General features: G+C 34.4%; 96 protein-coding genes (1 of these 96 running past the window's edge). 25 read left to right on the plus strand and 71 right to left on the minus strand.

What is annotated here, in order from left to right; all coding sequences use genetic code 11:
- Nucleotides 1–199 precede the first annotated feature (199 nt).
- The gene (locus AC1RRQ_RS21690) at nt 200–2,416 is read right to left on the minus strand and encodes a glycoside hydrolase family 3 C-terminal domain-containing protein (protein WP_493025062.1); all 2,217 of its coding nucleotides are present in this window, start codon (nt 2,414–2,416) and stop codon (nt 200–202) included.
- 207 nt (nt 2,417–2,623) lie between these two features.
- The gene (gene susR, locus AC1RRQ_RS21695; RefSeq protein ID WP_493025063.1) at nt 2,624–4,267 is read right to left on the minus strand and encodes a SusR family glycan utilization regulator; all 1,644 of its coding nucleotides are present in this window, start codon (nt 4,265–4,267) and stop codon (nt 2,624–2,626) included.
- A gap of 133 nt (nt 4,268–4,400) precedes the next feature.
- Here susR and AC1RRQ_RS21700 point away from each other — a divergent pair, with 133 nt between their 5' ends.
- Complete coding sequence (locus AC1RRQ_RS21700) at nt 4,401–4,745, plus strand: 5-carboxymethyl-2-hydroxymuconate Delta-isomerase (RefSeq protein ID WP_493025065.1); 345 nt, start codon at nt 4,401–4,403, stop codon at nt 4,743–4,745.
- A 152-nt stretch (nt 4,746–4,897) separates the two neighbouring features.
- Here the strand turns inward: AC1RRQ_RS21700 and AC1RRQ_RS21705 are convergent, their stop codons facing one another.
- Nucleotides 4,898–7,342: a glycoside hydrolase family 3 N-terminal domain-containing protein gene (locus AC1RRQ_RS21705; RefSeq protein ID WP_493025066.1), complete on the minus strand. Its 2,445-nt coding sequence runs from the start codon at nt 7,340–7,342 to the stop codon at nt 4,898–4,900.
- A gap of 305 nt (nt 7,343–7,647) precedes the next feature.
- Between AC1RRQ_RS21705 and AC1RRQ_RS21710 the strand changes: the two genes are divergently transcribed.
- Entirely contained in the window at nt 7,648–8,394 is a 747-nt protein-coding gene (locus AC1RRQ_RS21710) for an NUDIX hydrolase (RefSeq protein WP_493025067.1), read from the plus strand.
- A gap of 250 nt (nt 8,395–8,644) precedes the next feature.
- Here AC1RRQ_RS21710 and AC1RRQ_RS21715 read toward each other — a convergent pair whose 3' ends face one another.
- Both AC1RRQ_RS21715 and AC1RRQ_RS21720 read right to left on the minus strand, forming a co-directional pair.
- The gene (locus AC1RRQ_RS21715) at nt 8,645–10,903 is read right to left on the minus strand and encodes an acyl-CoA dehydrogenase family protein (RefSeq protein ID WP_493025069.1); all 2,259 of its coding nucleotides are present in this window, start codon (nt 10,901–10,903) and stop codon (nt 8,645–8,647) included.
- 323 nt (nt 10,904–11,226) lie between these two features.
- On the minus strand, nt 11,227–12,144 hold the full coding sequence (locus tag AC1RRQ_RS21720) for an EamA family transporter (protein WP_493025072.1): 918 nt from the start codon (nt 12,142–12,144) through the stop codon (nt 11,227–11,229).
- Between the two features lie 102 nt (nt 12,145–12,246).
- Here AC1RRQ_RS21720 and AC1RRQ_RS21725 point away from each other — a divergent pair, with 102 nt between their 5' ends.
- A complete protein-coding gene (locus AC1RRQ_RS21725; RefSeq protein WP_493025073.1) occupies nt 12,247–13,671 on the plus strand; it encodes an aminotransferase-like domain-containing protein in 1,425 nt (474 codons plus the stop codon).
- A 68-nt stretch (nt 13,672–13,739) separates the two neighbouring features.
- Here AC1RRQ_RS21725 and AC1RRQ_RS21730 read toward each other — a convergent pair whose 3' ends face one another.
- The 7 genes from AC1RRQ_RS21730 to aspA form a co-directional block, all read right to left on the minus strand.
- On the minus strand, nt 13,740–14,687 hold the full coding sequence (locus tag AC1RRQ_RS21730) for a bestrophin family protein (RefSeq protein ID WP_493025075.1): 948 nt from the start codon (nt 14,685–14,687) through the stop codon (nt 13,740–13,742).
- Nucleotides 14,688–14,910: 223 nt separating this feature from the next.
- Nucleotides 14,911–15,633, minus strand: coding sequence for an adenine nucleotide alpha hydrolase family protein (locus AC1RRQ_RS21735; protein WP_493025076.1), 723 nt, complete (start codon nt 15,631–15,633; stop codon nt 14,911–14,913).
- A gap of 77 nt (nt 15,634–15,710) precedes the next feature.
- A complete protein-coding gene (locus AC1RRQ_RS21740) occupies nt 15,711–17,114 on the minus strand; it encodes an ATP-binding protein (RefSeq protein WP_493025077.1) in 1,404 nt (467 codons plus the stop codon).
- A 1-nt stretch (nt 17,115) separates the two neighbouring features.
- Nucleotides 17,116–17,790 carry a response regulator transcription factor gene (locus AC1RRQ_RS21745; protein ID WP_493025078.1) on the minus strand — a complete coding sequence of 225 codons (675 nt, stop codon included), beginning with the start codon at nt 17,788–17,790 and terminating at the stop codon, nt 17,116–17,118.
- Between the two features lie 167 nt (nt 17,791–17,957).
- The gene (locus AC1RRQ_RS21750; RefSeq protein ID WP_493025079.1) at nt 17,958–18,578 is read right to left on the minus strand and encodes an outer membrane beta-barrel protein; all 621 of its coding nucleotides are present in this window, start codon (nt 18,576–18,578) and stop codon (nt 17,958–17,960) included.
- Nucleotides 18,579–18,689: 111 nt separating this feature from the next.
- Entirely contained in the window at nt 18,690–19,964 is a 1,275-nt protein-coding gene (locus AC1RRQ_RS21755) for a BamA/TamA family outer membrane protein (protein ID WP_493025080.1), read from the minus strand.
- A gap of 151 nt (nt 19,965–20,115) precedes the next feature.
- The gene (gene aspA / locus AC1RRQ_RS21760) at nt 20,116–21,525 is read right to left on the minus strand and encodes an aspartate ammonia-lyase (RefSeq protein ID WP_493025081.1); all 1,410 of its coding nucleotides are present in this window, start codon (nt 21,523–21,525) and stop codon (nt 20,116–20,118) included.
- 160 nt (nt 21,526–21,685) lie between these two features.
- Here aspA and AC1RRQ_RS21765 point away from each other — a divergent pair, with 160 nt between their 5' ends.
- Entirely contained in the window at nt 21,686–22,264 is a 579-nt protein-coding gene (locus tag AC1RRQ_RS21765; protein ID WP_493025082.1) for a pentapeptide repeat-containing protein, read from the plus strand.
- 29 nt (nt 22,265–22,293) lie between these two features.
- On the opposite strand, the gene AC1RRQ_RS21770 is transcribed toward AC1RRQ_RS21765, so the two are convergent.
- The 6 genes from AC1RRQ_RS21770 to glyA form a co-directional block, all read right to left on the minus strand.
- Entirely contained in the window at nt 22,294–23,712 is a 1,419-nt protein-coding gene (locus AC1RRQ_RS21770; protein WP_493025083.1) for an MFS transporter, read from the minus strand.
- A 39-nt stretch (nt 23,713–23,751) separates the two neighbouring features.
- On the minus strand, nt 23,752–24,318 hold the full coding sequence (locus AC1RRQ_RS21775; protein WP_493025085.1) for a TetR/AcrR family transcriptional regulator: 567 nt from the start codon (nt 24,316–24,318) through the stop codon (nt 23,752–23,754).
- Nucleotides 24,319–24,453: 135 nt separating this feature from the next.
- Complete coding sequence (locus AC1RRQ_RS21780) at nt 24,454–24,951, minus strand: GNAT family N-acetyltransferase (RefSeq protein ID WP_493025086.1); 498 nt, start codon at nt 24,949–24,951, stop codon at nt 24,454–24,456.
- Between the two features lie 20 nt (nt 24,952–24,971).
- Nucleotides 24,972–26,012: a GMP reductase gene (locus AC1RRQ_RS21785; protein WP_493025087.1), complete on the minus strand. Its 1,041-nt coding sequence runs from the start codon at nt 26,010–26,012 to the stop codon at nt 24,972–24,974.
- 309 nt (nt 26,013–26,321) lie between these two features.
- Nucleotides 26,322–26,915 (minus strand): MiaE family protein, encoded by a 594-nt coding sequence (locus tag AC1RRQ_RS21790; RefSeq protein ID WP_493025088.1) that lies wholly within the window; start codon nt 26,913–26,915, stop codon nt 26,322–26,324.
- Between the two features lie 113 nt (nt 26,916–27,028).
- A complete protein-coding gene (gene glyA / locus AC1RRQ_RS21795; protein ID WP_493025089.1) occupies nt 27,029–28,303 on the minus strand; it encodes a serine hydroxymethyltransferase in 1,275 nt (424 codons plus the stop codon).
- A 109-nt stretch (nt 28,304–28,412) separates the two neighbouring features.
- Between glyA and fahA the strand changes: the two genes are divergently transcribed.
- Entirely contained in the window at nt 28,413–29,696 is a 1,284-nt protein-coding gene (gene fahA, locus AC1RRQ_RS21800) for a fumarylacetoacetase (RefSeq protein ID WP_493025090.1), read from the plus strand.
- A 106-nt stretch (nt 29,697–29,802) separates the two neighbouring features.
- Here fahA and AC1RRQ_RS21805 read toward each other — a convergent pair whose 3' ends face one another.
- Nucleotides 29,803–30,987: an endonuclease/exonuclease/phosphatase family protein gene (locus AC1RRQ_RS21805; protein WP_493025091.1), complete on the minus strand. Its 1,185-nt coding sequence runs from the start codon at nt 30,985–30,987 to the stop codon at nt 29,803–29,805.
- Nucleotides 30,988–31,196: 209 nt separating this feature from the next.
- The gene (locus AC1RRQ_RS21810) at nt 31,197–32,237 is read right to left on the minus strand and encodes an agmatine deiminase family protein (protein ID WP_493025093.1); all 1,041 of its coding nucleotides are present in this window, start codon (nt 32,235–32,237) and stop codon (nt 31,197–31,199) included.
- Nucleotides 32,238–32,426: 189 nt separating this feature from the next.
- On the opposite strand from AC1RRQ_RS21810, the gene AC1RRQ_RS21815 reads away from it, so the two are divergent.
- The gene (locus AC1RRQ_RS21815) at nt 32,427–33,947 is read left to right on the plus strand and encodes a choice-of-anchor I family protein (RefSeq protein WP_493025095.1); all 1,521 of its coding nucleotides are present in this window, start codon (nt 32,427–32,429) and stop codon (nt 33,945–33,947) included.
- Nucleotides 33,948–34,148: 201 nt separating this feature from the next.
- Entirely contained in the window at nt 34,149–35,411 is a 1,263-nt protein-coding gene (locus AC1RRQ_RS21820; protein ID WP_493025096.1) for an OmpA family protein, read from the plus strand.
- A gap of 78 nt (nt 35,412–35,489) precedes the next feature.
- On the opposite strand, the gene AC1RRQ_RS21825 is transcribed toward AC1RRQ_RS21820, so the two are convergent.
- From AC1RRQ_RS21825 to clpB, 5 genes are all read right to left on the minus strand, one after another.
- On the minus strand, nt 35,490–36,380 hold the full coding sequence (locus AC1RRQ_RS21825; protein WP_089055803.1) for a carbon-nitrogen hydrolase: 891 nt from the start codon (nt 36,378–36,380) through the stop codon (nt 35,490–35,492).
- Nucleotides 36,381–36,461: 81 nt separating this feature from the next.
- Entirely contained in the window at nt 36,462–36,935 is a 474-nt protein-coding gene (locus tag AC1RRQ_RS21830) for a DUF6169 family protein (RefSeq protein WP_493025097.1), read from the minus strand.
- Between the two features lie 318 nt (nt 36,936–37,253).
- Nucleotides 37,254–37,667, minus strand: a complete 414-nt coding sequence (locus AC1RRQ_RS21835; protein ID WP_493025098.1) for a hypothetical protein — start codon at nt 37,665–37,667, stop codon at nt 37,254–37,256.
- Nucleotides 37,668–38,006: 339 nt separating this feature from the next.
- A complete protein-coding gene (locus tag AC1RRQ_RS21840; RefSeq protein WP_493025099.1) occupies nt 38,007–38,888 on the minus strand; it encodes a DUF808 domain-containing protein in 882 nt (293 codons plus the stop codon).
- Nucleotides 38,889–39,263: 375 nt separating this feature from the next.
- On the minus strand, nt 39,264–41,867 hold the full coding sequence (gene clpB / locus AC1RRQ_RS21845) for an ATP-dependent chaperone ClpB (protein ID WP_493025100.1): 2,604 nt from the start codon (nt 41,865–41,867) through the stop codon (nt 39,264–39,266).
- A 206-nt stretch (nt 41,868–42,073) separates the two neighbouring features.
- Here clpB and ytxJ point away from each other — a divergent pair, with 206 nt between their 5' ends.
- Nucleotides 42,074–42,463: a bacillithiol system redox-active protein YtxJ gene (ytxJ, locus tag AC1RRQ_RS21850; protein WP_493025101.1), complete on the plus strand. Its 390-nt coding sequence runs from the start codon at nt 42,074–42,076 to the stop codon at nt 42,461–42,463.
- Between the two features lie 95 nt (nt 42,464–42,558).
- On the opposite strand, the gene AC1RRQ_RS21855 is transcribed toward ytxJ, so the two are convergent.
- The 13 genes from AC1RRQ_RS21855 to AC1RRQ_RS21915 all read right to left on the minus strand — a co-directional run bounded on the left by AC1RRQ_RS21855 (nt 42,559) and on the right by AC1RRQ_RS21915 (nt 56,547).
- Nucleotides 42,559–43,728: a hypothetical protein gene (locus tag AC1RRQ_RS21855; protein WP_493025102.1), complete on the minus strand. Its 1,170-nt coding sequence runs from the start codon at nt 43,726–43,728 to the stop codon at nt 42,559–42,561.
- Nucleotides 43,725–44,723: a DUF2157 domain-containing protein gene (locus AC1RRQ_RS21860; RefSeq protein WP_493025103.1), complete on the minus strand. Its 999-nt coding sequence runs from the start codon at nt 44,721–44,723 to the stop codon at nt 43,725–43,727. Before AC1RRQ_RS21860 ends, AC1RRQ_RS21855 begins: the two co-directional genes overlap by 4 nt.
- A gap of 143 nt (nt 44,724–44,866) precedes the next feature.
- The gene (gene argH / locus AC1RRQ_RS21865) at nt 44,867–46,147 is read right to left on the minus strand and encodes an argininosuccinate lyase (protein ID WP_493025107.1); all 1,281 of its coding nucleotides are present in this window, start codon (nt 46,145–46,147) and stop codon (nt 44,867–44,869) included.
- Nucleotides 46,148–46,397: 250 nt separating this feature from the next.
- The gene (locus tag AC1RRQ_RS21870) at nt 46,398–47,468 is read right to left on the minus strand and encodes a M20 family metallo-hydrolase (RefSeq protein WP_493025109.1); all 1,071 of its coding nucleotides are present in this window, start codon (nt 47,466–47,468) and stop codon (nt 46,398–46,400) included.
- A 273-nt stretch (nt 47,469–47,741) separates the two neighbouring features.
- Nucleotides 47,742–48,515, minus strand: a complete 774-nt coding sequence (gene argB / locus AC1RRQ_RS21875) for an acetylglutamate kinase (protein ID WP_493025110.1) — start codon at nt 48,513–48,515, stop codon at nt 47,742–47,744.
- Nucleotides 48,516–48,615: 100 nt separating this feature from the next.
- Complete coding sequence (locus AC1RRQ_RS21880) at nt 48,616–49,563, minus strand: N-acetylornithine carbamoyltransferase (protein ID WP_493025112.1); 948 nt, start codon at nt 49,561–49,563, stop codon at nt 48,616–48,618.
- A gap of 84 nt (nt 49,564–49,647) precedes the next feature.
- On the minus strand, nt 49,648–50,409 hold the full coding sequence (gene proB / locus AC1RRQ_RS21885; RefSeq protein WP_493025113.1) for a glutamate 5-kinase: 762 nt from the start codon (nt 50,407–50,409) through the stop codon (nt 49,648–49,650).
- A gap of 126 nt (nt 50,410–50,535) precedes the next feature.
- A complete protein-coding gene (locus AC1RRQ_RS21890; RefSeq protein WP_493025114.1) occupies nt 50,536–51,729 on the minus strand; it encodes a glutamate-5-semialdehyde dehydrogenase in 1,194 nt (397 codons plus the stop codon).
- A gap of 85 nt (nt 51,730–51,814) precedes the next feature.
- Nucleotides 51,815–52,954 (minus strand): aspartate aminotransferase family protein, encoded by a 1,140-nt coding sequence (locus tag AC1RRQ_RS21895; RefSeq protein ID WP_493025115.1) that lies wholly within the window; start codon nt 52,952–52,954, stop codon nt 51,815–51,817.
- Between the two features lie 166 nt (nt 52,955–53,120).
- Nucleotides 53,121–54,098: an N-acetyl-gamma-glutamyl-phosphate reductase gene (gene argC, locus AC1RRQ_RS21900; protein WP_493025116.1), complete on the minus strand. Its 978-nt coding sequence runs from the start codon at nt 54,096–54,098 to the stop codon at nt 53,121–53,123.
- Between the two features lie 103 nt (nt 54,099–54,201).
- Nucleotides 54,202–54,615, minus strand: coding sequence for a hypothetical protein (locus AC1RRQ_RS21905; protein WP_493025117.1), 414 nt, complete (start codon nt 54,613–54,615; stop codon nt 54,202–54,204).
- A gap of 39 nt (nt 54,616–54,654) precedes the next feature.
- Nucleotides 54,655–55,848: an argininosuccinate synthase gene (locus AC1RRQ_RS21910; RefSeq protein ID WP_493025118.1), complete on the minus strand. Its 1,194-nt coding sequence runs from the start codon at nt 55,846–55,848 to the stop codon at nt 54,655–54,657.
- A gap of 60 nt (nt 55,849–55,908) precedes the next feature.
- Nucleotides 55,909–56,547, minus strand: coding sequence for a GNAT family N-acetyltransferase (locus AC1RRQ_RS21915; RefSeq protein WP_493025119.1), 639 nt, complete (start codon nt 56,545–56,547; stop codon nt 55,909–55,911).
- Between the two features lie 201 nt (nt 56,548–56,748).
- Here AC1RRQ_RS21915 and AC1RRQ_RS21920 point away from each other — a divergent pair, with 201 nt between their 5' ends.
- Nucleotides 56,749–56,979 carry a hypothetical protein gene (locus tag AC1RRQ_RS21920; RefSeq protein WP_493025120.1) on the plus strand — a complete coding sequence of 77 codons (231 nt, stop codon included), beginning with the start codon at nt 56,749–56,751 and terminating at the stop codon, nt 56,977–56,979.
- Nucleotides 56,980–57,104: 125 nt separating this feature from the next.
- Here the strand turns inward: AC1RRQ_RS21920 and AC1RRQ_RS21925 are convergent, their stop codons facing one another.
- Nucleotides 57,105–59,375: a M1 family metallopeptidase gene (locus AC1RRQ_RS21925; RefSeq protein WP_493025122.1), complete on the minus strand. Its 2,271-nt coding sequence runs from the start codon at nt 59,373–59,375 to the stop codon at nt 57,105–57,107.
- A gap of 183 nt (nt 59,376–59,558) precedes the next feature.
- Between AC1RRQ_RS21925 and AC1RRQ_RS21930 the strand changes: the two genes are divergently transcribed.
- The 3 genes from AC1RRQ_RS21930 to AC1RRQ_RS21940 all read left to right on the plus strand — a co-directional run bounded on the left by AC1RRQ_RS21930 (nt 59,559) and on the right by AC1RRQ_RS21940 (nt 61,638).
- A complete protein-coding gene (locus AC1RRQ_RS21930) occupies nt 59,559–60,410 on the plus strand; it encodes an aldose 1-epimerase family protein (RefSeq protein WP_493025123.1) in 852 nt (283 codons plus the stop codon).
- A gap of 5 nt (nt 60,411–60,415) precedes the next feature.
- On the plus strand, nt 60,416–60,964 hold the full coding sequence (locus AC1RRQ_RS21935; RefSeq protein ID WP_493025124.1) for a GNAT family N-acetyltransferase: 549 nt from the start codon (nt 60,416–60,418) through the stop codon (nt 60,962–60,964).
- Between the two features lie 116 nt (nt 60,965–61,080).
- Entirely contained in the window at nt 61,081–61,638 is a 558-nt protein-coding gene (locus tag AC1RRQ_RS21940) for a DUF3575 domain-containing protein (protein ID WP_493025125.1), read from the plus strand.
- A 3-nt stretch (nt 61,639–61,641) separates the two neighbouring features.
- Here the strand turns inward: AC1RRQ_RS21940 and AC1RRQ_RS21945 are convergent, their stop codons facing one another.
- Nucleotides 61,642–61,866, minus strand: coding sequence for a VF530 family protein (locus tag AC1RRQ_RS21945; RefSeq protein ID WP_493025126.1), 225 nt, complete (start codon nt 61,864–61,866; stop codon nt 61,642–61,644).
- A gap of 210 nt (nt 61,867–62,076) precedes the next feature.
- Between AC1RRQ_RS21945 and smpB the strand changes: the two genes are divergently transcribed.
- From smpB to AC1RRQ_RS21960, 3 genes are all read left to right on the plus strand, one after another.
- Complete coding sequence (gene smpB, locus AC1RRQ_RS21950) at nt 62,077–62,532, plus strand: SsrA-binding protein SmpB (protein ID WP_493025127.1); 456 nt, start codon at nt 62,077–62,079, stop codon at nt 62,530–62,532.
- A 77-nt stretch (nt 62,533–62,609) separates the two neighbouring features.
- On the plus strand, nt 62,610–63,251 hold the full coding sequence (locus AC1RRQ_RS21955) for a hypothetical protein (protein WP_493025128.1): 642 nt from the start codon (nt 62,610–62,612) through the stop codon (nt 63,249–63,251).
- 87 nt (nt 63,252–63,338) lie between these two features.
- Entirely contained in the window at nt 63,339–64,388 is a 1,050-nt protein-coding gene (locus tag AC1RRQ_RS21960) for a Fic family protein (protein WP_493025130.1), read from the plus strand.
- Nucleotides 64,389–64,417: 29 nt separating this feature from the next.
- Here the strand turns inward: AC1RRQ_RS21960 and AC1RRQ_RS21965 are convergent, their stop codons facing one another.
- Nucleotides 64,418–65,059 (minus strand): protein-L-isoaspartate(D-aspartate) O-methyltransferase, encoded by a 642-nt coding sequence (locus tag AC1RRQ_RS21965; protein ID WP_493025131.1) that lies wholly within the window; start codon nt 65,057–65,059, stop codon nt 64,418–64,420.
- A gap of 211 nt (nt 65,060–65,270) precedes the next feature.
- Between AC1RRQ_RS21965 and AC1RRQ_RS21970 the strand changes: the two genes are divergently transcribed.
- The 7 genes from AC1RRQ_RS21970 (at nt 65,271) to AC1RRQ_RS22000 (ending at nt 72,109) form a co-directional block, all read left to right on the plus strand.
- On the plus strand, nt 65,271–66,236 hold the full coding sequence (locus tag AC1RRQ_RS21970) for a Gfo/Idh/MocA family protein (protein WP_493025132.1): 966 nt from the start codon (nt 65,271–65,273) through the stop codon (nt 66,234–66,236).
- An 89-nt stretch (nt 66,237–66,325) separates the two neighbouring features.
- Complete coding sequence (locus AC1RRQ_RS21975; RefSeq protein WP_089055830.1) at nt 66,326–67,213, plus strand: 3-hydroxyacyl-CoA dehydrogenase family protein; 888 nt, start codon at nt 66,326–66,328, stop codon at nt 67,211–67,213.
- A 12-nt stretch (nt 67,214–67,225) separates the two neighbouring features.
- Nucleotides 67,226–67,897: a YggS family pyridoxal phosphate-dependent enzyme gene (locus AC1RRQ_RS21980; protein ID WP_493025134.1), complete on the plus strand. Its 672-nt coding sequence runs from the start codon at nt 67,226–67,228 to the stop codon at nt 67,895–67,897.
- An 84-nt stretch (nt 67,898–67,981) separates the two neighbouring features.
- Entirely contained in the window at nt 67,982–69,343 is a 1,362-nt protein-coding gene (locus tag AC1RRQ_RS21985) for an exonuclease domain-containing protein (RefSeq protein ID WP_493025136.1), read from the plus strand.
- Between the two features lie 30 nt (nt 69,344–69,373).
- A complete protein-coding gene (locus AC1RRQ_RS21990) occupies nt 69,374–70,213 on the plus strand; it encodes an ion transporter (RefSeq protein WP_493025137.1) in 840 nt (279 codons plus the stop codon).
- A 149-nt stretch (nt 70,214–70,362) separates the two neighbouring features.
- Nucleotides 70,363–71,283, plus strand: a complete 921-nt coding sequence (miaA, locus tag AC1RRQ_RS21995; RefSeq protein WP_493025139.1) for a tRNA (adenosine(37)-N6)-dimethylallyltransferase MiaA — start codon at nt 70,363–70,365, stop codon at nt 71,281–71,283.
- Between the two features lie 79 nt (nt 71,284–71,362).
- Complete coding sequence (locus AC1RRQ_RS22000) at nt 71,363–72,109, plus strand: acyl-[acyl-carrier-protein] thioesterase (protein ID WP_493025141.1); 747 nt, start codon at nt 71,363–71,365, stop codon at nt 72,107–72,109.
- Between the two features lie 194 nt (nt 72,110–72,303).
- On the opposite strand, the gene AC1RRQ_RS22005 is transcribed toward AC1RRQ_RS22000, so the two are convergent.
- From AC1RRQ_RS22005 to AC1RRQ_RS22080, 16 genes are all read right to left on the minus strand, one after another.
- Complete coding sequence (locus tag AC1RRQ_RS22005) at nt 72,304–72,831, minus strand: hypothetical protein (protein ID WP_493025142.1); 528 nt, start codon at nt 72,829–72,831, stop codon at nt 72,304–72,306.
- Nucleotides 72,818–73,507, minus strand: a complete 690-nt coding sequence (gene prfH, locus AC1RRQ_RS22010) for a peptide chain release factor H (protein ID WP_493025143.1) — start codon at nt 73,505–73,507, stop codon at nt 72,818–72,820. Before prfH ends, AC1RRQ_RS22005 begins: the two co-directional genes overlap by 14 nt.
- A 15-nt stretch (nt 73,508–73,522) precedes the next feature.
- Nucleotides 73,523–74,914 carry an RtcB family protein gene (locus AC1RRQ_RS22015; protein WP_493025144.1) on the minus strand — a complete coding sequence of 464 codons (1,392 nt, stop codon included), beginning with the start codon at nt 74,912–74,914 and terminating at the stop codon, nt 73,523–73,525.
- A 3-nt stretch (nt 74,915–74,917) separates the two neighbouring features.
- Nucleotides 74,918–75,664, minus strand: coding sequence for a hypothetical protein (locus AC1RRQ_RS22020; RefSeq protein ID WP_493025145.1), 747 nt, complete (start codon nt 75,662–75,664; stop codon nt 74,918–74,920).
- Between the two features lie 760 nt (nt 75,665–76,424).
- Nucleotides 76,425–77,141 (minus strand): response regulator transcription factor, encoded by a 717-nt coding sequence (locus AC1RRQ_RS22025; protein ID WP_042564360.1) that lies wholly within the window; start codon nt 77,139–77,141, stop codon nt 76,425–76,427.
- Nucleotides 77,142–77,144: 3 nt separating this feature from the next.
- Entirely contained in the window at nt 77,145–78,731 is a 1,587-nt protein-coding gene (locus AC1RRQ_RS22030; protein WP_493025146.1) for a sensor histidine kinase, read from the minus strand.
- 59 nt (nt 78,732–78,790) lie between these two features.
- Nucleotides 78,791–79,387 (minus strand): dephospho-CoA kinase, encoded by a 597-nt coding sequence (coaE, locus tag AC1RRQ_RS22035; RefSeq protein WP_493025148.1) that lies wholly within the window; start codon nt 79,385–79,387, stop codon nt 78,791–78,793.
- A 1-nt stretch (nt 79,388) separates the two neighbouring features.
- Complete coding sequence (locus AC1RRQ_RS22040; protein WP_493025150.1) at nt 79,389–80,387, minus strand: glycosyltransferase family 2 protein; 999 nt, start codon at nt 80,385–80,387, stop codon at nt 79,389–79,391.
- Nucleotides 80,388–80,507: 120 nt separating this feature from the next.
- A complete protein-coding gene (gene fabV, locus AC1RRQ_RS22045; RefSeq protein ID WP_493025151.1) occupies nt 80,508–81,698 on the minus strand; it encodes an enoyl-ACP reductase FabV in 1,191 nt (396 codons plus the stop codon).
- Between the two features lie 105 nt (nt 81,699–81,803).
- Nucleotides 81,804–83,456 carry a DNA repair protein RecN gene (gene recN, locus AC1RRQ_RS22050; RefSeq protein ID WP_493025153.1) on the minus strand — a complete coding sequence of 551 codons (1,653 nt, stop codon included), beginning with the start codon at nt 83,454–83,456 and terminating at the stop codon, nt 81,804–81,806.
- A 51-nt stretch (nt 83,457–83,507) separates the two neighbouring features.
- Nucleotides 83,508–84,392 carry a type IX secretion system protein PorD gene (porD, locus tag AC1RRQ_RS22055; RefSeq protein ID WP_493025154.1) on the minus strand — a complete coding sequence of 295 codons (885 nt, stop codon included), beginning with the start codon at nt 84,390–84,392 and terminating at the stop codon, nt 83,508–83,510.
- A 72-nt stretch (nt 84,393–84,464) separates the two neighbouring features.
- On the minus strand, nt 84,465–85,679 hold the full coding sequence (gene coaBC / locus AC1RRQ_RS22060) for a bifunctional phosphopantothenoylcysteine decarboxylase/phosphopantothenate--cysteine ligase CoaBC (RefSeq protein WP_493025155.1): 1,215 nt from the start codon (nt 85,677–85,679) through the stop codon (nt 84,465–84,467).
- A gap of 9 nt (nt 85,680–85,688) precedes the next feature.
- Nucleotides 85,689–86,006: a DNA-directed RNA polymerase subunit omega gene (locus tag AC1RRQ_RS22065; RefSeq protein ID WP_007807938.1), complete on the minus strand. Its 318-nt coding sequence runs from the start codon at nt 86,004–86,006 to the stop codon at nt 85,689–85,691.
- Nucleotides 86,007–86,014: 8 nt separating this feature from the next.
- The gene (locus tag AC1RRQ_RS22070; RefSeq protein WP_493025156.1) at nt 86,015–86,809 is read right to left on the minus strand and encodes an outer membrane protein assembly factor BamD; all 795 of its coding nucleotides are present in this window, start codon (nt 86,807–86,809) and stop codon (nt 86,015–86,017) included.
- Nucleotides 86,810–86,946: 137 nt separating this feature from the next.
- A complete protein-coding gene (gene dapA / locus AC1RRQ_RS22075) occupies nt 86,947–87,828 on the minus strand; it encodes a 4-hydroxy-tetrahydrodipicolinate synthase (protein WP_493025157.1) in 882 nt (293 codons plus the stop codon).
- A 16-nt stretch (nt 87,829–87,844) separates the two neighbouring features.
- A complete protein-coding gene (locus AC1RRQ_RS22080) occupies nt 87,845–88,357 on the minus strand; it encodes a DUF6913 domain-containing protein (RefSeq protein WP_493025158.1) in 513 nt (170 codons plus the stop codon).
- A gap of 46 nt (nt 88,358–88,403) precedes the next feature.
- On the opposite strand from AC1RRQ_RS22080, the gene AC1RRQ_RS22085 reads away from it, so the two are divergent.
- Nucleotides 88,404–89,183 carry a 5'-nucleotidase C-terminal domain-containing protein gene (locus AC1RRQ_RS22085; protein WP_493025159.1) on the plus strand — a complete coding sequence of 260 codons (780 nt, stop codon included), beginning with the start codon at nt 88,404–88,406 and terminating at the stop codon, nt 89,181–89,183.
- Nucleotides 89,184–89,336: 153 nt separating this feature from the next.
- Nucleotides 89,337–90,248 (plus strand): bifunctional metallophosphatase/5'-nucleotidase, encoded by a 912-nt coding sequence (locus AC1RRQ_RS22090; protein ID WP_493025160.1) that lies wholly within the window; start codon nt 89,337–89,339, stop codon nt 90,246–90,248.
- Here AC1RRQ_RS22090 and AC1RRQ_RS22095 read toward each other — a convergent pair.
- The 9 genes from AC1RRQ_RS22095 to rpsF all read right to left on the minus strand — a co-directional run bounded on the left by AC1RRQ_RS22095 (nt 90,238) and on the right by rpsF (nt 109,443).
- On the minus strand, nt 90,238–90,930 hold the full coding sequence (locus AC1RRQ_RS22095; protein ID WP_493025161.1) for a hypothetical protein: 693 nt from the start codon (nt 90,928–90,930) through the stop codon (nt 90,238–90,240). The two genes, AC1RRQ_RS22090 and AC1RRQ_RS22095, sit on opposite strands and share 11 nt — an antisense overlap.
- A complete protein-coding gene (ligA, locus tag AC1RRQ_RS22100; RefSeq protein ID WP_493025162.1) occupies nt 90,917–92,923 on the minus strand; it encodes an NAD-dependent DNA ligase LigA in 2,007 nt (668 codons plus the stop codon). Before ligA ends, AC1RRQ_RS22095 begins: the two co-directional genes overlap by 14 nt.
- A 247-nt stretch (nt 92,924–93,170) precedes the next feature.
- Nucleotides 93,171–95,108 (minus strand): OmpA family protein, encoded by a 1,938-nt coding sequence (locus AC1RRQ_RS22105; protein WP_493025163.1) that lies wholly within the window; start codon nt 95,106–95,108, stop codon nt 93,171–93,173.
- 11 nt (nt 95,109–95,119) lie between these two features.
- Nucleotides 95,120–96,052, minus strand: coding sequence for a PorP/SprF family type IX secretion system membrane protein (locus AC1RRQ_RS22110; protein ID WP_493025164.1), 933 nt, complete (start codon nt 96,050–96,052; stop codon nt 95,120–95,122).
- A gap of 46 nt (nt 96,053–96,098) precedes the next feature.
- A complete protein-coding gene (locus AC1RRQ_RS22115) occupies nt 96,099–106,508 on the minus strand; it encodes an Ig-like domain-containing protein (protein ID WP_493025165.1) in 10,410 nt (3,469 codons plus the stop codon).
- 1,225 nt (nt 106,509–107,733) lie between these two features.
- Nucleotides 107,734–108,207, minus strand: coding sequence for a DUF6495 family protein (locus AC1RRQ_RS22120; protein ID WP_493025166.1), 474 nt, complete (start codon nt 108,205–108,207; stop codon nt 107,734–107,736).
- Nucleotides 108,208–108,292: 85 nt separating this feature from the next.
- Nucleotides 108,293–108,733 carry a 50S ribosomal protein L9 gene (gene rplI, locus AC1RRQ_RS22125; RefSeq protein WP_071637339.1) on the minus strand — a complete coding sequence of 147 codons (441 nt, stop codon included), beginning with the start codon at nt 108,731–108,733 and terminating at the stop codon, nt 108,293–108,295.
- Nucleotides 108,734–108,799: 66 nt separating this feature from the next.
- Nucleotides 108,800–109,096 (minus strand): 30S ribosomal protein S18, encoded by a 297-nt coding sequence (rpsR, locus tag AC1RRQ_RS22130; protein ID WP_002987043.1) that lies wholly within the window; start codon nt 109,094–109,096, stop codon nt 108,800–108,802.
- A 5-nt stretch (nt 109,097–109,101) separates the two neighbouring features.
- Entirely contained in the window at nt 109,102–109,443 is a 342-nt protein-coding gene (rpsF, locus tag AC1RRQ_RS22135; protein ID WP_007810575.1) for a 30S ribosomal protein S6, read from the minus strand.
- A gap of 177 nt (nt 109,444–109,620) precedes the next feature.
- Here rpsF and AC1RRQ_RS22140 point away from each other — a divergent pair, with 177 nt between their 5' ends.
- Nucleotides 109,621–110,316, plus strand: a complete 696-nt coding sequence (locus AC1RRQ_RS22140) for a LytR/AlgR family response regulator transcription factor (protein WP_071637338.1) — start codon at nt 109,621–109,623, stop codon at nt 110,314–110,316.
- A gap of 2 nt (nt 110,317–110,318) precedes the next feature.
- On the opposite strand, the gene priA is transcribed toward AC1RRQ_RS22140, so the two are convergent.
- The 5 genes from priA to nadC all read right to left on the minus strand — a co-directional run.
- Nucleotides 110,319–112,766, minus strand: a complete 2,448-nt coding sequence (priA, locus tag AC1RRQ_RS22145) for a replication restart helicase PriA (RefSeq protein WP_493025167.1) — start codon at nt 112,764–112,766, stop codon at nt 110,319–110,321.
- 24 nt (nt 112,767–112,790) lie between these two features.
- Complete coding sequence (gene bla-B1-FLAV, locus AC1RRQ_RS22150) at nt 112,791–113,537, minus strand: subclass B1 metallo-beta-lactamase (protein ID WP_493025168.1); 747 nt, start codon at nt 113,535–113,537, stop codon at nt 112,791–112,793.
- A gap of 12 nt (nt 113,538–113,549) precedes the next feature.
- Nucleotides 113,550–113,978 (minus strand): DUF2147 domain-containing protein, encoded by a 429-nt coding sequence (locus AC1RRQ_RS22155; protein WP_493025169.1) that lies wholly within the window; start codon nt 113,976–113,978, stop codon nt 113,550–113,552.
- 1 nt (nt 113,979) lies between these two features.
- Nucleotides 113,980–114,903: a YihY/virulence factor BrkB family protein gene (locus AC1RRQ_RS22160; RefSeq protein ID WP_493025170.1), complete on the minus strand. Its 924-nt coding sequence runs from the start codon at nt 114,901–114,903 to the stop codon at nt 113,980–113,982.
- A 106-nt stretch (nt 114,904–115,009) separates the two neighbouring features.
- On the minus strand, nt 115,010–115,343 hold the final stretch of the coding sequence (gene nadC / locus AC1RRQ_RS22165; protein WP_493025171.1) for a carboxylating nicotinate-nucleotide diphosphorylase. Its footprint extends 524 nt past the window's final position; only the last 334 of its 858 coding nucleotides appear in the window; the start codon falls outside the window, past its right edge — the gene reads right to left on this strand; its stop codon occupies nt 115,010–115,012.

The following is a 115,343-nucleotide window of genomic DNA, read 5'->3' on the forward strand; positions in this document are numbered from 1 at the left end:
TTAGATTTTAGATTTTAGATTTTAGATTTTAGATTTTAGATTTTAGATTTTAGATTTTAGATTTTAGATTTTAGATTCCAAAAAAATCGCTCCGCTCTTTTTTTGGAATTTGGAATTTAAGAAATTGTAATTTCAAAAGCAAAGCTGCAACTTTTTACATTGCAGCTTTTACTAACCAACCAATTTAGAAATAATGAAATTATTGAAGTGAGAAGCCCACTTTAGATTTTATATCTGTTGATGATGCACCAACAATTGCTTCAAAAGCTCCAGGTTCTGCAACCCAGTCGTGTTTTTTATCGTCGAAGAAACTTAAAGCCGTTTTATCGATTGTAAAAGTTACTGTTTTTTCTTCTCCTGCTTTTAGCGAAACTTTCTCAAAACCTTTTAATTCTTTTACCGGACGCGGCAATGAAGATTTTAGATCGCTGATGTAAAGCTGTACTACTTCAGATCCTTCTCTGCTTCCTGTATTTTTTACATTTACAGAAAATGTAATTTTGTCGCTGCTTGAAAGTTGTTTTTTATCCGCAGTTACTTTTCCGTATGCAAAAGTCGTATAGCTTAATCCGTGACCAAAAGAGAATAATGGTTTTATTTTTTGTTTGTCAACCCAACGGTATCCAACAAAAATTCCTTCGTTGTATTTTACGGTATCTCCACCTGGGAATTCTCCTAAAGCATGAGCACCGTTATCAGCTAATTTTACTGGGAAAGTGAAAGATAATTTTCCTGAAGGGTTTACATCTCCAACTAAAACTGAAGCCAAAGCATTTCCTGCTTCTGTACCTAAAAACCATCCCTGAACAATTCCAGGAACTTCTTTTATCCACGGCATTGCAACCGCATTTCCTGAAATATTTACAAAAACGATGTTTTTATTTACTTTCGCTAAATCACTGATTAATTTATCCTGACCATAAGAAAGTTCTAATCCTTTACGATCGTGTCCTTCATCATCCTGACCTTCACTTTTGTTCAAACCTCCTATAAAAAGAACAATATCAGCATCCTTAGCCACTTTTAAAGCCTCAGCAGTTAACTCAGCCGGAGAACGTTTGTCTTCTAAACTTACCTTAGCTACAACTCCGTTATAGTTACTTGTAGGATCTCCTACATAACCACGAGCGTAGACAATTTCGGCTTGATTGCCAATTCTTTTCTTTAAACCTTCAAGAGGTGTAATTTCGTATCGTGCTTTAAGAGAAGAACTTCCTCCTCCTACAGTCATCATTTTGATTGCATTTTCTCCAATTACAGCAATTTTCTTAGTTTTAGAAAGATTGATTGGCAGAATATTGTTTGTGTTTTGTAATAAAACAATTCCTTCTTGTGCAATTTTTAAACCTGCCTGAGCATGTTCTTCTGTTCCAAAAGATCCAAAAGGGCGATTTCTATCCATTGTTGTTAAGAAAGACAAACGTAAAATACGACGTACTTTTTCGTCTAATTCTTTTGTTCCAACTTCCCCTTTTCTAATCATTTCAGAATAAGGTTTTGCCAGATAGTAGTTGTCGTAAGCATTACTTGTTCCCCAAGATAGTCCGTTTGTCCAAGAACCAAATTCCATATCCAAACCATTATGAATAGCTTGTTTTGTATCATTTACTCCTCCCCAATCCGAAACTACAACACCTTTAAAGCCCCATTCTCCGCGAAGAATATCGTTTAATAAATATTCGTTGTGGCAGCATTGCTGTCCTTTATATTTATTGTAAGCTCCCATAATCGACCAAACATCACCTTCCTGAACCGCTGCCTTAAAAGCAGGTAAGTAAATTTCGTATAAGGCACGATCATCCAGAACTACATCTACTGAATTACGTTTTGTTTCCTGATTGTTTAATGCAAAGTGTTTAACGCAGGCAGCAACTCCATTAGACTGTACTCCTTTAATGTAAGGAACAACCATTTTTGAAGCCAAAAAAGGATCTTCTCCCATATATTCGAAGTTACGGCCGTTTAATGGGCTTCTGTAAATGTTAACTCCAGGTCCTAATAGTACGTTTTTGTTACGGTAACGCGCTTCTTCCCCAATTGATTTTCCGTATAAAGAAGCTAATTCTTTATTCCATGTAGAAGAAAGTGCCGTTAAAGCCGGGAATGCAATACAAGAATCATTTGTCCATCCTGCCTGATCCCATTCGTCCCATTTTACTTCGGCACGAATTCCGTGTGGCCCATCGGTCATCCAGTTTTCCGGAATCCCTAAACGTTTTACACCAGGTGAACTAAATTTAGACTGCGCATGAATCATGGCAATTTTTTCTTCGGTTGTCATTCTTGAAAGCGCATCTTCTACACGCTCATTAATTGGCTTTTTATCATCAAGATAAACCGGAACTTTATTTTGTGCATTCAATCCGAATGAACTCAATAAAACTAAAACAACGATTGTTTTAACGTTTTTAAACATAACTATTATTTATTTATTTAAGCATACATTAATTAAAGATACTAGTGGTCATGTGTATCTAATAATAATATTGTAAAGCTAAAACGTTATAGTTCGTGTTGAAATTTTAAACGAAAAAAAGTAGTGAATTAAAAAATTAAAATATTGATTATCAATTTCTTAATAAAAAATAAACCCTAAAAAAAGTAGTGATTTTAAAATAAATCTTTAGATTTTCAATGTAATTAAACCTATTTTCATGACCATTTCTTCGAAATCATTTCTGGAAACAGCAGCTTTATTTCGAGCTCTTGTACGATAATTGTAAATTGTGCTTAAAGAATAACGAAGAAATGCCGCTATCTTAACACTATCTGTAATTCCGAGTCGGATTAAAGCAAAAATTCTAAGTTCTGTATTGAGCAGTTCGCCTTGTTTTAAAACGATTTGTTCTTCCTTAATTAAAAGTGCATTAAAGTCTTTTACAAAGGTTGGATACAAGTTAAGAAAAATAATATCGAAGTTTTTATATAATTCCTCCAATTCGTTATCAACCAGCGTGGTCGATTTTAGCATTTTGTAAATTTCGTCGAATTGTTTGGCCGTTGCTTTCTTATTTAAGATGATACGGTAATTCTCTAATTTATTGATATAAGTGGAGCAAAGGCTGAAAAAATGCGCAATATATTCTTCTTTAATATGATTAGATTCTGATAATTGTGCGTTACGTTCCTGCAGCTGCTTATTAGTTTCAGTAATATCCTGATTTAATTCGGCTAACTTTTGGCTTGTTTCATAAAGTTCTCCACGAATTCTGGACACTTTTTTCATTTGCTTGTAAACATAAATTACAGCAATGATTAAAAATACCGAAAGCAGACTAATACAGATTAAATAAAGCTGTAATTCTGTTTTTCGCTTTGCTTCTTTCTCCAAATAAACCGTATTGATGATCGAATAAACTTCTGACATTAAAAGGGTTCGAAATTGTACATTACAATAAAGCGCATCTTCAATAGCCGACTGCGTAAGCTTATACGCCATATCTACATCGCCCATTTCATAAAAAACCAAAGCCAGTTCCTGAAGCGAAGCGTTGTCTTTATTGGCATTTTTAAGATCTGCCGTTGCTGAAAGAGCAAAGTATTTTTTTCGTAATTCCTGCTGATGTGTGGCTTCATAAATATTCCCCAACAAATACGTTATCATGGCATACTGCGGATCTTCTTCTTTTACATTTTTTAATAAAGTCATTAATTTTCGCTGCGAATCGCCCAAAGTAATTTTAGACATTCCCTGCTGAATCTTAGTAACTTTATAGTTTAAGGTATTGGGATCTAATACCGTTAATAAAGAATCACGGTATTTTTGTATTTGTCGAAGGTATTTTACATCGTAACTATTGGCTGCATAATGCTCAAAAAACTCTCGATATGCCACATAATAGGTTGGCAGTAAAGAAACAGATAATTTCTTTTTATCGATGCTTTTTAAAATGGCTTCAGATTCGCGGTATTTTCCCGAAGAAGAATAAAGCGTAACCAATTCAAGATTAGCTAGATCTGCCAGCGTATTATTTTGAAGTTCAGAAGCAATTTTTAAATTCTTTTTGACATAAAAAATAGCCGAATCTGAATTGAATTTTTGATATTCTGTATATAACGTTTTATTGTAATTGTATTCCTGCTCCTTCGTTAAATTATCTGATTTTATTTTTTTGAAGTTTAAAATCCGTTCTTCTTTTAACTGCACATAATGTTCTTTGTTCTTTAAAGCAAGGTTTAATTTTGCCAAAATATCATCTGTACTTTCTGAAGCATTAACAGTAAAGCAGATAAGAACGGTAAAAAGAAACAGAAATGAATTTTTCAAAACGAATTAAAAGATAAATGAGATGTTACAAATATAATAAAGCTGCAACATAAAAATATATTTTATGCTATTATTACAAGTCTCGTTTTTCATAAATTTGTTACAGTAACCTCTAACCTAAAAACATAAAATTATGCCGCATTTTATAATTGATTGTTCCGAAAATGTAATACGAATAAAAGCTGCAGATGAAATTATGCAGGAAGTTTTTGACTCGGCTTTATCTACTGGACTTTTTACGCCATCTGAAATTAAAGTGCGCATAAAACCATTTAGTTATTATAATAACGGAAATACGCTGAAAGATTTCATTCATGTTTTTGCATACATCATGGAAGGCCGAAATGACGAACAAAAGAGTAATTTATCTAAAGTCATTGTAACAAAACTAAATGCTGTTCTGCCTGAAGTATCTGTAATTTCGATCAACATACAAGATTTTGAAAAATCAAATTACTTTAATAAGACGATGATTTAAACTTTGATTATCAAAACATTGACATAATCAAAACGATTCCATAATCGATTATGATATAAAAAAAGTAATTCCACTTGCTTATTCAATTTGAATATTCAAGTGGAATTTTAGTTAAAACAGTTTTTTGCTATAAAACCAATTTCCTCAATTTATTACTGTTTTAACTCTTGAAAAGGCGTTTCCAACTCAAAAGCTTTTTTAACTTTTTCAACTACAATTTCATTTGGTACAGTAAATTCTGCAGTCTTTTTAATATTTAGAGAAGAAGTTCCAACCAGAACTTTATAAGTTCCCGCTTCTGCAATCCAGGCATTTTTATTTTCTAAGAACGAAGCCAGGTCTTTTGGCGATAAAGTCAATTTTAAAGTTTCGCTTTCACCCGGCTTTAATTCCTTTGTTTTCGCAAAAACTTTTAATTCCTCTTTTGGTTTGTCAATAGATTTTGAAGGAGCAGACAAGTATAACTGCACCACCTCTTTTCCAGTTGTTTTTCCGGTATTTTTTACCGTAACTGAAACTGTCATTGCCGTATCAAAAGCTGGAGAACTTAATTTTACATCCGAGAAATCGAAAGTTGTATACGAACCTCCAAAACCAAATTCATAAGAAGGTTTTACATTAAAAGTATTGTAATAGCGATAACCCACATAAATTCCTTCCTGATAGGTTACATTTGTTGGATTATCTGCCGGAGTTCCTAACCAGTTTTTTGCAGAAGGAGTATCTTGGTATTTCATCGGGAAAGTCATGGTCAGTTTTCCTGACGGATTTACTTTCCCCGAAAAAACATCGGCTACAGAATTCCCTCCTTCTTGTCCCGGCAGCCACGATAATAAAATAGCATCAACTTTATCTTTCCAGCTTGCTGTTTCAATAACACCGCCAATATTTAAAATAACCACTACTTTTTTTCCTTTTGCATGGAAAGCTTCCGAAACATTATTGATTAATTCTACCTCATCTTCGGCTAAATTAAAGTCGTTATCTACTTTACGATCTCCGCCTTCACCGGAATTTCTACCTATCGTAATAATTGCTAATTCTGATGCAGCGGCATGTTTTGCAACTACTTGCTTCTCCAGTTTTAATTCTGGTAAACGTTTTGGCAAAGCCAGAAAACCTTCTTTTTTACGGCTTTCCATTTCTATTCCTTTCACTTTTGCTACAAATGGCGTATAAGTTGTTTTTAGTTCTTCGTCAAGCGAATAACCCGCGTTTTTTAAACCATCTAATAAGGAAATAGTATACGCTTCGTTTACATCACCGCTTCCGGTTCCTCCCGAAATAAAATCATAAGACGTAACACCAAAAATGGACACTTTTCCTTTTCTGTTGGTAAATGGCAGAATATCTTTATCATTTTTCAATAAAATCATTCCTTCAGATGCGGCTTGTCTTGTAATTTGTGCGTTCTCTTTTAAGTTTGGTTTATTTGAATATTTGTAGTTTTCCATAATTGGAGATTTTAGAACCAATTCTAAAATTCTTTCCACATTTTTATCAACTACTTCCTTAGATAAGTTTTTGTTTTTAATGTTTTCGATAATCGCTTTCTTTTGTGCTTCGATTCCCGGCATTAATAAATCATTTCCGGCATTTAACTGCTGCGTTACATTGCTGGAACCTGCCATAATAGATTCTGCTCCGGCAAAACCGCCAAACCAGTCTGTCATAACAATTCCTTTAAAACCCCATTCATTGCGAAGAATATCCGTTAATAAATCTTTTCTAGCCGAAGTATATGTTCCGTTGATTAAATTATAAGAAGACATCACCGTCCAAGGATTTGATTCTTTTACTGCAATTTCGAAACCTTTCAGGTAAATTTCACGCATGGCTCTTTCGCTGATATGTTCGTTGATAGAAAGCCGATTCGTTTCCTGATTATTTGCTGCAAAGTGCTTTATCGAAGTTCCTACTCCATTCGACTGAATTCCTTTTACCATCGCTGAAGCAATTTTACCGGAAACCAGCGGATCTTCAGAATAATATTCGAAATTTCTGCCGCACAAAGGATTTCTGTGAATGTTTAAGGCTGGCGCGAGTAATATATCCGCTCCATATTCTTTTGTTTCGTTCCCCATCGCCTTACCTACTTTTTCAATCAAGGCTTCATTCCAGGTTGAAGCCAAAGCCGTTCCAACAGGAAAAGCGGTACAGTAATAGGTATTTTTATCATTATCCCGAATGGGTTTTATACGTAAACCTGCAGGGCCGTCGGCTACAATAATAGCAGGAATTCCCAAACGTTTAATTTCGTAAGTTCCTCCTGCCGCGCCTGGAACACGACCTTCAATTGCGCCCACAACCGGTTTAATTCCGTCAAAGCCCGGCATTCCGGTTCCCATTAAGAAATTTGCTTTTTCATCATCGGTCATTTTATTCACCAAATCGACAGCACGTTCGTGAATAGAAAGTCTGGTGTCTTCGTAAATATCCAGTTTTCCGTTTTTGTTTAAATCTCTAAAAGTAAAGCCTTTGATAGTAAGCAGAGGCGGTTTATTTTCATCATCAGAAATACTATTCCATGATAAATTCGAAATCACTAAAGCGGTCAAAAGTGATATGCGAGCTGTTTTTACAATTGTTTTTTTCATAAGTAAAACAAAAAATGTGGTTTGAAAATAGTAAAGTTTTGATATGATGCTTTTTACAATGCTTCATAATGAAGCAATATTAATTACTTTTTTTCATTTCAGCAAACAAAACGGATTAAACTTTTATTTATCACACCTCAACACCTTTAAACTTATCGTATTCTCAACAAAACCAATATTCGGTTAAAAACAAATCATTAAAAAAAACCTTTTAAAAGCACTGAAAAAAAAGGCTGATAAAGTTTTAAAGACGTAAACTGTCTTATAATTCTCAAAAAGATTAAATTTGAAAACAAATAAAGACAATGGAACTAAAGAAATTATTAGAAAAGCAATCTGAAGAAGCCTGGAAAAAGTATATTCCCTCCCTTTCTATTGACTGTGTAATTTTTAGCTTTCATGAAAACGCGCTTCAGGTTCTTACTTTAAACATGAGAGATCAGGATTTATGGGGACTTCCGGGCGGCTATGTTCAAAAAGATGAAAATGTAGATGAAGCCGCTGTTCGAATTTTAAAAGACAGAACGGGAACTGAAAATATCTACTTACAGCAATTTTATACTTTTGGAAATCTAAAGCGTTCTGAAAGTGCATTTGATGCTTACGATGATACTATTTGGAACAAACAGCGTTTTGTATCTATTGGGTATTATGCTCTGGCAGAACATTCTAAAGTAAATTTGGTTATTGATCAGTACTCTAATGCGGTAGAATGGAAACTAATAGAGGATTTACCTGAGTTTATGATGGATCACCGCGCTATTTTTGATAAAGCACTGCTTACGCTTCGGGAACAGCTCAACAACCATCCTATTGGTTATAATCTTTTGCCGGAAAAATTTACAATGCCGGAACTTCAGAAATTATATGAAGCTATTTTAGGAAAAAAATTAAATCGCGGCAATTTTTACCGAAAGATCCTCCGCTACGACATTCTTACCAAATTAGATGAATCACGAAAAGGCGGCGCGCATAAAGCACCCGATTTGTATAGTTTTGATTTGGAAAAATATAACGAAGCTTTGAAAGAAGGCTTGAAGGGAAATTGGTGATTTTTTTGTTCACCATATAAGTGATATAAGTTCATTAAACTTCGCGCTAAAAAAACAAGTTTAAAGTTGGTTTGCGTATTTTTATTCTTTTATGAAATGACAAAACAAACTGTAACCTACATTTAATTTCTATTTTCAAACATAGCCCGTGGTTTCAACCACGGGAAAACAAGAGGCGTAATAATATTGCATCCCCGTGATTGAAACCACGGGCTATATTTGACAAAGTTTTTTTTGCCTAGAATAAAAATCAAACCGCAATTGGCGCCGCCAGACAGCTTTCGGGAATATCGAAAGCGTTTACTAATGCTACTGCATCCGGGCGGATATCCCAGCAAAGCTGATTTACAATTTTACGGACTGCTTTTGTTTTTACAGCCTCCATGTAGCCATCTTCAAGATACCAGCCTTTGTTTTTTTCTATCTGCGAAAGCGCATATAATTGATATAATTTTGTCAATATTTGTTTAGAATTTTCGTCTTTAATTGCTTTTACAGCTTCCTGAAATTGCTCTAAAACAATGCGTTCCAGATAAGCCTGAGCGACATCTATCATTTGATGCTGCACCACATTAAAAGCATCATAAGCTTCTAAACCGCCATCGACTAACTTTTTAATACGTCTTGCTGCCGAAGCCAGAATCGTTTTTTCTCTGTGTACAAAAGCCTGAAGATGAAATTCGGCGTCCAGTAAATGTTCATCGTCGGTTCTTCGGGTTGCGATTGGATTTTTTTCTGTAATGGCTGTTTTAGCATTTTCATATACATAATTGATGATGCCCAATGAACCCATTTCGCCAAACGATTTTCTAAATTCAGATAAACGGTTTTTAGCCACCAATTGCATTAAAACAGTATTATCACCTTCAAAAGTGGTATAAATTTCCGTATCATTTTTTAAAGCGTCGATTCGGTTTTCAGATAAATACCCTTTTCCACCACAAGCTTCTCTGCATTCCTGCAGAATATCTCTGGTGCTCCAGGTTGAATACGATTTCATTCCGGCGGCAAGGGCCTCAATTTCTTGCATTTCGGCTTCCGTTCTGTTCAAAAATCTGTTGGTAAGATATTGAAGTGCAAAATGAACGGCGTATGTTTTTGCCAAATGTGGTAATAACCTTCGCTGATGCATTCTGTAATTTAAAATCGGAACTTCAGATCCGCCTTCCGGGCCAAATTGTCGACGCTGGTCGCTGTAACGAATGGCAATCGTTAATCCTGATTTGGCTGCAGCCAAAGCCGAACGCGGAATCCCGATTCTGCCTCCTACCAAAGTGCCTAACATGGTGAAAAACCTTCGATTATCACTCGGAATTGGACTTTCAAATTCGCCTTTATCGTTTACAGAAGCAAAACGATCCAGCATATCTTCTTTCGGAATCACCACTTTATCAAAACTAATTGTTCCGTTGTCTACTCCGTTTAATCCCATTTTATGACCGCAATCGCCAATAGTAACGCCTTTTACTGTATTTCCGTTTGTATCGCGCAACGGCACTACAAAAGCATTTACACCATAATCGTGATCGTCAATAATTAATTTAGCAAAAACCGTTGCCATTTGTCCGTGAACGGCAGCGTTTCCTATATATTCTTTTTGGGCATTTTTATTTGGTGTATGAATAGTAAAAGTCTGATCGTTATGATTGTATGTTGCCGTTGTTTCCAATCCTTTTACGTTCGATCCGTGATGTGTTTCGGTCATGGCAAAACAACCCGGAAGTTTTAAAGAACCAATATCTTTTAAGTATTTAGCGTAATGTTTTTCGGTTCCAAGAGACTGAACGCTCATTCCCCAAAGTCCAAACTGAACGCCAAATTTTATTACGAGACTTAAATCGTGATAACTCAGCGTTTCCATAATCGCAAAATAATCTTCTACGTTTCCTCCTCCGCCGTATTCTTTTGGATAAGCCATGTTTCCTAAGTTTTCATCGGCTAGAATTTTACACCAGTTGTAAACCGTCTGGCGGAAAACATTAATATCCGTAGAAGTTTCGTAAGCAAATTCAGGTCGGGAAATTATAGATTTTACTTTTTTAATGATCGGAGCTTCTTTTCCGTCAAGGAATTCGGTTATTTTCTGAATATCAAAATTGCTTGTTGTCTGCGAATTTGCGGTAAAAGAACCTGCTTTTGTTTTAAAGTTCTGTAATGCTTCTTCGCCTAAAATTCCGAGGTCATTTTCTAGTTTTGTAAAATCGGATTCTAATGACGAAATATCCAGATCTTTATCTGAAAGTGCTACCGCAATATCAAAAATAGATTTTATGGAGTTTTTATCCTGAATACTTTTTTCAATATCCAATTTCCATTGTGCGAGTTCATTTCGCGAAGGCGGATTCGAAATATCAACTTTAGAAAGCAGGTATTCTTGTTCTTCGGCCGAAAGGGCTTTTTGGGATTTTATAAATTCTTTGAGTGTAGTGAATTCTTTCTGAGTCAAAAGATCATCAGACCACACTAAATAAAACAACGGAAGAAAGGCTTGGAGTTTGGTATTTTTCATATAAATAGGATTCGGTTTGTAATAGTTTTTTTGCCGCAGATTACACGGATTGAAAGGATTTTTTAGCCACGAATTACACGAATTTTCACGAATTTATTTTTTATTCATACTAATTTTAAATCAATTTGAATTCGTGAAAATTCGTGTAATTCGTGGCTAATTTCAACGCAAAGAAAATAATCTTTCAATCTGTATAATCTGTGGCCAAATTTAATTTTACTGCATAAAAAAACAGGAATGAAAAATACTCATTCCTGTTTAAAAACCCTGTTAAGATTCTCGTAATTTTACATTTTAAACCAATAAAAAATATAAGATTATGTCTATTGAGAATCTTTTGGTGACAGGATATATTTTTGTTTTATGGCAAAAATATGATGTGAATTAAAAACTAACACTGCAATAAAAATAATGCCGTATGCTATAATTTGTATAATGCCAAATGGCTCTTTATAAAAAAACATAGCCAGAAGAAAAGCAATCATTGGGTTGATGTTTAAAAGCATCCCGACAGTTGAAGAATTTATTCCTGAAAGCGCATATAAATTAAGAAACAACGGAAAAATGGTAAACAAAATAGCAATGGTTTCGATACAGAAATAAAATTTAAATTCTGTTGGAACTGGTCCGCTGTAGGCTGGGAAAAAAGGCACTAAAAATAAGGCAGCCAGTGTAATATGAAATGTTAGTACTATAAATTTATCAAACCCTTTATTAACGCGCTGACTTACTAAATAAGACGCATAAGTAAAGCCAATTATGATGCTAAAAAACATGTCCATTATGTTGGCATAAGACAAAAGTAAGCAGCCGGAAATACTCAATCCAACGGCAATCCATTGTGTTTTACTTAGTTTTTCGTGCAAAATAAAATAAGCCAGTAAGGTGGTTAAAATTGGACATACCAAATATGCCAAAGATGTCGCTTTTACGCTGACATGATTCATTACATAAATAAAGGTAAACCAGTTGGCCATTAAAAAAACGCTTCCGCCAATATTTAGCAAAGTCGATTTTCTCTTTTCGGCTTTGGGCATTGCCTTAAAAGTTTCGATGGCTTCTTTGACTTTTTTTCGTCTAAAGGTAAAGGAAATCAGAAGCATTAAAATACTGCAGCTGAAAACGCGATAGAATAAAATATCCAATGAGGGATAGTCGTGTATTGGCTTTAAAACCAAACTAAAAAATCCCCAGATTACAAAACAAGTAATGGCCGCTATGTAGTATTTTGTTGTTTTCACGAAATTTTAGTTTTGTTTAGTTTTCTATGAAACAAATTTCTAAAAAATAAAATAGCAATACAGATACAGTTTTTGTAAATTGCAGCATAACAGTTTTATTTTATGAAAAACTCCAATTACTTGTATCTTCAGTTCGCAGACGTGATTGAAAAACAGATCAAAACAGGTCTTTTAAATGTTGGCGATAAACTGCCTTCGATTAGAGAAGTCTGTGCCGAAACGGGTTACAGCATGAGTACGGTAAGCAAAGCGTATTATGAAATCGAAAGCCGATCGCTTATAGAGTCTCGTCCGCAGTCCGGATATTATGTAACGAATATTTCGGCCAGAACAATTCCGGAACCTTCTCCAAGCAGTCCTATATTAAAATGCGAAAATATTGATCGCGAGGATTTAATCGATCAGGTTTACGGTAATATGCTGGTTAAAGATATTACGATGCTTTCTTTGGGTTTTCCGTCAAATGAGCTTCTTCCTATCGCAAAACTCAACAAAGGAATGGTTCAGGCGATGCGTCAGCTCCCAAATAGCGGCACGAGTTATGAAGAAGTGCAGGGTAATTTGAATTTAAGAAAAGAAATTGCGCGCTGGTCTTTTAGCTGGGGCGGTTCGTTGACAGAACGTGATATTATAACCATGCCGGGCTGTACCAGTGCGATATCGCATTGCTTAATGACGCTGACAAAACCGGGAGATACCATTATTACTGAAAGTCCTGCTTATTTTGGTATTTTGCAACTGGCTAAATCTTTGGGTTTGTATATTATGGAACTGCCAACCAATATGACAACCGGAATTGAGTTAGAGGCGCTGAAAAAAGCACTTGCAACTAAAAAAGTTACGCTTTGTTTATTGATGAGTAATTTTAGTAATCCCTCTGGAAGTATGATGCCTGTTGAACATAAAAAAGAAGTCGTAAAATTGATGGAGTTTTATAATATTCCGTTGATTGAAGATGATATTCACGGAGATTTGTACTTTGGTTCGAGCCGGCCAACTAATTGTAAAACTTACGACGAAAGCGGTATTGTACTTTGCTGCAGTTCTGTTTCTAAAACGCTGGCACCGGGTTATCGTGCAGGATGGGTTTCGCCCGGGAAATTTAAAAAAGAAATTCTTCGAAATAAAATTTATCACACACTCTCCTCTCCTACTATTACACACGAAGTCGTGGGTGATTTTTTGAAAAACGGCCGTTATGAAAATCATCTTAGAAAAATCCGCCAAATCCTGAATCGCAATTGCAATAACTATATCAATACGGTTTTAGAATCTTTTCCGGCGGGAACAAAAGTGAGTCAGCCTCAGGGTGGTTTTTTCCTTTGGGTCGAATTAGATCAAAAAATTGATACTGCTGCGTTTTATCATTTGGCTATGAAGCATAATATCAGCATTGCGCCGGGGCGTATTTTCTCTTTTCAAAATCAATTTTCGAATTGTATGCGTTTGAGTTTTGGTCTTCCGTGGACAAATGAACTGCGCCAGTCGATACAAACTCTAGGGCAATTGGCAGCAAAACAATTGTAATAAAAAAAGCTGGACAGCGCAACTACACACTGTCCAGCCAACAATTAAAGAGACCAAAATTAACTAAATTATAAAACGAAATAAGCGTCTTTTTCGACCTTCTTAGGTTCGTCGTTTAAATCAAATTCTTTTAGGATATCAAATTCGCTTTGGTATTCGTTAAGCATTTGTTTGATATTCTTTTCGATTGTATTTGCAATCGTCGTAACAGGCGTATCTGTTGGCCTGTTTTCAAACGGATCCTGCAAATGAATGGCCATTCTTTCGATTAAAAAGAAAGCAGCACCAATTGCTGTAATCAGCGGAATCGCAAACCAGCTCAATACACTTGTTAACCCAAACGGAAGTAAGAAAATAAACAAACACAACGTTAATCGAATGTACATACTGTATGTGGTTGGGAAAATCGTGTTCTTGATTCTCTCGCATTTACCCATTTCATCGCATAATCGCGATAATGTATTATCGATTTCAACTTGTTGGTACATGTTGATTTTTTTCTCGTTTTTAGCATTTCTAAGATCACGTGCGTGAAGCATTAAAATGGCATTTGGAATGTTTTGATGATTCTTAATGTATTTAATTTCTTCATCGCTCATTAAACCTTCAAGAGGCGCTACAGCATCTTTATTTCGCAGTGCCTGCCCTAAACTATAACACCATGCGATTTGTCTTTTGGCAAAATTTTCTTTGAATTCACTTGCTTCAAGAGAAAAATCCGGGTCTTTATAAAATGTCAATACTTGTCGTATTAATGTTCTGGAATCGTTGACAACTGCTCCCCAAACGATTCGTGCTTCCCACCATCTATCATAAGCCTGGTTCGACTTAAAAGCTAATAATAGGGAAATAATGGTTCCAATCATGGTTGGAATTGCAATTGGAATATCTACGGGAAGAGTAACAAAATAATGATGAAATATCTCAAATAGTACCGTGTAAGCCAGCACCAGAGTCACTTCTACTTTAATTTTCCCGAGAACGTACTTCATTGGTATTCTTTTTCTTAATAACATATTTTCGGTTTTAAATTAATATTACTGCTGTTTAGTGATTAGTCCTTAGTACCTAGTGATTAGTCTTTAGTGAATAGTCTTAAGATTTATTTACTATATCTATAAGCTTTACATTCCTGAAATTGAGTCAATTGTATTGGTCAAGAGCAAGAACAGTTACTAAAAACTATTCTAAGAGCTATTTACAGCTAAGGACTAATCACTAATCACTAAGGACTAAAAACTAAACCAGCTCCTCGTATAATGAAAGTACCGGAAGCCCCAGTTTTTCATTCATGTCTTGTTTTTTTACTTTTTTAAATTTGATTTTTTCTCCTTTGCGGGTTTCTACCAATAAATCAATTTCGTATTTTGAAATTGCTTCGTTTAAGAAAGGAGCAACATTTTCGTAATTATCATCAATTTTTGAAGTCTGACTTACGATCTCATAAGAGAAGTTTTCATTTAAAAACTGCTGTACGTCTTTTACATGAATATTTGCGCCGCTGTTTTCGATATAAAGTGCTTTTGTGAAATCTTCCTTAAACTGCTCGTTTCCTAAATGTAAAATCGGGCATTTTTGATTTCCTGCCAATTGTACCAAATATTGATGAATACGTTTTGTTTCCTGTTTATAAGAATGCGTCAGAATAACTAATTTTACTGAGAAATGCTCGATAATTCCTCTGAAAATTGGAGACGAAAGTCCGTATTGATTGTGAATTTTAATTTTGCAGTTTTTAGTATGATCGATCATATACCTGCAGGTTTCTAAAACTTCTTCCTGACTTTTGGTAAGTCCGGTTCTCATTTCACGCAAAAAATTAGAGGATGAAAAAGCATCTGGAGTATCAGAAACCATCATTAAAACAATTTCGCAGTCTGAGTTTTTTGACTGGCTGATTGCTGATTTTACAGCAGAAATTGTATCATCTTTTAAAGTAGTAGGTATCAGGAAATTTTTCATGTGTATAATCTTTTAGTTTATACAGACAAAATAACTACCTGAAAATTAGAAGGGTCTTAATCTTAAATTAGATTTTCCTAAGATGTAACATTAGATTTTTTAATGTTGGCTTTTTTAGGATTTGTTTTTTTAAATATAATCGTTACAATCGTTCCCTTGTTTTGTTCTGATTGTACTTGAATCTCACCATCGTGCATACGAATGATTTTGGAGGCCAACGGAAGTCCTAAACCGTAACCTATATATTTAGCCGCAATTTTTCCTCTAAAGAAAGGTTCGTACAAATGCGGAATATCTTCCGGCGGAATCCCGATTCCGATATCGTTAATCGAAATTTTAATCGCATCCTGGTTGGCCGAAAGCGTTACAAATACCTCATTGTTATCTGAATACTTAACGCCATTGGTAATAATATTATTAATTGCGAGTTCTAAAAGCGGTTTATTACACGGAATTAAAAGCAGATTAGAATCTTTTGGAGCAAAATTAAGTTTAATGCTCACACGGTTTTCCGGGTAAATTTTATCTAAATCTGATTTTACATCTAATAACAATTCATCGATTCTGGCAATATCCAAAACTTGTTTATTACCGTCATAACCTGTTTGGGTAAGTTTTAATAAACTTTCGGTCAGGTTTCCTAATCTGGAAGCCTGATTATATATATTTTGCAATGATTCAACATATTCTGCCACTTCACGTTCTTTAAGAAGCATAATTTCGGCTTCGGCAATAATGGTGGTTATGGGTGTTTTTAATTCGTGTGAAGCATTATTGATAAAATTGGCCTGAATTTCAAATGAAGTTTCCAGCCTGTCCAGCATATCATTAAAAGTTTCGGTAAGATCCGAAATCTCATCCGAGTTTTTAACAGCCGGTAATCGATTATGTAAATTTGAGGCGCTGATTCTATTTACTTCTTTCGTAATTCTGGCTACCGGATTAATAACTCTTTTCGCCAAAAAACGTCCTAAAAAGAAAGCCAGAAGTATAAAACCAATACCTCCGAAAACCAATATTTTTACAATATAAACGGTTGTTGTTTTTCCTCTTCGGTCACGCGCACCCACAATTACAATATATTTTTGACTTCCTTCTGTAAAAACCTGACCCAGATAATATTTGCTGTTTACTTCAAAATAATCTTCACCGGTTGCCAAGATATTGGAGTAAAACGTGTTTGGAAGATTTAACTTTGTATTGTAATCAAAACTATTGGCGCTGTTTATTTTAAGAACATATTCTTCTTCTTCAATAAGTTCTTCGAGTCCGTTTTTCTTTAAATTCCTGTAATACTTTATTTTTTCAGGATCATGCTGAAAATGAATCGAAGCTACAATTTTAGCACGATCTTCTAACCTTTTTAAAAAGTGGTAACGGTTATTATCTCTAAATAAAACAAATACTATTATACTTAATAGCAGCGTACTAAATGTAGAAAGCGCTACATAATTAAAAGTAATTTTTTTTCTGATATCCATTCTATGGCTTTATAACATAACCTAAACCTTTCATGGTATGAATAAGTTTAGTTTTAAAAGGTTTGTCTACTTTTTTTCTTAAATAAGTAATATATACATCGACTACATTGGTGTTCATATCAAAATTGATATCCCAAACATTATCTAAAATCTGATCACGAGATACAATTCTTCCGCTGTTTTTTCCCAGATAATACAGCAGTTTAAACTCTTTTGCGGTTAAAACAATCGATTCTCCGTCTCTTTTTACTGTTTTTGCACGACCGTTAATTTCTAAATCGCCAATGGTAATAACGTCGATTTTATCCGTTTCCTGATGTGCTCTTCTGTGCAAAGCATTTACCCTTGCATCGAGTTCTCCAAATTTAAAAGGTTTTACCAAATAATCATCGGCACCAGAATTAAGTCCTGTTACAATATTTTCTGAAGTTCCTAAAGCTGTTAAAAGCAAAATGGGAACAAAGTTTTTGCCGGCGCGAAGTCTTCTGCAAATTTCGATTCCGTTAATATCCGGTAACATAACGTCTAAAACCACAACATCAAAGTTATAATTCTGAATCATTTCTAGGGCAGTTTTGCCATCCAGAGCCACACTTACTTCGTTGTTATTTTCGGCAAATCCTTTACGCAGAATCGATAAAAGATTTGGTTCGTCTTCGACTATTAGTAACTTCATATTAATTTGTATATACAACAAAAATAGGGATTGAGTTGAAAAATATTATTCATAACTGTTATAAATTATGATTTAATTATGAACATTTTCATTTCAGCAATAAAAAAAGCAGCTAAAATTTAGCTGCTTTTATATGATTATCTGATTTGGTTTGTTTGATTTTATTCTTAATTTTTAAAGTTAAAGCTTACAACAGCTCCTAGTCCAAACTGGAAAGTAGAAATGTAATCATCAACCGCAACTGGTCCGTACCAATAAGTCCAATAGTAGCTCTCACCAACTGCTGCCGACATCGATTGTAGATAAGCATTAAGATTTACAGAAACTGATGAAGCAGTTTTAATCTTTACCCCGGCCTTTACATCCCAGGCAAAATAAGTACCACTTCCACCCTGAGGTGTTTCAACGATTCCAACACCGGCACCAGCACCCAAATAAGGTAAAAGATTAGAACCTGTGTCAAAGTAATGCGCATAATCTGCTAAAATAAAATTAAAAGCGCCTTTTTCATTGCCTGCATTAAGCTGATTTCCAGCAGGTCCGTAAAAAGGTATTTTTACATCTGATCTTAAATACTTTAATTCAACAGAGTTATTTGTTGAAAAAAAATACTCAAATCCCGCTCCATATTGAAAACTATCTTCAATTTTTGCAGAATAACCGTTGTAATCTAACTTATCCGAAAAGTTATAACCACCATACAAATTAAGCGAAAAAGACCTTGCATCTTGAGCCTGCATTCCTATCGCCGACAGAAATACAACTAATAATAAACTGTACTGTTTCATAAATTATGTGTTTGAAAGTTAAATGAGAATCAAATTTAAGTTTTTATATTGTAATTTCCTACAATTTAAAACATAAAATTCAACTAATCAAACACTTAAACAAAAATACATTTAAAAAGTTTCTCCTGCATTTAAGTAAAATGCTCTCGAATTATTTCCCCAGGCATAATCGACAACCAAATTGGTTCGTGTTTTTTTGTCGATTAACAATCGCAGACCAAGTCCCGCCGCAGGCTGGATGGAGTGAAAAAGTGAAGTATTGGTATCTGAATTGCTTGCCGTTACAAAATTGGTAAAAGCTGTACCGCTTAACATCTGATTGCAGGTTATGGGAAACCTAAATTCGGTGGAGAGATAAATAAGTCCGTTTCCTCTAAATAATCCCTGCGTATAGCCTTCTCCGCTCCTGCTGCGCTGATCCCAGCCAATAGCAGGCAGATTTAAATACGGTACTTTTCCTATGGTTACAAATTGTCCGTAAGCCCAAATTCCAAGAATATAGCGTTCATTTTTCTGCGAAAGCGGAATAAAATGCCGGTATTCTGCATACAAAACATTACTGTACTTTTGGTTATTAAATAATACCGGATTAAAACGATAATTGATATTGGCAAACCAGCCTTTTGAAGAATTTACCTGATTGTCGCGCGAATCATAAACTATATTTAAGCTGACTCCGGTTAAAAAATATTCTAAGTTATCAAAGCCGTGTTCTTGACTGTAATTGTAATGATAAGTGAAATTTCCGTTATCGACATCTAACTCTTTATCGTTTATATTGGTGTACCAATCGATATTGACGCCGCCGCCAACGTAAAAATTCTTTTTTATCTCGAAAGAAGCAGTTTGGTGAAATTTGAAATAATCATAATCCATTGCCTGAGCCAGTGAATCGATACTAAAACCAGAATCCTGATTACGGCGCGGCGGAATTATATTGGTTCCTAATCCGTAATTGGGCTGTGAGAAAATATAAAGCCGATAATCGCCGCTCAAAAAAATCCGATTGTTTTTAAGCAGAATGTTGTTTTTGACATTAATAAGCCATTGCTTTTTTACAGTATATGTTATGCCGAGATTGGCAACAGAATATTTATCGGATTCCGCCTTTCCTTTAAAAGTGTACTGTGCAACAGCACCAAAAAAAAATCCGGTTGCAGGCTGTGAACCAATAGCCGGAATTACCAGAAAGAAGTTATTTTTTGAAGGTTTAACAACCAATGCCGAATCACTTTTTTTAAAGACTTCAAAAATAGTTTTAGGCGGACAAATTTTTCGATTTAAAGAATCTATTTCGGTTTGAGCATTTATACAGATAGAAATAAGAGAAAGCAAAACTGCTGTTTTTATTTTATGCTGAAAATAATTGCTCTCTAAGAATTTCACTTTACAAAAGTTTTAATTTCTATTAAAATCAGATTCAAACCTATTGTAAATATAATTCATTTTCAACACTTTACATAACAACATTTTAATTAAGCACAAAAAAAGCCGTCGGTTTAGCGACGGCTTGTTATTATATTTTTTATACCTAAATTTACTTTGTTATAAATTTTGGATGGATTAAATTATCCAAAGAATAAATTTCATCCCACTTTTCTTGTGTAATCAGCTTTCTTTCTATAACTGCAATTTGATGCACACTTTTATTTGTTTTTAAAGCCTCGCCTGCAATACTGGCGCTTTCTTCGTAACCAATAATTGGGTTTAACTGCGTTACAATTCCAATGCTGTTCATTACCATATTATAGCAATGGTCAACGTTTGCTGTAATTCCGTTAATACATTTATCAATTAAAGTCTGAATTGCGTTTGAAAGATAATCCAGCGATGTAAACATAGCAAAAGCAATTACAGGTTCCATAACATTCAATTGCAATTGTCCTGCTTCTGCTGCCATTGTAACGGTTAAATCCTGACCTATTACATAGAAGCAAGTCTGGTTTACTACTTCTGGAATTACCGGATTTACTTTTCCGGGCATAATTGACGAACCTGGCTGGCGTGCCGGTAAATTAATTTCTTTTAAACCTGTTCTTGGTCCTGAACTTAATAAACGTAAATCATTGCATATTTTCGAAATCTTAACTGCAGAACGTTTTAGAGTTCCCATAATCTGTACATAGGCTCCGGTATCGACCGTTGCTTCGATTAAATCTGGTGAAAGCGTTAACGGAATTCCAACTTCTTTGGCTAAATACGAAACACAAATCTCCGGATAACCTTCTGGCGCATTTACTTTTGTTCCAATAGCCGTTGCGCCCATATTGATTTCTAACAATAATTCCTGAGCATTTTTTAAGCGTTGAATATCTTCGCCAATTGTGGTGGCGTAGGCTTTAAATTCTTGTCCTAAAGTCATGGGTACAGCGTCTTGAAGCTGGGTTCTTCCCATTTTTAGAACTTCTTTAAACTCTACTCCTTTTTTAGCAAAAGCAACTTCTAATCCAGAAAGTGTTTTAATAAAACTTTCCATTTTTAAATAAAGTGCAATTCTAAATGCCGATGGATAAGCATCGTTTGTAGACTGCGAACAATTTACGTGATTATTTGGGTGCAAAAAGTTGTATTCTCCCTTTTTATGTCCCAAATATTCAAGTCCAATGTTGGCGATTACTTCATTCGCATTCATGTTTACAGAAGTTCCCGCACCGCCCTGAATTAAGTCGCTTACAAATTCACCATCAAATTTTCCGGCAATTACCTGATCGCTTCCGTAGCAAATTGCTTCGGTGATTTTAGGATCAAGCGCGCCGCAGTCTTTATTGGCAAGAGCTGCTGCTTTTTTCACGTATCCTAACGCTTTGATAAACAAAGGCTCTTTTGAAATTGGAATACCTGTAATATTAAAATTTTCTACTGCTCTAAAAGTCTGGATTCCATAGTACAAATGATTAGGAATTTCTAATTCTCCTAAAAAATCATGCTCCTTTCTTGTTGATTCCATATAATAAAATTGATCTGTTTTTACTTCAAAAATAAGTGTAAAGCTACATCAAATTATGCATTAAAAATGTGAATGAAATCAAAAATGATTTGCGATTTTAACGTCCTATTTTAATGCAAATTATTATCTTTTCAGCCTTAAATATTTTATTAAAATACAATTGAAAAAGGAGAGCGAATATTTTCTTGATAAAGAATACAATACGATTATTTACGCCAAAGACGATCTTAATTTTAAAGATTTCGAATGCTGCGTTTTTAATAATTGTAACTTTTCGGCCTGCACTTTTTTAGCGGTTACCTTTATCGATTGTGTTTTTAACGACTGCACTTTTAGCGAAGCGAAGATTAATTATGTGGCTTTTAGAACCGTTACTTTTAATCGATGTGAGATTAAAGAAGTAAATTTTGCCATGTGCGATAAACTGATTTTTGAAGTTCGTTTCAACGATTGTATTCTCGATTTTTCAAAATTTTACACTTTAAAATTAAAAGGAACTCCATTTACCAATTGCAGTTTAATAGCCGTAGATTTTATGGCTGCCGACTTAACAAACGTGCTTTTTGACAACTGCGATTTGTACCGATCTGAATTTGATAAAGCCATTGCCAACAAAGCCGATTTTAAAACGAGCTACAATTATACCATTGATCCGTCTAAAACGAAACTTAAAAAAGCTGTTTTTTCTTTAAACCAATTAAAAGGGTTATTGTTTAAACATGATGTGATTGTAAGTTAGTAATTAGTTTATTGTTTATTGTTTATTGTTTATTGTTTATTGTTCTTCTTCTGATATTTTGGAAGTATTGATTTTGGTAAAAGCAATAATATCAATAATACACCTGCCAAACAAAATAAATGAATACAGGTTCCATAAAAGAAAGCATTATAAAAATGTGTAAAATCTGTTTTGCCTTCTGCTAAATAGTAAAATACGCTTCCTGTTAGCGTAATTCCCAATGCTCCAAATAATTGCTGTAAGGTAGAATAAACTCCAGATGCGTTTCCAATTCTGTTTTGAGGTAAATCTTTCAGTGCAATATTGGCAAAGGAAGGCAAAACCAAAGCGACACCAATACCATGTAGTGCCATTACGATATATCCTTTGTAATCAATTGTTTGATGATAAAAAAGAATAAGCTGTAAAATAAGAGAAGCCATAAGCAGCAGAACGCCAAAGATTAAAACGGTTTTGCCAAAACGAAGCACTAATTTGGCAGCAAAAAATGACGCTAGAATAAAACCGCTTCCCTGAAATACAATAAAATATCCTGCCTGTATGGGCGAAAGCCTTATTGCATCTTGCAGAAAAACAGCCAATACAAAAAAATACGCATCGAGCATTAACATAAAAAGAGCCGAAGCCGAAACTGCCATATTAAAATTCTTATGCGTAAAAAGCTCCATGTTTAATAATGGTTCTTTATTTTTTGATTTTCTTTTAAATTGTCTGAATATAAATCCACAAAGAAATAAGATCGATATTGGAAGCGTAATGGTAATCAAATCGCTTTGTTCTAATCCTACAGCCATAGAAAAAACCAATAATCCAAGCCCAATACACAATATAAAAGCACTCCAATAATCCATTTGTGAAGAAGAATGATCTCGAGATTGATCAAGATAACGAATGGCCAGCAAAATGGTCATTACACAAATAGGAATATTGATAAGAAATATATACCGCCAGGATTGGTCAATTAAAAACGGCTTAAGTTCTACCAGAAATCCGCCTAAGAACTGTCCCAGCATAGTGCCAATTCCAATTGCAATTCCATACCAGCCCATCGCGTAAGTACGTTCTTTATGCTCAGTAAAAAGAACCTGAATATAAGATAAGACTTGCGGTGACATCAAACCAGCGCTTATTCCCTGAAAAAATCGCAGTGCAACAAGCTGATTTATTGTAATAGCAAAACCACATCCGGCAGAGGTAATCATAAAAAGGAATAAACCTAAAATAAAAGTTTTCTTTCTACCGAAATAATCTCCTGCTTTACCGCCAATTATTAAAAAAGAAGCAAAACCAACCATATACATGGCTACGACCAACTGAATTTTTCCATTACTCGACCCGAGTCCTCGTTGAATAGACGGAATCGCAATATTTACAATAAAGATATCCAAAATGGTAAGCAAATGTGCCAATAACAAAATAAGAAGCGAAATGTATTTTTTATTTTTCATATTATATAGAATGATCTATCTATTTTTGATTAAAAAAAATCAGAAAAACTGATTTATATTTTTTTTAACGGCTTTTAGATCGTTAGTATTGCCGTTTATACTTGCCGAAACTATGGCGCCTTCTATCATTAAAAAGAGGGTGGTTTGCAGTACATTTTTTTCTATTAAAGGCGTTTTCCCTGTACTAATTTCATCAACTAAAGCATTGATATAATCTCGCTGACGCACTTTGTGTTCAACAATAAATTGTTCTATTTTTTTATCTTCCCGGCCAATTTCAGCATTAATTTTAATAAAATGACAGCCGGAACAATTTGCTTCTTCCTGAACTTTAATGCGGTAATCTATTAACTTAAGGAGCTTTTTTAGCGGTTGTTTCTCATCTTTTAAATAATCGTCCAGATTCGCAAAATATTCTGTTTCCTGCTGTTCCAAATAATGATACAATAAATCACTTTTAGACTGATAATGTTTATAAAGAGAACCTATCGCAATATCGGCCTCGGCAATAATCTGATTGATTCCTGTGCTGTTAAATCCTTGATGATAAAATAAACGAGAGGCTGTATCGAGTATTCGTTCTTTTACACTGCTTTTCTGTTTCATCTCTCTTTTTTTTGCCAAAGATAAAACAAAAATAGATAGAGTTATCTATTTTATTTCAAAATAAAAAAAATCACAAAAGCTGTGATTTTAAATTTCGTTACTCTTTAAACTAAATTTTATCTAATTATGAATTGGTTACAAAGTTTTTCCCATTACATAATCTTCCATTAAATACCCGTTTCCTATTTCTATATCAACCGTTTCTTTGATTTCAAAACCTAGTTTTTTATAGAAATTTAATGCGGTATTAAAACGGTTTACGTTTAACAAAAGTTGTTTTGAATTATTTTCTAAAGCCAATTCTTCAATAAAATCAAAAACCTTTTTTCCATACCCTTTTCCTTGTGTTTCAGGCAGCAGGTAGATTTTATGAATTTTGGTAATGGCTTCATCTTTATACTGATGTTCGATTCCGATAAAACCAATTACAGATTCTGAATCTGAAATTAAATAGAATAATTGCTCTTTATTCTCGATTTGCTTTGCTAAAGCTTCATGAGAATAAAACAAACCTAACATATAATCTAATTGCGTTTGCGATAAAATTTCACCGTAAGTAATAGGCCAAGTGATGTTTGTAATTTCCTGAATTGTTTTGATATCACCTAAACCTGCTTCTGAAATGCTAATCATAATGTATTTTGAAGTATATTTTAATTTGTAAAAACTTGATTTTCTTGTTCGCTTACGCGGATGAAAGTCGTTCGTTTGGTCAGCTCTTTTAATCTTGATGCGCCAACATAGGTACAAGCACTTCGCAGACCTCCCAAAATATCCAAAACCGTGGCAATTACATTTCCTTTAAAGGAAACTTTTACGGTTTTTCCTTCACTGGCTCTGTATTCTGCTACACCGCCAGCATGTTTTTCCATTGCTGTTGCCGAACTCATTCCGTAAAACTGTTTGTATTTTTCGCCGTTTATTTCGATTAGTTCTCCTCCGCTTTCCGTATGTCCGGCTAACATTCCGCCCAGCATTACAAAATCAGAACCTGCACCAAAAGCTTTTGCAACATCTCCCGGAGTGGTACAGCCACCGTCGCTTATAATATGGCCGCCTAAACCATGCGCAGCATCGGCACATTCTATAATCGCAGAAAGCTGCGGATAACCAACGCCTGTTTTAACACGTGTTGTACAAACAGATCCGGGCCCAATTCCCACTTTTACAATATCGGCGCCAGCCAAAAGTAATTCTTCGGTCATTTCTCCTGTAACTACGTTTCCGGCAATAATGATTTTATCCGGATATTGTTTTCGGGTTTGTTTTAAGAACTGAACAAAATGTTCTGAATAGCCGTTTGCCACATCAATACAAATAAATCTCAATAACGGATTGGCTGTAATAACTCTGCCAATTTTCTCGAAATCTTCTTTTCCGGTTCCGGTGCTTATGGCAATATAGTCGTAAAAATCTGGAGTTACATTCTTTAGAAATGTGTTCCATTCTTCTAAAGTATAATGTTTATGAATGGCCGTAAAGAGTTTTTCCTTTGCTAAAACTTTTGCTATTTCAAAAGTTCCTACGGTATCCATATTGGCAGCCATTATTGGAATTCCTGTCCAATCTGAAGCGCTGTGTAAAAACTTAAAATTTCGTTCTAATGAAACTTCAGATCTGCTTTTGAGCGTTGATCTTTTTGGGCGAATCATTACGTCTTTAAATCCTAATTTCAGATCCGTTTCTATTCTCATGGCTTTGAATTTTGGTTACTTTCAAAGATAGGAATTTTTAGATTACAGCTTTTAGAAATTAAATTTTAGATTGTTAAACTTTGTGGCTATTTGGCACACGGATGACACGGATTCGCGTTCGCGAAAACGCGGATTTTGCGCGGATTTTTTAATTTAGTTTGTTTCAGGTTTCAGGTTTATCATTGGAGCGCGTTTCGAGTTCGCTCAACGTGACAAACTGCAACTAAAAACTGAGACTGAAAACTGAGACTGAAAACTGAGACTGCGACTATCCTGAACACTAAAAAACTAAATACTGAACACTAAAAATTACCCGTGTATCTTCTCGCCTTTTCCGTAATTCGTGATAATCGATTCTTCAAATTCTAACCATTCTCTCCAGCGTTTTTCAACGTCGATTCCGGTTCCGTATTTACGTGCGTAAGTTATGAATGTGGTGTAATGTCCGGCTTCGCTTTCCATTAATTCTCTGTAGAAAACGGCTAGTTCTTCGTCCTGAATGTTTTCGGATAAAACCTTGAAACGTTCGCAGCTTCTGGCTTCGATCATGGCTGAGAATAATAATCTTTCTACAAGACCGGAAACACGACTTCCGTCGCCGCTTTTTTTCATGTATTGGTATAGTTCGTTTACGTATTCGTCTTTACGTTCACGTCCTAATTTTAATCCTCTTTTGATAATAATATTGTGAACTTGTTCGAAATGATCGATTTCTTCTTTGGCTAAAGCCAATAAATCTTTCACTAAATCCTGATGTTCAGAGTTATTGGTAATAATCGTGATCGCGTTTGTTGCTGCTTTTTGCTCGCACCAAGCGTGATCTGTTAAGATTTCTTCTATGTTTTTTTCTACGATATTAACCCATCTTGGGTCTGTTGGTAATTGTAGTCTTAATACGCCCATGTCTAAAAATTATGAGTTATGAGTTAAAAGTTATGAGTTATAAAAGCAAAAAATCGAAAGTCAAAAATAAGGCTTTTGACTTTCGACTTTAAAAACTTTAAGACTTATATTAATTAATAGGCAAAAATTGGTCTTTCGCTCATTAATTCGTTTACTTGTTCAGCAACTTCTTCAATAACGTCTTCGTTTGTATGATCAACAAGAACTTTATCGATTAAAGCTACGATAGTTTCCATATCTTTTTCAACTAAACCACGAGTTGTGATTGCAGCTGTTCCAACACGAATTCCAGAAGTAACAAATGGAGATTTGTCATCAAATGGAACCATGTTTTTGTTTACTGTAATTTCTGCTTTTACTAATGCGTTTTCAGCTTCTTTTCCAGAAATATTTTTATTTCTTAAGTCAATAAGCATCATGTGGTTATCAGTTCCGCCAGAAATAATGTTATATCCTCTTTTTACGAAAGCATCAGCCATTGCGTTTGCATTTTTTTGTAATTGCATTGCATAAGAAAAGAATTCGTCTTTTAATGCTTCACCAAAAGCAACTGCTTTAGCAGCGATAATGTGCATTAAAGGTCCTCCTTGGTTTCCAGGGAAAACAGCTAAGTCTAATAAAGAAGACATCATTCTGATTTCTCCTTTTGGAGTTTTTAATCCTTGTGGGTTTTCGAAATCTTTCCCCATTAAAATCAAACCGCCGCGTGGTCCGCGTAATGTTTTGTGAGTCGTTGTAGAAACGATATGACAATGTGGAATTGGATCATTCATTAATCCTTTTGCAATAAGACCTGCAGGGTGAGAAATATCAGCAAATAAAATTGCTCCTACACTGTCAGCGATTTGTCTGAAACGAGCAAAATCCATATCACGAGAATAAGCCGAAGCTCCAGCGATGATTAATTTTGGTTGTTCTTTTGTTGCAATTTCCTGAATTTTATCATAGTCTAAACGACCTGTTTCAGCATTTACACCGTAAAAAACCGGACGGTATAAACGTCCTGAAAAGTTTACAGGAGAACCGTGAGTTAAGTGACCACCGTGAGATAAATCGAAACCTAAGATAGTATCACCAGGATTTAAACAAGCATGGTATACTGCAGTATTTGCCTGAGAACCTGAGTGAGGCTGTACGTTTGCATATTCAGCACCAAATAATTCTTTAGCTCTGTCAATAGCAATTTGCTCGATAACGTCAACTACTTCGCAACCGCCGTAGTATCTTTTGCCAGGATAACCCTCTGCATATTTGTTAGTTAAAACAGAACCAGCTGCTTCCATTACCTGATCACTTACAAAATTTTCTGAAGCGATTAGTTCTAATCCGTGAATTTGTCTATCTTTTTCTTCCAGAATAAGATCAAAAATTTGTTCGTCGCGTTGCATTTTTTCGTTTTTCGTTAATTTCCTGCAAAAATACAAAAAAACGTTTGTGATACTGGTAGATTATGATATATTTGACATATAATTTTTCAACAAATAATTAACATTCAACATGCCAATAACCGCCAACGATACTAAAAGAAAATCATGGTTAGAAGTACCTGAAAATAGCGACTTCCCTATTCAAAATATCCCTTTCGGTGTATTTCTTACCAAAGAAAATGTCGTTACTGTAGGAACTAGAATTGGCGATTACGCTATAGATTTAGGGGCTTTACAACAATTAAACTATTTTGAAGGAATAGATTTAACTGATGATATGTTTATGCAGGACACGCTTAATGATTTTATTTCTGACGGAAAAAAAACATGGCGTTTAGTTCGAAATCGTATCGCAGAGATTTTCGACGAGACGAATCCTCAGCTTAGAGATTCAACAAAAGACCGCGATATTGTTATTTTTAATATCGACGATGTCGAAATGCAATTACCAGTTTTAATTGGTGATTATACAGACTTTTATTCAAGTAAAGAACATGCTACAAACGTAGGTAAAATGTTCCGTGACCCAGAGAATGCATTACTTCCAAACTGGTTACACATTCCGGTTGGATACCACGGAAGAAGTTCTACAATCGTTCCATCTGGGATTCCGGTTCACAGACCAATGGGACAAACAATGCCTGCCGGCGGCGATTATCCTGTTTTTGGTCCGTCTCGTTTGGTAGATTTTGAATTGGAAACTGCTTTTATTACTACTGATGTGAATATCATGGGAGAAAATATCCCAACGTATGAAGCTGAAGATTATATTTTCGGGATGGTTTTATTGAATGACTGGAGCGCGCGCGATATTCAAAAATGGGAATATGTGCCTCTTGGACCATTCTTAGCTAAAAATTTTGCAACCTCAATTTCTCCGTGGATTGTAACTATGGATGCTTTAGAGCCTTTTAGAACAAAAGGACCGAAACAAGATCCGTCGCCGCTTCCGTATTTACAGACAAAAGGTAAAAAAGCTTTTGACATTCATTTAGAAGTTTCGATAAAACCTGAAGAAGCGGAAGAAACTATAGTTTCAAAATCAAACTTTAAATATTTATACTGGTCAATGAGTCAGCAATTGGCGCATCATACTTCAAACGGATGCCGCGTAAATTCTGGTGATATGATGGGTTCAGGGACTATTTCAGGACCAACTCCGGATAGTTTTGGCTCTATGCTTGAATTGACTTGGGGCGGAAAAAATCCATTAAAATTAAATGATGGAAGCGAACGTAAATTTATTGAAGATAACGATACGGTAATCATTAGAGGTTTCTGCGAAAATGCCGAAGTAAGAATTGGTTTTGGAGAAGTAGCGAGTCAGCTGTTACCTCCATTTATCAGACAATGAAGAGCAGATGCCGCATCTGAAGAGATCTAGAAAATAAAAAAAGCCTTGGTAATCCAAGGCTTTTTTATGCTTTATACTTAACGAAAAATTGAAAGAAAAAGTTATTTTATTCCAAAATCATTTTTACCCAAACCAAACGATGATCTGAACTTGATTCCCGTTTTTCAACTAATTCTGACATTGGTTCACCTTTTGCAGGCCAGAATACACCACTTTCGAGAACCTTAAAGCCTAATCTTGATGGTAATACATAATCAGCCCGCATTCTCCAAAAGGCTGTATGATTAACTGCAAAGGGATTTTCAGGACTATATTCAGCACCGCCTTTGCTGGCAGGTGTAAAGTCGCTATTAATTTTCGGACTGTCTATCAAAGACTTTATACCTTCTCTAATAGCGTCTCCTTCAACTGGTGAAGCATTTTGATCACCCATTATGACAAATCGAGAATCTGGAGACAAACCACCTTTTACTCCTTTATCATCATAAATATAAGAAGCCGAATTGTCTGAAATATAATCTCTCCAGAATCGGATTTCATCATGATTTCTTTTCCCATTTCGATCTTCATCACCATCAAAAGTAGGAGGAGTTGGATGACTGACTAAAACATGAACTATTTTGTTACCAATCTCTACAGGAACATCCCAGTGCGATTTTGAAGATAATGGAAATTCCTTCCATGCTTTCTTGCTATACCAATCCGATCCATCTGCTTTTTTGGTAACCAATGCTCCTGGCATATCTTTCCATTTAAAATGTTGAAAAGTACGAACTGCCTTAACATCAATAGGATATTTAGATAAAAGCATCATGCCATATTGCCCGGGATACATACCAAATCCCCATGCATCATTTCCAAAATTATTTAATTTTCCATCATTGTTCAAATCGTAAGGACTTGGCTGGCCAGTATTCACTGTTGAATAATAGTAATAAGGATAATCAATAGCCGCTGCTCCGCCCTGGCTCACATTCAAGTAATTTTTGATGAATGCCTTCACTCCAAGTTCAGGGTCTTTAATGTAATCGAATTCATTTAGCAAAATAACGTCTGGCCTAACAGTCTGAATAATCTGGGCGATATTTCTGATTTGAGTATTATGCCCTGAACTAAGTTGATTAATCAACATCTGCTCCGATTTTCCCATTGCGCCTTTGGGAGAATAATTATCAGATTCCATACTCACATTGTAGGTAGCAAATGTAAGTTCTGGTTTTTCCTGCGGCTCAGACTGTGAAAATAAAGCTCCGGAAGAAAGCACGGAAAGGATAAAAAATATTTTCTTCATATAAAATTAAATCTGCATTTCTGCATTGTTGAACATACGAATATAAGAAGGATGTTGGGACACATGGCAAATCTGTCTGTTAAATATACAATAAAAAAAAGCTGCCACTTTTGGTGACAGCTCAAATGATATAAGAAAGTCTCTGTATATCTGATAATTTTATCACAGATTAAAAAATCAAAGTTTTTTATAATATGTGACTACTATTTTTATGCCGGAATCTGCTGGCTTAAGCAGTGTAAAGTTCCAAATCCCCAGATGAAATCAATACAACTAATACCGATTACTTCGCGATCTGGAAAACATTCTGCTAAGATATTTAACGCAACGCGGTCGTTGCTGTCGTTAAATGTTGGAACCAGAACACAATTATTCAAAATTAAGAAGTTAGCATAACTTGCCGGTAATCTTAAATCTTCAAAATCGACACGTTTTGGCATCGGAAGCGCTACAATAACGGGCGATTTTCCGTTTTCTAATTTTGCATTTTGCAAACGTTTCAAATTGTCCTGCAAAGGTTTGTAGTTTGAATCGTTTTTATCTGTTTCAACAATTGTTACGATCGTATCTTCGTTAACGAATCGGCATAAATCGTCAATATGTCCGTGTGTATCATCCCCTTCTATTCCATCTCCAAGCCAGATTACATTGGTTACACCCAGATATTCTTTAAAAACGGCTTCGTAATCTTCTTTTGTAAAACCAGAATTTCGAACCTGAATGGTTGGATGCATTAAACATTCTTCAGAAGTTAATAAAGTTCCTTTTCCGTTTACATCAATTGCCCCGCCTTCTACAATTACCGGTTTTCCTTTGTACATAACCTGAGTTAAAGGCACCTCAATAAAATCAGCTACTTTACCCGGAACAAATTTATCCAGTTGGTAATTTTTATATTTTGCCCAGCCATTGAAGTTGAAATTTAAGGCTTCTCTCTTTGAACCATTTTTTACAATAATCGGTCCTGAGTCACGCATCCAGCTTCTGTTGGTTTTATGAACAATAAAAGAAACGTTTTTAATATTTACGCGTGCTCTTTCTAGCATTTCGACTACTTTTTCTTTTAGTTTTTCATCGGCTACGACCAAAAAAACGGTTTCAAAAGCGGCTACTTTTTTAATAAATTCTACAAAAGCCCATTGAACAGCTTCGTATTTTCCCGGCCAGTCATTACCATTATGCGGAAAACACAATACAATTCCTTGTTGTTTTTCCCATTCTGCTGGAAATCTTCTATTATTTGTTGACATAAATAGGTTCTAATTTTGAAAGTGTACAAAGATAAGCATTCGTTAGAATTATAAAACATTTGAGCAAAAATCCTCAGTTATTTCACAAATAATATCTTCCAAAAATTAAGTTAAAGATTAAATAATGAAGGCTTAATATTCGACCGAAGCTGTCTAGTTACTTTTGGCAAAAACTAAAACACTAACACAATGAAAAAATTAAGTATCACATTATTAGCTGCTTCCTTAATAATGGCAAGCTGTAATAACGATGAAAACTCTAAAAACGAAGAACAAGAAGTTATTGTAAATGAAAACCCGGGCACTTTTAAAGAAATTGGCTCAATTAAAATTGGCGGAGAAGCTGCTGCAGAAATCTCGGCTTACTGTGAAAAAACAAAAAGACTTTTTACTGTAAATAACAGCGGTGTAAACCAAATTGATGTTATTGACATTACAGATCCTACAAAACCAACAAAAATTGGTCAAATTAATTTAGCTTCTTATGAAGGTGCAGCAAACAGTGTTTCGGTTTTTGACGGAAAACTGGCTGTTGCTTTAGAATCGACTACAAATAAACAAGCTAACGGAAAAGTGGTTGTTTTTAACACAAACGATTACAGCTTAATCAAACAAGTTACTGTTGGTGCTTTACCTGATATGATTACTTTTTCTCCAGACGGAAAATTTATTATGACAGCAAATGAAGGAGAACCAAACACAGATTATTCTCAGGATCCTAACGGAACTATTTCTATCATAGAGACAAGTACTTATACTGTTACCACTCTTGATTTTGCTTCTTTCAGCAGTCAGGCCGCAACATTAGCAAAAGACGGATTCAGAATTTCTAAGGCAGCTAAGAGTTTTGCTCAGGATATTGAACCGGAATACATTACAATTTCTGATGATTCTAAAACGGCTTGGGTAACGCTGCAGGAAAATAATGGTGTTGCAAAAGTTGATTTAACTTCAAAAACTATTACAGCTATTTATCCTTTAGGTTTAAAAGATTTCAATACTGCCGAAAACGCAATTGATGTAAGCGACAGCGATGATAAAATTGCTTTTAATCCCTGGAAAGTAAAAGGAATGTTTATGCCGGATGCTATCAGCCATTTTACTTCTAATAATGTTCCTTATTTTGTAACAGCAAACGAAGGCGACGCAAGAGAATATACTGCTAATACCGATATTAAACGTATGAAAAGCATGAAATTGGATGCAACTGTTTTTCCTGATGCCGCGACTTTAAAACTAGATCCTAGTTTAGGAAGATTAAACCTTGTTGCTGATATGGGAGATACAGATGGTGACGGAGATTTAGACGAAATGGTAAGCTTTGGCGCAAGATCATTCTCTATCTGGAACGGAAACACTGGAAAAATTGTTTATGACAGCAAAAATGATGTTGACAAAAAAACATACGAATTAGGAACTTACGATGATAAACGAAGCGATGACAAAGGTTCTGAGCCAGAAGCGGTAGTGGTTGCTAAAATGGGAAATCAAAATATTTTGTTTGTTGGTCTTGAAAGATCTGATGCTTTTATGACTTATGATGTAACGAATCCTACTTCTCCTCAATATTTACAAACGGTAAAAACAGGTGATGCTCCAGAAGGAGTTTTATTTATCCCAGCTTCTAAAAGCCCTACAAAAAGAAGTCTTATAGTAGTAAGCAGTGAAGGTGACGGAACAATCAAAATCTATCAGCCAGATTTAAAATAACCAGTATTTTAAAGATTCTAAAAGGGTAAAGTTTAAACTTTACCCTTTTTTTGTGCTTAAATTTTAAATTTAATTAACAGATTTTCAGAATTGTAAGTTAAATAGTGGGAATTATGTAAGACCAAATAGAACACATTCCAAAACACGAGCCATAAATTTGTCAAGAGTTTAAAATAAAAACTAAATTAAATTTTTGATATCATGAAAAAGAAATTAGCTTCCGTATCCCTTTTACTATTAGCCCTGACCGCAGGTGCACAAAATATGGCTACAACTTCTGCAAAACCATCTGTTGATCAACCAGAATACAACAAATGGTCTATCGAACTAAATGGCGGTGTTAACAAACCTACCAGAACTATGACTCCAGGTTATACTACCGAAAGTGCAAATTTCTTTCACGGTGATTTGGGTGTAAGATATATGTTTAATCCTAAATTTGGGGTAAAGTTAGATGTTGGTTACGACCAATTTAAAGAGAAAAAGAATACGCCTGATTTTGAAAGCCGTTATGTTAGAGCCAGTTTTCAGGGGGTAATAAACGTAGGCCGAGCTTTAAACTTTGAAACATGGACGAATACAATTGGTATTTTGGCGCATGGTGGTTTTGGGGTTTCGCAAATTAGTACCGAAACTGGTTTTGGCGGACAGGACTATATGGCTCATGGAATCGCTGGTATTACCGGACAAATTAAATTAAGTAACAGAGTGGCATTGACAGGTGACCTTACGGGAATTGTTAATGGAAGACAAAACTGGAACTTTGACGGAATGGGTAATACTACAACCGGATCTTTTGATGGTGTTTTATTAAACGCATCTGTAGGTCTTACGTTTTACTTAGGTAAAAATGAAAAACATGCTGACTGGGTTGGCGAAGAGGACAGAATTGGTGAATTGGAAAAAAGAGTGGACTTAATCGAAACTGGTCTTATTGACAGTGATAAAGATGGTGTTGCTGATTTATACGATTTAGAGCCAAATTCAATTGCAGGAGTTGCTGTTAACACAAAAGGTCAGTCTATTGATACTAATCAAAATGGTGTACCAGATGAGTTAGAAAGCTACTTAGACAAAACTTACGAAAAGAAAGGAAGCGGAACGGCTACAAACAATACTGTTGAAGAATTAATCAACGGAGGTTATGTAAATGTTTACTTCGACTTTAATTCGTCTAAACCAACAAATGCTTCTTTATCTGGTGTTGATTTCTTAGTGAAATATTTGAAAAACAATCCAGGAAAATCTGCCGACATTATTGGTTATGCTGACGAGATTGGAAACTCAAGCTACAACACTGAGTTATCTAGAAAAAGAGCTGAAGCTGTGAAAAAAGTAGCAGTAAATGCTGGAATCGATGCTTCGAGATTAAATGTAATTGCTAACGGAGAAGATACTTCAGTTAACAAAAATTCTAAAGAAGCACGTCAGATCGTGAGAAGAGTTACTTTCCAAGTGAAATAATTTCTATACTATATATTAAAAAAGGCAGTTTCATTAATTTGAAACCGCCTTTTGTTTTTTATATCAAGATAGAATTAATTATCTATCGATTGCTCTTTTTGTAATATCACCAAAAGCATCAATTCTTCTGTCTCTAAAGAACGGCCAGTTTTGACGAACGTTTTCCTGTAAGTCTAAATCAACCTCAGCGATTAGAATTTCTTCCTGATCGTGAGAAGCCTGAGCCAAAATTTCTCCCTGAGGCCCTGCAATAAATGATGCTCCCCAGAATTGAATTCCTTCTGTTCCTTCAATATATTTTTCAAGACCAATTCTATTTGCTGCTGCAACGAAAACACCATTTGCAACGGCATGGCCTTTCATTACATTCATCCAGGCTCCGTATTGGTTTTCTCCGTATTGTTCTTTTTCTTTTGGATGCCATCCAATTGCTGTTGGATAAAATAAAACCTCAGCACCTTTTAAAGCTGTAATACGTGCTGCTTCCGGATACCATTGATCCCAGCAGATAAGTGTTCCAACTGTTCCTTTTTTAGTTTCGATTGCCTGAAAACCTAAATCACCCGGAGTGAAATAGAATTTTTCATAGAAATGCGGATCGTCCGGAATGTGCATTTTACGGTATAAACCAGCTTCTGTACCATCTGTATCGATAATGTAAGCGCTATTATGGTAAATTCCAGCCATTCTTTTTTCGAAGAAAGGAACAATAATAACTACTCCTAATTCTTTTGCTAATTCGCTGAAAGCAATAAATGAAGTACTGTAAAGCGGTTCTGCTAATGCAAAATTATCTACGTCTTCGCTTTGGCAGAAATAATGACTGCTATATAATTCCGGAAGTAAGATAACCTCTGCTCCTTTTCCAGCAGCATCTCTTACCCAGCTGATACATTTTTTTAGATTATTCTCGGCAACATCATTCAGATTTAACTGAATAACCGCTATTTTATACTTTCTTTTCGGCATGACATAAAATTTAGAGTGCAAAAATAGTAATTTTTAGAGGAATGACAAAGTCCCAAAGTTTGATGCTTTAGCGAATTAAGTTTATTTGTAGTTAGTAAATTCTTCTAATTGTAAATTGACTTTTTCAATAACTTCCTCGATATTATAGAACTCTGTTTTAAAAATAAAACTCAAATGATATATTATATTTTCTTGATGCAATCGATATTCAAAATTAATTTTAGAAAATTCATCATTTTTAGTATTTCTATACCATTTATCAAATAACTTTTGCCTAAAATCCTGTTTGAAATCAACGCTGTCACAAACATAATTTAATATTATACTCGGATTGCTTTTAAAATAATCATTAATTATTTTAGTAATTGTAACTTCTATAAAAGGATCGTTAAAAAATTTTTGATTATTGGATTCATAAAAATCAATTGCGTATAACTTATCAAAGAAATCAATATTGAAATCCATTCTTTGAAAACTAACAAAATATTCTAAACCGTGCTTTGTAGTAAAATAAAAAAGAGGGTATAAACCCTCTTCCGAAATATATTGATACATAAAGAAATTTTATTTTTTCTTTAATCTTGCTATAACCTCTTTTCGATGTTCTTCTTTTAAATCTACCATTTTTTTAAGAACAGAAACTGTCTTAGCATTTGGCTTTATGATTATTGTTTTTTCCATGATTGTTTTTGAATTACCATACAAATGTAAGAAAAAAAATCACATCTCTTTCGTATCAATTAAATTACATTTCTCAAAAAATATAAATTCTTACAATTTTATCGAAATAAAAAAACCACTTTACATCAATTTAAAAAATTAAATCTCCGCAAAATGGTTTTCTAACCTAAAAATATATCCGTTTAAAAAGGGTTATTCGATAACTACTTTTTGAGTTAAGAATTCAGTTTCTGATTTTTTGAATTTGATTTCGAAAGTTCCTTTTACAGCCGATTTGAATTTATAAACTGTCTTTTTTGGTTCTGGTACTTGCTGCGTGCAAACTCCTGTTGGATATTTTACCTCAACCTGTAATCCTTTTACTGTTCCAATTGTCGCATCGCTTATTTTAACGAATTCTCCGCAGGCATTGTCTAAAACATAAGTTACGTCATAACTTAATTCTTCGTTTACTTTTCCGGTTGCTGCTCCTTTAATTTCTGTTACAAATGCTATTTTATTTTTAACGGGAGTTTCTTCCGGTTTATCATCATCACTGCTACACGCTACAAAAGCAGTTGTTAAAAATAATACTACTAAAACTGATTTTAATCTAAAACTTTTCATATAAAATAATAATTAATTGTTAATTACTATGAAGACGTGACAGCGTTGCGATGGTTGCTTTTAAAATTTGTTAATTATTTCGACAAAAACATTAAACACCTGAAATTAAGAAAGTTATTAAACAAAAATAATTTTCAAAAGAAACGTAATTTCTTATAAAAATTATTTTTTATTGCGTAGCCCCGATAGAAACGGCATCCTTTTTCTTGCTCCTTTAGCAAGGAAAAGATAGAGTGAATAGCGGGACAACTGTTCTTTTGAAAACGACTTGTATTGCTTCTAAAACAAAAAACACCAGCCTTTCGACTGGTGTTTTGTTTACTTTTTGATATATATTTTTTAGCTTTTTTTAGTAAAAATCTTTTTAAATAGATTTACAAATGCCAAAACTACTAAGCCTAATACCAAACCTATTACAAATTCTTTTATAATGGATGGGATATTTATTTCGGCTGCCAAATGATGGAAATAGGGAATATAATGCACGAAGATACCTCCGGCAACTAATAATAAAGCTATTGTACCAATTACAGTTAAGCCTTTAATTACTAACGGAAGAGCTTTTACTAAAATGTTCCCGATGAATTTTGAGATGCTTTTTTCGTTTTTGCTAAACTTAATAAGTTTATAACCCGCTTCGTCCATTCTCACAATAAGTGCTACAATACCGTATACGCCTATAGTTGCTACTAAAGCAATAATAGAGGTTACTATTATTTGCTGTGTAATTGGCTGTCCAATAACGGTTCCTAAAGCTATAATTACAATCTCGACAGATAATATAAAATCAGTTATAATGGCTGATTTTATTTTTCCTTTTTCGGCTTCCAGAATTTGTTCTTCTGTCATGGCCTCTTCTGTAATTCCATGAGATTCTTCGTGTTTGTGCGGAAAAATAAACTCATATATTTTTTCGGCTCCTTCATAGGCGAGAAACAATCCTCCTAATACTAAAATAACGATTATCGCCGTAGGTAAAAATGCGCTTAACAAAAATGCTATTGGTAAAATAATGATTTTGTTAAGAAGTGATCCTTTACTGATTGCCCACAATACCGGAAGTTCTCTTGATGATGCAAAACCCGAAGCTTTTTCGGCGTTTACAGCTAAATCGTCGCCTAAAATTCCTGCTGTTTTTTTTGCTGCAACTTTACTCATTACTGCAACGTCGTCCATAATTGCTGCGATATCGTCTAATAGTACGAAAAAACCTGATGCCATTATATTTCTATTTGTTTAATGTTTAGTTGTGCGAATCTAACACTTTTTATGCGAATCTCTTTAACGAAAATTAGATTATATTTTTAGCTGCACTGACCTAATAAAAGCCAGATAATTACAAATACGAATATGGTTCCAAAACAACCTCCGCCTAACTTCTTTGCGCCATAACCGGCGATTAATCCTCTAAATATATTGTTCATGATATTTGTTTTTATGTTACTGTAAATATGAGAATTAAAGCTAAAATTTTATTTATAGGAATCTTGAAAAAAGTTTCATTATTCACGGATTTAGACATAAAAAAACACCAACATTGCTGCTGGTGTTTTTATGATATTCAGAAGATACACAACAGTGCGTCTCTGCTATAAATTATTTAACTTCCTGGGTTTGATTTCTGAAAACCAATTTACCATCAAAAGCATCTAATAGAATGATGCTGTCTGTAGTAATGTTTCCTGCCAAAATTTCTTTTGACAATTGGTTCAAGACTTCTCTCTGAACCACACGTTTTACAGGTCTTGCACCAAACTGCGGATCATATCCTTTGTCTGACAAGTAAGCAATTGCTTCTGGCGTTGCATCCATAGTAACACCTTGAAGTGCCAGCATTTTTGTAACGCTTTTTAACTGCAGGCTTACAATTTTTGAAATATTATCTACCGTTAATGGTGTAAACATTACGATCTCGTCGATACGGTTTATAAATTCCGGACGAACGGTTTGTTTCAATAATCCTAAAACCTCTGTTTTCGCTGCTTCTGTCGCAGATTCAATGCTTCCTTTTAGATTCTCAAACTTTTCTTGTATAATATGACTTCCCATATTTGAGGTCATAATGATGATCGTGTTTTTAAAATCGGCCAGACGTCCTTTGTTATCTGTTAATCGGCCTTCATCAAGAACCTGTAATAAGATATTAAAAGTATCCGGATGCGCTTTTTCGATCTCGTCTAACAAAATAACAGAATAAGGTTTTCTACGAACTGCTTCAGTCAACTGACCTCCTTCATCGTAACCTACATATCCTGGAGGCGCACCAACTAAACGGCTCACGCTGTGACGTTCCTGATACTCACTCATATCGATACGTGTCATAGCATTTTCATCATCAAAAAGATATTCGGCCAACGCTTTTGCTAATTCTGTTTTACCCACTCCGGTTGTTCCTAAAAACAGGAATGTTCCAACTGGTTTTTTCATATCCTGCAACCCGGCACGGCTTCTTCTAACTGCATCACTTACCGCTTCTATCGCTTCTTCCTGACCCACTACGCGTTTGTGTAATTCATCTTCCAGATGCAATAGTTTTTCTCTTTCTGTCTGAAGCATTTTCATAACCGGAATTCCAGTCCATTTTGCTACTACTTCTGCAATATCTTCTCTGGTTACTTCTTCTTTAATTAAAGAATTACCAGATTGAAATTCTAGCAATTGTTTTTGCAATGCATCCTGACGTTCCTGCGCTTCTTTTATTTTTCCGTAACGAATTTCGGCTACTTTTCCATAATCACCGTCACGTTCTGCACGTTCTGCTTCGTATTTAAAGTCTTCTATTTCTAGTTTTACCGCCTGAATTCCGTCTACAATATCTTTTTCAGATTTCCATCTTGCGTAGATTTCGTTGCGTTCTTCTTTTAAGTTCGCCAAATCCATACGCAGGATTTTCAATTTGCTTTCTTCTTTCTCACGTTTAATGGCTTCGATTTCAATTTCTAACTGCATGATTTTACGATCCAAAACATCCAGTTCTTCTGGTTTTGAATTGATTTCCATACGCAGTTTAGAAGCTGCTTCGTCCATTAAGTCAATCGCTTTATCTGGTAAAAAACGGTTGGTAATATAACGCTGTGAAAGTTCAACAGCGGCTATAATCGCTTCGTCTTTAATTTGTACTTTATGGTGCGTTTCATATTTCTCTTTAATTCCACGTAAAATCGAAATTGCACTTTCGGTATCTGGTTCATCGATCAATACCTTTTGGAAACGTCTTTCCAGTGCTTTATCTTTTTCAAAATACTTTTGATATTCATCTAAAGTCGTTGCACCAATTGCTCTTAACTCACCACGGGCCAAAGCCGGTTTCAGGATATTAGCAGCATCCATTGCGCCTTCACCTCCACCTGCCCCAACAAGCGTATGAATCTCGTCAATAAACAAGACGATATCACCTTCGGCAGCGGTAACTTCTTTTACTACTGATTTTAAACGTTCTTCAAATTCTCCTTTAAATTTTGCACCGGCAATTAACGCTCCCATATCTAATGAGAAAACGATTTTGTCTTTTAAGTTTTCCGGAACGTCACCGTCTACAATTCTATGTGCTAAACCTTCTGCAATAGCGGTTTTACCTACTCCTGGTTCACCAATAAGCATTGGATTATTTTTTGTTCTACGAGTCAAAATCTGTAATACACGACGGATTTCTTCGTCACGGCCAATAACCGGATCCAGTTTTCCTGTACGTGCTAATTCGTTTAGATTTTTAGCGTATTTATTTAATGAATTATAGGTTTCCTCTGCAGATGCAGATGTTACTCTTTCTCCTTTACGAAGTTCTTCGATTGCGGCTTTTAAACCTTTTCCGGTAACGCCCTGATCTTTTAAAATTTGGGAAACTTTACTTTTTGAGTCGAAAATAGCCAGCATTAAATGTTCGATCGAAACATATTCGTCGTTCATTTTTTGTGCTATAATTTCGGCTTCATTCAAAGCTTTGTTTGCGTCTCTTGAAAGCAGAATATCGCCTCCGGAAACTTTTGGAAAACTCTGAATTGTACTGTCTAATATTTGTAAAAATAACGGCACATTTACGTTGAGTTTTTTCAAAATAAACGGCGCTACATTTTCGTCAACTTCAAAAATGGCTTTGAAGATGTGTTCGTTTTCGATTTGCTGTTGTCCATTTCGCTGCGCTAATTGCTGCGACAGCTGAATGGCTTCCTGCGATTTAATTGTAAATTTATTTATGTTCATAGTTATTACGATTTATGATTGATTACTTCTTTGATATTCGATACCATTAAAATTACAACTTATTGCATTAAATTTTTAACTCAAATGATATAACTTTGTTCTCCAATATTCAAATTATATTCCACAGTAAAAACAAAGACAAAATGACATTAAAATCGCTATTTTTTCGATTTTAAACCGTCAAAAAGTCATAAAACAAGCCAAATATGAGTTTTTTTAATTCAATCTTCGGAAGTTCAGAGAACTCAGATTCTCCAAAAAGCAAAGTTAATTGGACAGAATTAACCGATATTCACCAATTAATGGAAATCGAAGCGATATCAAACGAAAAGCCTGTTGTAATTTTCAAGCACAGTACAAGATGCAGTATAAGCCGTATGGCGCTTAAACAATTTGAAAAGGAATTTGATCTGGAAGGTGTAGTTCATGCCTACTTTTTAGATTTGATTGCACACCGTGATATTTCTAATGAAATTGCCAGCAGATTTGGTGTTTACCACGAATCTCCTCAATTGATTTTAATTAAAAATGGAAAAGCAGTTTACAATGTTTCGCACAGCGATATTGATGCCGAAGCATTGAAAAGTAAAGTATAATTTACACAAAATGATATAAGTAAAACACAAACCACATTCGTTTGTTATCAAATTTTACTTATATCATTTTACAATTTACAATTAACCATTCACAATTAATAATTCCCCGTTGAGCCTCCGCCACTAAATCCTCCACCTCCAAAATCCATTGGAGAATCTGTTTTTACTTCTGGTTTCATACCCAAAGATGAAGCTACAATTAAAGTCTCTGCATTTAAAAATACATTTGAGTTATTGATTCTGTCTGGTTTAAAAGTCAATCCGCTTTCTTTATTTTTTAATTTTTGAATAGAGAAAAAAGCAATTCCAAACATAATTAATCCGCCAAGCGTTAAAGCTACTTCAATTGGCAAAACAGAATAATAAAATCGGATTGTAAAAATAGTAAAAGCGATTGCTGCAAAACTAATCCATAACAAGATTCTGTCTTTTGTTTTTAAAGCCTGAACCAGATACAAAACCGGCACTATAAACGTAAAAGCATAAAAGAAATAAGCAAACGGAATATCTTGTCCCGGCTGAACATCAATTCCTAAAAGTTGCGCCGAAAGTTCTCTTACCATCAAATAATTACAAGAAAGATAAAATAAAACCAAGCAAAAACTATTAGCTAATAAAAGTCCATTATAGTAGTAAACCTCCGTTAAATTTTTAATTCTGCTTTTAGTAAAGAAATAAAAACCTGCAGAAACCAACATTGCTATAAAAGGCAAAATTGTTTTACCAATATCGCCTATTTCAAACATTCCGAAAAATAAAACTGCAGAAGAAGCCATACAAAAAACAAACATCGAAGGTAAATGCAGGTATCTTTTATAGGTTAAAAATGAAGCAATGGCAACAAAAACAGCGGGAGTTAATCCCGTTTCAAAATCTTCCGTAAGTATAACAACTGCTCCGCCAACATTTAAAAGTATCCCTAAAATAAAAGCATCATCTAAGCCATGTCTGTAATATTTGTTTTTTGCCAAAAATTCAGCACCTGCAATACCAACACCTGCAAAAAGAAAACAGCAAATTTTAAAAAAAGATTCTTCACCTGATAATGCAATTAAAGAGATAAAACTGCAAATCGACGAGTATAAAAATGATCCCAACAAAAAGAAGCCTAGACGTACCAGAATATTGTTTTGAACTTTAAAAGACGGCAATTCGTTTTTTATTATTTTCTTTTGCTCTTTACTGATAAATCCAGCGTTTTCTAAAGAATCTGCTTCTTCAACTAAAGCTAAATTGTTTAATAAGTTTTTATCGTGTATAATCATTCGGCTATTTCTTTATTGAAGTTCTTAATTAGTTTAATAAACAATACTATCGAGCCAATGAAGTAAGCTGGTAATATCATGATAAACAATACCCATATATCGCCAAAATCAACATGTTCAAAAACTCTAAATAAGAAGATATTAATTCCGATGTAAGCATAAACAATCATAAAAACATAAAGCGAAATTGCTTTAAGCTGATAACTTATTTTGTAAAAATAAACAGAAGAGCCTGCTAAAAACAATGCAAAAAGCATCCAGGTAAATTCATCCCCAACCATATTGCTTATTGACACAACGCTTATAATATGCAAGGCAAATGTTAGATAAACTAAAGCAAAATGAGTTTTTAAATTGATTTTGGAACTATAAATTGTCCATACAATTAACAAAACCCCTAAAGCAATTGCCGAATAACTAAGACTTTGATTGTCGTAAAAATTATTACTGCTATTGAAAATATCCTGCGGTGTTACCGAAAAGCCTATGTAAGCTGCCAAACCTGTTACGGCAATGGTCAAAACACTTTTATTATCAAAATAATATGCACATACAAAACTGACAATGGTTGGAACCAAAGTTGCCAAACCATAATGCGTTCCAAATGCTTTATATTGAAACTGAAGATATCCTATAAAAATACAAGTGAGGACATTTGCAGTTAAAACTATGTATTCCAGAAAATGGCTTTCTGTTGTTGCCTCTGTTCTCTGAAATCCTTTAGAGTTTTTAAAACAGTAATAAAAACAACCGCAAATAAGAACAAACAAAATAGACAAAAGCGCAATGTGCCCAACACTATCTATGTTATCATAAATAAGAATTCCGATTCCGGAAGTAAATAGTAAAACTGAAATCGAAAGCAGCAGTTTTAGCTCTGTATTTAAGGAGAAAATATTCAGACTTCGATATTCTTTAATTTCCTGAAACTGATTTTCGGTTATTAAATTTTTCTCATAAAGACCCTGAGCTGCCTGTTCGTCAAATTGCGTCATATTTTTATTTTAAAAAGGATCAATTCTCAAATTTAGAGAATTAGGCCGGATTTTCTTAAAGTATAAATACTTATTTTAAGAAATAAAAAAACCGATTTGCATTATTTACAAATCGGTTTTATATTATTATGGGAAATCAGCTTTTAAAAAGCGGCTTTCATTTTATCTTTAATAGCATCGAGACATAAGTTATTAATACTGCCTTCGTGCGTGTGTTTAGTTTCTTTTGGAGATTTATATGTTCCGGCTTCTAATTGTTCTGCAACAGCTTTGTAAGCATCTCTAAAAGGCATTCCTTCTACAACCATTTCGTTTAAAGTATCTACAGTAAACAAATAATCGTATTTTTTATCTTCTAAAATATGATCTTTAACTGTAATATCTTTAATCGAAAATATAGCAATATCCAAACAAGATTTTAAAGTTTGAATTGCTGGAAACAAACCTTCTTTTAAAAGCTGTAAATCTCTGTGATAACCACTTGGTAAATTATTGGTAATTAAAGTGATTTCGTAAGGAAGCGCCTGAATCTTATTGCATTTTCCTCTAATTAATTCGAAAACATCCGGATTTTTTTTATGAGGCATAATGCTTGAACCTGTTGTAAGATGCGCTGGAAGACCTATAAAATCAAAGTTCTGGCTCATATACAAACAAACATCCATAGCAAATTTTGACAATGTCCCCGCAACACTTGTCATGGCAAATGCTACTGTTTTTTCGGCTTTTCCACGGCTCATTTGTGCTGCAACGGCATTGTATTTTAAGGTTTCAAAACCTAATTCCTGTGTTGTAAATGTTCTGTTGATAGGAAACGAACTTCCGTAACCTGCAGCAGATCCTAACGGATTTTGATCTACAATTTTAGAAGCTGCGTTTAACATTGTTACATCATCAATTAAACTTTCGGCGTAAGCAGAAAACCACATTCCGAATGACGATGGCATTGCAATTTGTAAATGCGTATAACCCGGCAATAATACATTTTGATGTTTTTCTGCCGATTCCATTAACAAGTCAAACAATGTTTTTACCTGCTCTTTTATAGCTTTTAATTCATCCTTTAAATACAAATGAACATCAACCAAAACCTGATCGTTACGAGAACGCGCGGTGTGGATTTTCTTTCCGGCATCGCCTAGTTTTACGGTTAGAAGATATTCGATTTTAGAATGTACGTCTTCAAAACTGTCTTCGATTTCGAAATTTCCAACGACAATATCAGCAATGATTTCGTTTAATGCATCAACCAAAGAAGTAGTTTCTTCTTGTGTTAATAAACCAATCTGCCCCAGCATTTTGGCGTGTGCGATTGAACCTAAAGCATCGTATTTTGCTAAAACTAAATCCAGTTCACGATCGTTTCCTACAGTGAAATGTTCGATTTGTTTATCTGTTGGTATTCCTTTTTCCCAAAGTTTCATAACTTAGATTTTTAGACTTCTTAGATTTTAGATTTTTGGACTGCTTAGATTTTAGACTTCTTAGATTCTAGATTTCTTTCTTTGCTGTTTATTTTCTAATTTATTCTAATGTTGTCGTTTATACTGTTGGTGTTTCTAGCCCCGATAGCAGTGGAAATCCTTTTTCTGGCTTCTTTAGCCAGGAAAAGATTGGAACGGATAGCGGGATTAGCTCCTAATCCTTCGACTTCGCTCAGGACAAGGATTAATATTATAATTTAAAGAAATCGGTTAGTATTTTGATATACAGGTCGACTCCTTCTACAATTTCATTTACAAAAATAAATTCGTCTGCTGAATGTGAACGCAGTGTTTCTCCCGGCCCTAGTTTTAAAGACTGGCAGCTTAAAACCGATTGATCTGAAAGTGTCGGCGAGCCGTAAGTCGTTCTTCCTAATGCAATTCCAGCCTGAACCAAACCGTGTTCAATTGGAATAGACGATGCGTTTAAATGCATGGATCTTGGTGTTACTTCGGCATCTACATTTGCTTTTACAACTTCCAGAATTTCAGCATTGGTATAACGGTCTGTTACCCGAATGTCTACGACCAAATCACATTCTGATGGCACTACATTATGCTGTTTTCCTGCATTAATCTGCGTTACGGTCATTTTTACGGGACCTAAAACGTCTGAGATTTTGTCGAATTTATAGTTTTTAAACCATTCCATTACCGGAATTGATTTATATATTGAATTATCGTCGTTTTGATGTGCAGCGTGGCTTGCGGTTCCTTTTACTTTTACGTCAAGAACCAATAAACCTTTTTCGGCAACGGCTAATTGCATTAAAGTTGGTTCACCCACAATGGCACAATCTAATTCCGGTAAACTTTTTAAAACGCTGTTCAAACCGTTTTTTCCGCTGCTTTCTTCTTCAGCAGAAGCCACAATTACAATATTATGAGATAGGTTTTGGTTTTCGTAGAAATGTACAAATGTTGCTAATAACGAAACCAGACATCCCCCGGCATCATTACTCCCTAATCCGAATAGTTTGCCGTCTTTTTCAATAGCTTTAAAGGGATCGTTTGTATAAGCCTGATTTGGTCGTACAGTATCGTGATGTGAATTTAGTAAAAGTGTTGGTTTATTTTCGTCGAAATACTTGTTGAAAGCCCACACATTATTGTTTTCTCTTTTAAAAGGAATTTCGTTTTGATTGAACCAATTTTCGATTAAAAGTGCCGTTTGATCTTCTTCGCTTGAAAATGAAGGAGTTTCGATAAGGCTTTTTAATAAACTAATTGCTTCCTGGGTAAGCGTATCTATATTTTTCATTTTTGTTAGGTTCTGAGGTGCTAAGATTCTGAGATTCTAAGTTTTTTAAGCGATGACTTTTCTAAATCCTAGCCAGAAAATTAATTGGCGCAAATTTCTAAAATTAAATCCTAAAAGCACTGTGCTGTGCTGTTTTTTTGCCATTAATTGCACGAATTTTCACGAATTTTCTTTTTGCAAAAGATTTAAAATCAAAATAAACTTTTTCATGTACGTCTAAAATTATTTTCTCTTTTAACAGAAAAAATTAGAGTCAATTCGTGGCAGCATTTTTTATAATGTAATCGTTGTATGCGGAATATCTGAATTTTGGAGCATTCTGTGATGTCCAATTTTGATTTTCTGTACGCCTCGTGATAAACTATTGAAGCAATTGTCCAATTTTGGAATCATTCCGGAATGGATTACTTTTTCTTCTTTTAGTTTATTGTATAAGGTTTCGTTGATTTCAGTAATTACAGATGAATCGTCTTCTGAATCCTGTAAAACACCTTGTTTTTCAAAACAATAGGTCAGCGTAACATCAAAAACTTCAGACAATGCTATTGATAATTCGCTTGCAATTGTATCGGCGTTTGTGTTTAACAATTGCCCGTTTTTGTCGTGTGTAATGGCGCAGAAAACAGGTACAACACCAGCTTCGAATAAAGTGGCCAGTAATTTGGTATTTACCTGCTTCACATCGCCTACAAATCCGTAATCGATTGTGGGGTGATTTCGTTTTACTGACTGAATTAAATTTCCATCAGCTCCCGAAAAACCAATTGCATTATTGTCTTTTGCCTGTAATTGAGCCACAATATGTTTATTGATTTGTCCGGCGTAAATCATCACGACAACGTCAAGCATTGGAGCATCTGTAATTCGGCGTCCGTCTATCATTTGCGGCACCAAACCAATACTCTGCGCCATTTTTGTAGCTGATTTTCCACCACCGTGAACTAATACTTTATAGCCTTCAATTTTAGAAAAATCGGTTAAGAATTGTTCTAATTCTGCTGGATTGTCGATGATGTTTCCACCTATTTTTATTACTGATACGTTCATTTTTTTGAGGTTCTAAGATGCTAAGGTTCTAAGGGACTAAGGTTTTTGCTCATCGTTTCTTAGCATCTTAGAAACTTAGAACCTTAGTGCCTCAAAAAAATTATATTTTTTTAAGAATCTTTTGTAAAACTAATTGTGCCGAATACGTTCTGTTATTCGCTTGTTCAATCACGATTGAATTTTCTCCGTCTAAAACTTCGTCGCTTACAATTACGTTACGACGAACCGGAAGACAGTGCATGAATTTTCCGTTGTTGGTTAAAGCCATTTTTTCGGCAGTAACGGTCCAGTTTGGATCGCTGTTGGTTACTTTTCCGTAATCGTTGAAGTTACTCCAGTTTTTTACGTAAACGAAATCGGCGTTTTCGAAAGCTTTGTTTTGATCGTATTCGATTGTACAGTCTTTTGTAATTTCTGGACTTAACTCGTAACCTTCTGGGTGTGTGATTACAAAATCCATGTCTTTTTGCATTTGCATCATTTCTACAAATGAATTGGCAACTGCCTGAGGTAAAGCTTTTGGATGCGGCGCCCAGGACAAAACTACTTTTGGTTTGTGTTTTGTTTTGTATTCTTCCATTGTAATGGCATCTGCCAAAGACTGCAATGGGTGACGAACGGCACTTTCCATATTCACGATTGGCACTGTAGCGTATTTCAAAAATCCTGAAATAACGGTTTCCTGATAATCTTTTTCTTTGTCAACCAAACCAGCAAAGGCACGGATTGCAATGATATCACAATATTGAGAAACTACTTCTGCTGCTTCTTTAATATGTTCCGATGCGCCTGAATTCATAACGGCTCCGTCTTCGAATTCTAATGTCCAGCCTTCGTTGGTAAAATTCATTACCATAACGTTCATTCCTAAGTTTAAAGCTGCTTTTTGAGTACTCAAACGCGTTCTTAAACTCGGGTTGAAGAATAACATTCCTAAGGTTTTGTTCTTACCTAATTTTTTATTTTTAAGCGGATCTTTTTTGATCTTGATCGCGCTTTTAACCCATTTTGATAATGAGTCGATATCTTGTATTGAAATATAATTCATGTCTTTTTGTTTAATCGTTAATTTGTTTAACTGTTTATTTGCCCAATCGATTAACCGAATTAACGATTAAACAAATAAACTTTTCTACACAATCTTCGTAAAAGGAATTTCGTCCTTTAATGCCTTTAAAATAAAATTATCATTTAATCCGTTGACGATCCAGGTTTCGATGTTGGCTGCTTTTGCAATTGCGGCTGCTTCTATTTTAGACTGCATTCCACCTGTTCCATGTGATGATTTTGATTCGCCGATTTCTTTTTCAAGCGTTTTTAAATCATTTACCAATTTAATCGTTTCAGGAAACTCATCGTGAATAGAATCCTTCGTATAAATTCCGTTTGTATTGGTTGCAATTATCAGAATATCAACATTTAAAAGAACCGCCGTTAAAGCCGCTAATTTGTCATTATCCCCAAACCGAATCTCATCTGTGGCAACGGTATCATTTTCATTGATAATCGGAATATAATTGTTTTTAACTAATACATTAATCGTATTTACAATGTTCTTTTTGGTCTGTTCTTTTTCAAAATCAGAGTAAGAAAGTAAACACTGTGAAGTATTTAATCCTAAATCCTTAAAATTTTCATTGTAAATCCGCATTAAATGAGGCTGTCCGATTGAAGCTAAAGCCTGTTTCACGAAAACATCTTTATCTTGATTATCCAGCTTTACAAACTGCTTTGCCGCTGCAATTGCTCCAGAACTTACTATAATAAATTCATATTCGTCGTTTAAAGCCGCAATCTGAACTCCGAGGTCTTCAATCTTTCCCCGCGAAATATGATTGGTTTCTTTGGTTAAAGTATTACTTCCTATTTTTAATAAAATCCGTTTTTTTGCCATGTCTTTTATTTTTGCCACGAAGGCGCTAAGGCACTAAGTTATTTTTATATTAAATTCCAAAAAATAAATTTCAAATTCCAATAATCTTAAATCAAAAATCGTTAATCATCAATCTAAAATCTAAAATTACCTAATTTGTCCTTCTCCGTACACGTACCATTTGTTTGTTACGAGATGTTGAAGGCCGATTGGTCCTCTTTGATGTAATTTATCTGTGCTTATCGCTAATTCTCCGCCAAGGCCAAATTGTCCGCCGTCTGTAAAACGGGTTGAGGCATTTTGGTAAACTGCTGCTGTATCAACGGCATCCATAAATTCTTGTGCGGCTTTATTATCTCTCGTAATAATTACTGCCGAATGTCCACCGCAATATTTATTAATTTTTTCAATTGCATTTTCCTCAGAATCAATTGTTCCAATTACGATTTTATAATCCAGAAATTCCTCATACCAGATATCTTCGTTTTGAAGTGTTTCTGTGTCCTCGAAATTCTCTAACGATTTATCTACAATTACTTCAACATTAAACTCTTTTAATTCTTCTATTAAAATAGCGGTAAAACCTTCAAAATTGGGTAACTTAGAATCTATTAAAACCTTATCAACTGCATTACAAGCTGATATTTTTGAGGTTTTGGCATTCAAAATTATTTTTAAAGCTAAATCAGTATCTGCATCTTTATGAACGTATACAAAATTATTTCCGCGTCCGCTTACAATTACGGGACAGGTTGCGAGTGCTTTTACAAACTCAATTAATTTTTCGCCGCCTCTCGGTACTATTAAATCTACCTTTTGAGTTGGTTTTTCTAAAAATGCCTGAGTTTCTGTTCTGTTATAATTCAGATATTCAACCCAGTCTTTCGAAATTCCGTTTTCTGCCAAAGCCTGATGCCATAATTCAACAATTTTCAGGTTTGATTTTAAAGCTTCTTTTCCTCCTTTTAATAAAATCTTATTTCCGGATTTAAAGGCAATTCCTCCCGCTTCGATTGTAACATCCGGGCGAGATTCGTAAATAATTAAAATCGTTCCGAAAGCTGCGGTTTTATTTATGACTTTTATTCCATTATCATGAACAAAATGAAAACGCTCAACTCCAACGGGATCTTCCTGTGAGGCTAGTTGATTTAAGGATAAAATCATCTCGTCGACTTTTTTATCATCTACTTTCAAGCGTTCTTCCATCGCTAAATCTGAGCCGTCGTAATCTGCAATATCTTCCTGATTGGTTAAGATAATCTGACTCCGCTCCTGCTCGACCAGCTTTGCCATAGAGCGCAAAACCGCATTGCGTTTTTCAATTGATAATGGATTCATTTTTTTGGTTTAATTGGTTAGTTGTTGATTCGTTTAATCGTTTAACTGGTTAATCGATTAAACGAATCAACATTATATGGTAATCTTAGTTTTGAAGCTCTTGCAAACTTTCTTTTAGAGCCACAATAAACGTATCAATATCCGATTTTTTAACTGTAAGCGGCGGTAAAATTCTTAATAGATTTTTATTGTTGGCGCTTCCGGTAAAAATGTGTTTTTCGATGATTAATTTCTTTCTTAAAGCTGCTACATCAAAATCAAACTCTACTCCAAGCATTAATCCTTTTCCTTTTACTTGTTTGATTCCGTCAACTTCTTTGATTTTCTCTAAGAAATATTCATAAACTTCGTTTACATTTTTCTGTAAATCTAGTTTTTCAATTACATCTAAAACAGCAATTCCTGCTGCACAAGACAAGTGGCTTCCGCCGAAAGTTGTGCCTAATAATCCGAAACTTGCTTCAAATTTTGGAGAAATCAAAATCGCTCCAACCGGGAAACCGTTCCCCATTCCTTTCGCTACCGAAATAATATCAGCGTTGATTCCGTGATGTTGGAAAGCGAAAAATTTTCCACTTCTTCCGTATCCTGACTGCACTTCGTCTAAAATTAAAACAACATCGTGTTTTTTACAAGCTTTTTCTAAAGCCTGAAAAAATTCTGTTGTTCCTTGGTCTAAACCTCCAACTCCTTGAATTCCTTCGATAATTACAGCTGTAACATCACCTTTAGCTAATTCAGCTTCAACTAATTCTATTTGGTTTAGAGGTAAAAAAGTAACTTCTTGCTGCGCGTTTAATGGCGCAACAATCTTTTTATTATCTGTAACCGCAACGGCTGCAGAAGTTCTTCCATGGAAAGAATTATCAAAAGCGACAACTCTCGATTTTCCGTTGTGGAAAGAAGCTAATTTTAAAGCATTTTCATTGGCTTCGGCACCAGAACTGCATAAAAATAGTTCATAATCTTCTAAACCAGAAAGCTTTCCTAATTTCTGAGCCAATTCAACCTGTAAAGGATTCTGAATCGCATTCGAATAAAAGCCTAAATGGTCTAATTGATTTTTCAATTTTGCTACATAATCCGGCTGTGTATGTCCAATAGAAATCACACCATGTCCGCTGTATAAGTCTAAATATTCTACTCCTTTGTCGTCAATAATTGTACAATCAATTGCTTTTACTGGAGTTATGTCGTATAATGGGTAAACGTTGAATAAGTTCATTTCTTTTTTAAGTTAAAAGGTTATTTGTTAGGAGTTAAGAGTTATTACAGACTTTAAATTGCTTATAACTATTAACCCTGAAAAAATTACTTGTTAGGAATTTAGAAGTTTTAGATACAGCATTTAAATAACACTTAACTAATAACTAATAACTCATAACTTTTAATTAAAATCCGCTTGGTTTCAAATGTAAACCTGTGGTTTCTTCTAATCCGAACATTAAATTCATATTTTGAATCGCTTGTCCCGAAGCACCTTTGGTTAAGTTGTCTATAATTGATGTTATTAAAACCCGGTTTCCTTTTTTCAATAAACTAATGATACATTTGTTTGTCTGCACAACTTGTTTCATGTTGATGTTTGTTGTGGTAACAGTTACAAAAGGTTCGTTTTTATAGAAATCCTCGTATTTAGCAACTAATTGCTCTAAACTATCATCGCATAATGTATATAAAGTTGCAAAAATTCCTCTTGGAAAATCTCCTCTGTTCGGAATAAAAAGCAATTCGCTTTCAAAATCATCTTGTAACTGAACCAGACTTTCTGAAATTTCACCTAAATGCTGGTGTTCGAAAGCTTTATAATGCGACATATTATTGTTTCTCCAGCTGAAATGAGAAGTTTCTGAAAGGCTTACTCCTGCTCCTGTGCTTCCTGTTGTGGCGTTAATATGTACATCATTATTTAGCAGATTATGCTTTGCCAATGGCAATAAAGCCAACTGAATAGCCGTTGCAAAACAACCTGGATTGGCAATATAATTTGCTTTTTTGATTTCGGCCTTATTTATTTCAGGCAATCCGTAAACAAAATCTTTTCCTTCAAAATGAGCGTCTTTATTCAATCTGAAATCATTTCCTAAATCAATGATTTTAGTATGACTTGCAAACTGATTTTCTTTCAAAAATGAAATCGATTTTCCGTGGCCTAAACACAAGAAAACAACATTCACATTTGGATTGATTTCATCTGTGAAATTCATTTCTATATCTCCCATCAAATCCTGGTGCGCTATAGAAAGCGGCTTTCCGGCATTTGTTGTACTGTAAACAAAATCGATGTTTACTTTGGGGTGATACATCAAGATTCTGATAAGTTCTCCAGCCGTGTAGCCCGAACCACCAATTATTCCGATATTAATCATAATTTTTATTTTTTTAGATATATTGTTAAATCGAATTCGATTCTTAATATCTTTTGTGTTTTAGATTAGAAAATTTTAAAAAGTTGTCTAATCTCCTAGTTTTTTAATTAATAGCAAAAACAAATTCTGCGGATACAAACTTTATGTAATATGTCTTTATCTGCTCAGGACTTAATGATTGTGTGTCATGTGGAGATTCAACATTATAAACTTCTGTATAAGTAGAATTTGCACCAATTTCAATATATGGAGGAACTCTTTTAATAGGAGTTAATATCAATCCGTTATAATTGGCAGTTACACTTGATGTTCCTTTTACAGCAACATCATTGGGGTTAGCATATTTTATTTCATAATGTAATCGAGATGAATTATTACCTGTGTCAGCTGTAAATTCAAATAATAAAACTTCATACGTAACCGGTTTTAAAGTTTCCTTTTCCGGAGTATCGTTATCACTTGAACAACCAAGAAATAGTAGAAACAATGGAAGTAAAAAAAATGCTTTTGTTTTCATAAAAATTAAGCTTTATTTTTTTGAATAAATCATCAGAAATTAATCATTATCTAATTGATTTACAGATGAAAATATGTTTTGTGCATTTCCAAGAATTTTAATAAATCCTTTTGCATCGTCAGATGTCCATGCATTGTTCATTTCTCCGTATTGACCAAAACCTGTGTTCATCAAATCGTTTTTAGATTCGATTCCGTCAAGTGAGAAATGATATGGTTTTAATGAAACCGTTACGGTTCCGTTTACTGTTTTTTGTGTGTCTTGCAGGAAAGTTTCAATATTTCTCATAACCGGATCTAAGAACTGACCTTCGTGAAATAACATTCCGTACCAGTTTCCTAATTGTTCTTTCCAGTATTGCTGCCATTTCCCTAGAGTATGTTTCTCTAATAAATGGTGTGCTTTGATGATAATTAACGGCGCAGCGGCTTCAAAACCAACTCTTCCTTTAATCCCAATAATCGTATCTCCAACGTGAATATCCCTCCCTATTGCATAAGCATTTGCCAGTTTTTCAAGAGCTACAATATTGTTAGATGGTTTATCAGTTTTTCCGTTTATTCCAACTAATTCTCCCTGCTCGAAATGTAAGGTTACTTTTTCTTCGCCTTCTTTTTTTAATTGAGAAGGATAAGCTTCACTTGGCAATGGCTGACTTGAAGTTAAAGTTTCTTTTCCTCCAACACTTGTTCCCCAAAGTCCTTTATTGATAGAGTATTGTGCTTTTTCCCAAGAATAGTGAACTCCGTTTTGAGCTAGATAATCTACTTCTTCTTGTCTTGAAAGTTTTAAATCTCTAATTGGCGTAATAATTTCAATTTCAGGAGCAATGGTTTGGAAAATTAAATCGAAACGAATTTGGTCATTTCCTGCACCTGTACTTCCGTGTGCAATGGCGCTTGCTCCTACTTTTTTAGCATATTTTATAGCTTCAATTGCCTGGAAAACACGCTCTGCACTTACTGATAACGGATAAGTATTGTTTTTTAATACGTTTCCGAAAATTAAATATTTTATAGCTTTATCATAATATTTGTCTACGATTGTAAGGTTTGCGTGCTGTGCACTTCCTAATTCGTAAGCTCTTTTTTCAATGGCTGATAATTCTTCTGCATCGAATCCTCCTGTATCTACAAGTACAGTGTGAACTTCGTATCCTTTTTCATTTTTTAAATATTTCAAACAATACGAGGTATCTAATCCTCCGCTATAAGCTAATACTACTTTTTTCATTTTTTATAATTTAGGCTAATACTTTCGTATGTAGCAGTTTGAGATTTTTTCTAATTTAATTTAGGTTAAAAAAACAGACAATAATTTATTCAAGAATAAAGCCTGTTTAATTTTTTTAAGTCTGCTTAAAACAGCCTCGTTAAAAGGATGTCTTGGCGGTGTTTTTTGTTTTTCTTTTGGGTCGTACAGCATTCCGGTACAAAGACACATTTTGTTTTCTTTACTTTGCAGGATTTGATAATTGGTACACGTTTTGCAACCTGCCCAAAAGCTTGGGTCTGTTGTTAATTCTGAAAAAGGAACTGGCTTATAACCTAATTCAGAGTTAATTTTCATTACGGCCAAACCAGTTGTAATTCCAAATATTTTAGCATCTGGAAATCGCTGCAAAGAATAATCAAAAACCTTTGATTTGATCTTTTTTGCCAAACCTAAACTTCTGTAGTCAGGATGTACGATTAACCCAGAATGTGCCACGAATTTTCCGTGCTGCCAGCTTTCGATATAACAAAAACCAGCAAATTTCCCGTCTGCCAGAGCAATCATCGCATCACCATTCGACATTTTTTTCTGAATATACTCAGGGGTTCTTTTAGCAATCCCGGTACCTCTTAACAAGGCCGATGATTCTATCGTATCGCAGATTTCCTGTGCGAATTTGAAGTGTTCTTCCTGAGTAACAACAATAGAGATCTTCATTTCAATAATTGAAGTTAGAGTTAAAAATTAAAGCATATTGTTTAGTTTGAAATCCAGAATTGAATCCAATAAATTTAAGCAAAATAGAAGTAACATATTCAAAATCAAAAGCTTGATCAAGAAAATTTACAAAATAATAAATACTTTTAGGATATGTTTGTCCAATGGACAAATTATGTGATTTCAAAATGAAAAAGGGATATGAATAAATATACGGCTATAAAACTCAGTGAATACTATATAGATAGTATCCGTACTTCGGGAGAAGTACTAGGTGAGTTTGTCCGTGACAAAGAAGTTATATGTAAACTTATTTTATTCATCGGTGCAAAAGTACATTATTTTTTTATTCGCAAAACAAAAAATTTAAATTCTAACATTTTTTTAATGATTTGTTGTTTTTTTGAAGATACTGAGATGCTAAGCTGCTAAGGTTCTGAGATTTTCTAGAACTTGAAACTTGAAACTTGGAACTTGGAACTGAAACCTGAAACCTGAAACCAAAAGAAAACCCGATAGAAAAACTATCGGGTTTTAAAAACTTTAGAATTTATGTTTTACTTTTTAGTAAATGGCACTGATTGTCCGTTTCCTAAAATAATCATATCTAAACCAGTTTTAGCTTCGTTGAATTTAAATTTCAAGCCAGCTCCTTTAGATTCAAATGTATCTTTTTCGTTTTCTACCTGTTTAACAGAAAACTTAGGAAAGTCTGTAAGTTCAGCATACAACGTGCTGTTTTTCTCTGTAAACTCAATTGTTAAAGGTGCCAATTTGGTAACAAAAGTACCTAAATACGGATCTAAGATGACATCTTTTTCAATTTTTCCTTTTCCTGCTGTCCAAACATTGTTTGAATCGTTATTGTCTGGGAAAGCATGATCTGGATCCAGAGTGATACTTTCAATTTCTTCTGTAGAATTATGTTTGAAAGACCAGTCTTTATTGCGCTGCCAAATTTCTACCGGAAGATTTACTCTGGTTACTTTACCGCTTTTTGTTTTCACATCCAGCACAATTGGCATTGGCATTTTATCAAAATTTTCAACAGTAATGACAGCTCCTTTTGCAGGATCATTTTTTACATATTTAATAGAATTGATTCCTTGGTCAAAACGCCAGTTATTTACAAACCAGCTTCTCCAGAACCAGCTTAAGTCTTCTCCTGCAACATTTTCCATAGATCTGAAAAAGTCATCGGGCTGTGGGTGTTTGTAAGCCCAACGCTCGATATAAGTTCTAAAAGCGATATCAAAACGTTCTTTTCCTAAAATCTGCTCTCTTAAAATTACCAAACCTGCACTTGGTTTAAAATAACACAACATACCAATATTGGCTTCTTTCATGTTATCAGGAGAACTCATGATCGTTTCCAGATCAGGTCTTGTAAAAGGCTCTGATTGTTTGTGTAAATCTGTTGGTTCTTCTTTATATTCACCATTATTAAATGCTGCTGTACTTAATGAATTAATAAAAGTATTGAATCCTTCATCCATCCATGCAAATAATCTTTCGTTTGAACCTACGATCATTGGGAACCAGATATGTCCAAATTCATGATCTGTAACTCCCCATAAATCTTGCCCTTTCGATTTCCAGCTGCAGAAAACAATTCCAGGATATTCCATTCCGCCCTCATTTCCTGCTACGTTTGTAGCTGCAGGATAAGGATATTCGAACCATTGTTTAGAGTAATGTTCGATACATGCTTTTACATATTCTGTAGAACGCCCGTATGCGCCTTCGCCAGCACTTTCTACCGGATAAGCAGATAATGCTAAAGATTTTTTACCGCTTGGTAAGTTTATTTTTGCTCCGTCTAAAATAAAAGCAGATGATGAAGCCCAAGAAAAATCACGTGCATTTTTTATTTTATAATGCCATGTTTTTGTTGTTGCTGCATTTGTATTTACTGTTGCAGCAACTTCTTCTGCAGAACGAATTGTAACTGTTTTATCACTGTTAGAAGCGTCTTTGTATTTCTTTAACTGATCTGCAGAAAATACTTCAGCACTATTAATTAATTCACCGGAAGCTACCACATAATGATTTCCAGGCACAGTTAATTTTACATCAAAATCACCATATTCTAAGTAAAATTCAGAAGCTCCTAAATATGGTGCTGTATTCCATCCTCTTACATCATCGTACACACACATACGCGGGTACCATTGCGCGATTGTAAAGATTTTTCCGTTTTTAGTTTCTAAAACTCCCATTCGGTCTGATCCTTCAAAAGGTGCGATAAATGAGAATTCAATTTTGATTTTTACAGAAGCTCCTTTTGCAGCCAAGGCCTGAGGAAGAAAAATCTGCATTCTGGTGTCTGTAACAATATATTTAGCATCAACTTCTGTTTTGGTCTTCCCTCCAGAAATTACTTTTACTGATTTAATTTTATTTCCTCCTTCAAAAACCTGACCCTGAGCACCATTACGACTTCCTGATAAAGGCACAACAGCATTTCCTCTAGAATCTTCTTTGAATAAATTTTGATCTAAATTCAGCCATAAAAATGATAATTTATCCGGACTATTATTAGTATAGGTGATTTCGTCTGTACCAACAATTTCATTTGTAGTTCCGTTTAATTTTGCCGTGATTTGATAATCGGCTCTATTCTGCCAATATTCTACTCCTGGCTGACCGCTTGCAGCACGTGTAGAAGTTCCATTTTTTGTATAAAAATGCGGCCCAAAGGCATCGTGATAATTATAATTATTTACAGGACTTGTTGTTGGTGCTGAGGGAGTTTGCTGCGCCCAGACTGAAGAAATCCCAAAAAATAAAGCCGCAGTTAAAATGGCTTTTGCTGATTGCTTTTTCATATTTTTTAGCTGTTTATGTAGCAAATTAATGAAAAAAAAAGCTATTTACAGAGAAATAGCCAAGCATAAATTTAATTTTGGCAAAATTTTATAAAAAAATAATTTGGGGCTTTTTCCTTAAAAAACGAAATTTATAAAATATATTTACAACACGATAAACTAATTTCTTACAAATATTATATTTTGAGCACAACAATATCAAATTCAATACTTACAGCTTCTATCAAACATGCCGGAGCTGAATTATTTTCATTAACAGATAGTAAAAACAAAGAATACATCTGGGAAGGAAATCCTGACTTTTGGGGTAAACACTCTCCTATTCTGTTTCCTATTGTTGGTACCTTAAAAAACAATACTTATACAATTAATGAAAAGAAATACCAATTGCCAAGACATGGTTTTGCAAGAGATATGGAGTTTCAATTGGTTGAAAAAACCGGAAATAGTGCTGTTTTCTCGTTAGAATCAAATGCAGAAACTTTAAAAAAATATCCTTTTGAATTTGAATTACAGCTTATTTATACCTTAGAGAATACATCTTTAAATATAGAATATATCGTAATTAATAAAGGAGAAACTAAAATGCCTTTTTCTATTGGTGCGCATCCGGCAATTGCACTCCCTGAAAAATTCGAAAACTACGCGTTTAAATTTGAAAAAGAAGAGCCTCTGAAATACAATCTTTTAGAGAATGATTTAATTTCGAATAAAACGGAAACTTTAAAGACGGTAGAAAATGTAGTTCCTCTAAATTATAAACTTTTTGAAAATGATGCTCTTGTTTTTAAAACATTAGAATCAAATTCGCTTACTATTCTTGAAAACTCAAAACCTTATATAAAAGTAGATTTTGAAGATTTTCCGAGTTTAGGAATATGGACAAAAGATCAAGCTCCGTTTGTTTGTATTGAACCTTGGTTTGGTTATTCAGACACTGCAAATAATACGGGAGATTTATTTAAAAAAGAAGGTATTCTTGTTTTAGAAGCAGATCAAACTTTTCATTCACAATTTTCTATCAAAATCCTATAATAAAAATGTTAGAATTCAACTTTCATCCCTTTCCTGTTCTAGAAACGGAACGTTTACTTTTAAGAAGAGTTACAACTGACGACGTTAATGAAGTATTTGAATTGCGTTCGAATCCGGAAACTATGAAATTCATTCCGAGGCCATTGGTTAAAAACAATGAAGAAGCTTTGGAACATATTGCAATGATCGAAGAAAAAATCGAAACAAATATTGGTATTAATTGGGGAATAACTCTAAAAGATAATCCAAAACTTCTGGGTATAATTGGTTATTACAGGATGCAGCCTGAAAATTATCGTTCCGAAATTGGCTATATATTATTACCGGAATTTCATGGAAAAGGTATTATTACTGAAGCTGTAAATACATTAATCAAATATGGTTTTAATGATTTAAAATTACACTCGATCGAAGCAGTTATTGATCCTGAAAACTATGCCTCAGAAAAAGTTTTGCAAAAATGCGGTTTTGTAAAAGAAGCTCATTTAAAAGAATGTGGATTTTATGATGGCAAATTCATCGACAGCGTAATTTACTCGTTACTAAACAATTAACAAAATAGTTGATTCTGTAAAAAAAAATTCTTGTTAAATTCAAGCTAATTAAAATATAAAAAAGGTCTATTGCGTTATATTTGTGCCCGAAAATGTAATACTTCGAGACAAATACCATGAGAAAATTATTAGCCTTATCCATTCTTTTTTTTACTATTCAATCACAAAGTCAGACTTTTATCAAATTTAATGGTGCAACAGCTTTAGTAGGCGTTCCAAACATTGGTGTAGAAACCAGTATTGGAGAAAAACTTACATTCAGCGTTGACGTTATGGCTTCATTCTGGGAATCTTTCAATGGTCATCATCCAATGAAATTTTATACCTTAACTCCAGAAGTTCGTTATCATTTTAAAGAAAAATACAATGGCTTTTATGTTGGAGGTCATGCTGGTCCGGATTTATATGAAATTCAAAAATGGAATTACTGGAATACTAATGAATACGAACATGGTTTTGGTTATCGTTTAGGAGTTACCGTTGGATACAATGTTAAATTAAGTGACAAGTTTTTATTAGACATTTTCGCAGGAGGTGGCTGGCATCAAGGCTTTTATCATGGCAAATATAATGATGGAACACCAGGAAGGTATGAAAAAACCAAAAACTGGAATAAAAGCGGCGAATGGCTTCCTTACCGTGGCGGCGTTATGATTTCATATAAATTAAACTAAAAATCAGCTTAATTTAGGAAGCGTTTTTATATACAAATCTTCCACTTTTTTTCTAGCCCAATCTGTTTTTCTTAAAAAAGTAAGGCTTGATTTTACGCTGGGATTTGATATAAAGCATTTTATAGGAATCAATTCTCCTAAAGCATCAAAACCATAATACTCTACCAGAGTTTCGACAATTTTTTGAAGTGTTATTCCGTGAAGCGGATCTTTAGGTTTGCTTTCCATATTTATAGGTTTTAAAAGAATACTAAAAGGCCGTACTTAAAAAAGTACGGCCTTTTTTGCAAAATTAATCAATTGCCTTAAACAATTCACTAAAATTTAGAATATGAACTTAAATCCAAAAGAAAACGACGATACTAATCATAAATTAAAATAAATCTTTACTTATATTTGATCATGTGAAGTTTTACAATTTTCCTTACTTTTGCACCTATGTTAAAATCAGTCAATATACTTAATAAAAGAGCTCGGTTTGATTATGAGATAATCGATACCTATACCGCTGGAATTGTTTTAACCGGAACCGAAATTAAATCGATCCGTTTAGGAAAAGCAAATATTACAGAAAGCTTCTGCGAATTTCATAACCTTGAACTTTTTGCCATTAATACTTATATCGAAGAGTATTCATTTGGAAATCAATTCAATCACCAATCAAGAAGTGAGCGAAAATTACTTTTAAATAAAAAAGAATTAAAGTCACTTCATAAAAGTGTTCAGGCAAAAGGTCTTACTATAGTACCTTTAAAAATGTTTACAAATGAAAAAGGTCTTGCCAAACTGCAGATAGGTCTTTGTAAAGGAAAGAAAAACTACGACAAACGTGAATCTCTGAAAGAACAGGATACAAAACGCGATTTAGACCGAATCAAGAAAGCTTATAACTAAAAGTTATTTCGTTAAGAGGTAATTTGCTTTTATTTTATGCGTATTTTTATTACAATAATTTTTAAATAATTGTAATTATGAAAAAATACCTGATTCTATTAATCGTAATTCTGGCACTTTCAAGCTGTGGCAGTAATACAACTATTGTAAATAGCTGGAGAGATCCTAAAATAACTGTAGCGCAGGAACACTTTAAAAAAGTGCTGGTCGTAGCTTTAGTGAAGGATGAAGCTTCGAGAAGGGTTGCCGAAAACAGAATTGCAGCCAGTAATCCGATATTTAAAACTTCTTATCAATATCTTAACGAAACCACAAAACAGCTTACACAGGAACAAAAACTAAAAATCCTTCAGGATGAAAATTTTGATGGAGTTGTTACAATGCGTTTGGTAAGCATAGACAAAGAAACCAATTATGTTCCCGGAACTTATACAGGAATGTACTACGGAGGTTTTGACGGTTTATACAGTGGTATGTATGGCTACGGATTTGGAAACTGGTACGGAATGTACTCCCCTGCTTTTTATGATCCGGGATATTATCAGGAAACAACATCTTATATGGTTGAAACCAATATTTTTTCATTAAAAGAAAACAAACTAATCTGGACAGGAACTACTAAATCAGATTATGTTACAGATTTAGGACAGACAGTAGATGCTATAATGCTGGCTGTGGTAAAAGAAATGAGAAAAGACGGATCTTTACCTCCAAAATAAAAACAAGAAAGCAGCTTTTAACTATGCTGCTTTTTTTTACAATTATAAAAATGACTAAATTTGTCAAGACTTTAATTTTCATTAAAAATGAAATCACTTTTAAAAAATGCGAGAGAACAAAAAGGTTTAAAAACCCGCGAAGTAGCACAGCTTCTGGGTATTGATCAGGCATTGATCAGTAAATTTGAATCGGGAACCCGAAAACCAACAAAAGATCAGATCTCAAAGTTGTCTCAATTATTAGAAATTGATTATGAAACTTTGATGATTGCCTGGTTAAAAGAAAAAATTCTTTATGAAATTGGCGATGAAGAATTTGCTTTGAAAGCTTTAAAGTTTGCAGAAGATGAAATCAAGTACAACAAAACAGCATCTAATCTTAAATTATCAACTTCATTAGAAAAAATATTAAAAGAAATTGATATTCTAAAAGACAAATTAGATTCGCACAGGCAATTTGACAGCTATAAAATCAAACAAGCTTTAGAACTCGAATATACTTTTGAAAGTAATAGAATTGAAGGAAATACAATGACACTTCGCGAAACCGATATGGTTATTAATGAAGGTTTGACCATTTCCGGCAAAAGCATGCGGGAACATCTTGAAGCCATTAATCATCAGGAAGCAATTGGTTTTATCAAAGATTTAATGAACAAAAACAATTCATTAAATGAACGCGATCTTCTATCAATTCATAATCTTATCCTAAGAGGAATTATTCCTGAAGATGCCGGCCGTTATAGAAAAGTTCAGGTTATGATTCAAGGAAGCAGTCACATGCCTCCTCAACCTTTAATGGTACCTCAGGAAATGGAAGAGTATTTTACATGGTATGAAATCAATAAAAACAAACTACATCCTGTTATTCTGGCGGCCGAAATGCACGAAAGATTAATTACAATTTATCCTTTTATTGATGGAAACGGAAGAACTTCAAGATTAGTAATGAATTTAATTTTAATGCAAAAAGGGTATTTAATAGCCAACATTAAAGGCGATTATGAAAACCGAATGCAATACTATCAATCTTTAGAAATCGCACAAACTAAAAAAGACAAAGAAGATTTTTTACTCTTTATTGCCCAAATAGAAAAAGAAAGTTTAGAAAGATATATTGGAATTCTTACACAATAAAAAAGCCCAGTCTAAACTGGGCTTTCTCATTAATTTTTATCTTCTAATAAAGGAACAAATCTAAATTCTCCAAACTCATGTTTTTCAAATTGAGTTTCGTTTTTTCTAATTAATAAAGTCATAATCTGAACATCTTCTCCCAGCGGAATAACAAGTCTTCCTCCTATTTTTAACTGCGCCATTAAAGGCTGCGGAATAAACGGAGCACCTGCTGTAACAATAATACTATCAAAAGGAGCAAAATTTGGCAGACCTTTGTATCCGTCTCCAAAAGTAACATGCTTTGGACGAATATTTAATTTCGGAAATAAATTTGATGTCGTTTTAAACAATTCATTTTGTCTTTCTACCGTATATACTTTTGCACCAAGCATAAACAAAACAGCAGTTTGGTAACCGGATCCTGTTCCTATCTCTAAAATTTTATGATCTTTTTTTACTTCAAGCAATTGCGACTGAAAAGCAACTGTGTAAGGCTGCGAAATGGTCTGCCCCGCGCCTATAGGAAAAGCCTTATCTTGATAAGCATAATCTTCAAAACTGGAATTTAGAAAAAGGTGTCTTGGGATTTTTTTAATCGCATCTAAAACAGCTCTGTCAGTAATTCCTTTTTGCTCTAAAGTGCTTACTAATTGATTACGAAGTCCTTGATGTTTGGCAGTGTCTTTCAAAATGGATAGGTTTTATTTTGGCAAAAATAAGAAACAAAACACGAATTCAAATATTGATTTTTAAATATTAAATTAATAAAGTAGAAAGTCAAAACGCGAAAGTCAAAAGCTAGAGCTCATAATTTATAATTCATAACTCACAACGCACAATTAGCTAAATTCATTTTCACTTTCGACAAATAAATTATATTTTTGTTTAAAATACATTCTCATGTTAAAAGTAGGAGTTTTAGGTGCTGGTCATCTTGGTAAAATACATTTACGCTTATTACAACAATCTGACAAATACGAATTAGTTGGATTTTACGACGAAAATCAAGAAAATGCCGAAAGAATTTCAAAAGAATTTGGCTATAAAAACTTCAGCACAATTGCAAAACTCATTCACGCTGTCGATGTAATCGATATTGTTACACCCACTCTTTCACACTACAAATGTGCAAAAGTAGCAATCAAATCAGGAAAACATATCTTTATTGAAAAACCAATTGCCAATACTGTTGATGAAGCCGAAGAAATTATCGCTTTGGCCAAAGAATACAATGTAAAAGGTCAGGTTGGTCATGTAGAGCGTTTTAATCCCGCTTTTATTGCAACCAAAAACATGATCGAAAACCCGATGTTTATAGAAACGCATCGTTTGGCCGAGTTTAATCCGCGTGGTACAGACGTTCCTGTAGTTCTGGATTTAATGATTCATGATATAGATGCTATTTTAAGCGTTGTGAACTCAAAAGTAAAAGATATTCACGCAAGCGGTGTATCTGTAATTAGTGATACTCCGGATATTGCCAATGCCAGAATTGAATTCGAAAATGGCTGTGTTGCCAACTTAACAGCAAGCCGAATTTCGATGAAAAACATGCGTAAAACACGTTTCTTTCAAAGAGATGCTTATATTTCGGTTGACTTCTTAGAGAAAAAATGCGAGGTAGTTCGTATGAAAGATGCTCCGGAAGTTCCAGGCGATTTTGATATGATCTTGCAAAATGCCGAAGGCGTAAAAAAACAAATCTATTTTACCAATCCAGATGTGGAGCAAAATAATGCTATTCTTGACGAATTAGAATCTTTTGCTCATGCAATTAATACAGATACAACTCCGGTTGTAACACTGGAACAGGCTACAGATGCATTGCGTGTAGCGTATCAAATTATTGATTGTTTCGATAAATAACTAAAGAAAATCAAAATAAATTAGCCACGAATTCGCATAATAATTAGTGAATTCGTGGCTAAATCATAAATATAATAACTAATATAAAAATGAAAACTATAGCTGTAATTGGTGCAGGAACAATGGGTAACGGAATTGCTCATACATTTGCACAAAGTGGTTTTGTTGTAAAACTTATTGATGTTTCAGAAAAATCATTAGATAAAGGAATGGCAACTATTGCGGCCAATTTAGATCGCATGCTTGCCAAAGGTTCTATTACTCAAGAAGATGTTGCCAAAACAATCACTAATATTATTACGTATACTGATATTAAAGATGGTGTTGTCGGCGCTGATTTGGTTGTAGAAGCGGCTACCGAAAATGTAGAATTAAAACTGAACATCTTTAAACAATTAAACGAAGCTTGTTCTCACAATACGATTTTAGCAACCAATACTTCTTCGATCTCCATTACTCAAATTGGCTCAGTTGTTGCACATCCTGAACGTGTTATCGGAATGCACTTTATGAATCCTGTTCCAATTATGAAATTGGTTGAAATCATCCGCGGTTACAATACCAGCGATGAAGTCACTAAAATTATCATGGATTTATCTGTAAAACTAGGAAAAACCCCAGTTGAAGTAAACGATTATCCAGGTTTTGTAGCCAATAGAATTTTAATGCCAATGCTAAACGAAGCAATCGAAACGTTATACAATAAAGTTGCCGGAGTTTATGAAATTGACACCGTAATGAAATTAGGAATGGGGCACCCTATGGGACCGCTTCAATTAGCTGATTTTATTGGTCTTGATGTTTGTCTTGCCATTTTAAATGTAATGTACGAAGGTTTCAAAAACCCAAAATACGCTCCTTGTCCATTATTAGTAAATATGGTAAGAGCCGGAAAATTGGGCGTAAAATCTGGTGAAGGTTTTTACGATTACAGCGAAAGTAAAAAAGCAGAGAAAATCTCGAAGCAGTTTTTATAAAAAAGAAATATCATGTCGATTCAATCGAATTTAAATACAATTAAAGCAAGTTTATCTGAACATGTAACCCTTGTTGCCGTTTCAAAAACCAAACCTGTTTCAGATTTAATGCAGGCTTATGAAGCCGGTCAGCGCATTTTTGGAGAAAATAAAATCCAGGAAATGACGGAGAAATGGGAACAAATGCCAAAAGATATTCAATGGCACATGATTGGTCACGTTCAGTCGAATAAAGTTAAATTTATGGCACCATTTGTGAGTTTGATCCATGGTGTTGATAGTTTGAAGTTATTGCAGGAAATCAACAAACAAGCTTTAAAAAACAACAGAACAATAGATTGCCTTCTTCAAATGTATATTGCCGAAGAAGAAACTAAATTTGGTTTAGACGAAAACGAATTAATTGAACTTTTAACTTCTTCAGCATTTAAAGAGTTAAAAAATATTCGTATCTTAGGATTAATGGGAATGGCAACCTTCACAGAAGATCAAAATCAAATTAAAAAAGAATTTACCCATTTAAAATCCATTTTTGATTCATTAAAACATATTGACGGATACGGTAAAGACGCACTACAGTGCGTCTCTACAATTTCAATGGGAATGTCCGGAGATTATCAGCTTGCAATAGAATGCGGCTCTACAATGGTTCGCATTGGAAGCAGCATTTTTGGCGGAAGATAATTTCAAAACTGCATATAGTAAGACGCACTGCGGTGCCTCTCTACAGAAAAACTGAATACTAAAAACTGAGACTGAACACTTAATTTGTACGCAATACTAGACATAGAAACAACTGGAGGACAGTTTAATGAAGAAGGAATTACTGAAATTGCCATCTATAAATTTGATGGACATGAAGTAGTCGACCAGTTCATCAGCCTTGTCAATCCCGAAATTCCAATTCAGCCTTTCGTTGTAAAGCTGACTGGAATCAACAATGCTATGCTGCGTTCTGCGCCAAAGTTTTACGAAGTTGCCAAACGCATTATCGAAATTACAGCCGACTGCGTTATTGTAGCTCATAATGCCTCTTTTGATTACCGAATTTTACGAACTGAATTTAGACGTTTAGGCTACGATTTTGAAGCCAGAACACTTTGTACCGTAGAATTAGCCAAAAAATTAATTCCGGAACAACCTTCTTACAGCTTAGGAAAATTGGTGCGCGCACTCGGAATTCCAATGGCAGACCGACATCGCGCCAGCGGAGATGCCATGGCAACGACAAAGCTTTTTAAAATGCTTTTAGAAAAAGATGTTGAAAAAACCATCGTAAAAGATTTTATAAAGCTGGAAGTCGAAAAAGGAATTGCGCCAAAATTTCTGGATCTTTTAAGTCAAATGCCAGCCAAAACCGGCGTTTACTACATTTATAACGAAAGTGGCACTTTAATTTACATTGGCAAAAGCCAAAATGTAAAAAAGAGAATCAACCAGCATTTTACCGGAATTACCACTAAAAGCAAAAAGATTCAAGCCGAAGTTTTTACCATAACTTACGACGAAACCGGAAGCGAATTAATTGCACTTTTAAAAGAAAGTCAGGAAGTTAAGGTAAATCGTCCAAAATACAATCGTTCGCAGAAAAAATCAGTTTTTCCTTTTGCCATCTACGCCGAAAAAGACGCTAAAGGCTACATCAATTTAAAACTGGAAAAAGCCGACGGTCGTAAAAAAGAAATTACATCGTTTGCTTCATTGCAGGAAGGAAAAAATGCGCTTTTTAAATTCACGGCAAAATACCATTTGTGCCAAAAATTAACCGGTTTATATCAAACCAAAAAAGAGTGTTTTCAATATAAAATCAAAGAATGCGACGGCGCCTGCATTGGCGAAGTTACACCCGAAATTTACAATTTAAGAGTTCAGCAGTTTATTTCTGAAAACAGCTTCGAAAACAAAAACATGATTTTGATAGACCGAGGCCGAAATATAAACGAAAGAAGTGCCGTATTAATCGAAAACGGAGTTTATAAAGGATATGCCTACTATGATCTTAACTATCAGATTACCAATATCGATATCCTAAAAAATATCCTGATTCCAATGCAGCATAACCGCGATGTAAAAAATATTATCCAAAGCTACATCCGTAAGAGTAAATCTCTAAAAGTCCTTCATTTTTAACAAAACAAAACTTTCATTATCTTCGCAGATATGAAAAATAGAAAATCACAATACGAAATCTTTCGAGAAAAAATAAAAATCATCCTTTATGGTACAAACACCATTCTAGGACGAATGTTCGATTTAGTTCTATTGGGTTTGATTTTATTGAGCGTTCTTTTAATCATGCTCGATACCGTCGAAGGAATCAGCCAAAAATACCATCAGCCGCTTATAATTTGCGAATGGATAATCACCGTATTTTTTACAATCGAATATATTTTACGCGTTATATCCATTCAAAAACCAGTCAAATACGTTTTCAGCTTTTACGGAATCATCGATTTACTGGCTGTATTACCCATGTATTTATCAATATTTTTTCCCGGTGCAAGTGTTTTATCCGTTGTCAGGGCATTGCGATTCTTCAGATTATTCAAAATATTACATATCCCCCAAATTTCGCATCAATCAGCACAGCTTAAAGACGCGATCGAAGCCAGTAAAGAGAAAATTTTAGTTTTTATTTATTTTGTACTCATCAGTACCGTAATTATTGGCACCATAATGTATCTGGTCGAAGGCAGAGAATCAGGATTTACCAGCATTCCAATGGGAATTTATTGGACTATCGTAACCTTAACCACTGTGGGCTACGGTGATATTTCGCCACAATCGCCTTTAGGACAATTTATTGCAGCATTAGTCATGATTTTAGGTTACGGAATCATCGCCGTTCCAACAGGAATCGTAACAGCCGAATTTGCTAAAAGCAGTCTAAAAAGTAACGCTGTAAACACAAAAAAAACATGCAGAAAATGTCAATCTCAAGTTCATTTTGATAACGCAAAATACTGTTATGAATGCGGAACCGAATTGCCAATTAATTAATATGAAGCCATTCCAGCTGTACATTGCAACTCCTCCTTATCTTTGTTGTTTTTTAAGGCATAAAAGGAGCTTCTAAAGTCGCTCTTTTACACCAAAAAAAACGAACAAATATAAGTCCGGGGTTTCCATTTCCATCTGGGCTAAAAAATATGAAATACCTAATAACCATTGTCGGACCAACAGCTATAGGCAAAACTGCCTTGAGCATTGCTTTGGCACAACATTTTAAATGCGAAATTGTTTCTTGCGACAGCCGTCAGTTTTTTAAAGAAATGACGATAGGAACCGCTGTTCCCAATCCCGAAGAACTGAACGCAGCAAAACATCATTTCATTCAAAATAAATCTATTTTCGAAAATTATACCGTAGGAGATTACGAAAAAGAAGCCTTAGCTAAAATCGAAGAGCTATTTCAAACCAATGATTTCGTTATTCTTATAGGCGGTTCAGGATTGTATGTAGACGCCATTTTAAAAGGATTTGACGAATTTCCGGAAATCAACCCAGAAGTACGTTCTCAGGTAAATTCAAATTATGAAAAACTAGGAATCGAATACCTGCAAGAACAACTTAAAAACTTAGATCCAGAATATTATCAAAAAATAACTTCAGAAAATCCACAGACTTTGCAAAACCCACAACGAATGATGCGTTTTGTAGAAGTTTGCATTGGAACTCAAAAACCCTATTCTTCTTTTTTAAACCAGAAGAAAAACAATCGAAACTTCACCCCTATTTTAATTGGTTTAGACGCTGACAGAGAAGTTATTTACAACCGAATCAACCAGCGGGTTGACATCATGATGAACCAAGGTTTACTGGAAGAAGCGAAAACGTTATACCCTAATAAAGAGTTAAATGCGCTTCAAACTGTCGGTTATAGAGAATTATTTAGTTATTTTGACGAAGAATTCACTCTTCCGTTTGCCATAGACGAAATCAAGAAAAATACCCGCAGATTCTCCAAAAGACAATTAACCTGGTTCAAACGAAACGAATCAACCAAATGGTTTGATTATTCGACTGATAGAAATAAGATTATAAATTACATAGAAAATCTTCTAAAATAGAAATCTTTTCTCTTTCATCTTTATTCTATTTCCCGCAGGAAAAATCTAAAATCAACAATCTAAAATCTAAAATTACAAAATGCCAATATCTCCAAATTTCACGTCAGTTTATAGTAAAGACTGGGAAATCAATTTCATACAATGCACGCCAGCAGGTTTTTTAAAATATACCGATTTATGTAATATTTTACAATTAACAGCGGGAGCACATGCCGAAATTGGAGGCATCAGTTTTCATGACATGCAGGAATTTCATCAATCATGGGTTTTAAGCCGTATGCGAGTAGAAGTTCATGCTTTACCAAAATGGCAGGATGTTGTAACAGTAAAAACATGGATCAACAGCCTTGAAAATTCACGTTCTGTTCGTGCCCTCGAAATGTATGTTAACGGAAAAAAAATTGTAGGCTGCGAAACCTATTGGGCCGTTTTCAATACACAAACACGCCGACCTGAGCCTTTGGCAATTCCATACGAACATTTCGAATTATTCCCCGAAAACAGAGCGACAGAAGAAGGATTCTCTAAAATAAACATCAATCACGAAAAAGAAGCCGTTTTCGAAAAAATCGTTTATTTATCTGATCTAGATATTGTAAATCACGTAAATAACGTTAAATATTTAGAATGGTGCCTTGATCACGTTGATCCAAAAAGAATTTTAAAACAAGAAGTAAAAAGCTTCGAAATGAATTTCATGAAAGAGCTTTCCCTAAAAGATAATGTTGTAATCCACGAAAGCGAAGATGACGATCATACAACTGCAACATTCAGCATAACAAAAGGCGAAAAAACCTGTTTTGCTTTGGAGCTGCATTGGAAGTAATTAGCCCACAGATTTAACGGATTAAACTGATTAACGCAGATTTTTATCGTTATATCATTTCAAGCAAAAACTCCGCTAGGAGTTTATCGTTGGTAGAAAAAAGGATGCGGTATAAATAAAAATGTCCCGTAGGGACATCTGAATTATAAAAAACGATGCGATTCAAATAGAATCGCATCGTTTTTTCATTAAAATCATTTTAATTTCTTTTTAGAACTTTTTTTGGGTTTCTTTTTCTTCTTTAGCAAATTCACCTTATTTTCAATTCTTTTTTCTACATCATTAATATTATACTCGTATGCAAATTGTAAAGAATACAGTTTTGCATTTTTAATTTCCTCTAATGCTTTCTTAAATTCTTGACGTGCTTCAAAAAGAATTGCTTTTTTTACATAAATATCAGATTTGTTTATTCCTTTTATCGTCAAAGCAAAATCAATCAGCTTTAACGCTTCGTCATAATCTTCGTTTAGAATTAAAGTCTGTAAATAATACGGATACACTTCCAGCGCATGAATATTAATAGTTAAAGCTTCCTGAAAGTACAGTTTTGCTTCTTCATAATTCATTAATTGTTCTGCCTGAATTCTTCCGTACAAACACAAAACCATAGTATTTTTTGCATCATAAGAAAAAGCATAATCCAAAGATTCTATCGTTCCTTCAAGCCAAAACGGATAATTATCCAAAGCCTGAAAAAGGTATTTATCAATTGTTTTCATTGCGTAAATCGTTTTTTAATTTCTGACGGGTTCCTTTGTAACTTTTCTCAGCTTTATTCTTTTTAAAGTCACTTCCGGTAAAAACCCTAACAGGATTTCCACGCTCAATATTAAGCTGGTTTTCCCATTGTTTTCCCACATGATTTTTAAGCTGAATCAGTTTCTCGTCTTCTAGTTTTTTTAATAATCTTTCTGTTGCCAGTTTTTTGTTTTGGTGCTGCGAACGGCTGTCCATCGAAACTACTGCAATTCCGGTTGGAATATGCGTTGCCCTTATTGCCGAACTGACTTTGTTTACATGCTGACCACCCGCGCCTGAGCTTCTCATGGCCTGATATTGAATATCATTTTCAGAAACCGATGCATTTTTCTGCGGTTCAATTTCAAAGATTCCAATAAACCAGTTCTTGCGTTTGTGCATTTTCCTAAACTGACTTTGGCCAATCCATTGAATCGTTCCAATCCAGGATTTCACAAATTGATCCACATTCTTTCCTTTTACAGCAATAGAAGCCGTTTCGACTGTTCCGTTTTCTTGGCCTGCTTCACGCTGCAACAGCAAAACCTCTAATTGCTGATTTTGTGCTTCTTCCAAAACTTTTTTAAGCACTTGGGCAACCACCCAAGTGCATTCTGCAGGTCCTCGACCCGCTGTTATTTGAATTATTTTTTCCATTTTTAAGTCTCTTTTTTAGCGGTCCATTCTAACAATCTTAGGTGTAAAAGTTCCCAGAACTTCCACCAAATCAGTTTGGTTTGCCATCACTTTTGTAATGTCTTTGTACGCCATTGGTGCTTCGTCAATATTGCCTCCAATCAAGGTTACATCGCTGGCTTTTAAAACCTTTTTAATCTCGCTTTGCGTAAAAGTGCTTTTACATTTCGCTCTCGAAAATAAACGTCCGGCACCGTGCGAAGCTGAGTTTAAACTTGCAGCATTTCCTTTGCCTTTTACAATATAACCCGGTGCTGTCATCGAACCGGGAATAATTCCCAGCTGTCCTTCACCTGCCGGTGTTGCGCCTTTTCTATGCACGATACATTCCTGACCGTTTACCATTTCTTTCCAGGCAAAATTGTGATGGTTTTCTATCGTTACCACTACTCTTTTCCCAATGGCTTTAGCTATTCGTCTGTGAATATCATCGTGACAGGCTTGTGCATATTCTCCGGCTAAATTCATCGCCAGCCAATATTCCTGACCATCGTGCGTATTTAAATCCAGCCATGCCAAATGTTGTACATTTTTAGGCAGCGGACATTGTTTGGTTGCCAGATATGTGTAATGCTTTGCAATATTAGCACCTAAACCTCGAGAACCACTGTGTGAAAGAACAGCAAAATATTCGCCTTTTTCAAGCTTCCACTCGTTCTCTGGATTTTCAATTTTAGCAATTCCAAATTCTACAAAATGGTTTCCTCCTCCAGAAGTTCCTAATTGTTTATAGGCTTTTGGCAAAAGATTCTTCAGCAGCGGAATATCCTTAAATTCGGATTTATAAAACACTTCATGATCTACTCTTGAAGTATGCGTTTCGTACATTCCAAACTTGGTATTGTCTTTTAAAATTGCTTCTAACTGATGTTCTTTTCCTTTGAAATGAGACGCCGGCAAATCGAAAATCGAAAGACTCATTCGGCATCCAATATCAACCCCAACTCCGTATGGAATTACAGCATTATCTGTTGCTAAAACACCGCCAATTGGCAATCCATATCCGGAATGAGCATCTGGCATTAAAGCTCCTGCGACCGAAACTGGCAGTTTTAACGAATCGTATAATTGAAATTTTGCCTGCTGGTCAATTTCATTTTCGCCAAAAATTGTAAAAGGTACTCTGGTTGTTTTAAGCTGATGCATTCTTACATGAACAGGATTTACCAAACCTTCGGCTACTTTGCCCCATGTTCCGTGTCCTTCAAACTTTTCCGGATGAAGTAAAACATCTTTTGCTTCTGCTAGAATAGATTCCTTTTTTTCTCTTTTTCTATATCTGTTAATCTGCCCTAAGGCTATATTTATTGAATTATTCTTTGGAAATCCTAACTTAATCAGGTCTTTTCCAGTTAATTTATTTCCCATGATTTATATCATTTCGTCTACATATTGCTGATACAATACATGCAGACTTTTATTTTTAATTGGGCTTATCTCTTTTGGATTTTCATTTTCATAATAACTCCAACGATGAGAAAAACCATCTACTAATTTGTTTATCTTATGTCTTAAATTAAGATTAGTAATGTAATTGTCAAGAAGCTGAATCTCACTTTCCAAATCTGAATCGACCATTTTAGTATGTGTGATCATGTACGGACTAATGCGAAGTACATAGCGCCATGGCTCATTAAACACATAATGAATTTTATATCGCTTAAAGTTGCTGCACCAACGTTCGCGCTTATAAAAATGCATTTTTTCTTTTTCTGTCAATTCTAATTTTGGACTTCTCCATTCCCATTCCGAAAATTCTTTTACAGTTTGAATTTTTTCAACATAAACATTTCTTCTTTTTCTCTTTTTCTTTCTTTTAAAAGACTTTTCAGAAGAAAACTGCCATGTATTTATTTTTTCTAAAAGTGTTCTGTAAAATGCGGCTTCGCTTGATCTTGATATATCTTCTCTCAGTACAAAATGACGCTGCCATCCTTTTTGATATGGATTTTCAAGCGGAACTAATGGCAAATCTTTTCGTTTGTTCCAAAGTTCTTTTTCAAGCTTTCTTATCTGAATTAATTGTTTTTCGAAATCTTCTTTTACTAATCTTTTTTTTCTTCTTTTACTTTTAAAACGAGTGCACAAAGCATACTCATCTACCGTATAATTTTGCATTAAAAATTATAGTGCATTAAATTAACAGCCAAATAGGCTTACCATTTTATCCGTGAAGGATAAATAAAATCGATTTTCGGGAAGATTTGAAGTGTCTAGAATAAAAAAAGCCCGAAACTAAATGTCTTCGGGCTTTTTTATATATCTAAAAATATATTTCTAAGATTGAAATAAGCCACGAAGAATTGCTACACCAAATACGTTTGGTGTGAAGCGCTGAGATGTCGATCTATGTACAAACATTTTTCTTCGTTTTTAAAGGGTTATTATTTTTTTCGTGTGCAAATATTCAGAATTGTTTTTTGATTTTCCAAATTTATTTTAAAGAAAATTCATCTAAAAAATAATCAAGGGATTTTTTGAATCGTAAAAACTATATTATCTATCTGAAAACTAAAGCCCTAGCCCTGATGGAAGTGGCATCCTTTTTCTTGCTTCTTTAGCAAGAAAAAGATATAGCGGACAGCAGGAAATTGCTCCAAATTAAAAAGATCTAAAATTAAATTCCAAATTTTGTTAAATTTATAAATATGTTAGTTTGCTAATCTTTGGTTAGATGCACTGCTGTGCATCTCTACAGTCAATCTTTGTCGATTTCAATTATCCCCATCCTTAATCGTAGAGACGCACTGCAGTGCGTCTACGCAAAGTGAATTAACAATCTTTGCCGAATTAACGAGATTACGCATATTTCTACTTGTTTTTAAAGCATAAAAAAAGCCCTGATTTCTCAGGGCTTATATTTTTTCAGGTGAATTTGTTATTCAGAAACTTTGCTTTTTACTACTAATCTGAAACCTTCTCCGTGAATGTTAAGAATTTCAACATCTTCATCAGATTTTAGGTATTTTCTAAGTTTAGCAATGTAAACGTCCATACTTCTTGAAGTAAAGTAGTTGTCATCTCTCCAGATTTTAGTTAACGCTAATTCTCTTGGCATTAAATCATTTTCATGTAGAATTAACATTTTAAGTAATTCATTTTCTTTTGGAGATAGTTTTATTGGCTCCTCGTTTTCAAAAGTTAAGAATCTTAGTTTAGAATTTAAGTGGAATTTACCAATATTAAATTCAAACTGTACTTGTTCTGCTTTTGTATCAGCTGATTTTCTTTGGATAATCGCTTTAATTTTCATCAATAAAACCTCTGAGTCAAAAGGCTTATTTAAATAGTCGTCAGCACCAGCTTTGTATCCTTTTAACACATCTTCTTTCATAGATTTTGCAGTTAAAAAAATAATTGGCACTTCGCTGTTCTTTTCTCTAATTTCTTTGGCTAAAGTATAACCATCTTTATAAGGCATCATTACATCAAGAATACATAAATCGTAAACATCTTTCTTGAATTTCTCGAAACCTTCCATACCGTTTTTAGCTAAAGTAACTTCAAAGTCATTTAACATTAGATAATCTTTAAGAACCGCCCCAAAATTTAGGTCATCTTCTACTAAAAGTATTCTTTTGTTATTATTTTCCATATTTTAATTTATTAATGGTATTTTTATTATAAAGGTGCTACCTTTTCCTTTTTCGCTTTCAACATATACTTGTCCATTGTGATCCTCGACAATTCTTTTTACATACGCCAGACCTAAACCGTGTCCTTTTACATTATGAAGGTCTCCCGTATGCTCTCTGTAAAATTTCTCGAATACTCGTTTCTGAGCTATCTTACTCATTCCTAATCCGTTGTCTTTCACTTTTATCAGAATCATGTCTTTTACATTTTCTGTAAAAATTTCAATTTCAGGAATGCCAGGTGTATATTTTATAGCGTTCTCTAAAATATTTACCAGAACGTTAGTAAAGTGAACTTCATTAATTAAACATGTCGTTCTCGCTGCATTATAATGTTTTACAACTGTTCCTTTTCTGTCTTCTAAAATCAAATTAACGTGCTCAATTGCATCGTCAATAATTTCATGAACAACAGTAGGTTCTTTTGTAATATCGAGTTCTCTTTTTTCTAATTTAGAAATTCGCAATACATTTTCAACCTGTGCATGCATTCTTTTATTCTCATCTCTAATCATTTGAAGGTATCGAAAAACTTTTTCTTTATCTTCAATAATCTTAGGATTTCTAATTGCGTCAAGTGCTAAATTTATTGTTGCAATTGGAGTTTTAAACTCATGCGTCATATTATTAATAAAATCTGTTTTGATTTCAGAAATATGTTTCTGACGCAATAATTGATTTAACGCACTTGTATAAGCTACTATTATAATTAAAGTAAAAACTATTGACAGAATAGTGATACTTAACAACTCTGATAGTAAAAATTTCTTTTTATGAGGAAAAGTAACTGACAATTCATATCTGCTATTCCCTTCGTTATCAGTATATATCGGAATATTATATGTTGCTTCTTTATCGTAGTGAAATCCATCTGATTTAATCTTAGTTGGAACACCGCTGCTATAAATTCCAAATTCAAACTTGGTCTTAACTCCGTACTCTTGTAATTCTTTCTTTAAAAGTTTTGAAAGCTTATCTTTAGTAATTCTGCCTTCAATTGGAGTTAATGATGCAATATCTTTATACTGAATTTGCTGCTGAACTTTATTTAAAATGTCTAAGCTTCCTGATTTTTCAATTGTAAGATCTGGAATGATACTTTGTCCTAAACTATTATTATCGATTCCGTTATTATTATTGTAAACTTCGGTTACTCTTTTAGAGCTGAAATTCTTAAATCGTTCACTGCTGAATTTTTTATTAAAAAGCGATCCGCTTACATCGTAATCTTCAGAAGTTAACGTATTTGAGTATACAATTGTTTTATTTGTTTTTGTATTTCTTTGTACATAAAAAACCTGAAGTAAATCTTCTTTTTTAGGAATTTTACCCGTACTGTCTTTTATTCGGTTGTATTTATCGTAAAAACTGTATTCTTCCTGCTGTTCGAGCTTGTCTGCAACGTTTCCGATAACTTGAGTAACGTGGTATTTAAACTGTTCTTCGTTGTTTTTAAACGAAGAATTAAACCAAAATACCTGCACCAGAATTATCCCTATCAAGGACAGACTCATCAATAAAACAAGTATTCTAAAAAATAATTTATTCATCGAAACAAAATTAATATTTTAACAATATACTAAATAATACATTAACCAAATATTAACATTTAAGACTGTTTTTGTTTTATATTTAAAATTTTAAGAATTTTAACAACTTCTTCTCTAGCAATTTTAAGATTAGCGTTATTAATAACAAAATTGCTCAAAGAAATTCGTTTTTCGTCATTCCACTGCATTTGCATTCTGTTTAAAACATGCTCCCGCGTAGTGTTGTCGCGCTTCATAACTCTTTCAATTCTTACTTCTTCCGGCGCGGTTACTGTAACTATATAATCAAACTCTTTATACTTCCCGCTTTCAAATAAAATTGCAGCTTCATACACTACTAATTCTTCATTTTTATGCTGCGAAAGCCAGGATTGAAAATCTTTTTTAACCGCCGGATGTACAATTGCATTTAATTTAGCTAATTCATCTGCGTTATTAAATACAATTTCAGCCAGTTTTGCCCGATTCAAAATATTGTTTTCAAAGAGTGATTCTCCAAAAGTATTTTTTATGTCGTTTACAATTTCTGCTGACTGCATTACCTTTTTGGCCTCATCGTCTGCAATGTAAACAGGAATGCCCATTTCTTTAAAAAAGGCTGCGATTGATGTTTTACCACTTCCTATTCCGCCCGTTAAGCCGATAATTTTTGTCATACTATATCTTAAAAAACATACGAGGAAAAGCTTCTTGTGGTTTTTTCTTTAATAAAATCACTTTTACAAAAGATTCCAAAAATCCTGTTCCGTAACCGTAAAATTGTTTCCAAACAGCAATTACTGATAAATACCCAATTTTGATGCTTCTATTCTGAATACTTGCTGTAAGAAAAATAATAACGAAATATACAAAATATAATTGTAATAAAATGTCAATATTAAAAATTAATAGTAAAAAAGCTATCAATAATCCTAGGATAAATACGGTAGGAAAGAAAAAAGTGAGCTTATTATGTTCTGGATACCAGCTGTTTAATATTGGTCTTGCGATTCCAAACTTTTTTACCTGAATAGAGAATTTTTCCCAGTCAATTCTGCGTTTATGATACACAAAAGCCTCTGAAAACAGTCTGGTTTCGAATCCTAAATTCCATAAACGAATGGATAAATCCGGATCTTCTCCCGGATGAATATTACCAAATCCTTTTGAAGCTTCGAATGCTTTTTTCGAAATTCCCATATTAAAGCTGCGAGGCTGGAACTTGTTAATTTTTTCAGATCCGCCGCGAATCCCACCCGTTGTAAGGAATGATGTCATGGCAAAATTAATTGCTTTTTGAATGCTCGAAAAACTTTTTAACGCTCTATCAGGACCTCCAAAACAGTCTACGTATTTCTCATTTAAAGCTTTACGAACTTCTGTTAAATAGTTTGGCGGAATGATACAATCTGAATCAAAAATGATAAAATAATCCCCTCTCGCCTTCTGCATTCCAAAATTTCTTGAATCTCCCGGACCGGAATTTGGTTTAAAATAATACGATATATTCAATTTTCCTTGGTACGTCATCACTACATCTTTACAAGGTATAGAAGACCCATCTTCAACAAGAACAATTTCAAAGGGTTCATTGTAGTCCGATTTTGTCAGGCTTTCTAAAAGTTCATCAACTTCATCTGGACGATTATACACTGGTATAATTAAAGAAAAAATCATAGCGGGAATGCGGTTTTAAGTGGAATATTTTAAACTTTAAAAATTTCAGCAAAGATAGGTTATATTCATAAAAAAACCACCAACTTTTGGTTGATGGTTTTTCTGGTATTACTTATATTTTTATTTGATACTGTCGATGTTAACTACTTCATCCGCTTCTGCTTTGTAATCAACTCCTTCAAATTCAAATCCGAATAAGTTTAAGAAATCGTTTCTGTAACCTGCTAAATCTCCAATAGCCGGTAACGTTTCTGTTGTAGCTTCTTTCCAAAGCGCCGCGACTTTTGCCTGAACGTCTTCACGCATTTCCCAGTCGTCAATTCTAATTCTTCCTTTTTCATCTACAGGAACTTCAGAACCTGTGTATAATCTATCTTGGAATAAACGCTGAATCTGCTCGATACATCCTTCGTGAATACCTTCTTCTTTCATAATTTTGTATAAAAGTGAGATATATAACGGAATAACCGGAATTGCAGAACTTGCTTGTGTAACTAAAGCTTTATTTACAGATACATACGCTTTTCCTCCTAGAGATTTTAAACTGTCTGTAATTGTAAATGCAGTAGCTTCTAAGTGGTCTTTTGCACGACCAATTGTACCTTTACGGTAAACTGCTTCTGTTAATTCTGGCCCAATGTATGAATATGCAATTGTTGTAGCGCCGTCTGCTAATAAATTTTCATTTTTTAAAGCATCTATCCACATTGCCCAGTCTTCACCTCCCATTACAGCAACTGTATTTTCAATATCTTCCTCGTTTGCTGGAGCGATTGAAACTTCGGTTACATTTCCTGTATGAAAGTCAACTGTTTTGTTTGTAAAAGTTTGTCCGATTGGCTTTAGAACTGAACGGTGTAAAACTCCTGTATTAGGATTTGTACGTACCGGTGAAGCTAAACTATAGATTACAAGGTCTACTTGTCCTAAATCAGCTTTAATTAAATCTAATGTTTCTCTTTTTATTTCGTTTGAAAAAGCATCTCCATTGATACTTTTTGCATATAAACCTGCTTTATGAGCTTCTTTTTCAAATGCTGCAGAATTATACCATCCTGGAGAAGCTGTTTTTCCTTCAACTGGCGGTTTTTCAAAAAACACTCCAATTGTAGCAGCGTCAGATCCGAAAGCACTTGTAATTCTTGAAGCTAATCCGAAACCTGTTGAAGCACCAATAACTAATACTTTTTTTGCTCCGGCAATTGCACCTTTTGATTTGATATATTCTATTTGATTTTTAACATTTTGCTCAGCTCCCTTTGGGTGGGCAGTCAAACAAATAAATCCTCTCATTCTAGGTTCTATAATCATACTTTTTCTATTTACTCATAAATCAGCAACTTATTCTTTACAATAATTGAGGGACTAATTTATGTTTGTTTAATTATTTTTCGATGACAAATATAAAGTATTTCTTTAGTTCAACAAGGCTTTGGCGTGATTTAAAGCCGAATCAGAAACGACTGCTCCGGATAACATTTGAGCAATTTCTATAACTCTTTCATCCTGAGACAACAGCCTTAATTCTGACTGTGTATCATCGTCAATTGTTGCTTTAGAAACTTTGAAATGCGAATCACCTTTTGCGGCAATTTGAGGTAAATGTGTAATGGCAAAAATCTGCATTTTAGTACTCATTTCTTTCATGATCTCTCCCATTCTAATGGCAATTTCTCCTGAAACTCCAGTGTCAATTTCATCAAAAATTAAAGTAGGCAGTTTTGAATATTGAGCTAAAATTGCTTTTACTGCCAGCATAATACGAGACATTTCTCCTCCCGAAGCTACTTTTTTCAGTAAACCGAAATCTGTTCCTTTATTGGCTGAAAACAAAAATTGCAATTCGTCTTTTCCGTTTTGGAAATAGGTTTCTGATGGCAGCAATTCCATTTGAAAACGAACATTTGGCATTCCTAATGTTTCTAAAATCGAAATTAACTGATTGGATAAAACCGGAATGGCTTTTATTCTATTTTCATGAATGGTATTAGCCAGAGTATCTAATTCATTGGCTTTTTCTTCGATTGATTTTGAAAGCTCTTCAATTTCATCACCCATATTATCTAATTCAAGAAGTGTATTTCCTAAATCGGACTGAATTTGAAGCAGTTCTTCTACAGATGTTACGTGATGTTTCTTTTGTAAATTGAAAATCAACTGCAATTTTTGACTTACCAATTCTAATTGCTCCGGATCGTTTAACAGCTTTTCAGAAGCGTTTTGCAATTCTTTTGAAATATCATCAAACTCAATTGAAATACTTGTTATTCTTTCTAATACGTTTTGATATTCTGCCGAAAATGGTGCGATTTTCTGTAAAGCGTTTTTTATTTCATTTAAACTATGAAATACGCCAAATTGTTCTTCGTTTGCAATTACAAGCGATTTATCAAGAGATTCTTTTATTATCTCAACGTTATTCAGTTTCTCAAAATCGGCTTCTAGCTCTGCTTGTTCGCCTGCTTTTAATTTAGCCGAAACTAATTCATTTAATAAAAAGGTATTGTATTCCTGCTCTTTTCCTGAATCGCTTTGCTTTTTCAACAAAGCATTCAGTTTTGATTTTTCTGATTTATAACCTTTTAATACGTTTTGGTAAGACAAAATCGTATCTGAATTATTTGCAATGGCATCAATTATTTTAAACTGAACATTTTCGTCAGACAGTTCCTGAGTTTGCTGCTGCGAATGAATGTCAATTAAAAACAAACTTAAATCTTGTAATTCCTGAAGATTTACGGGACTGTCATTAATAAAAGCACGTGATTTTCCTGAAGGCAGAATTTCGCGTCTTATAATGGTTTCCTCTTCATAATCGAGATCGTTTGCCTCAAAGAAATCTTTTAAATTGTATTTAGAGATTTCAAACTGTGCTTCGATGACACATTTTTCTTCTTTATTTTTTAATGAGGTAAGATCTGCTCTTTTTCCTAAAACAAGGCCAATTGCCCCTAAAATAATCGATTTACCTGCACCCGTTTCTCCTGTAATTATAGAAAACCCTTTTGAAAAATCAATTGAAAGTTTTTCAATAAGTGCATAATTTTTAATCGACAGTGAAGTTATCATAAAGGTTTTTTATAAATATAAAGGTTAGTTAAGAAAATAAAAAATTAAGTTTTAGAACCTAATTTGAGACCATTTGGTTGTGTTTAATGGCGAAACTTTATTTAGAACATCGGTTAGGTCTGTTACAGGAATGCTGGGACCTCCAGAAAATATAGAAACTATTTCATCTGATTTTGCATCAAAAAATACTCTCGTTAAAAATGCATTGGGTTTAACTGAATTTAATTTCCCAATAAGTATTACCGAAGATTTTATTTTTTCTTTTGCTCCTTTTAAATCATCACTCATTGTATCTAAACCTGTGTGATACAAGAAACTAGTTTGACGCAGATCGCTGAACATCGGCGAAAGCATATCGTTGATTAAATAGTAACGATTATTAAGTCCGTCAGACTGTGTCCAGCCTTTAAATCCTCCCTGCTGCGCTACGTTTGCAATATTCTGCGCGGTTTCAAGCCATTGATTTCCTGCCCCCATTTGAAAAGTATCGGAATCCATACCTAAAATTACATAACAGTAGAAAGAAAGTACAGATACTAAGTTTGATTCGTAAACAGACGGATTAAACAATAATGGTTCGTATTCTGTATATTTAAAATTGAAATCTTTATCGTTAAAGTTAAAAACCGGTGATGAATAGGTAGAATTAAAGATCAATCTTGAAGATTGTACTTGTATCGTCCCTGTAAATTGATCTGAACCGCCTGATGAGAGTGTAATATAAATAGAACAGTTAATTCTTTCGTTTTGTTTTAGCACAGCACCTGTCCAGTCTGTTTTATTAACAAACTCAGATATAGAAGTCTGAAGTGTTTTAAATACTTGCTGATTAGCATTAGGAAGCCTTTCCGTATTCACTGTTACGGTACAATTTAATTGCTGCGCCTGAGTTATTCCAAAAAACAAAAACACTAAAAAAGTAACTATCCTCTTCATACAAATAAAATATTATTTTTTAATCAGCATAAATAGTTTTTCTATTTCTTGCCGCGACTACATCATTAACTTCTACAATTTTGAAAAATGTAAAATCACTTTCTTCAAAATATCTTCTGCTACAAATTCTTTTGCTTTTAATTCCATTGGCTCAATTTTAAAATCTTTATCAATAAATGTTACTTTATTGGTTTCTTTTTTAAAACCGGCCCCTTCGTCCTGCAAAGAATTTAGAACAATCAAATCTAAGTTTTTTTTCTGAATTTTCAACTTAGCATTTTCAATTTCATTTTCAGTTTCTAAAGCAAAACCAATTAAAAACTGATTTTTTTTGATTGCTCCCAAAGAAGATAAAATATCTTTTGTCTTTTCTAATTCTATAGAAAATTCATTAGAATTTTTCTTAATTTTCTGTAAAGCAACTTCTTTAGGTTTGTAATCTGCCACAGCTGCTGCTGCAATTGCTGCGTCAACATCGTTAAAATATACATGACATGCGTCATACATTTCTTGTGCAGAAATTACATTTACAACTTCAATAGACGAATTTTTAACTTTGAAATGTGTAGGCCCCGAAACTAAAATAACTTCTGCTCCCAGATTAGCCGCTTCATTCGCAATGTCAAATCCCATTTTGCCTGAAGAATGATTTCCTATAAAACGTACGGGATCTATTGCTTCGTATGTGGGACCTGCAGTAATTAGTATTTTTTTTCCTCTTAAAGGTAATTTACTCTCTAAATCGGCTTCAAGAAAAGCTATAATATTCTCAGGCTCAGCCATTCGTCCTTCTCCGGACAAACCACTGGCCAATTCGCCATTTTCAGCCGGAATCATAATGTTTCCAAACTGTTTTAAAGCATTAAAACTAGAAATTGTAGAGGGATGCTTGTACATATCCAAGTCCATTGCCGGGGCAAAATAGACAGGACATTTAGCTGATAAGTAAGCCGCAATTAAAAGATTGTCGGAGTTTCCAGTTGTCATTTTAGACAACGTATTAGCTGTAGCCGGTGCAATCAGCATTAAGTCGGCCCAAAGCGCTAAATCAACGTGGTTATTCCAGACAGCATCTGCATCGTCTTCATTAAAGAAACTGGAGTGTACAGGATTTTTAGATAAGGTCGACAGCGTAAGCGGCGTTACAAAATCCTTAGAAGCAGGTGTCATTATCACTTGGACATGTGCACCTGCTTTTATAAAAAGTCGTACTAATGAGGCTGTTTTATACGCGGCAATTCCACCAGAAACACCCAGTAAAACTTTTTTCCCGTTTAAAACTGACATTATACTATATTATTTGTTTGAACCTCTGTGGTAAGTTTTACCGTCTAACCATTCTTGAACAGCTAAAGCGTGTGGTTTTGGTAATTTTTCGTAAAATTTAGAAACTTCAATTTGCTCTTTATTTTCAAAAACTTCCTCAAGACTGTCATTATAAGTAGCAAACTCTTCTAATTTCTCAGTTAATTCTTTTTTAATTTCAGAATTAATTTGGTTTGCTCTTTTAGCCATAATGGTAATTGCCTCATACACATTTCCTGTTGGCTCTTCAATAACTGTTTTGTTGTAAGTTATTGTATTAACAGGAGCATTCGTCTTTTTTAAATCCATGACTTTATTTATTTAGTAAATTTTTGTAAATCTGTTTCAACTCTGGCATTCATTTCATCTGCCTTCACTTTGTATTTTGTATCGCTTTTAAATTTCATCAAATTAGCATAAGCTGTCTGCGCTACTTTTAGACGCTCTTCCATTTTTGAAGGAATACTGTTTATTGCTAATTGATATGCTGAATCGTATTTGTAAAACAAAGCGTCTTCTTTAAAAGGTGTACCTGGAAAATCAGCTATAAAATTATCAAAAGCTACTAGAGCTGATTTATAATCTGAAATTGTATTGTATCCTTTAGCATTTTCGTATGCTTTTTTCTCTAATTTTCCGTTTAGAATTTTCACTGCCTCGTTTGCCTGAGCAAGGTATTCTGAGTTTGGATAATTATCGATAAATGTTTGTAACTTATCTAAAGCTTTTACAGTATCAGCTTGATCTAAACTGTAAACCGGTGCTAATTTTGAATAACTGAAAGCTCCTAAAAATGCTGCTTCCTGTACTTTTTCACTTCTTGGATAACCCGAAACAAAACTTTCAAACTGATAACCAGCTAAATAATATTGTTTTGTTTTATAGTAAGACTGCGAAAACATATAAAAAAGTTTTTCGGCCTGAGGCTTACCTCTATATGTAGGGGCCAATTGCTCAAAAAGACGAATCGCTTTTGAATATTTACCAGCATCATACATTTTTGTCGCTACTTCAAATTTTGCTGCAACATCTTCATTTTTTAATGCTTTTTGATACTCACTACAAGAACAAAAAAGGGCAACAACAATTAATAGAGATACTATTTTTTTCATTTTCTTACTTTTATTATGATTTCTTTCGACACTATGCCAAAGCAAAACCACACCGAAGTTTCGGTGGCAAATTTAGTTATTAATTTAGCGACTGCAAAATAATTTTTTAGTATCTTAAAATACTAACACTTTAACAATTATTTAATGCTCTTTTTTACAAAGTCATTTAGTCTCTCTGCTAAAGATTCATCAACTGAAACTAATGGTAAACGAACAGTGTTGTCAGCAATACCAAGGGCTTGAAACACTTGTTTTATTCCTGCCGGATTTCCCTGCTCAAAAATCATATCGATACAATCTGATAAAAAGTATTGTGTTTTAAAGGCTTCTGTTACTTTTTTATTCAATCCTAAACGAATCATTTCTGTAAATTCTTTAGGAAAACCTTGTCCAATTACCGAAATTACACCTGCACCGCCGGCTAAAACTATTGGTAAAGCGATCATATCGTCTCCAGAAATGATAAGAAAATCTTTTGGTGCATTTTTAATAAGCTGTAAAGCTTGTGCCATATCTCCTGCTGCTTCTTTTATCGCAACAACATTATCAAAATCATTTGCTAAACGAATTACTGTTGAAGGAAGCATATTGCTTGAAGTTCTTCCCGGAACGTTATATAGAATCACCGGAATTGGAGAAGCTTCAGCAATCGCTTTAAAATGCTGATAAATTCCTTCCTGTGTTGGTTTATTATAATAAGGAGAAACTGAAAGTATGGCTTCGAATGCCGAAAAATCTCTTGTTTTTAATTCCTCAACAATCTGCATGGTATTGTTACCTCCCACTCCAAGAACCAAAGGAAGTCTTCCTTTATTAACATCAATAACGGTGTTAATAACCAGCTCTTTTTCGCTTTCTGTTAAGGTTGCATTTTCTGCAGTTGTACCCATAACGACAAGATATTCAACTCCTCCGTCTATAGAAAAGTTAACGATACGCTGCAATGCTTCGATATCTACTGAAAAGTCTTTTTTAAATGGGGTTACAAGCGCAACACCAGTTCCTATTAATGATTGCATATTTTAATTTATAATATTATTTTATACTTTTTAAATACTTAAACAATTCAGAAATGAAAAGTTTATACTCTGCCATCGCAGTTTCTATCATCCATCGGTTCAATTTTGCATTGACAGACGAAAATCCTACTTTAAATTTTGCTTTTGATTTACTGGTTATCATCATTAAAATAACACTTTCAACATCATAATAACTTATCAAAAGATCAAATTCTGTATCTATAAATTCATCTAAAAAAACTTCTGTAATCTGTCCTCTCCAATCGATGTGTTTTTTACCAAAAGTAGGTTTAGAATAGATTTTTTTCTTTTTGAATTTCTGCCTGTACGCAACAATTTTTATGTTTTTCGGAGCAATTCCGTTTGAAACAAGTTCTTGTATTAACTCCTTAGAATAACGAAATTTACTCTCATCTACAAGTAAACCAATTGTTTGTATATTGCTTGTAAAGACTTCGTTTTTGACAATATTCAAGTTATTTTTTAATGATTTTTTTACAAAAAATTCCTTTATATAATTTAAAAACATAGTACTTTTACAAATTACAAAATTAATTATTTAAGCCGCATTTAAAATGGTAAAACTAAAAAAGTATAACCGATTTTTAAAACTTTTTGTTATATTCTTAACACTACTTTCAATATTTTCCTGCAGTCCTAAGAATTACAACCTGACGAAGATAGAAGGAAAACAGCTTCCTGTAACAGAAAAAATAGCTGAAACTCCTCAAATTGAAGCTTTTATTAAACCTTATCGCGATCATATTAATAAGGATCTGGATAATGTTTTGGCGTATTGCCCTGAAACGCTTGACAAAAGTACAGGAAAATGGCAGACTACTATTGGTAACCTTCTTGCTGATGTTTGTATAGAACGAGGAAATAAAGTTTTTAATACACGTGAGAAAAAAAATATCGACTTGTGTTTTTTAAATCACGGTGGTATTAGAGCTATTTTACCAAAAGGAAATGTTACAACAAGAACTGCTTTTGAGATTATGCCGTTTGAAAACAACTTGGTTGTTTTGGGTTTAAAAGGCCAGCAGATTTTAGAAATGACTGCTTATATTATTAAGGAGAAAAAACCGCATCCTTTATCTGGAATGACTTTTACGATTGCAAAAGACAATACAGCAAAAAATATTCTGATTCAGGGAAAACCTCTTGATTTGAATAAAACCTATTATGTTGCTACAAATGATTATTTGGCAAATGGCGGCGACAGCATGACTTTCTTTGCAAAAAACATTGAGAAATATGATTTGAATTATAAACTGAGAAATGTTTTAATTGATTATTTCAAAGAGGTTGACACAATTCCGGTTCCAAGAGACATCAGAATTACAGAAGAATAAAAAACAAGTTCATAGTTAGATTAATTTCTATGTGCGTAAAAAATTCAGCCACAGATTAAAGGATTAAAAAGATTAAAAATCTGTGTAAATCTTTTTAATCTGCGGCAAAAAGCTAAACAATTAAAAATATCGTTTCCGCAAAAAATATACAAAATGAAAAGAAGAGAATTTATCGAAAAAACCGCTGCAAGTACTGCCTTATTAAGTTTAGGATTGTCTTTGAGCAGTTTTGAATCCAGCGATATTAAACACTTAACTATTCTGCATACTAATGATGTTCACAGTCATATAGATCCGTTTCCGGCTGATGATCCTCGTAATCCAAATAAAGGCGGTGTGTCTCGTCGTGCTGCACTTATTGAAACTATCCGCCAGGAAAATCCAAATGTACTTTTATTAGACGCTGGAGATATTTTTCAGGGAACGCCTTATTTTAATTATTATGGGGGCGAACTTGAATTTAAGCTGATGAGTATGATGAAATATGATGCGTCAACTATTGGCAACCATGATTTTGATAATGGTCTTGATGGTTTGTATGCTCAAATGCCTCATGCTAGTTTTGAGTTCATTTGTTCTAATTATGATTTTAAAAATACCGTAATGAATGGTTTGGTTAAGCCTTATAAAATTTTCAATAAAAATGGTATTAAGGTTGGTGTTTTTGGTTTAGGAATTGAACTTCAGGGTTTAGTTGACAAACAATTGTATAAAGAAACGGTTTACAACAATCCTGTTGAAATCGCACAAGACATGACGCAGTTATTAAAGAAACAGGAAAAATGTGATTTGGTTATCTGTCTTTCGCATCTTGGCTATAAATATAAAGATGATGCAGATAAGATTTCTGATTTAAAATTAGCGGAGCTTACGCAGGATATCGATTTGATTATTGGCGGCCACACGCATACTTTTCTTGACAAGCCTACAATTGTAAAAAATAAAGCCGGAGAAAATGTACTGGTTAATCAGGTTGGGTGCTACGGAATTAATTTAGGCCGAATTGATTTTTATTTTGATAAAGATAAAGCTCACACGAACCAAGCGAGATCAATTATTGTATAATTTTTCTTTTTTGAATTCTGGCTTTTTCGAGGAAATATTCTACCATAAAAAAATAGGCCAGAATTTGTGTTACGTCACGAATTAAAACGAGTACTACTGAATAAGAAAAGTACTGGTTGAAGATGTAAAATATATCTGAAAATATATAGCTTATTGACATTAATGACATTAAGAGTGTCAGCAAGGTTCCTTTTGTAATGTAACTTACAAACGAAAAATAGCTTATTAAACTCAGTATGATTCCGTAAACGACAAAGACAATATTAAATTTCTGCATATTGTCAAATTTCATACTGAGTACAGAGATAAGCAGGTACACAATAAAAACAACTACTATAGAAATAGGCAGTATATCTTTTTTTACGAGTTTTATTCTTTCGTGTTCCCTGACAAAAAGAAGCATTATTAGGGAATAAACCACCAAGAAACTAATAACGCTTCCCATCTCAGAAACCTCAACATCCATGAGGTCAAAAACCTGCCCTATAAAACAAAAAAGAAATATTAGACTTTCTGTTTTCTTTATCTTAAATTCATTGCTGATTAAAAAATAAATAAAAATGGCAGGCAATACTATTGCTTTGGCATAAATCGCCATAAAATCCTGTTTGGTCCAATCAAAAATAATTGTAAACAGCAGTGATAAAAAAAATAAAATCAAAGACGGTTTATTCGCTTTCATTTAATTTAGTTATAAATTCTTCTTCGGATATTATAGGAATATTTAATTTGCTTGCTTTATCTAGTTTAGCTGGTCCCATATTATCTCCCGCTACTACGAAGTCGGTTTTTGCAGAAATGGAACTTCCTACTTTTCCACCGTTGTCTTCGATCGCTTTTTTTAATTCATCCCTTGAAAATTGGCTGAAAACTCCTGAAACTACAAAAGTTTTTCCAATAAATTTCTCGGTAGCATTTGGGTTAATTTTTTCTACTATTTCAAACTGAACGCCATAACTTTTTAATCGTTCAATTATGATTTTATTTTCTTCGTTTTCAAAAAACTCTATTACACTTTTGGCAATTCTTTCTCCAATTTCATCTACAAGAATTAAATCCATTAAAGAAGCCTGGCTCAGTGCATCAATATTTTTATAATGTTTTGCTAATTTTTTTGCAACGGTTTCTCCAACAAAACGAATTCCAAGTGCAAACAGAACGCTTTCAAACGGAATTTCTTTTGATTTTTCTACGCCTTTTACCAAATTTTCGGCTGATTTTTGTGCCATTCTTTCTAACGGAAGAATATCTTCGACTTTCAATTCGTATAAATCGGCATAATTGTGTACTAATCCGTTATTAAAAAGCAAGGCAACGGTTTCTCCGCCAAGTCCTTCAATATCCATTGCTTTTCTTGAAATATAATGCTGAATTCTGCCAATAATCTGCGGCGGACAGCCATAGAAATTTGGGCAGTAATGATTGGCTTCTCCGGCATTTCTAACTAATTCGGTCTGACATTCCGGACAATGTGTAATATATTGCGTTGGTTCTGAATTTTCAGGACGTTTTTCTAAATCTACGGCAATAATTTTAGGAATAATTTCGCCTCCTTTTTCCACAAAAACGGTATCGTTTATTCTAATATCCAGTTTTTCTATTTGATCTGCATTATGCAGCGATGCTCTTTTTACAATAGTTCCTGCCAATTGCACTGGTTCCAGATTAGCAACGGGAGTAATAGCTCCTGTACGCCCAACCTGATAGGAAATTGATTTTAATTTTGTCGAAACCTGCTCTGATTTGAATTTATAGGCAATGGCCCAACGCGGTGATTTTGCAGTATATCCCAGTTCTTCCTGAGAGTGTATGCTGTTTACTTTTATAACTACACCATCTGTTTCATAAGGTAATTGATGACGGTGAACATCCCAATAATCAATAAAGTCAAAAACTTCCTGCATGTTATTGACTAACTTGGCTTCGTTAGGAACTTTGAATCCCCATTTTCTGGCTGATTCTAATCCTTCGTATTGTGTTTTAAAGGGTAAATTGTTTCCGGTTACAAAATACAATAAACATTCCAGCGGACGTTTTGCAACCTCAGCGCTGTCTTGCAATTTTAAACTTCCCGATGCTGTATTTCTTGGGTTTGAATAAGGGGTTTCTCCTATTTCGATTAATTCCTGATTCATTTTTTCGAAACCGGCAAAAGGTAAAATAATTTCTCCTCGGATATCGAATTTTTCAGGATAATCTCCTTTTAATTTTATAGGAATTGATTTTATGGTTTTAATATTATTGGTTACTTCGTCTCCCTGAAAACCATCGCCGCGTGTTAGGGCCTGAACTAATTTTCCGTTTTCGTAAGAGATGCTTATGGAAGCTCCGTCGTATTTTAATTCACAGGTATACTGCAGGTCTACATTTCCTAATACGCGCTGGATTCTGTTTTCCCAGTCGATTAAATCTTCTTTAGAATAAGAATTATCAAGGGAATACATGCGGTATTGGTGCGCAATGGTTTTGAAGTTTTTTGTGACTGTTCCTCCTACTCGCTGTGTTGGAGAATCTTCGTCAAAAAACTCCGGGTGTTTATTTTCTAAATCCTGCAGTTCTTTTAGTTTGATATCAAAATCGTAATCAGAAATTGTGGCATTGTCTAACACATAATAATTGTAATTATGTTGATTAAGTTCGTTTCGTAAGGTTTGAATGGTTTCCTGAATACTCATAAAATATTTAAATAATGCGGGTTGTAATTTAGAATAAATAATATCAAAATTAGGATTATTTTTCTTCAGAAAGACATTTAAAAACGCAAATTTTATAAAATCAAAAATCAGGCAGCAAAAATATGCGGCCTGATTTTCTTCTTGTCCATTATTCTTAAAAAAGAATTTAAAAAAACCAACTTCCAAATGGTTTCTGCGTTCTATACTTTTATACTGATAATCAGATTATTAGAATACAAATATAGTACTATTTTTGAATAATGATAAAATCGGAGCGTCTGTTAAGTAAATGCTCTTCTTCAGTACATTTCACTCCGTTTTTGCATTTATTAATTAAGCGGCTTTCGCCGTAACCAATGGCACTTTCAATTCTGGAAGCGTCTATGCCTTGTGATAGAATATAATCTCTTGTTGACTTGGCTCTGTTGTCTGAAAGTTTTAAGTTATACGAGTCTTTTCCGCGAGAATCTGTGTGCGATTCTATTTTAATTTTAATGTTTGGAAATTTCTGCATAACGAAAACTACTTTCGTCAATTCTTCAATAGCCAAAGGTGTAATGTCGTATTTGTCGTAATCAAAATAAATTGGTTTTACGTCGACCATTTCAACACCTTTCTTTTTAACTACTAAATCATCGTAGTTGCTAAGTTCGAAGTTTACATCTTTAATTTCGCCTTCGTTTTCTTTTGTTGTTTCTACTGTTTTTTCGTCGCTGCTATAATTTGGCTTTGCCGCAATCATATTAACTACTTTATTACAAGGAACCACTATGGCGTATTTCCCTTCGTAATTGGTTTTTGTTTCGCCAAGTACCTCTTTAAAAGAGTTGTAAGCCATTATCGCAACGTCTGCCAAAGGTTTTTTGGTTTTTCTGTCAACCGCAATTCCAGAAATACTTTGGTTGCAGACTGGTTTTCCTTTTACAAAAGAATAGATATCATCGTCGCCTTTTCCTCCTGCTCTATTTGATGAAACATAGCCATAAGCATCTGTTTTATCCACAACATACGAAAAATCATCCTTGTTGCTGTTTATTGGAGCTCCAAGGTTTCTTGGCGTTGTGAAATTTCCATCGGATAAAAATTTACTTTCGTAAACATCTAAATCACCTAAACCATAATGTCCGTCTGATGAGAAGTACAACATTCCGTTTCTGTAATAAGGAAAAACTTCATTACCCATTGTATTGATATTTGGCCCTAAATTCAGCGGAGAACTCATCGTTCCGTCGGCAGCAATTTTTACCACATACAAATCTGTTTCACCAAAACCTCCCGGCATATCTGACGCAAAGAAAAGCCATTGTCCGTCATCGCTTAAAGAAGGATGTCCAACTGAGTAATCGTCGTTGTCGAAGAAAACTTTTTGCGGATTTTCTAATTTATTGTCTACAATTGAGCCTTTGATAATCTGGAAATTATTGATTTTGTTTTCATCCACAACCAATTTATTTTTCTTTACAATGTTTGTAGAATAATAAATGGTTTTTCCTTCCGGATCAAAAGAAGCTGTGGCTTCGTGGTATTTACTCATTACATTTGGAAGGAATATTTTTTCGTTGAATAAGCTTCCATCAGCCGGATTTCTTTCTGAAACATATAAATTTAGAAAAGGCTGATTGTTCCAGGTGTAGAGTTTTTCACTGAACTTAGTGGTATCTCTTGCCGAAGTAAAAACAATTTTATCTCCAAAGAAGGTGGCTCCAAAATCAGATTTACTGGTATTAATGTCCAGATTTTTAATCGTGTAAAGCGGTTTTGCTTTTGCGAGACTGTCTAATTGTTTCTTTTGGGCAACATATCGGTTAATTTCCTTTTTATCGCCTTTTTTATCAAGATATTCTTTCGTGATTTTATCTGCCTCATTATAATCCATAACCGCTTTCATGCTTTGAATATAACGCAGGTAGTAAATATCGGTTAAATTATTGTCTTGAACTTCGTATAGTTTTTTGTACCATTTAAGAGCATTTCGTGCATCTGAAATGAAATAATACGAATCGGCGGCATTTTTTAACGTCTGAGCCGTAGGATTTTTGATGTTCGCCAAAATTTCCTCGTACGCTTTTGAAGCGTCTGCATATGAATAATTTCTAAACAATGCATCGGCTTGTTTTAAATTAGTCTTTTGAGCAAAACTAAACGTAATGCTCAAGACTAAACTTAGGATATATAGTTTTTTCATATGTTTTATTTTTAGAAGAATCGAGGAGACTTGATTTTGCTTTGATTTTTATTGAATGTATAACGCAGAATGAACTCGTGTGTTCCATCGTTGTATTTATTCAATCCGCCTACGGTGTAATCAAAAGCATATCCGAGATAAAAACTTTTTGATATTTGAAAACCTGCCAGGATACTGATAGAATCATCTGTTCTGTAAGATCCGCCGATAACAAATTTTTCATAAAGCATAAAATTCGCCGATATATCAGCAGTCAGCGGGGCTCCGCTTACTGCTTTTACTAAAAATGCTGGTTTGAACTTTAAATTTGGGTTCAAATCAAAAACATATCCTCCCATTAAATAATAATGTAAACGATCATAATCTATAGATTCCTGAACATCATCATAATAGTCGTTCTGAATAAAGCTTGGAATTGAGAATCCTAAATACCATTTTTCGGTATAGTAGTAAACCCCTGCTCCTACAGCTAATTTCATCTGGTTGTCGATATTTTGATTTAAAAGAACGTCTGTTCCGTCATAATATCTTCCTTTAGACCAATCTATGTTTAACATTCTCATTCCTGCTTTAATACCAAAAGCAAGTCTTTTTTCATAACCTAAAGGCAATGAATAAGAGAAGTTTCCGTCTAGGTATAATTCGTTTGAGGGACCAATTTTGTCGTTGACAACACTTAATCCTAAACCAATTTTTTCATTTCGAAGCGGTGCATGTATAGAAAACGACTGTGTTTCCGGCGCTCCTGAAATTCCTACCCATTGAGAACGATGTAAAAGAGTGGCTTCTAAACTGCCGGTTGATCCGGCATAAGCCGGATTTACCGCCATTGTGTTATACATATATTGTGTATACTCGGGATCTTGCTGTGCACTTGCACATATTGTGATAAAAGAACATATTAAAATGAAATACGATTCTAATGGTTTTATATATAGTTTCATAACGATACTTATTTAGTTTAATTAATTAGATTGATTAATAGAAAGCTTATCTCATGATAGATAACCATCCTTTTTTAACCGTTCCATCTCCAATGGTAATCACATAAAAATAAGTACCTGTTGGCAGCATATCTCCTCTATTAACAACTCCGGAAACATTTGAAGTTCCGTTCCAATCGTTTTCATAATGTTGTTTGCTGTACACTAATGAACCATATCTGTTATAAACTTTCAATTCATTATTAGGATATGACTCGATACAATCAATTCTAAACAGATCGTTCGCTCCATCATTATTTGGTGTGAACTCATTGTAAACTGTTAAACAGATTGGTTCAACTGAAGCCGAAGCCGAATTGTTTGACGCATCAACATCTAAAGGAGTTGAAATTTCTATAGCAGCAACATTTAGATAATTTCCGCTGGATAATACCTCAGCAACTACTGTAAGAACTACGCTTTGGCCTGAGGCTAAAGTTGGTATTGTCCAAAGTCCTGTTGCCGGATCGTATGTTCCGCCTGTTGTACTAGAGCTTACTAAATCGTATCCGCTTGGTAAAAGTTCACTCACAATGGTGTTGATGAAACTTCCCTCGCCTACATTATTTACTGTTATAGTAAATGTTACTTTATCTCCAAAATTAGGAGTAGGATTATCTACTACATTCGTAATTGTTATATCAGAACAAGTGGCAACATTTACGTTCAGGAACTTAGTTGTGGTTTCGTTACAATTATTAGTGTAAGTAACCGAAACTCTTCCTGGTCCTATGTCAGACCATGAAACTGTTACCGTTCCGTCAGCGTTTCCTCCGCCAGAAAGAATAGTTCCGTTTGTAATTGTCCAAACATAATCTGATTTTCCGTTTGCAATTGAATAAGTCACACCTTTGAAAACACATGGAGTATCATCATTCGTTGTAAGTTGTACAGCTGCATCATTTTCAAAATTCACTGTAATACCCAGTCTGTTTGCATTTTCACATCCGTTAGTGGTGTTACTAAGCGCTGCTGCATAATAGATTCCTGCAGTAAGCGCTGTACCAGCCGCTAAAGGAGTTCCGCCTGTTGCAGTTGTATAGAAAACGACATTTGGTTCGTTAACCACAATATTTGCAATAGTTGGAGACGCTGATAAACAGAATGTTTGTGTTGTTTTAGGTGTTGTAACAAGAATCGGAGTACTTACTACCACTGCTACAGCTAATCTTACTGGGTTTTCGCAATTTATTGCACTTGCTACAGCTCCATAGTAAGTTCCTGATGCCAGAGCCGTTCCTGCCGGAATTGCAGTTCCTCCTGTTGCTGTGCTGTACCAAACTACGTTTGCTTCGTTAACCTGAATGTTAGAAACTTTTGGTGCGTTTATTGAACAGAAATTCTGTGTCGCATTTGTTGTCGTAGGTGTCGGACTTGGATTTGATACCGTAACTGTAACTTGTAAACGAGTTGAGCTTTGGCATCCTGTTACCGGATCTACAATGTTTCCAAAATAAATACCAGATACTAATGGTGTATTTGCTGCAATTGCAGTTCCGCCAGTCGCACTGCTAAACCAAGTTACACCAGTTTCATTTACCTGAATATTAGCAACTGTTGGAGATGCTGTTGAACAGAAAGTCTGAGAAGCATTTGTTGTAGTAGGATTAACCGCATTTCTAACTGTAACTGCAATTGCTAATCTTACACTGCTTGAACATCCTGTTGCAGGATCTAAAATAGCACCATAATACGTACCGCTTGTTAAAGCTGTTGTGGCAGCAATTGGTGTTCCGCCAGTTGCAGTGCTGTACCAAACTACATTCGCTTCGTTTACCTGAATATTAGCAACCGTTGGTGCATTTTCAGAACAGAAAGTCTGCGAAACATTAGTTGTTGTTGGCGTAGCAGGATCTGTTACGTTAACTGTTACTGTTAATCTTGCGCTGCTTTCACATCCGGTCGCTGCATCTTTTAAAGCTGCATAATATGTACCACTTGTTAAAGCTGTAGTCGATGGAATCGCTGTTCCTCCAGTTAAAGCGGTATACCAAACGATATTGGCTTGATTGAACTGAACACTTGCAAAAGTAGGAGCATTTACTAAACAGAAGTTTTGAGTTCCCGCTGTTACTAATGTTGGTGTTGCCGGATCAGTAACACTTATTGTTACAGCTAATCTAACAGCACTTTCGCAACCTGATGCTGGATCGCTGATCGCTGCATAATAAGTACCGCTTGTTAAAGCTGTAGTTGATGGAATCTCTGTTCCTCCAGTTAAAGCGGTATACCAAACAATGTTTGTTTGATTAAACTGAACACTTGCAAAAGTCGGCGCATTTACTAAACAGAAGTTTTGAGTTCCTGCTGTTACTAAAGTTGGTGTTCCAGGGTCGCTAACATTGATTGTTACCGCTAATCTTACCGCACTTTCACAACCTGTTGCCGGATCGCTGATTACTGCATAATACGTACCGCTTGTTAAAACTGTAGTTGATGGAATCGCTGTTCCGCCTGTTAGAGCTGTGTACCAAACGATGTTTGCCTGATTAAACTGAACACTTGCAAAAGTCGGAGCATTTACTAAACAGAAGTTTTGTGTACCTGCCGTTACTAAAGTTGGTGTTCCTGGATCGTTAACATTGATGGTTACCGCTAATCTAACACTACTCTCACATCCAGTTGTCGCATCTTTTAAAGCTGCATAATATGTACCGCTTGTTAAAGCTGTAGTTGATGGAATCGCTGTTCCGCCTGTTAATGCTGTATACCAAACGATGTTTGTTTCGTTAAACTGAACACTCGCAAAAGTCGGTGCATTTACTAAACAGAAGTTTTGAGTTCCTGCTGTTACCAAAGTTGGTGTTCCAGGATCCGTAACGCTGATTGTTACGGTTAATCTAACAGCGCTTTCGCAGCCTGATGTTGGATCGCTGATTGCTGCGTAATACGTACCGCTTGTTAAAGCTGTAGTCGATGGAATTGCTGTTCCTCCTGTTAAAGCTGTGTACCAAACGATATTAGTTTCATTAAGCTGAACACTTGCAAAAGTTGGTGCATTTACTAAACAGAAGTTTTGAGTTCCTGCCGTTACTAAAGTTGGTGTTCCCGGATCGTTAACATTGATGGTTACTGCTAATCTAACTGCGCTTTCGCAACCTGTTGTTGGATCGCTGATTGCAGCATAATATGTACCGCTTGTTAAAGCTGTAGTCGATGGAATCGCTGTTCCGCCTGTTAATGCTGTGTACCAAACAATATTGGTTTGATTAAACTGAACACTTGCAAAAGTTGGCGCATTTACTAAACAGAAGTTTTGAGTTCCTGCTGTTACCAAAGTTGGTGTTCCAGGATCCGTAACACTGATAGTTACGCTTAATCTAACAGCACTTTCACAGCCTGTAGCTGGATCGCTGATCGCTGCGTAATATGTACCGCTTGTTAAAGCTGTTGTAGATGGAATTGCTGTTCCGCCAGTTAAAGCTGTATACCAAACAATGTTTGCTTCATTAAACTGAACACTCGCAAAAGTCGGTGCATTTACCAAACAGAAGTTTTGTGTACCTGCTGTTACCAAAGTTGGTGTTCCAGGATCCGTAACGCTGATTGTTACGGTTAATCTAACAGCGCTTTCGCAGCCTGATGTTGGATCGCTGATCGCAGCATAATATGTACCGCTTGTTAAAGCTGTAGTTGATGGAATCGCTGTTCCGCCAGTTAAAGCTGTGTACCAAACAATGTTTGTTTCATTAAACTGAACACTCGCAAAAGTCGGCGCATTTACCAAACAGAAGTTTTGTGTTCCTGCTGTTACCAAGGTTGGTGTTCCGGGATCGTTAACATTGATAGTTACCGCTAATCTTACCGCACTTTCACAACCTGTTCCCGGATCGCTGATCGCAGCATAATATGTACCGCTTGTTAAGGCTGTTGTAGATGGAATTCCTGTTCCGCCTGTTAAAGCTGTATACCAAACGATATTAGCCTCATTAAATTGAACACTTGCAAAAGTCGGCGCATTTATCAAACAGAAGTTTTGAGTTCCTGCTGTTACTAAAGTTGGTGTTCCAGGATCCGTAACACTGATGGTTACGGTTAATCTAACAGCGCTTTCACAACCTGATGTTGGATCGCTGATTGCAGCATAATACGTACCGCTTGTTAAAGCTGTAGTCGATGGAATCGCTGTTCCGCCTGTTAACGCTGTGTACCAAACAATATTGGTTTGATTAAACTGAACACTCGCAAAAGTAGGCGCATTTACCAAACAGAAGTTTTGTGTTCCTGCTGTTACTAATGTTGGTGTTCCAGGATCGTTAACATTAACTGTTATTGCTGATCGAACTGAACTCTCACAACCTAGTAAATCTTTTATTGCTCCATAATAAATTGTTCCATTAACTAATGCTGTTGTTGGATCTAATGAAGTTCCTCCTGTAGAAGCAAGATACCAAACTACATTGGCCTCATTTGCCTGAAGATTAGCAACAGTTGGTGCATTGATCAAACAGAAATTCTGAGGATTATTTGTAGATGTTGGTGTTGGAGGATCATTAACTATCACAGTAGCTGCTTTAAGTTCTCCGTTTTTATTTTGACATGTATTGTCGCTTGTAACAGCTGCATAATAAGTAAGAGGGCTCATCGCAGTTGTTAAACCTGATACAGTTAAAACTCCTGTAGTACTAACCGCATAGGTTACGCCGCTTACAGTTCCGTTTAAAATAGGTTGTGTTTTATTAGCATCTAAATACCAGAAGAAAACCGGATTTGTCAGCGTAGTTGTTGGCGTTAAAACTGCATCTGTATTATGACAAATAGAAGCATTATTTACCACGATATCCGTTTCAAGTGAAGTTGGTAAGATTGTAAATGTTACTTGTTTTCTATTTGCTGGTGTAGTCTCACAATACTCATCTGAACTCACTCCTAAATAATAAGTATAAGTTCCCGGAGCTAATCCGTTTATTACTAATTTAGATGTTGTTTCACCCGGAATTAACTGGCTTGTTGTTCCGTCAAAACTATACCAGTGGTATACTGGGTTCGTAAGAACTGGTGTATTACTTAAGACTGCGTCTAATGTTACTGTTCCTGTTTCAGAACAAATAATAGTACCATTTCCTCCATTTATAGTTACGTTTGCTATTGCTGATACTGGAGTAGTAGCTCTAACCACTACTGTTACTTCTCCTCTTTCTAAAGCAGCACAGCCGTAACGAATTGGCTGAACATAATATTTATAAGTTCCTGCCGCTAATCCTGCCGGAATTGTATAAGTTTGACCACTCGCTACAACATTTCCTCCTATTGGTGAATCGTACCACGCATAATCTGCACAAGATTTAGGCGGTACCTGGAGGGTAATGTTATCCCCGGGACAGACTGTAATTTTATTTTCAGGATCGCTTCCAATCACTTTCGTATTGGTTACACGATCAATAGTATGAACTCTAAGCTGATCTAAAACACTTGCAACTCCTCCAAAAGTAATTACTACTTTATCATAAGGCTGTGTTTGAGGCGCCACAATTGTCATCGCCATTGTGTCTCCGGCAAGCAATTTTAAAGTCAATAAACTACTTGTGTTTTGTATTGGAGCACCAACAGCAATATTTCCTGAATATAACTGAATCGTGAATCCGGTAAGTAAGTTAAGATTTAAAAGAGTTCCTGGTTTAGAAATCGTAATTCTTAAACTGTCCCCTACCATAGATGGTGTTCTAAAAGTTGTGGTAAGTTCAGCAGCAGCAAGAACTCCTGCCCCACTAAACATTGTAGCGTAAGTAGCAACATCGCCATCGGCTATATTCCACGGATTAGAAACCCCTACAGTTGCTGTTAAAGCACCTACTCCTAAGTCTTTTACGCCAGAGAAAATATCTTCAATATCTCCTTGACCACAAGCAATTTGTGTAACTTGTTTTTTATAATGAGCATCATAAACATTAATGTTTTGCGCTACACTTAAAATTGATCCTAATTGTACACGGATACCATCATAATCCTGAAGTCCTGAAGTATTAGAAGGTACAAATGTATATTCGAATGAATTTTGACCTGGTAATAAATTCAATAGTGAACCTGATACTGATTGTAAAGTTCCAATATCAATAGGGTTATTAGATCCGTCACGCTTAGTACCTACTACTGAAATACTTTGTCCAACGGCAATTAAACTATTTTGTAAACCTAATTTAACTGTTACTGGAGTTCCTTTAGGAATAGTAGTCGGCCATTGCAGATTTTGCCAAGTAGTTCCAATACCTAAAAGTCCTAAACCTGTAGTAATGGTTGAGAAAGTACTTGGATCACCATCTACAGCCAAAGCTTGATTGGTTACATTACCGGTAATAATAGAACCTGATAGTTGAGAATTGGCATAAACTCTTTCTAGCAGAGTATCACAAGTCGCAGGATCAATAACACTAATGGTTACTGTTTGGCTTGTAGTACAAGATCCGTTGCTTGCAATTACAGTATATGTAAAAACTCCTACTGTATTAAGTGGACCTGTACTATTAGATCCTAAAGCATTTCCTTGTGGATCGTACCAAGTTATAGTTCCGTTTGATGATGCTGCTAAAGTAACAGATGAACCTTTTGTAACTGCTATCGAACTTGTTACTCCTGTTAATGTTGGTAATGGAGTTACGTTTACAGTTACCGGTACTTTTACTGATGGACAAGCAACACCTGTTGTCTGAGCCTGAATAAAATAGTTACCACTTACTGTAATATTGGCTGCTGCCAGATCTGTAATTGGATTATTGGCTGCATCAAAGAAAGTATAAGTTGTATTTCCTGTTGTATCAAAATTGGTAATAGCATCTTTCAGGTTTACTTTAGCACAACCCGCAAACGGACTTGTAACAGTTAAAGCTGAACCGGCTGGATAATTTACAACTACTTCTTTTAATGTTCCATTTACGTTTTCGCAGATTCCTCCATTAGAAACAGATAGATAATAAGTATAAGGAGCATTAGCCGCAATAAGTCCGCTAATTGTTAGTGCTCCCGTTGTAGGATCTTTTACATAAGTTACTCCGGCTGTAGTACCTGTAGTAATCTCTTGTGTTTTATTTTGATCTGTGTAATATTTAAAAGTTGCTCCCGCTAAAGCAGATGTTGGAGCTAATACAATTCCTCCTGCACAAGAAGCAGCTAAAGGACTTGCAATTGTAATATCCGCAGCTGTTGGAATAGACAATACATTAACCGTTACAGGCTGACGAACACTATTAATACAAGTTCCGCCGCGAGTTGCTTCTAAATAATAAATTGTAGTAGCCGTTAATGGAAGTGTTGGGCTGACAGCCACAATATTTCCACCTGTTGGAGCATCGTACCATGTAAAAGTTTCAGTTCCTGTAGAAGAAGCCGATAATGTTGCGGTTTGTCCGGCACAAATTGGCGCCGCTGCTCCAGTTATTGTGGCATTTGGAAATCTATAAGAAGCGCCATAGATGTTTACAGTAGTTAATAAACCAACTAATGCTCCCAATCTAATATCCACTCTATCGAATGCAGCAGTTGATGGATAGCTGACTTTGAATTTGTTTCCTGACAATATTTGCAAGTTCAATAAACTATTGTTTACCGCAAGTCTGCCTGGATTTTCAACTCCTCCTAAGGAAGTTCCTACACTTACAGATCCTAACAATGCTATATCAGCAAGACCACCAGGTAATTCTAATTCAACATCAACAATATCTCCCGCCTGACCAGGTGTTAGAAAATTTAATTGTTGTTGTATATATGAATTAAGTACTCCCGCAGTTATAGTCAAAGAAGAAAATGTATTTGGGTTTCCATCAACAGCGTTAGGTCCGTTAGCACCATTACATAAAACACATAATAAGCCAGGGTCAACAGTTATGGCTTGTGAACTTGGCTGCAAACAGGTACTAACTGTATTAGTTACCATTACATTAATCGCAGCTCTTGTACTGCTTGTACAATCCGAAGTTAAGTTTCTTGCTTGAACATAAAATGTTTTATTTGCAGTTAAAGCCGGAGTAGGTGTATAAGTGCTGGAATTTGCCAATAAAAGATTTCCTCCTGTTGGAGCATCATACCAATCATAATCATATGTAGGAGTTGTTACAACAGCCAGCTGTACATTCTGACCTGACTGAATAATAACATTCGAAGATACAGGAACCGGAGGTGCTGGTCTAGGGTTAACATTTACATTAACTGCTGTACGAGCACTTAAACAAGTTCCAATTACCGCTTCAATATAGTAAGAAGTTGGAGCAGTCAAACTTGGAGTAACAAAAGAAGTTCCTGTAAATACCAATGTTCCTCCTGTAGCAGCATCGTACCAATTATAAGTTGTACCTGCAACTGGAGATTGAATTGTTATGGTTGTAGTTTCTCCGCTGCATAAATTTGAAGGAACTATATCTATTCCTGCTGGAGCTATAGGATTATTTACATTAACAGTAACAGGATTTCTTTCACCATTTACACAGCCATTGCGAGTCAATTCAACATAATAAGTTGTATTAGCTGTCAAAGCCAGTGTTGTAAACGAAGCTGTACTGTTTAATAAATTTCCGCCAGTTAAAGCATCATACCATCTAATAGTTTCACCTAAAGCCAGATTAGCATTTAAAGTTGCAGTTTGTCCGCCGCAAATTGTAGTATTTCCAGAAATAACTGGTGCTTTATATCTGTAAGTCGCCTGATAAATATCTACGGTCGTTAAAGCAGTTGCCAAACCTCCTAATCGAATTTCTACTCGATCAAAGTTAGCTCCAGCAACAACACTCGCTTTAAATCTATTTCCCGATAATAATTGTAAAGTCACTAACGGATTATTTATAAAAATCCTGTCATTATTATAAGTAGCTCCATTATATGTAGCTAAGCTTACAGCTCCTAACAAAGAAAGATCGGCAATACCGCCTGGAAGTGCCAATTCTACATCAACAATATCACCCGCTTTTCCAGGATTAGTAAATTGTAATGTCTGTTGTAGTGATGCGGCAACCCCAATCGGAATAGTTAAACTCGCTGCTGTTGCAGGATTACCGTCTACAGAATTATTCAAATTAGTTGAACTACACAATAAACATATACCAACTTGTGTAGTAACTTGACTGCTGGCTTCACGACATCCGCCTAAAGCAGCTGGCTGAACCGTTACCGTTACAGGTACTCTGGTTGTACTGACACAACCACCTGTAAGATTAACTGATTCTACATAATAGATTTTAGTCGCTGTTAAAATTGGAGTTGTAAAAGTAGTAGAATTAGCTAGTAATTTTGTTCCTCCTGTTGGAGCATCATACCAATCTAAACCAACACCTGGCTCAGTTGTCGAAGCACTTAAAGTTGCATTCTGACCAGCAAGAATCGATACACCTTGTGTTAATATCGTAGCAAGCGCAGGAACAGAAGTTGAAGTAACATTTACCTGAGTACGAGTCGATTTACACGCACCAATAGATGCTTCTACATAATAAGTAGAAATACCCGTAGGCACAGTTGGCGTATAAGTAGTTCCAGTCGTCAAAGCAGTACCTCCTGTTGCAACATTGTACCAGGAATAAGTTGTTCCTAATATTGGATTTATAACCGATAAAGTAGTTGCCTGAGTTACTCCAACAGAACAAATAGTAGTACCTGTCGCACTAATAACCGGCGCAATAGGCTGCACAACATTAATTGTTACAGGTAATCTCTGATCACTTTCGCAGCCAGGGTTTCGTGAAGTACTTACATAATAAGTAGTTGTAGCTGTTAAAGCTGGTGTCGTATAAGTTCCTACGCTTGAAAGCGGTGTAGTCGCAGTTGGCGAATCGTACCAAGCTACCGTAGTACCAGCGGCAGCTGCAGCAGAAAGCGCTACTGATTGTCCGAAACACACTGATTGTGTTTCTCCATTAGCAATCGTAGGTTTTGCAAATTGCAAACGCACATCATAAATTCTTAAATTAATCAGTAAACTAACAAGTCCCCCTGTTTGAATTTTTATCTGATTTGCATCTGATGTCAAAGTATACTTTACTGCAATAATATTGTCTGCATTATCTAGCAGTTGAACATTAATTAATCCGCTCAACGGAACCGCGTTTCCCGCAGGAGCACCAGACAACAAAGGCTGAATAGTTGAATTTGCCAGTACATCTGCACTTATTAAACTAGTGCCGTTTCCGTAATAAACAACTATTTGATCTCCTGCTTTTGCAGTTTGACCAAAGGTTACCGTTTCTTGGGCAAAACAACCTACTCCTAATGAGTTTGTTATTGCTGCATACGTACTTAAACTGGAATCGTATGCCAAAGCTGCGTTAGTAACTCCGGTAGTACCTAAACAGACTCCGCCAATACCAGTAGTGTGTCCTGCAGGTCGACAAAATGTTTGCGCAAAGTTTTTATTACTTAAAAGCAGTAAAAACAATAAAAGCCATACGGCTAATAATCTCTTCTGGGTGATGAGATCATAAAAAGTAATTTTTTTTTTCATAATTTGGAAGATTAGAAAATGGACAATAAAATACCTCTTGCGATAAGCACGTATGCTTAAGCAATTAAAAAACACGTTAAAAATCAATTAGTTAAACTCTAAAATAAATCCTTAGTACATAAAGACTATTATTTAAATTTTTATAAAAAATTATTTTGTATGCTGCATACCTAAGTATACTTAATTGAGAACTTTTATTCTTTTGAAATAAAATATCCCGTAAATTTTAGGGAATATTGATCCACACCAATCTTCCAAATGAAAGTGATTTGTTTTGAATTAATTTTCAAAATGAAAATTTAAAATGTGGGAGGAGTTTTTTTAATCTATACTATTTAACCGTTTCAATCTTTATAAGAAAGTTGATTACTCTTTCTATGAATTTCAATTGTTTAAAATCAAACTCGAAAAATTGAATAAATTAAACAGCAGGTTTTATCTATTAAATAGAAAAAACAGCTTCGTCAACAATAATGTCGACCAAACTTTAAATAATGAAAATTGAATATTGAGAACTTTTCAAAAAAGTCTGTTATTACAGAAGGGAAATAAAATGGATTAAGAATTTTGCTTTTCTTAAAAATAATAAAAAATAAAGCTGAAACAATATGAAGACCTAAAGCAAACTCGATAAAGAAAGTAAATGTCAATTCCATAAGCAGGCGATTTGAGTTATTATTTAAAAATCCAATTCAATTACAATTATGATTAATCTTCTTTTATTGTATTTTAAGTTAAACAGGCAGCGATAAAACATGGTAAAAATGAGGCCTGATTTTTTGTTTAACTTTCTTATACTAAAATTAGAAAAAAGCAAATAATAAAACAAGTATAAAATTCTTATTTTTTTCTGATTCAAAAAATCGTTTAAAGGCAAAAATCGTCGGTAATATAAGAAAAAACGGAGTTTTTAAACCAAAAAAAAGCAGTTTTTGGAGCATTAAAAAATTACATATTTTATGTTAAATTAAATAATTGTAAGTTAATTAATACAATAATAACGATTCAATCGATTGAAATTTAACAAAAAGATCTAATCAGGGATATATTTTACTAATATTTTAGTAAAATCTTAAAATTTTGAATATTCTGAAGAAACCGCGTAGAAATACGGGTGCAAATAAATAAAAAAGCATAAACAAAAGTTAAAAAAATAAAAAAGGGTAAACAATTTAACATTCTTGTTTACCCTTTAATAAGCTTTTGAAAATGAACCAATTACAAGTTATGATTCTAAAATGGTATTAATTTGAGTAAATAATTGTCCGTCACTCAAAAAAGCGCCTTGTTTAATCAATTCAAAAATAGAAGTATTTCTTTCTTCTGTAAATACCTTCTTTCCTACTTTCATTTCAATGTTCTCTGTAAACATATTGTCGCTTAACCATTGCAATCCATCCTTAGTTAAAAAATCGGTATCCGGAACCAATGATTTTAAAACTATAGATTGTACATAAGTATCAAAACAGTGGAATAGGAAAATATGGTTTTTAGAAAAATGCTCTAAAAATTCTGCTCTTCCCAAAACACCTTCCCAAATCAAATCAGAGAAAACATCCAGTTCTTGTTCTGCTACTTCAGGCTTATTTACTTTAAGAGAATCCCATTCAGCTTTATCTATTGCCTGAGTTGCTAAAAAGCTGGCAAATTCGGCGTGCAATTCATCAAATTGCTCTTTTGTTAATCTAGCGTATTTCATTTAATATAGTACTGCGTTTAACTTTATAAAATTTCAAAAAAAAATCCCGATTCGCATCGGGATTTTTATATAGTGTTTAAAACTATTACTTTTCAGCAACAATTTCGTATGGTAATTCAACGATAACATCTCTGTGTAAACGGATGCTAGCAGTATATTTTCCAGTACGTTTTACGATACCACTAGTGATGAATTTTCTATCAATAGCGTTACCAGATTTTTCTAAAGCCTCAGCAATGTCGATGTTTGTGATAGAACCAAAAAGTTTCTCTCCACCAGCTTTTGCGCTAAGTTTAATTTCAAGAGCTTTTAAAGTTTCAGCTAAAGCTTTTGCATCAGCAACGATTTTAGCTTCTTTGTGTGCTCTTTGTTTTAGGTTTTCAGCTAAAACTTTTTTAGCAGAAGGAGTTGCTAAAGCAGCAAAACCTTGAGGAATTAGAAAGTTACGACCGTAACCAGGTTTTACAGATACTACATCATCTTTAAATCCTAAGTTTTGTACGTCTTGTTTTAAAATAAGTTCCATGTTGTTGTCCTTATATTTTAGAAGTTAGGTTCTGCTTTAACAGAAACCAGCGACTAGAGTTTTTAATTATTTTAATAAATCGGCCACGTATGGCATTAAAGCTAAGTGACGAGCTCTTTTTACAGCTACAGAAACTTTTCTTTGGTATTTTAATGAAGTTCCAGTTAAACGACGAGGAAGAATTTTTCCTTGCTCATTAACGAATTTCAATAAGAAATCAGCATCTTTATAGTCGATATATTTGATTCCTGATTTTTTGAAACGGCAATACTTTTTAGTTTTGTTAGTTTCAATGTTTAAAGGCGTTAAATATCTGATATCTCCGTCTTTTTTTCCTTTTGCAGATTGTTCGATTGTAGACATAATAATTACGCTTTAGTAGATTTTAATTTAGCTCTTCTTCTTTCCGCCCATGAAATAGCATGTTTGTCTAAACTTACAGTTAAGAAACGCATAACTCTTTCGTCACGTCTGAATTCAGTTTCAAAAGCAATTAGAACTTCTCCAGCTACTTTGAATTCGAATAAATGGTAAAAACCACTTTTTTTGTTTTGGATTTCGTAAGCCATTTTTTTAAGACCCCAATCCTCTTTCGATACCATTTCAGCTCCTCTACTAGTAAGAAATTCTTCAAATTTCGTTACTGTTTCCTTCACCTGAACCTCAGATAAAACGGGATTTAAAATGAAAACAGTTTCATAATGATTCATAAATACAATATTTATTTGTTAAAATTGGGTGCAAAAGTAACCATTATTTTTAAATATACAACACCTTTTTTCTTTTATTCGTCATAATGCAAAAAATATGCGCTCATTTTAGTTTTTTTTCCAAAAAAATAATACATTTACTACTGCTATCCTGAATTTATTCTAAATTTAAATGTTATGAAACTAAACTGTGTTGTTGTAGATGATAGTTCTATACAGAGGACAATTATAGCAAAATTAGTTAATAATCACCCAGGTTTGCATTTAATCGGGGATTTTTCTAATGCAATAGAAGCAAAAAGTTGTATCTCTTTAAATAATATCGACTTAATATTTCTTGATATAGAAATGCCGGTTATTAACGGCTTTGATTTTCTTGATGGTTTAAAATCTAAACCTCAAATTATATTTATCACTTCTAAAGCTGAATATGCTTTAAAAGCTTTTGATTATGATGCCACAGATTATCTGCAAAAACCTATTGCCGTAGATCGTTTTAATGCCTCTGTAAAAAGAGCCATTGATATGCATTTACTTAAAAAAGAAGTTAAAGAAGAAGAAGGCGAACATATTTTCATTAAAAGCAACCTTAAAAAACTTAAAATATTCACTGCTAAAATCAAATGGATTGAAGCTTTTGGAGATTATGTAAGAGTCGTTACCGAAGACGACAGCAACTTGGTGCTTTCTACAATGAAATCTTTTGAAAATGATTTATCAAAAGACAAATTCATTCGTGTACATAAATCGTACATTATCAATATTGATAAGGTAGAACGCTTTAATAGTAAATTTGCCGAAATTGGAATTACTAAAATTCCGCTTAGCCGAAACAAAAAAGAAGATTTAGTAAAAGCATTGTCTACGTCGTAATTTCAATAAAAATCGACATTTACAACCACTTTTATAGCTCTGTATTGAGCAACAGCTTCAAAACTATTCAACATTTTCTGAATAGTTTTTTTTGTGTTTCCTAAATGCACATTATGCGGAATCTTAATTAAAATTGTTCGGATGTATTCATTTCGAATTCTGCTTATTGCCGGTTCTTCCGGTCCCAAAACAGGCATTCCAAGATTTTGACTTAAAACCTGATACAACCACATCGACCCTTCTTTTAATTTTTCAAATTCACGATGTTTAATTGTTAGTTTTATAATTCTAAAATAAGGCGGATATCTATAAATTTGTCTGTCATACAATTGCTCCTTATACATACCTATATAATTATGGTTTGTAACCTGCTGAATTGTATTGTGATCTGGGTTATAAGTCTGAATTACAACTTTACCTTGTTTTTCAGATCTTCCGGCTCTCCCTGCAACTTGCGTCATCATTTGAAAACTGCGCTCAAAAGCCCTAAAATCAGGATGATGCAGCATATTATCTGCATTCATAATTCCCACCAGACTTACATTATCAAAATCTAAACCTTTAGCCAGCATTTGTGTACCCACTAAAATATCAATTTCTCTATTTTTAAAAGTATCAATAATTTTTTCGAAACCAAATTTACCGCGCGTAGTATCCTGATCCATTCTTGCCGTTCTCGCTTTAGGAAAAAGCGATAACAGCTCCTGCTCTATTTGTTCAGTTCCAAAACCTTTTGTTGTTAAGTCAATACTCGAACAACTATGGCAATTTGTTGGTTTAGCAATTGCATAGCCGCAATAATGGCAGCGCAATTGATTTTTAAATTTATGAAAAGTCAAACTCACATCGCACTGCTGGCAATGAGGCACGTGTCCGCAAGTTAAACATTCTATTATAGGCGAATATCCTCTTCTATTTTGAAACAAAATCACCTGTTCGCCCAAAGACAAAGCCTCAACAATTTCATCAATTAAAACATCGCTAAAATGCCCTGTCATTCTTTTTCTGAAATGCTTGTCTTTTAAATCAACCAAAACAACTTCGGGCATACGAACATTTTTGTAACGTTCCGTAAGTGTTACCAAGCCATATTTTTCGCTCTGCGTATTAAAATAAGTTTCGATACTTGGAGTTGCCGAACCTAAAAGCACTTTAGCATTATGAAAATTAGCCAAAACAATAGCCGCATCTCTGGCATGATATCTTGGAGCAGGATCCGTCTGCTTAAAAGTCTGTTCGTGTTCCTCATCAACAATCAATAAACCCAAATCATTGAAAGGCAAAAACAATGCTGACCTCGCCCCTATTACAATTTGGGCTTTTTCTGAATTTTCTAGCGTTTGTTTCCAAACCTCAACTCTTTCGTTATTACTGTATTTTGAATGAAAAACGGCTACTTTATCTCCAAAATGAAGTCGTAAACGAGAAACCAATTGTGTGGTAAGCGCAATTTCAGGAAGCAGATACAAAACCTGTCTTCCCGTTTGCAGATATTCCTCAATTAATTTGATATAAATTTCTGTTTTTCCGCTCGAAGTAACACCATGCAGCAGGCAGACTTCTTTATCAGAAAAACTCTCTTTAATAGCTCTAAAAGCGTTTTCCTGCGCTTCACTCAGCTGTAATTCTTTTTCCGATTTTTCTCCGGTAAACGAAACGCGATCTTGCTGTAAAAGATATTCTTCCAGGATTTCATTCTTAACCAAAGTTTTAATAACTGCCGAAGTAGAACCTGAAACCTCAACCAATTTCTTAACTGTCACCGGCTTTTTTTCTGAAGCCGTAATTTGAAAAAAAGCTAAAACAATATCCTTTTGTTTGTCGTTTTTTAGAATATCCAACAAGCTGCTCAAACCTTGATCTGTTTCGTATTTAGAATGCAGTTTTACATACTTTACCAGTTTTGGTTTGTAGCTTTCTTTTATTTCTTCCTCTAAAACAATAATATCTTTTGCTATTAATTTTTGAAGAATTGGCAGAATATTTTTTCTATTTAAAATCGAAGCAATTTCTTGAACTTTAAGCGAACTCTGATGCTGAAGTGCTTCATAAATCAAAAATTCATCATCAGAAAGTTCAGAATCATTGACTACAACTTCTGGTTTGTACGAAACAATAGTTTCACTCTCTAATAATAATCCTGTCGGGAAAGCACCGCGATAGACATCGCCAATGCCGCACATATAATAATTAGCAACCCAAAGCCAATGCTTAATCTGAGTTTCGGTTGCAATTGGTTTTTCATCTAAAATTTCATGAATCTCTTTGGCTTCATATAATGTTGGTGCATTCTCGTGTATATCCAAAACAAGCGCCGTATATATTTTGCTTTTACCAAATGGCACCGCCACCCGCATTCCTTTTTTAATAAAATGGAATTCAGCCTCAGAAACACGATATGTAAAGGTTTTTGCTAAGGAAAGCGGTAAAATAACTTCGATAAAAAACATGCAGGTATATATATAAGTGGAAAATTACTTTTTCCCTGAAGGTTTTTGAGCCAAATACTCATCAACCAATTTCAAAGTATGGTTTAAGGATTCTGTATTAGTCCAATCGTCATGACCCGGAATAATATAGATAGGCTTTTTAAATTTCGTCTGCACTTTTTTGATTGATTTTTTCCATTCTTTTACATCAGAATCTCCTAAATAACCAAGATCTTTAGCATCGGCACTTTTAATAAAACAAGCTCCATAAAGCACTTTTTCTTTAGCAAACCACGCTACAATATTATCAGACGCATGTCCTTTTCCTGGATAATAAACCTCAAAAGTATGCTGCCCAACAGTAAAAGTGGTATCATTCGGAATTATAAATTCTGCTCTCGGTTTATTCTCTTTTTTAAGAATATCGTCCGTTAATTTAATTGAATAGGTTTTAATTCCTTTTTTTCTATAAAAATCAAATCCTCCTGCGCGATCATCATGAGAATGTGTCGCAAAAAGCATAATAACATCTTTATGATGTTTTGCTTTTATACTATCTAAAAGAGGCTGAAACTGAGTTTCGTCCCAAGGCGCATCGAATAAAACAACACCTTTATCTGTAACCAAATACATCGCATTGGCAGAAATCAAGTTTCCGTTATAATCATGAAATGTTTTATAAACATAAAAGTCACCTGTAAGATGACTTATTGGTAATGGCGATTTCTTAGATTGTCCAAAACTATTTGAAGCTAATACTAAGAATAAAATTATCGAAGTTAATTTTCGCATGTATTATTTTAATTAATTTTTCGCTCGTGTCCAGTATTGTGTTCTTCCCATAATTGAGATTCCTACATAGCCGCGAAGTTTTAGTTTATCGGCAGATTCTAACGAGATATAACATTTATATTTTTTACCCGTTGTAGGATCTAAAATTGTTCCTCCGTTATATTCTGAACCATCTTTTTTAAGTCCGTTAATAATAACCATTCCTAAAATAGGTTTGTTTTTTTCTGCACCATCACACTTAGTACAAACATCTTTTTTATGACTTTCGCGAAGTATTTCTACCACCTTCCCGTATATTTTTCCTGACTTTTCGTAAATCTCTACTACTGATTTCGCTTCGCCTGTTTCATCATCGATTGTCTTCCATTTTCCAATTACACCTTGGCTTTGCATGGTCAGCGCAAAGAAGAACACTCCGATAGTTAGCATCAAATTTTTCATATTATTTTTCTTTTTTTTGTTTTAATTTTCTGATAGAAGCATTCAATTCGAACCCTAAAAGCAGAATCATACAGTTTATCCAAATATAAAACATTAGAATTAATAATGTCCCAATTGAACCATAAAGTTCGTTATATTTTGAGAATTTTATAACCCAAATCCCAAAAAAGAACGAAGATATAACAATTAAGATCGTTGTAAAAACAGAACCAATGCTTATAAAAGGCACTTTATTGTACTGCTTTGTACCATAACGTAATAATAATGAAGATGTTATCAAGATCATCAAGATAACAAATAAATATCGTCCCAAAATAATCAGCGGAATACGATCACTTAATACATCCTGAATGATTGTTTTTTGAATAAAGACCTCAAAAACCACAATCGTTGCGACTGTTACAAACAATATTACGGTCATCGTAAGCGAAATGGCAAGCGCTACTAGATATTGTCTAAAAAAACCTCGCTTATCAAAAACGTGTTTAGAAGATTCGAAACCGCTCAAAATTCCGTTAACACCATTTGCCATCAAAAAAATAGAAAGTAAAAATCCCGACGATAATAACCCGGAGTGACTATTATTTAAAATATCGCTTATAATTTTACTAATCGCATCGTAAGTATTTGGAGGAACGCTCTGTTGCACAAACTGCAGAAAATCTTCCTGAAAATTATCGATAGGAATAAACGGAATTAAGTTTAAAATAAATAAGGCAAAAGGAAACAAAGCCATAAAAAAGCTAAAAGAAACCGCACTTGCATGATAAGAGAATGCACCTTCAAGAATTCCTAAAGTGTACATTTCGAGTAAATCATACAACGAAAAACCTTCCAGCCAAGGCAGTTTTATTTTTTTGAAAACTCGGGCCACATTGCGTATTACAGGCAATTTCTCAATCCGATCTTCTATCTCTTTCGACATATTTTTTTTGATTTTAGATTGTTGAGTTTAGATTTTAGATTTATACCTAAACCGAATTTGTTTCAAAACCAAACTCATAACTTATAACTCAAAACTCATCACTTAACTAAAACGCTTTTAAACTCAAATCCATGTTGTAAACCGAGTGCGTTAAAGCACCTGATGAAATATAATTTACACCGCACAAGGCATATTCGCGAACTGTTTTTTCGCTGATATTCCCCGAAGATTCAGTCTGGCATTTAGTACCAATCAAATTTACTGCCGTTTTGGTATCTTCATAATTAAAATTGTCAATCAAGATTCTGTGAACGCCGTCGCTCAGTAAAATTTCTCTAATTTCATCCAGATTACGGGCTTCAACAATAATCTTTAAATCTAGATTATTCTCTTTTAAATATTCTTTTGTTTTCGAAATAGCACGTGTAATACCGCCTGCA

Source organism: Flavobacterium sp. GW821-FHT12A05 (assembly GCF_058807735.1).

Bases quoted from the DNA above. Each gene is read 5' to 3' on its own strand.
- AC1RRQ_RS21690 (WP_493025062.1), bottom strand. From the start codon at position 2,416: ATGTTTAAAAACGTTAAAACAATCGTTGTTTTAGTTTTATTGAGTTCA.
- AC1RRQ_RS21700 (WP_493025065.1), top strand. From the start codon at position 4,401: ATGCCGCATTTTATAATTGATTGTTCCGAAAATGTAATACGAATAAAA.
- AC1RRQ_RS21705 (WP_493025066.1), bottom strand. From the start codon at position 7,342: ATGAAAAAAACAATTGTAAAAACAGCTCGCATATCACTTTTGACCGCT.
- AC1RRQ_RS21710 (WP_493025067.1), top strand. From the start codon at position 7,648: ATGGAACTAAAGAAATTATTAGAAAAGCAATCTGAAGAAGCCTGGAAA.
- AC1RRQ_RS21715 (WP_493025069.1), bottom strand. From the start codon at position 10,903: ATGAAAAATACCAAACTCCAAGCCTTTCTTCCGTTGTTTTATTTAGTG.
- AC1RRQ_RS21725 (WP_493025073.1), top strand. From the start codon at position 12,247: ATGAAAAACTCCAATTACTTGTATCTTCAGTTCGCAGACGTGATTGAA.
- AC1RRQ_RS21730 (WP_493025075.1), bottom strand. From the start codon at position 14,687: ATGTTATTAAGAAAAAGAATACCAATGAAGTACGTTCTCGGGAAAATT.
- AC1RRQ_RS21735 (WP_493025076.1), bottom strand. From the start codon at position 15,633: ATGAAAAATTTCCTGATACCTACTACTTTAAAAGATGATACAATTTCT.
- AC1RRQ_RS21740 (WP_493025077.1), bottom strand. From the start codon at position 17,114: ATGGATATCAGAAAAAAAATTACTTTTAATTATGTAGCGCTTTCTACA.
- AC1RRQ_RS21745 (WP_493025078.1), bottom strand. From the start codon at position 17,790: ATGAAGTTACTAATAGTCGAAGACGAACCAAATCTTTTATCGATTCTG.
- AC1RRQ_RS21750 (WP_493025079.1), bottom strand. From the start codon at position 18,578: ATGAAACAGTACAGTTTATTATTAGTTGTATTTCTGTCGGCGATAGGA.
- aspA (WP_493025081.1), bottom strand. From the start codon at position 21,525: ATGGAATCAACAAGAAAGGAGCATGATTTTTTAGGAGAATTAGAAATT.
- AC1RRQ_RS21770 (WP_493025083.1), bottom strand. From the start codon at position 23,712: ATGAAAAATAAAAAATACATTTCGCTTCTTATTTTGTTATTGGCACAT.
- AC1RRQ_RS21775 (WP_493025085.1), bottom strand. From the start codon at position 24,318: ATGAAACAGAAAAGCAGTGTAAAAGAACGAATACTCGATACAGCCTCT.
- AC1RRQ_RS21780 (WP_493025086.1), bottom strand. From the start codon at position 24,951: ATGATTAGCATTTCAGAAGCAGGTTTAGGTGATATCAAAACAATTCAG.
- AC1RRQ_RS21785 (WP_493025087.1), bottom strand. From the start codon at position 26,012: ATGAGAATAGAAACGGATCTGAAATTAGGATTTAAAGACGTAATGATT.
- AC1RRQ_RS21790 (WP_493025088.1), bottom strand. From the start codon at position 26,915: ATGGGCGTATTAAGACTACAATTACCAACAGACCCAAGATGGGTTAAT.
- glyA (WP_493025089.1), bottom strand. From the start codon at position 28,303: ATGCAACGCGACGAACAAATTTTTGATCTTATTCTGGAAGAAAAAGAT.
- fahA (WP_493025090.1), top strand. From the start codon at position 28,413: ATGCCAATAACCGCCAACGATACTAAAAGAAAATCATGGTTAGAAGTA.
- AC1RRQ_RS21805 (WP_493025091.1), bottom strand. From the start codon at position 30,987: ATGAAGAAAATATTTTTTATCCTTTCCGTGCTTTCTTCCGGAGCTTTA.
- AC1RRQ_RS21810 (WP_493025093.1), bottom strand. From the start codon at position 32,237: ATGTCAACAAATAATAGAAGATTTCCAGCAGAATGGGAAAAACAACAA.
- AC1RRQ_RS21815 (WP_493025095.1), top strand. From the start codon at position 32,427: ATGAAAAAATTAAGTATCACATTATTAGCTGCTTCCTTAATAATGGCA.
- AC1RRQ_RS21820 (WP_493025096.1), top strand. From the start codon at position 34,149: ATGAAAAAGAAATTAGCTTCCGTATCCCTTTTACTATTAGCCCTGACC.
- AC1RRQ_RS21825 (WP_089055803.1), bottom strand. From the start codon at position 36,380: ATGCCGAAAAGAAAGTATAAAATAGCGGTTATTCAGTTAAATCTGAAT.
- AC1RRQ_RS21830 (WP_493025097.1), bottom strand. From the start codon at position 36,935: ATGTATCAATATATTTCGGAAGAGGGTTTATACCCTCTTTTTTATTTT.
- AC1RRQ_RS21835 (WP_493025098.1), bottom strand. From the start codon at position 37,667: ATGAAAAGTTTTAGATTAAAATCAGTTTTAGTAGTATTATTTTTAACA.
- AC1RRQ_RS21840 (WP_493025099.1), bottom strand. From the start codon at position 38,888: ATGGCATCAGGTTTTTTCGTACTATTAGACGATATCGCAGCAATTATG.
- clpB (WP_493025100.1), bottom strand. From the start codon at position 41,867: ATGAACATAAATAAATTTACAATTAAATCGCAGGAAGCCATTCAGCTG.
- ytxJ (WP_493025101.1), top strand. From the start codon at position 42,074: ATGAGTTTTTTTAATTCAATCTTCGGAAGTTCAGAGAACTCAGATTCT.
- AC1RRQ_RS21855 (WP_493025102.1), bottom strand. From the start codon at position 43,728: ATGATTATACACGATAAAAACTTATTAAACAATTTAGCTTTAGTTGAA.
- AC1RRQ_RS21860 (WP_493025103.1), bottom strand. From the start codon at position 44,723: ATGACGCAATTTGACGAACAGGCAGCTCAGGGTCTTTATGAGAAAAAT.
- argH (WP_493025107.1), bottom strand. From the start codon at position 46,147: ATGAAACTTTGGGAAAAAGGAATACCAACAGATAAACAAATCGAACAT.
- AC1RRQ_RS21870 (WP_493025109.1), bottom strand. From the start codon at position 47,468: ATGAAAAATATAGATACGCTTACCCAGGAAGCAATTAGTTTATTAAAA.
- argB (WP_493025110.1), bottom strand. From the start codon at position 48,515: ATGAACGTATCAGTAATAAAAATAGGTGGAAACATCATCGACAATCCA.
- AC1RRQ_RS21880 (WP_493025112.1), bottom strand. From the start codon at position 49,563: ATGAATTATATTTCAATACAAGATATCGACTCATTATCAAAATGGGTT.
- proB (WP_493025113.1), bottom strand. From the start codon at position 50,409: ATGGCAAAAAAACGGATTTTATTAAAAATAGGAAGTAATACTTTAACC.
- AC1RRQ_RS21890 (WP_493025114.1), bottom strand. From the start codon at position 51,729: ATGAATCCATTATCAATTGAAAAACGCAATGCGGTTTTGCGCTCTATG.
- AC1RRQ_RS21895 (WP_493025115.1), bottom strand. From the start codon at position 52,954: ATGAACTTATTCAACGTTTACCCATTATACGACATAACTCCAGTAAAA.
- argC (WP_493025116.1), bottom strand. From the start codon at position 54,098: ATGATTAATATCGGAATAATTGGTGGTTCGGGCTACACGGCTGGAGAA.
- AC1RRQ_RS21905 (WP_493025117.1), bottom strand. From the start codon at position 54,615: ATGAAAACAAAAGCATTTTTTTTACTTCCATTGTTTCTACTATTTCTT.
- AC1RRQ_RS21910 (WP_493025118.1), bottom strand. From the start codon at position 55,848: ATGAAAAAAGTAGTATTAGCTTATAGCGGAGGATTAGATACCTCGTAT.
- AC1RRQ_RS21915 (WP_493025119.1), bottom strand. From the start codon at position 56,547: ATGAAGATCTCTATTGTTGTTACTCAGGAAGAACACTTCAAATTCGCA.
- AC1RRQ_RS21920 (WP_493025120.1), top strand. From the start codon at position 56,749: ATGAATAAATATACGGCTATAAAACTCAGTGAATACTATATAGATAGT.
- AC1RRQ_RS21925 (WP_493025122.1), bottom strand. From the start codon at position 59,375: ATGAAAAAGCAATCAGCAAAAGCCATTTTAACTGCGGCTTTATTTTTT.
- AC1RRQ_RS21935 (WP_493025124.1), top strand. From the start codon at position 60,416: ATGTTAGAATTCAACTTTCATCCCTTTCCTGTTCTAGAAACGGAACGT.
- AC1RRQ_RS21940 (WP_493025125.1), top strand. From the start codon at position 61,081: ATGAGAAAATTATTAGCCTTATCCATTCTTTTTTTTACTATTCAATCA.
- AC1RRQ_RS21945 (WP_493025126.1), bottom strand. From the start codon at position 61,866: ATGGAAAGCAAACCTAAAGATCCGCTTCACGGAATAACACTTCAAAAA.
- smpB (WP_493025127.1), top strand. From the start codon at position 62,077: ATGTTAAAATCAGTCAATATACTTAATAAAAGAGCTCGGTTTGATTAT.
- AC1RRQ_RS21955 (WP_493025128.1), top strand. From the start codon at position 62,610: ATGAAAAAATACCTGATTCTATTAATCGTAATTCTGGCACTTTCAAGC.
- AC1RRQ_RS21960 (WP_493025130.1), top strand. From the start codon at position 63,339: ATGAAATCACTTTTAAAAAATGCGAGAGAACAAAAAGGTTTAAAAACC.
- AC1RRQ_RS21970 (WP_493025132.1), top strand. From the start codon at position 65,271: ATGTTAAAAGTAGGAGTTTTAGGTGCTGGTCATCTTGGTAAAATACAT.
- AC1RRQ_RS21975 (WP_089055830.1), top strand. From the start codon at position 66,326: ATGAAAACTATAGCTGTAATTGGTGCAGGAACAATGGGTAACGGAATT.
- AC1RRQ_RS21980 (WP_493025134.1), top strand. From the start codon at position 67,226: ATGTCGATTCAATCGAATTTAAATACAATTAAAGCAAGTTTATCTGAA.
- AC1RRQ_RS21990 (WP_493025137.1), top strand. From the start codon at position 69,374: ATGAAAAATAGAAAATCACAATACGAAATCTTTCGAGAAAAAATAAAA.
- miaA (WP_493025139.1), top strand. From the start codon at position 70,363: ATGAAATACCTAATAACCATTGTCGGACCAACAGCTATAGGCAAAACT.
- AC1RRQ_RS22000 (WP_493025141.1), top strand. From the start codon at position 71,363: ATGCCAATATCTCCAAATTTCACGTCAGTTTATAGTAAAGACTGGGAA.
- AC1RRQ_RS22005 (WP_493025142.1), bottom strand. From the start codon at position 72,831: ATGAAAACAATTGATAAATACCTTTTTCAGGCTTTGGATAATTATCCG.
- prfH (WP_493025143.1), bottom strand. From the start codon at position 73,507: ATGGAAAAAATAATTCAAATAACAGCGGGTCGAGGACCTGCAGAATGC.
- AC1RRQ_RS22015 (WP_493025144.1), bottom strand. From the start codon at position 74,914: ATGGGAAATAAATTAACTGGAAAAGACCTGATTAAGTTAGGATTTCCA.
- AC1RRQ_RS22020 (WP_493025145.1), bottom strand. From the start codon at position 75,664: ATGCAAAATTATACGGTAGATGAGTATGCTTTGTGCACTCGTTTTAAA.
- AC1RRQ_RS22025 (WP_042564360.1), bottom strand. From the start codon at position 77,141: ATGGAAAATAATAACAAAAGAATACTTTTAGTAGAAGATGACCTAAAT.
- AC1RRQ_RS22030 (WP_493025146.1), bottom strand. From the start codon at position 78,731: ATGAATAAATTATTTTTTAGAATACTTGTTTTATTGATGAGTCTGTCC.
- coaE (WP_493025148.1), bottom strand. From the start codon at position 79,387: ATGACAAAAATTATCGGCTTAACGGGCGGAATAGGAAGTGGTAAAACA.
- AC1RRQ_RS22040 (WP_493025150.1), bottom strand. From the start codon at position 80,387: ATGATTTTTTCTTTAATTATACCAGTGTATAATCGTCCAGATGAAGTT.
- fabV (WP_493025151.1), bottom strand. From the start codon at position 81,698: ATGATTATAGAACCTAGAATGAGAGGATTTATTTGTTTGACTGCCCAC.
- recN (WP_493025153.1), bottom strand. From the start codon at position 83,456: ATGATAACTTCACTGTCGATTAAAAATTATGCACTTATTGAAAAACTT.
- porD (WP_493025154.1), bottom strand. From the start codon at position 84,392: ATGAAGAGGATAGTTACTTTTTTAGTGTTTTTGTTTTTTGGAATAACT.
- coaBC (WP_493025155.1), bottom strand. From the start codon at position 85,679: ATGTCAGTTTTAAACGGGAAAAAAGTTTTACTGGGTGTTTCTGGTGGA.
- AC1RRQ_RS22065 (WP_007807938.1), bottom strand. From the start codon at position 86,006: ATGGATTTAAAAAAGACGAATGCTCCTGTTAATACAATAACTTACAAC.
- AC1RRQ_RS22070 (WP_493025156.1), bottom strand. From the start codon at position 86,809: ATGAAAAAAATAGTATCTCTATTAATTGTTGTTGCCCTTTTTTGTTCT.
- dapA (WP_493025157.1), bottom strand. From the start codon at position 87,828: ATGCAATCATTAATAGGAACTGGTGTTGCGCTTGTAACCCCATTTAAA.
- AC1RRQ_RS22080 (WP_493025158.1), bottom strand. From the start codon at position 88,357: ATGTTTTTAAATTATATAAAGGAATTTTTTGTAAAAAAATCATTAAAA.
- AC1RRQ_RS22085 (WP_493025159.1), top strand. From the start codon at position 88,404: ATGGTAAAACTAAAAAAGTATAACCGATTTTTAAAACTTTTTGTTATA.
- AC1RRQ_RS22090 (WP_493025160.1), top strand. From the start codon at position 89,337: ATGAAAAGAAGAGAATTTATCGAAAAAACCGCTGCAAGTACTGCCTTA.
- AC1RRQ_RS22095 (WP_493025161.1), bottom strand. From the start codon at position 90,930: ATGAAAGCGAATAAACCGTCTTTGATTTTATTTTTTTTATCACTGCTG.
- ligA (WP_493025162.1), bottom strand. From the start codon at position 92,923: ATGAGTATTCAGGAAACCATTCAAACCTTACGAAACGAACTTAATCAA.
- AC1RRQ_RS22105 (WP_493025163.1), bottom strand. From the start codon at position 95,108: ATGAAAAAACTATATATCCTAAGTTTAGTCTTGAGCATTACGTTTAGT.
- AC1RRQ_RS22110 (WP_493025164.1), bottom strand. From the start codon at position 96,052: ATGAAACTATATATAAAACCATTAGAATCGTATTTCATTTTAATATGT.
- AC1RRQ_RS22115 (WP_493025165.1), bottom strand. From the start codon at position 106,508: ATGAAAAAAAAAATTACTTTTTATGATCTCATCACCCAGAAGAGATTA.
- AC1RRQ_RS22120 (WP_493025166.1), bottom strand. From the start codon at position 108,207: ATGAAATACGCTAGATTAACAAAAGAGCAATTTGATGAATTGCACGCC.
- rplI (WP_071637339.1), bottom strand. From the start codon at position 108,733: ATGGAACTTATTTTAAAACAAGACGTACAAAACTTAGGATTTAAAGAT.
- rpsR (WP_002987043.1), bottom strand. From the start codon at position 109,096: ATGTCTACAATCGAACAATCTGCAAAAGGAAAAAAAGACGGAGATATC.
- rpsF (WP_007810575.1), bottom strand. From the start codon at position 109,443: ATGAATCATTATGAAACTGTTTTCATTTTAAATCCCGTTTTATCTGAG.
- AC1RRQ_RS22140 (WP_071637338.1), top strand. From the start codon at position 109,621: ATGAAACTAAACTGTGTTGTTGTAGATGATAGTTCTATACAGAGGACA.
- priA (WP_493025167.1), bottom strand. From the start codon at position 112,766: ATGTTTTTTATCGAAGTTATTTTACCGCTTTCCTTAGCAAAAACCTTT.
- bla-B1-FLAV (WP_493025168.1), bottom strand. From the start codon at position 113,537: ATGCGAAAATTAACTTCGATAATTTTATTCTTAGTATTAGCTTCAAAT.
- AC1RRQ_RS22155 (WP_493025169.1), bottom strand. From the start codon at position 113,978: ATGAAAAATTTGATGCTAACTATCGGAGTGTTCTTCTTTGCGCTGACC.
- AC1RRQ_RS22160 (WP_493025170.1), bottom strand. From the start codon at position 114,903: ATGTCGAAAGAGATAGAAGATCGGATTGAGAAATTGCCTGTAATACGC.